This window comes from Desulfotomaculum sp., assembly GCA_003513005.1.
Classification (GTDB): Bacteria; Bacillota; Desulfotomaculia; order Desulfotomaculales; family Nap2-2B; genus 46-80.
In genome coordinates this window covers 1-88,145 of the sequence record DOTD01000044.1, presented here as the reverse complement: position 1 = coordinate 88,145, position 88,145 = coordinate 1, and the positions used below count along the sequence as shown (strand labels likewise).

84 protein-coding genes, 1 pseudogene and 1 riboswitch are annotated in these 88,145 nt (G+C 45.6%); of the genes and pseudogenes, 18 read left to right on the top strand and 67 right to left on the bottom strand.

Annotation, left to right across the window (positions count from 1 at the left end):
• Positions 1–217: 217 nt before the first annotated feature.
• Entirely contained in the window at positions 218–754 is a 537-nt protein-coding gene (locus DEH07_05695; GenBank protein HBY04032.1) for a hypothetical protein, read from the top strand.
• A gap of 74 nt (positions 755–828) precedes the next feature.
• On the opposite strand, the gene DEH07_05690 is transcribed toward DEH07_05695, so the two are convergent.
• Entirely contained in the window at positions 829–1,110 is a 282-nt protein-coding gene (locus DEH07_05690; GenBank protein ID HBY04031.1) for a hypothetical protein, read from the bottom strand.
• A 109-nt stretch (positions 1,111–1,219) separates the two neighbouring features.
• Positions 1,220–1,909 (bottom strand): High molecular weight rubredoxin, encoded by a 690-nt coding sequence (locus tag DEH07_05685; GenBank protein HBY04030.1) that lies wholly within the window; start codon positions 1,907–1,909, stop codon positions 1,220–1,222.
• Between the two features lie 265 nt (positions 1,910–2,174).
• Between DEH07_05685 and DEH07_05680 the strand changes: the two genes are divergently transcribed.
• Both DEH07_05680 and DEH07_05675 read left to right on the top strand, forming a co-directional pair.
• A complete protein-coding gene (locus DEH07_05680) occupies positions 2,175–2,372 on the top strand; it encodes a hypothetical protein (protein HBY04029.1) in 198 nt (65 codons plus the stop codon).
• Between the two features lie 25 nt (positions 2,373–2,397).
• The gene (locus tag DEH07_05675; GenBank protein HBY04028.1) at positions 2,398–2,796 is read left to right on the top strand and encodes a hypothetical protein; all 399 of its coding nucleotides are present in this window, start codon (positions 2,398–2,400) and stop codon (positions 2,794–2,796) included.
• A gap of 241 nt (positions 2,797–3,037) precedes the next feature.
• Here the strand turns inward: DEH07_05675 and DEH07_05670 are convergent, their stop codons facing one another.
• From DEH07_05670 to DEH07_05600, 15 genes and pseudogenes are all read right to left on the bottom strand, one after another.
• A complete protein-coding gene (locus tag DEH07_05670) occupies positions 3,038–3,325 on the bottom strand; it encodes a DUF1049 domain-containing protein (protein ID HBY04027.1) in 288 nt (95 codons plus the stop codon).
• Positions 3,326–3,551: 226 nt separating this feature from the next.
• A complete protein-coding gene (locus tag DEH07_05665; GenBank protein ID HBY04026.1) occupies positions 3,552–4,127 on the bottom strand; it encodes a rubrerythrin family protein in 576 nt (191 codons plus the stop codon).
• 51 nt (positions 4,128–4,178) lie between these two features.
• The gene (locus DEH07_05660) at positions 4,179–4,553 is read right to left on the bottom strand and encodes a hypothetical protein (protein ID HBY04025.1); all 375 of its coding nucleotides are present in this window, start codon (positions 4,551–4,553) and stop codon (positions 4,179–4,181) included.
• Positions 4,554–4,704: 151 nt separating this feature from the next.
• Complete coding sequence (locus DEH07_05655; GenBank protein ID HBY04024.1) at positions 4,705–5,085, bottom strand: desulfoferrodoxin; 381 nt, start codon at positions 5,083–5,085, stop codon at positions 4,705–4,707.
• Positions 5,086–5,213: 128 nt separating this feature from the next.
• Positions 5,214–5,935 (bottom strand): annotated as a pseudogene (locus tag DEH07_05650) (AAA family ATPase).
• Positions 5,936–6,040: 105 nt separating this feature from the next.
• Complete coding sequence (locus DEH07_05645; GenBank protein ID HBY04023.1) at positions 6,041–7,210, bottom strand: hypothetical protein; 1,170 nt, start codon at positions 7,208–7,210, stop codon at positions 6,041–6,043.
• Positions 7,211–7,356: 146 nt separating this feature from the next.
• The gene (locus DEH07_05640) at positions 7,357–8,079 is read right to left on the bottom strand and encodes a hypothetical protein (GenBank protein HBY04022.1); all 723 of its coding nucleotides are present in this window, start codon (positions 8,077–8,079) and stop codon (positions 7,357–7,359) included.
• 40 nt (positions 8,080–8,119) lie between these two features.
• Positions 8,120–10,795 (bottom strand): pyruvate, phosphate dikinase, encoded by a 2,676-nt coding sequence (locus DEH07_05635; protein ID HBY04021.1) that lies wholly within the window; start codon positions 10,793–10,795, stop codon positions 8,120–8,122.
• Positions 10,767–11,618 (bottom strand): phosphoenolpyruvate synthase regulatory protein, encoded by an 852-nt coding sequence (locus DEH07_05630; GenBank protein ID HBY04020.1) that lies wholly within the window; start codon positions 11,616–11,618, stop codon positions 10,767–10,769. Before DEH07_05630 ends, DEH07_05635 begins: the two co-directional genes overlap by 29 nt.
• A 20-nt stretch (positions 11,619–11,638) precedes the next feature.
• Positions 11,639–12,271, bottom strand: coding sequence for a transcriptional regulator (locus DEH07_05625; GenBank protein HBY04019.1), 633 nt, complete (start codon positions 12,269–12,271; stop codon positions 11,639–11,641).
• A 416-nt stretch (positions 12,272–12,687) separates the two neighbouring features.
• Positions 12,688–14,739 carry a glycine--tRNA ligase subunit beta gene (locus DEH07_05620; GenBank protein ID HBY04018.1) on the bottom strand — a complete coding sequence of 684 codons (2,052 nt, stop codon included), beginning with the start codon at positions 14,737–14,739 and terminating at the stop codon, positions 12,688–12,690.
• Positions 14,740–14,749: 10 nt separating this feature from the next.
• Positions 14,750–15,643, bottom strand: a complete 894-nt coding sequence (gene glyQ / locus DEH07_05615; protein ID HBY04017.1) for a glycine--tRNA ligase subunit alpha — start codon at positions 15,641–15,643, stop codon at positions 14,750–14,752.
• 148 nt (positions 15,644–15,791) lie between these two features.
• The gene (gene recO, locus DEH07_05610) at positions 15,792–16,580 is read right to left on the bottom strand and encodes a DNA repair protein RecO (protein ID HBY04016.1); all 789 of its coding nucleotides are present in this window, start codon (positions 16,578–16,580) and stop codon (positions 15,792–15,794) included.
• Positions 16,565–16,786, bottom strand: a complete 222-nt coding sequence (locus DEH07_05605; protein HBY04015.1) for a hypothetical protein — start codon at positions 16,784–16,786, stop codon at positions 16,565–16,567. The genes recO and DEH07_05605 overlap by 16 nt, the downstream gene beginning before the upstream one ends.
• Positions 16,787–16,867: 81 nt before the next feature.
• On the bottom strand, positions 16,868–17,056 hold the full coding sequence (locus DEH07_05600) for a hypothetical protein (GenBank protein ID HBY04014.1): 189 nt from the start codon (positions 17,054–17,056) through the stop codon (positions 16,868–16,870).
• Positions 17,057–17,809: 753 nt separating this feature from the next.
• On the opposite strand from DEH07_05600, the gene DEH07_05595 reads away from it, so the two are divergent.
• From DEH07_05595 to DEH07_05570, 6 genes are all read left to right on the top strand, one after another.
• Entirely contained in the window at positions 17,810–18,712 is a 903-nt protein-coding gene (locus tag DEH07_05595) for a hypothetical protein (protein ID HBY04013.1), read from the top strand.
• Positions 18,705–18,890: a hypothetical protein gene (locus DEH07_05590; protein HBY04012.1), complete on the top strand. Its 186-nt coding sequence runs from the start codon at positions 18,705–18,707 to the stop codon at positions 18,888–18,890. The genes DEH07_05595 and DEH07_05590 overlap by 8 nt, the downstream gene beginning before the upstream one ends.
• A gap of 25 nt (positions 18,891–18,915) precedes the next feature.
• Positions 18,916–19,539: a hypothetical protein gene (locus DEH07_05585; GenBank protein HBY04011.1), complete on the top strand. Its 624-nt coding sequence runs from the start codon at positions 18,916–18,918 to the stop codon at positions 19,537–19,539.
• Positions 19,540–19,618: 79 nt separating this feature from the next.
• Positions 19,619–20,473, top strand: a complete 855-nt coding sequence (locus DEH07_05580) for a DUF2837 domain-containing protein (protein HBY04010.1) — start codon at positions 19,619–19,621, stop codon at positions 20,471–20,473.
• A 92-nt stretch (positions 20,474–20,565) separates the two neighbouring features.
• Positions 20,566–21,201 carry a F420-0:Gamma-glutamyl ligase gene (locus tag DEH07_05575; GenBank protein HBY04009.1) on the top strand — a complete coding sequence of 212 codons (636 nt, stop codon included), beginning with the start codon at positions 20,566–20,568 and terminating at the stop codon, positions 21,199–21,201.
• 21 nt (positions 21,202–21,222) lie between these two features.
• Positions 21,223–21,684, top strand: a complete 462-nt coding sequence (locus DEH07_05570; GenBank protein ID HBY04008.1) for an arginine decarboxylase, pyruvoyl-dependent — start codon at positions 21,223–21,225, stop codon at positions 21,682–21,684.
• Here the strand turns inward: DEH07_05570 and amrS are convergent.
• From amrS to DEH07_05490, 16 genes are all read right to left on the bottom strand, one after another.
• On the bottom strand, positions 21,649–22,710 hold the full coding sequence (gene amrS, locus DEH07_05565; GenBank protein ID HBY04007.1) for an AmmeMemoRadiSam system radical SAM enzyme: 1,062 nt from the start codon (positions 22,708–22,710) through the stop codon (positions 21,649–21,651). The genes DEH07_05570 and amrS overlap by 36 nt on opposite strands.
• A 17-nt stretch (positions 22,711–22,727) precedes the next feature.
• Positions 22,728–24,119 (bottom strand): AMMECR1 domain-containing protein, encoded by a 1,392-nt coding sequence (locus tag DEH07_05560; protein HBY04006.1) that lies wholly within the window; start codon positions 24,117–24,119, stop codon positions 22,728–22,730.
• 256 nt (positions 24,120–24,375) lie between these two features.
• The gene (locus DEH07_05555; GenBank protein ID HBY04005.1) at positions 24,376–25,935 is read right to left on the bottom strand and encodes a 2,3-bisphosphoglycerate-independent phosphoglycerate mutase; all 1,560 of its coding nucleotides are present in this window, start codon (positions 25,933–25,935) and stop codon (positions 24,376–24,378) included.
• Positions 25,925–26,692 (bottom strand): triose-phosphate isomerase, encoded by a 768-nt coding sequence (locus DEH07_05550; GenBank protein HBY04004.1) that lies wholly within the window; start codon positions 26,690–26,692, stop codon positions 25,925–25,927. The genes DEH07_05555 and DEH07_05550 overlap by 11 nt, the downstream gene beginning before the upstream one ends.
• Positions 26,693–26,695: 3 nt before the next feature.
• A complete protein-coding gene (pgk, locus tag DEH07_05545) occupies positions 26,696–27,889 on the bottom strand; it encodes a phosphoglycerate kinase (protein HBY04003.1) in 1,194 nt (397 codons plus the stop codon).
• 32 nt (positions 27,890–27,921) lie between these two features.
• Positions 27,922–28,929, bottom strand: a complete 1,008-nt coding sequence (gene gap / locus DEH07_05540; protein HBY04002.1) for a type I glyceraldehyde-3-phosphate dehydrogenase — start codon at positions 28,927–28,929, stop codon at positions 27,922–27,924.
• A gap of 179 nt (positions 28,930–29,108) precedes the next feature.
• Positions 29,109–30,506 carry an RNA polymerase sigma-54 factor gene (rpoN, locus tag DEH07_05535; protein ID HBY04001.1) on the bottom strand — a complete coding sequence of 466 codons (1,398 nt, stop codon included), beginning with the start codon at positions 30,504–30,506 and terminating at the stop codon, positions 29,109–29,111.
• 11 nt (positions 30,507–30,517) lie between these two features.
• Complete coding sequence (whiA, locus tag DEH07_05530; GenBank protein HBY04000.1) at positions 30,518–31,492, bottom strand: DNA-binding protein WhiA; 975 nt, start codon at positions 31,490–31,492, stop codon at positions 30,518–30,520.
• 60 nt (positions 31,493–31,552) lie between these two features.
• A complete protein-coding gene (locus DEH07_05525) occupies positions 31,553–32,245 on the bottom strand; it encodes a polysaccharide deacetylase (GenBank protein HBY03999.1) in 693 nt (230 codons plus the stop codon).
• A gap of 178 nt (positions 32,246–32,423) precedes the next feature.
• The gene (locus DEH07_05520) at positions 32,424–33,320 is read right to left on the bottom strand and encodes an RNase adapter RapZ (GenBank protein HBY03998.1); all 897 of its coding nucleotides are present in this window, start codon (positions 33,318–33,320) and stop codon (positions 32,424–32,426) included.
• Positions 33,321–33,401: 81 nt separating this feature from the next.
• Positions 33,402–34,457 carry a bifunctional phosphoglucose/phosphomannose isomerase gene (locus DEH07_05515; protein ID HBY03997.1) on the bottom strand — a complete coding sequence of 352 codons (1,056 nt, stop codon included), beginning with the start codon at positions 34,455–34,457 and terminating at the stop codon, positions 33,402–33,404.
• A gap of 223 nt (positions 34,458–34,680) precedes the next feature.
• A complete protein-coding gene (locus DEH07_05510; protein ID HBY03996.1) occupies positions 34,681–35,643 on the bottom strand; it encodes a transcriptional regulator in 963 nt (320 codons plus the stop codon).
• Between the two features lie 102 nt (positions 35,644–35,745).
• Complete coding sequence (locus DEH07_05505) at positions 35,746–37,617, bottom strand: excinuclease ABC subunit C (GenBank protein HBY03995.1); 1,872 nt, start codon at positions 37,615–37,617, stop codon at positions 35,746–35,748.
• A 14-nt stretch (positions 37,618–37,631) separates the two neighbouring features.
• The gene (locus tag DEH07_05500) at positions 37,632–40,481 is read right to left on the bottom strand and encodes an excinuclease ABC subunit UvrA (protein HBY03994.1); all 2,850 of its coding nucleotides are present in this window, start codon (positions 40,479–40,481) and stop codon (positions 37,632–37,634) included.
• A 136-nt stretch (positions 40,482–40,617) separates the two neighbouring features.
• Positions 40,618–40,962 carry a hypothetical protein gene (locus DEH07_05495; GenBank protein HBY03993.1) on the bottom strand — a complete coding sequence of 115 codons (345 nt, stop codon included), beginning with the start codon at positions 40,960–40,962 and terminating at the stop codon, positions 40,618–40,620.
• A 30-nt stretch (positions 40,963–40,992) separates the two neighbouring features.
• Positions 40,993–41,214: a hypothetical protein gene (locus DEH07_05490; GenBank protein ID HBY03992.1), complete on the bottom strand. Its 222-nt coding sequence runs from the start codon at positions 41,212–41,214 to the stop codon at positions 40,993–40,995.
• 197 nt (positions 41,215–41,411) lie between these two features.
• Here DEH07_05490 and DEH07_05485 point away from each other — a divergent pair, with 197 nt between their 5' ends.
• Positions 41,412–41,702: a hypothetical protein gene (locus tag DEH07_05485; GenBank protein HBY03991.1), complete on the top strand. Its 291-nt coding sequence runs from the start codon at positions 41,412–41,414 to the stop codon at positions 41,700–41,702.
• Between the two features lie 68 nt (positions 41,703–41,770).
• Here the strand turns inward: DEH07_05485 and DEH07_05480 are convergent, their stop codons facing one another.
• The 22 genes from DEH07_05480 to DEH07_05375 form a co-directional block, all read right to left on the bottom strand.
• Positions 41,771–42,520, bottom strand: coding sequence for a tRNA (guanosine(37)-N1)-methyltransferase TrmD (locus DEH07_05480; GenBank protein ID HBY03990.1), 750 nt, complete (start codon positions 42,518–42,520; stop codon positions 41,771–41,773).
• A complete protein-coding gene (gene rimM / locus DEH07_05475; protein HBY03989.1) occupies positions 42,510–43,031 on the bottom strand; it encodes a 16S rRNA processing protein RimM in 522 nt (173 codons plus the stop codon). Before rimM ends, DEH07_05480 begins: the two co-directional genes overlap by 11 nt.
• Before the next feature lie 90 nt (positions 43,032–43,121).
• Complete coding sequence (locus DEH07_05470) at positions 43,122–43,349, bottom strand: KH domain-containing protein (GenBank protein HBY03988.1); 228 nt, start codon at positions 43,347–43,349, stop codon at positions 43,122–43,124.
• A gap of 40 nt (positions 43,350–43,389) precedes the next feature.
• The gene (locus DEH07_05465; GenBank protein ID HBY03987.1) at positions 43,390–43,653 is read right to left on the bottom strand and encodes a 30S ribosomal protein S16; all 264 of its coding nucleotides are present in this window, start codon (positions 43,651–43,653) and stop codon (positions 43,390–43,392) included.
• A gap of 58 nt (positions 43,654–43,711) precedes the next feature.
• Complete coding sequence (locus DEH07_05460) at positions 43,712–45,085, bottom strand: signal recognition particle protein (protein HBY03986.1); 1,374 nt, start codon at positions 45,083–45,085, stop codon at positions 43,712–43,714.
• Between the two features lie 164 nt (positions 45,086–45,249).
• Complete coding sequence (locus DEH07_05455; GenBank protein ID HBY03985.1) at positions 45,250–47,889, bottom strand: aminotransferase III; 2,640 nt, start codon at positions 47,887–47,889, stop codon at positions 45,250–45,252.
• Positions 47,890–47,907: 18 nt separating this feature from the next.
• Positions 47,908–48,438 carry a transcriptional regulator gene (locus DEH07_05450; protein HBY03984.1) on the bottom strand — a complete coding sequence of 177 codons (531 nt, stop codon included), beginning with the start codon at positions 48,436–48,438 and terminating at the stop codon, positions 47,908–47,910.
• Between the two features lie 109 nt (positions 48,439–48,547).
• Positions 48,548–49,957, bottom strand: a complete 1,410-nt coding sequence (gene pyk / locus DEH07_05445) for a pyruvate kinase (protein HBY03983.1) — start codon at positions 49,955–49,957, stop codon at positions 48,548–48,550.
• Between the two features lie 6 nt (positions 49,958–49,963).
• Positions 49,964–50,926 carry a 6-phosphofructokinase gene (gene pfkA, locus DEH07_05440; protein ID HBY03982.1) on the bottom strand — a complete coding sequence of 321 codons (963 nt, stop codon included), beginning with the start codon at positions 50,924–50,926 and terminating at the stop codon, positions 49,964–49,966.
• A 59-nt stretch (positions 50,927–50,985) separates the two neighbouring features.
• Positions 50,986–51,180 (bottom strand): glutamate decarboxylase, encoded by a 195-nt coding sequence (locus tag DEH07_05435; protein HBY03981.1) that lies wholly within the window; start codon positions 51,178–51,180, stop codon positions 50,986–50,988.
• Between the two features lie 67 nt (positions 51,181–51,247).
• On the bottom strand, positions 51,248–51,484 hold the full coding sequence (locus DEH07_05430; protein HBY03980.1) for a trp RNA-binding attenuation protein MtrB: 237 nt from the start codon (positions 51,482–51,484) through the stop codon (positions 51,248–51,250).
• Positions 51,485–51,580: 96 nt separating this feature from the next.
• A complete protein-coding gene (locus DEH07_05425; GenBank protein ID HBY03979.1) occupies positions 51,581–55,453 on the bottom strand; it encodes a DNA polymerase III subunit alpha in 3,873 nt (1,290 codons plus the stop codon).
• Between the two features lie 78 nt (positions 55,454–55,531).
• Positions 55,532–55,912, bottom strand: coding sequence for a thiazole biosynthesis enzyme (locus DEH07_05420; GenBank protein HBY03978.1), 381 nt, complete (start codon positions 55,910–55,912; stop codon positions 55,532–55,534).
• Positions 55,913–56,009: 97 nt separating this feature from the next.
• On the bottom strand, positions 56,010–56,954 hold the full coding sequence (locus tag DEH07_05415) for a dihydroorotate dehydrogenase (protein HBY03977.1): 945 nt from the start codon (positions 56,952–56,954) through the stop codon (positions 56,010–56,012).
• On the bottom strand, positions 56,954–57,766 hold the full coding sequence (locus DEH07_05410; GenBank protein ID HBY03976.1) for a dihydroorotate dehydrogenase electron transfer subunit: 813 nt from the start codon (positions 57,764–57,766) through the stop codon (positions 56,954–56,956). Before DEH07_05410 ends, DEH07_05415 begins: the two co-directional genes overlap by 1 nt.
• Positions 57,763–59,598, bottom strand: a complete 1,836-nt coding sequence (locus DEH07_05405; GenBank protein ID HBY03975.1) for a glucose-inhibited division protein A — start codon at positions 59,596–59,598, stop codon at positions 57,763–57,765. The genes DEH07_05410 and DEH07_05405 overlap by 4 nt, the downstream gene beginning before the upstream one ends.
• The gene (locus tag DEH07_05400) at positions 59,599–62,226 is read right to left on the bottom strand and encodes a carbamoyl-phosphate synthase large subunit (GenBank protein ID HBY03974.1); all 2,628 of its coding nucleotides are present in this window, start codon (positions 62,224–62,226) and stop codon (positions 59,599–59,601) included.
• On the bottom strand, positions 62,227–62,418 hold the full coding sequence (locus DEH07_05395) for a hypothetical protein (protein HBY03973.1): 192 nt from the start codon (positions 62,416–62,418) through the stop codon (positions 62,227–62,229).
• Positions 62,393–62,944, bottom strand: a complete 552-nt coding sequence (locus DEH07_05390; protein ID HBY03972.1) for a hypothetical protein — start codon at positions 62,942–62,944, stop codon at positions 62,393–62,395. The genes DEH07_05395 and DEH07_05390 overlap by 26 nt, the downstream gene beginning before the upstream one ends.
• A gap of 66 nt (positions 62,945–63,010) precedes the next feature.
• Positions 63,011–64,312, bottom strand: a complete 1,302-nt coding sequence (locus DEH07_05385) for a dihydroorotase (protein ID HBY03971.1) — start codon at positions 64,310–64,312, stop codon at positions 63,011–63,013.
• Positions 64,312–65,235, bottom strand: coding sequence for an aspartate carbamoyltransferase (locus DEH07_05380; protein ID HBY03970.1), 924 nt, complete (start codon positions 65,233–65,235; stop codon positions 64,312–64,314). The genes DEH07_05385 and DEH07_05380 overlap by 1 nt, the downstream gene beginning before the upstream one ends.
• A gap of 250 nt (positions 65,236–65,485) precedes the next feature.
• Positions 65,486–66,037: a bifunctional pyr operon transcriptional regulator/uracil phosphoribosyltransferase PyrR gene (locus tag DEH07_05375; GenBank protein HBY03969.1), complete on the bottom strand. Its 552-nt coding sequence runs from the start codon at positions 66,035–66,037 to the stop codon at positions 65,486–65,488.
• Between the two features lie 303 nt (positions 66,038–66,340).
• Here DEH07_05375 and DEH07_05370 point away from each other — a divergent pair, with 303 nt between their 5' ends.
• Complete coding sequence (locus tag DEH07_05370; GenBank protein HBY03968.1) at positions 66,341–67,678, top strand: DUF1015 domain-containing protein; 1,338 nt, start codon at positions 66,341–66,343, stop codon at positions 67,676–67,678.
• Positions 67,679–67,680: 2 nt separating this feature from the next.
• Here DEH07_05370 and yunB read toward each other — a convergent pair whose 3' ends face one another.
• Positions 67,681–68,337 carry a sporulation protein YunB gene (gene yunB / locus DEH07_05365; GenBank protein ID HBY03967.1) on the bottom strand — a complete coding sequence of 219 codons (657 nt, stop codon included), beginning with the start codon at positions 68,335–68,337 and terminating at the stop codon, positions 67,681–67,683.
• Positions 68,338–68,559: 222 nt separating this feature from the next.
• Entirely contained in the window at positions 68,560–69,780 is a 1,221-nt protein-coding gene (locus DEH07_05360) for a tyrosine--tRNA ligase (protein ID HBY03966.1), read from the bottom strand.
• Positions 69,781–69,986: 206 nt separating this feature from the next.
• Between DEH07_05360 and DEH07_05355 the strand changes: the two genes are divergently transcribed.
• Positions 69,987–72,191 (top strand): penicillin-binding protein 1A, encoded by a 2,205-nt coding sequence (locus DEH07_05355; protein ID HBY03965.1) that lies wholly within the window; start codon positions 69,987–69,989, stop codon positions 72,189–72,191.
• Positions 72,192–72,515: 324 nt separating this feature from the next.
• Here DEH07_05355 and DEH07_05350 read toward each other — a convergent pair whose 3' ends face one another.
• Genes DEH07_05350 through DEH07_05330 form a run of 5 tightly spaced genes read right to left on the bottom strand, consistent with a single transcriptional unit; the run spans position 72,516 to position 76,640 of the window.
• Positions 72,516–73,238 (bottom strand): ATP-binding protein, encoded by a 723-nt coding sequence (locus DEH07_05350; protein HBY03964.1) that lies wholly within the window; start codon positions 73,236–73,238, stop codon positions 72,516–72,518.
• A 7-nt stretch (positions 73,239–73,245) separates the two neighbouring features.
• The gene (gene hypA / locus DEH07_05345; protein HBY03963.1) at positions 73,246–73,659 is read right to left on the bottom strand and encodes a hydrogenase nickel insertion protein HypA; all 414 of its coding nucleotides are present in this window, start codon (positions 73,657–73,659) and stop codon (positions 73,246–73,248) included.
• Positions 73,652–74,152 (bottom strand): Ni,Fe-hydrogenase maturation factor, encoded by a 501-nt coding sequence (locus DEH07_05340; GenBank protein ID HBY03962.1) that lies wholly within the window; start codon positions 74,150–74,152, stop codon positions 73,652–73,654. Before DEH07_05340 ends, hypA begins: the two co-directional genes overlap by 8 nt.
• A 12-nt stretch (positions 74,153–74,164) precedes the next feature.
• Positions 74,165–75,613: a nickel-dependent hydrogenase large subunit gene (locus DEH07_05335; GenBank protein HBY03961.1), complete on the bottom strand. Its 1,449-nt coding sequence runs from the start codon at positions 75,611–75,613 to the stop codon at positions 74,165–74,167.
• 19 nt (positions 75,614–75,632) lie between these two features.
• On the bottom strand, positions 75,633–76,640 hold the full coding sequence (locus DEH07_05330; protein ID HBY03960.1) for an iron hydrogenase: 1,008 nt from the start codon (positions 76,638–76,640) through the stop codon (positions 75,633–75,635).
• Positions 76,641–77,218: 578 nt separating this feature from the next.
• A riboswitch (molybdenum cofactor riboswitch) is annotated at positions 77,219–77,336 on the bottom strand.
• Between the two features lie 164 nt (positions 77,337–77,500).
• Between DEH07_05330 and DEH07_05325 the strand changes: the two genes are divergently transcribed.
• The 6 genes from DEH07_05325 to DEH07_05300 all read left to right on the top strand — a co-directional run bounded on the left by DEH07_05325 (position 77,501) and on the right by DEH07_05300 (position 84,723).
• Positions 77,501–78,352: a hypothetical protein gene (locus DEH07_05325; GenBank protein HBY03959.1), complete on the top strand. Its 852-nt coding sequence runs from the start codon at positions 77,501–77,503 to the stop codon at positions 78,350–78,352.
• A 79-nt stretch (positions 78,353–78,431) separates the two neighbouring features.
• Complete coding sequence (locus DEH07_05320; GenBank protein ID HBY03958.1) at positions 78,432–78,638, top strand: twin-arginine translocase TatA/TatE family subunit; 207 nt, start codon at positions 78,432–78,434, stop codon at positions 78,636–78,638.
• Positions 78,639–78,683: 45 nt separating this feature from the next.
• Positions 78,684–79,442: a twin-arginine translocase subunit TatC gene (gene tatC, locus DEH07_05315; protein ID HBY03957.1), complete on the top strand. Its 759-nt coding sequence runs from the start codon at positions 78,684–78,686 to the stop codon at positions 79,440–79,442.
• 185 nt (positions 79,443–79,627) lie between these two features.
• Positions 79,628–82,696 (top strand): formate dehydrogenase-N subunit alpha, encoded by a 3,069-nt coding sequence (fdnG, locus tag DEH07_05310; GenBank protein HBY03956.1) that lies wholly within the window; start codon positions 79,628–79,630, stop codon positions 82,694–82,696.
• A gap of 13 nt (positions 82,697–82,709) precedes the next feature.
• Positions 82,710–83,525: a (4Fe-4S)-binding protein gene (locus DEH07_05305; protein HBY03955.1), complete on the top strand. Its 816-nt coding sequence runs from the start codon at positions 82,710–82,712 to the stop codon at positions 83,523–83,525.
• A gap of 28 nt (positions 83,526–83,553) precedes the next feature.
• A complete protein-coding gene (locus DEH07_05300) occupies positions 83,554–84,723 on the top strand; it encodes a Ni/Fe-hydrogenase cytochrome b subunit (protein HBY03954.1) in 1,170 nt (389 codons plus the stop codon).
• A gap of 94 nt (positions 84,724–84,817) precedes the next feature.
• Here DEH07_05300 and DEH07_05295 read toward each other — a convergent pair whose 3' ends face one another.
• The 5 genes from DEH07_05295 to DEH07_05275 form a co-directional block, all read right to left on the bottom strand.
• Positions 84,818–85,072: a twin-arginine translocase TatA/TatE family subunit gene (locus tag DEH07_05295; protein HBY03953.1), complete on the bottom strand. Its 255-nt coding sequence runs from the start codon at positions 85,070–85,072 to the stop codon at positions 84,818–84,820.
• A 92-nt stretch (positions 85,073–85,164) separates the two neighbouring features.
• A complete protein-coding gene (locus DEH07_05290; protein HBY03952.1) occupies positions 85,165–85,830 on the bottom strand; it encodes a ribonuclease HII in 666 nt (221 codons plus the stop codon).
• Positions 85,772–86,677, bottom strand: coding sequence for a ribosome biogenesis GTPase YlqF (gene ylqF, locus DEH07_05285; GenBank protein ID HBY03951.1), 906 nt, complete (start codon positions 86,675–86,677; stop codon positions 85,772–85,774). Before ylqF ends, DEH07_05290 begins: the two co-directional genes overlap by 59 nt.
• 8 nt (positions 86,678–86,685) lie before the next feature.
• Entirely contained in the window at positions 86,686–87,243 is a 558-nt protein-coding gene (gene lepB / locus DEH07_05280; protein ID HBY03950.1) for a signal peptidase I, read from the bottom strand.
• A 61-nt stretch (positions 87,244–87,304) separates the two neighbouring features.
• On the bottom strand, positions 87,305–87,646 hold the full coding sequence (locus tag DEH07_05275) for a 50S ribosomal protein L19 (GenBank protein ID HBY03949.1): 342 nt from the start codon (positions 87,644–87,646) through the stop codon (positions 87,305–87,307).
• Between the last annotated feature and the right edge of the window lie 499 nt (positions 87,647–88,145).

The window sequence follows — 88,145 nt, the reverse complement described above, 5'->3', positions numbered from 1 at the left end:
ATTTTAGCAAACACAAACGTGTTACAGGAACGGAATTAATGAATTCTATGCAATGCTTCGACTTTGCAGAGGGGATCCTTTCAAACTGGAAGAAATTCTTAATACTGCAGAACAAGGCTAGAAATTAGCCTTGTTCTGCATGTCTATTTTTTGGGCTGTGAATAGTAACGCTTTATTTAAAATTATCGCATCAATTCATATCAGAATAAGCAGATAAATTGGGGTGTTTCGGGTGAAGGTTGACGGATTAAAGAAACTCGAACAGTTAAGTAAAAAAGAATTAATAGAACTGGTGAAGGATTTGTCCAAACGATGGTTGGCACATGACGGAATCTGGTTTCAATGCATCGAGAAAAACTATGGTCTTGATGAGGCGGTAAAAATAGATGGAGAATCATGGGATAGGTTTTCAAAGATAGAAGCCGCAAGGATCATGAGATTCCTCGAAATTACACCCAACAGTGGTCTTCCTGCCCTTATGAAAGCTTTGGAACTAAGACCGTATTACTTTTTAAACAAACAGGAAATTGTTGAATTAAGCGAAAACAAAATGATTTTTAGGATGAACACATGTCGAGTTCAATCAACCAGGAGGAGGAAAGGCATGCCGGAATTTCCCTGTAAATCAGTTGGCATTCTTGAATATTCCGGTTTTGCAAAAACTATCGACTCACGCATTAAGACCCGTTGTCTGTCTTGTCCGCCGGACAATCATCCAAATGAATATGTCTGCATGTGGGAGTTTACGATTTGATTAACAAATATAGTGGGTTATAACAAAAGAAGAGGAGCAACCCCGTAAGAAACTGCCCCGCTGTTATGTAACAACTAATAATTCTCGGCAAGCTTTTCAAAATAGGACTTGGGGCAACAATACAGGCACGCCGGACATTTTTCAGGCGCTTTTGTTCCCTCGTGAACATAACCGCAGTTTCTGCATTTCCATTTGATAGCTTCTTCGTTTTTAAATGTTGTTTCTTTCTCGATCTTTTCCAGCATTGCCCGGTAACGTTTCTCATGCTGCTTTTCAGCAACAGCAATAGCCCTGAAGGCCTGCGCAATTTCCGGAAATCCCTCTTCGTCCGCTGCCTGCGCTGCTTCCGGATAAATTTTAGTATGTTCATTATAGATTTCCCGCCTGAGATTCCCCTACAAAAGCTTTAAAAACGTTCTTTTCGGTTTTTGTTCCTTTTAAAGACCTAGCAGCTTTCTCTGCAGGCTATACTTCTTTAAATTCAGATTTCGCAGCCCCGCATACAGGACAAACCCAATCTGGAGGAAGCTTTTCAAACGGCGTGCCGGCCGGTACTCCGTTATCCGGATCACCCATTTCAGGATCATAAGTATACCCACAGACGGAACAGACGAATTGTCCCGCTTTTACCGCCGCTGCTTCCTGAGCCTGGCTTTTTATGTATGTAGGCGCGTTCTGATGCACGCCTCCCTTTTTAACCTGCTGATAATAGGCATACGTCATCGGAATTCCTTCTTTTAAAACCTCTGCCTCAGTAACTTCTCCTATAAAGACTGTATGGGTCAGCGCGTCAATCTCACTGATAACCCTGGCGCTAATATAAGCCAATGTATTATCGGCAAGATATGGTATTCCATTTTGACTTAGCGAATAGTTGAGACCATTAAATTTGTCAGTATCCCTGCCGCTTTTGAAACCAAACTGTCCGATTAATGATAAAGGAGCGTCCTGTGACAGTACTGAAACAACAAATGCTTTGCTTTCCCGGACATATTCATTGGTCAGATTCTTTTTGTTAAGGCTGATTGCAATAGTCACCGGTTCGCTTGAAATCTGAAAAACCGTATTGGCAACCTGGCCGTTCAGCCTGCTTTCTTTCTTTGAAGCAATAACATAAAGTCCATAGCTTAAATTGTACAATGCTTTAGAATCCAACTTATTGCACCTCCTATAATCATGTATGTACCCTCTCGGAAACTCTTTTGAGCCTCCGCTAAAGCCTTTTTTTTACCCCAATTTTTCAGCTTCACCCCCAATATCTGCTATCATGATATTTTGTGATTGATAGAGACATCGGGAGTAATTAAAATATTATATTTAATTAGAGTCCCGGATTAGTGAATTCGGGACTTGACATTTTTTCATCCCCCAAAAATCAAATTGGAGGCATTAATTGCCAGTACAACTAAATAATGGGGGGATGAAATTGCTTGGCAAATGGCGGCCACATTCGGGATACCGGCAGTATGCTTCACGCGAACTTAAGGTGCGCTGGCCGGTATACCTGCAAATCATTGTGCAGCACAAAGACGGCATCAAGAAACTCTGGCTGTTGGATTTAGACGAACTCCGCGGGGAACTTGGCCCCTGTTATGCCTCCACTGGCCGCCCGGCTTAAGAACCAGCCGGAGCTCTTGCGTTCCTTGGTCATGATGGTTAAGTGCCACGAAGAGAGCGTTGATTCGTGGGTGGAAAGACTGCTTAAGCGACGACATCCTGGCGATTATCTGTGGTTTTCTCCCCGGGCAGATCCCTGTACGGAAGAGTTGTCTATACCAAGCCTTAAGTGGGATTTAAGGCTTTTTTCCAAAACACCCCGGAATTCTAAGGCCTGGAAAAAGGTGTACGCCCGGCGTAGCGCCTCGGAACGGACGAACAAGCGCCAGAAGATTGACTACCGGTTGGAAAGGACCAGGGCCCGCAGCAAAAGAAGGATCTTTTGGCGGCTCACCCTGGGGGCGATTAACCAGCACCTGGATGCCTGGGTTAACCAGTCCCGGGTAACGCTGGCCGAGATTATCGGAATCAAACAGGCTGCGTAGTTAAAGCTCCTATGCCTAGATTCTTTCCCGGCAAAAAAATTTGGTTTTTGCCGGGCTGGCTGATTATTGCCTTTTTCCGGTTAGACCTGCCGGCCACCCATAAACCAACGCTATGAAGTTATCAAGGAACGTGTTTTTCAGCTTTTTTGTGTATGTTTGTGGTTTTAATGCTATTTGTTTCCTGCTAGATGCTGCTGGTTATTTTTGGTTTCCGAGACCCTTCCATGTATTGCTTTCTTTTTTAAGATGGTTTCGGATTGCCGGCTTCCAACTTCTTTTTAAGGTCTTTGATTTGCGCTTCAAGCTGAAGGATATAACTCCATTTTTTAATTTGCCAGACAAACACTGAACAAATTGTAATCAGAGATCCTAATAAAGCAGATATAAGTATTATAACTATTTTGGAAACGTTTTGTACCTTCCAGAGGAGAAAGTTAATAGATACACCTTCGGCATTCTGTACAGAAAAGATAAAAATTATTACAGCAAACACAATCGCCATTAAAAAATAAACCTGGTATTTTTTCATGACTTCACCCTGCCATTTATTTCATTATTTTAGCTATGTGCTTTGTAAACAAACTCTATTAAGCCGCTTCTTTCAACAGGTCAGTTAAATAACATGTCAAGGGTGTCAAGGGGACGGTTCTCCTGACAGCAAAGGCATCATTAATCATGTCAAAAGGAACCGTCCCCTTGACAAGCCAAACAGTCTGTCCGACTCGCCTTATAAACTAGGTTGCTTTCAATTAAGTTTAATAGCTCTCTCCAAGAATCTCAAAGTATGCCTGGGGATGTTCGCAGGCAGGACATATCTCCGGCGATGCGGTTCCTTCGTGAATATACCCGCAGTTTCTGCATTTCCACCTGACAACTTCTTCCCTTTTAAAGGTCATTCCCTTTTCTATGTTCTCCAGAAGCTTCAGGTAACGTTTTTCATGCTGTTTCTCCGAAACAGCAACTGCCCTGAAAACCTGCGCTATCTCAGGAAATCCCTCTTCGTCCGCTATACGTGCAAATTCAGGATAAATCTGGCTGTGTTCTTCTTTCTCTCCGCCTGCGGCAGCTTGAAGATTTTCTCCGACAGTCTTGATTTCACCAGCCGGGAAGGAAGCCGTAATTTCAACGTTACCGCCTTCTAAGAATTTAAAGAACCTCTTGGCATGCTCTTTTTCATTGTCTGCGGTTTCAAGAAAGATTGCGGCTATCTGCTCATAACCATTCTTTTTAGCAGCAGATGCAAAGTAGGTATAGCGGTTTCTGGCCTGTGATTCACCGGCAAAAGCCGTTAAAAGATTTCTTTCTGTTTTTGTGCCTTTTAAACTTTTCATCTTGAATACCTCCTCAATGCTAAGTTGTATTTTGTTCCAATTCGAGAATTTCTAGACAGATAATAATTTCTCCCAGCGCTTTACGTGCTCCTGCTCATCAGCACGGTTTTTTTCCAGTACTTTGCGCGTATCTGGATCCCAGTCGATAGTACCAATCAGTTTGTTATAGTGTTTAATAGCTTCTTTTTCTACCCAAATATCCGTCTTTAAAACCCTTTTCATGCCCAGAATGCGTGAAGAACAACCCATGGCTTGTCCGCACAGGGCAAAAAAATATCTCAGTATACTTGGACGAAATCCAAATTCATATAATTTCATCTGAAAATCCTGGACATGTGTCATCTCATTCAACATCGCCGAGATTAGCTGGATATTCTCTTTTGCCGGCTGCTTAGTAATCTGGCTGCGGTATATGTTAACAGCCATCCTTTCAAAGTTATGCAGCGTTATCAGGCCTTTCCGTATAGCCTTGAGCCTTGCCGGGGGATAGCCGCAGCCCCTCACCTGCACATCCCGGTCTTTTACTTCTGTACGTATTATCAGATTATTGTTTGACACTTCAGCTTCCCTCCTGTGGTTATGCTGAAGAACTCCAGAGGCCATGGATGTTGCAGTAAGCCCTTGCCGTAACATTTTTAGAACTGATGGCAAACTCGACCTCTGTTTTCTCTCCCGGTTTCAAAAACTGCCTGTATACTTTACCGTCAGAAAGCAGTTCCACCCATTCAATAAAATGTTTCTCTTCCATTGGATGAGGCTGACTGCCGACTCTTACAATAACTCGACCATCAGTAACTTCTATAACCGGGACATGCTTTTCCAAGGAAGCATCAACCGTATTCTCCTTTAACAGCAGCATAGGTTTGTTACAGCAAACCAGTTCCCCCTTCCCCGAATGAAGAACCTCAACAATGTTCCCGCAAATACTGCACTTGTAAACCTGTTTTTGTTCCGTCATTTTTCATGCCTCCTTTTAAAATTATACTGTAGTTTTTTCCCTTCTTACCTATTATAATAAAGATTTCTCCTTTTACAAACAATATTTTTTAATTCTTAAAATATTTAAATAATAATTGATTTAGCATTCTAGATATTATCCAAAAATTTATTCAGGTCATCCATAAAACTTTTATAAATTTGGCAGTAATCCGTTTCCTCATATTCCACCTGTTTTATAGGAGAGTAATCAAAACTGTAGATAGTCGCCGCTGGAAAAGCAAGTAACATAGGAGAATGTGTGGCTATAATAAATTGTGCTTTACTTCCCTGGCTCATCTCCTTTAATACACCTAGAAGCTCAATCAGCCGTTTTGGCGATAAAGCGTTTTCCGGCTCATCCAACAGGTATAATCCCTTAATCCGGTACCTGTTCTTGAAATAGGCCATATGATATTGGCCATGTGATTTGGTAACCAAAGATTCCCCGCCGAAATACTTTAATATCCCGGGGGGTCAGACCTCGCCCATTCGTCCAATATTTGCGCAAAAGAACGAAATATTTCAGATGAGAAATATGATCCGGGAACAACTTCCTTGTCCCACTCTACAGCAAGATATCTGTATAGCTCTTCGGAAAACCTGTTATTATGAAATTGAGGCCGGTCTTCTTCCTTCCAGATATGAATTTTGCACTTGCGGGCAATAGCCCTGAGTAACGTTGATTTTCCAGTCCCGTTATCTCCTATTAAGAAAGTGCCCGGGCTCTGGAAGGTAATATTTCTTGTATGCTTAAAAGCTTCCAGGTTAAACGGGTATTGCTCAGTTGTTGGAAAATTTTCCGATAAAAATGTTATTCTTTTTAAGTACATATATTCCTTGACAAATATTTCTACAAAGGAATACAAACTCTGACAATAAACAAGGCCCTGTCCGCTATTAAAAGGAACAGGGCCTCATGTAACTCTGGACATCTTTTATTGATTTGGATAAGGAATTTTGAAATCGGGCCTTTTAGTCAACCATGCCTGCCCGGCAAGATATATGAGAGCTCCCATTGCAAAGATAAAAATTAAAAAATTAACGAGCCCCCCCAGAAAAGGCACATAGGAAACAGCCTTAATTAAAACGACACCGGTTAGAGCGGATATCATCAGCGAAGTTTGCGTACTCTTGTTGATTAAGCGCAGGATATATGCACCGAGAAGCAGACCTGCAAAGATCTTGCCAAGAAAAGCTCCGGCTATAATAAACAATCCATAACCGAAAAGTACGGCGCCTCCGGTATATCCTCCTATTACAGTTATAAAAAGCACTACAGCTAAAATTGGGCCGGTTATAAGAACTGCCAAACCGAGCAGCAAGCTTTTCCAGGGCTGGGTTTTAAGAATTTCCGCTCCTTGTATTATGGGACATGGGAAAAAGAGAGTAAAAACTCCCGTGAAGATCAGTAATGAAATCCACCCTATAATTTCTTGTGTGGTCCTGTTTTGAGAGGCCTCTGTCTTCTCAGGAACAACTGGAAGTTGTTTCACACTGCCTCCAATAATCGCACCTTGTTCTATGTCGGCCTGAGCAGAGGACCTGTAAATAAGATCTCCGCCAATCCTGGCGCCTTTTAAGACTGTCACATGTTTAGCATCGATAATAACGTTGCGATCGATCACTCCGGAAATCGTGACTGTATCCGCCGCGCCTCTAAAGTTTCCTGATATTTTTCCGTCTATAAGCATTTTTTCGGCAGCAGCCAGTACATTTCCGCCAGTTACACTTCCCCCTGCAAACGAAAGATATCTTGACGCAACCAGGGCATTCCCGGCTACGTTTCCGTTAACATTAATTGTTTCACCAGCAGCTCTAAGACTCTGATTGATCCGGCCTTCCATGTAAATATTGCGTCCAGCCGCAAAAAGATCCCTTTGCAGGTTTCCCTGTATCCAGATATCATTTCCAGCCGCAAAAAAGTCCCCGCTGATCGTACCCCGCATTGTGATATTGTTCCCTGCCGCAAAGTAGTCGTCATCAATCATTTTATCAGAAGATATTGTTATGGTGTCCTTGTTCTGTGCCGACACGGCGCCAATAAGCCCAAATAAAAGAAGCAGTATCAAAGACGTCAGAAGAATTATTCTTACCTTTATACGCATAATACCCCACTCTTTCTATCTAAAATAGTTGACCTTATTATGCTCCCGGCATGTTTATTATAGTCTGTGATGCCGCCAGGTTCGGTGATGTTGCCCTTTCAGAATAATTATTTTTACTCTTGAATTCGTCATTGGCTTACTCTTCTTTAATTTATTTTCCTTACTATGTTCCTTACTAAGTCAGCTATAGCAGGCGATGCTGTCAGGCCTGGAGATTCAATACCGATTAAATTGATTAATCCGGCTAAATCCTTCTCTTTCTCATGGGAAATTATAAAATCTCTTTGCTTTTGTCCCGGACCCTGCAGTTTCGGCCTAATCCCCGCCATTTCCGGTGTTAGATCTTCTTCTGATAAAAACGGCAGGAATCTTTTCACGTTTTCGTAAAAAAGCATCTTTTTTGATTCGTCAACAGAATAATCTATTGTATCAATATATTTTACACCTGGTCCAAGGCGCATTCTGCCATCAAAATCAATAGTTACGTGAATACCTACACCTGTAAGCCCGATTGGTGGTACAGGATAGACCAGCCTTGTGACCATCTTGCTTTTACTGTCGGCAACCTTAAAATATTCTCCCTTGCAGTAATAAACCTTGTATCCGGATTTAATCGTGTCGATACCGGCCATTTCGGCAATTTCCTGTGCGTACAGACCGGCGCAGTTAATCAGGATCCTGGTTTTAAAATTAAAATTGCCTCCCCCGTCTGAATGGATTACCTGGCTGTTCCTGCTGCTGGTTTCAAGCCCAAAGCTATTATTTTTCTCCAGTAAGTATATATCTCTCCCTAAACCGGCAACGGCGGCGCCGACCGCTAGGCCTACGACGCCGCTTCCGATAATTGTTATATCAACATACTTACTCATGATTTTCCTTTTTAAGAGTCACTGTTTATTTCTTCTTCTTTTACACCGTAGCGCTTTTGCTGACATACCCGCTTTCCTTCACCTTGGCCTGAGCGGCAGCCAGGCGGGCGATGGGCACTCTGAAAGGAGAGCAGCTGACGTAATCCAGGCCTACAAGGTGGCAGAACTCCACCGAGTTAGCTTCGCCGCCGTGCTCGCCGCAGATGCCGATGACGAGTCCGGGCTTGACTGCACGGCCGTCTTCCACACAAATTATCATGAGTTTGCCGACGCCTTTTCTGTCCAATACCACGAACGGGTCGTCGGGCAGGATCTTTTTATCTACATATTCGTGCAGGAATTTACCCTCGGCGTCGTCTCTGGAGAATCCAAAAGTTGTCTGAGTCAGGTCGTTTGTGCCGAAGGAGAAGAAGTCAGCTTCTTCAGCTATTTCAGCCGCGGTAAGGGCTGCCCTGGGCACTTCGATCATTGTGCCGACACTGTATTCAAAGTCAATTCCGGTTTCTTTCTTTACCTGTGCGGCTACGTCGTTTACATCTAGTTTGGTGATTTTAAGTTCGTTGATGTCCCCGACCAGGGGTATTTCAACTTCCGGAATTACATGCACGCCTTCTTTGGTAAGCTGTGCAGTCGCCTGGAAGATTGCCCTGGCCTGCATCTTGTATATCTCGGGGAAGGTTATCCCTAAGCGGCAGCCGCGGTGCCCGAGCATGGGGTTGAATTCATGCAGGGCGCGTACTTTTTTAAGGATTACTTCTTTTGCTTCGATCTCTTTGGGGTCGCCGTTTGTTGCACGAAGTACGGCAATCTCGATGGCCAGTTCTTCGCCGTTGGGCAGGAATTCATGCAGCGGCGGGTCTAAAAGCCGGATGGTTACGGGCAGGTCGTGCATGATCTTGAGGATTTCGTAGAAGTCTCCCTGCTGTACGGGCAGAAGTTTCGCCAGGGCTTTTTCTCTGTCTTCCAGCGTATCGGACATGATCATTTCCTGGACTATGGGTATGCGATCAGGCGCCATGAACATGTGCTCGGTGCGGCACAGGCCGATGCCTTCGGCGCCAAATTCTCTGGCTCTGGTGGAGTCTGTCGGGTTGTCGGCGTTGGCTCTGACACCAATTGTCCGGATCTGGTCGGCCCAGTCGAGGATTTCCTGGAATTCTCCGGTGATCTCGGGGTCGATCATGGGAACTTCGCCTTTCATTACCTGGCCGGCGGCGCCGTCAATGGAGATCAGGTCGCCTTTTTTGATGATGATGTCGGCGTTTTTAACTTTGAATTCCTGGGCGGTGTAGTCGATTGCTAATGATTCGCAGCCGCAGACGCAGGGTTTGCCCATGCCTCTGGCGACTACTGCGGCATGGCTGGTCATTCCGCCGCGGGAGGTGAGGATACCCTGGGCGGCGACGATGCCGTGGATGTCGTCAGGGGTGGTCTCTGTTCTGACAAGGATTACTTTTTCTCCTTCTTTGCCGAGTCTCTCGGCTTCGTCGGCGTCGAAGACTACTTTGCCGCTGGCCGCGCCCGGTGAGGCGGGCAGTCCTTTTGCGATAACATCGAGTTTGGCGCCCGGGTCGATCCGCCGGTGCAAAAGGTTGTCCAGGTGGGCGGGTTCGACTCTTAAGATGCCTTCCTCTTTGGAAATAAGGCCTTCTTTGACCATGTCGACGGCTATTTTCATGGCCGCCTGGGCGGTACGCTTGCCGTTTCTGGTCTGCAGCATGAATAGTTTGCCGCGCTCAATGGTGAATTCGACGTCCTGCATGTCCTGGTAGTGTTTCTCTAAGAGTAAGCAGGTGTCTGCGAATTGTTGGTAGACTGCCGGCATTTCGTCTTTAAGTTTGGAAATCGGCATGGGTGTGCGGATTCCGGCAACGACATCTTCACCCTGGGCATTGATCAGGTATTCACCATAGAGCAGGTTCTCTCCGGTGGAGGGATTTCTGGTGAAGGCTACGCCGGTGGCGCAGTCGTTGCCCAGGTTTCCGAAGGCCATCATTTGGATGTTGACGGCTGTGCCCAGCGTGTCAGGGATTTTGTTGATCTTTCTGTAGACGACTGCCCGGGCGCCGTTCCAGGAGTTGAAGACTGCGTATACTGCCTTGAAGAGCTGCTCCATGGGGTTCTGGGGGAAGAGGGCGCCGGTCTCTTCTTCATAGATTTTTTTATAGCCTGCGATTACTTCACGCCAGTCTTCGGCGGTGAGCAGGTGGTCAAAGGCGACGTCTTTTTTCTTTTTCTGTTCTTCTAGGATGTGTTCGAATTTGTGGTGTTCGATGCCCATGACGACGCCGCCGAACATGTTGACGAATCTGCGGTAGCAGTCCAGGGCGAAACGTTCGTCGTTGGTGCTTTTGGCAAGTTCGGCTACGGTTTTATCGTTCAATCCCAGGTTTAAGACTGTGTCCATCATGCCTGGCATTGAGATTACGGCGCCAGAACGTACGCTTAACAGCAGCGGATTCTTGGGGTCGCCGAATTTCTTGCCGGTGTCTTTTTCTAATACCGCAAGCTGTTCTTTTACCTGGTCTTCCATTCCGGGCGGGAATTTTCTGTCGTAGTCGTAAAATTCGTTGCAGGCTTCGGTGGTAATGGTTATTCCGGGCGGTACGGGCAGCCCTATGTTGGTCATTTCACACAGGTTCGCTCCTTTGCCGCCAAGAAGACTCTTCATGTCTGCACGGCCTTCTCTAAATAGGTAGACGTATCTCTTTGCCATTTCTTTCACCTCTGTAGTATATCTCCAGCACTTTGCTGGCTGTTTCCTCTACTGCCTTATTTGTTACATCTATTACCTTGCAGTTTAATTTTTGCATAATACCCTTGGCATATTCCAGTTCCTTTAAAATTCGCTCCATTCTTGCATAATCGGCGTTGCCGGTTAATTCTAACGCTTTTAATCGTTCCTGGCGGATTTCGTGCAGCTGCTGAGGAAGAATCGTCAATCCAATAACTCTATGCGGCGGCAGTTTAAATATTTCCTCGGGAGGAATAACTTCAGGTGTCAGCGGTACATTAGCGGCCTTAATCCTCTTATGGGCAAGATACGTACATAACGGCGTTTTTGATGTCCGGCTGACCCCTATAATCACTAGATCGGCCTTGAGCAAACCCCGGGAATCTTTCCCATCATCGTTTTGCACAGCAAAATCAATAGCTTCAACTTTACGGAAATAATCTTCGTCAACCTTTCGGACAAGGCCCGGTTCCAATTTTGGAGGCTTGCCCTCTATTTTACCCAAAGCATCCAGCATTGGAGTCATGATATCTACAGTTGGAATGCCGTATTTGAGGGCCTCTGCCTCCAGGATTTCTCTTAAACCAGGCAGAATGAGGGTATATACAATCATACAGGAAAATGCGCTGGCCTCCGCAACAATTTCGGGAATCTCTTCCGGATTGTTTACATAAGGCACTTTTCGAATATTGACTTTTCCGGAATTAAATTGGCTGGCCGCGGCTAATGCTACCAGTTCCGCCGTTTCACCAATTGAATCAGAAATAATATAGATAACCGGCTGGGTTTTTGGCTTCGTACTGATAACTAACCCCTCCCCATTTTTTATTCACCCAGACCTACAAATAAACGAATAATGTTCGTCTTTGAAAAGCGGCCAATTGCCTCCATCCCCTGGGCGCCTTTCCCGTCATCCACCGGCCGAACCAGCGGAATAGCGTCAATCTCGTGCGCAATCAATTTTTTTGCTGCAGCCCAGACGGATTCCTCAGGTTCGACAGTAATTATATTCGGCCAGCGTGTCATTATTACATTCACCGGAAGCTTGTGAATATCCTGGTTCCCCATTGAGCTCTTCAGTAAGTCTTTGCGGGAAATGACCCCCTCCAGGAATCCCCCCTCTTTGACGACAAATAATGTTCCGACATCCTCGGTAAAAATCGTCACTATTGCATCATAGACCGAACAGTGTTCAGGGACGACAACGGGGACTGATTTCACATCCCCTACTTTAATTTGGAATAATTTCTCGGCAATAACCCTGTTTGGAGATTTCCCGCTATAGTAATATCCGACTCTTGGTCTGGCGCCTAAAAGGCCTGTCATTGTCAACACGGCCATATCAGGACGCAAAGTTGCCCTGGTCAGAGAAAGGCGCTCCGCTATCTGCTCACCTGTAATGGGGCTGTTCCTTTTGACTATCTCCAGGATGGCCTCCTGCCGCCGCGTTAATTCCACTTATCTACCCCTAAAACCTAACTTTTTAAGTATCTATCTTGAAAATAACATCCTGAAAACTGATGTTCATTAGGGAGGTCGGCTGCCTGCATGCTCATTTTCGCCTCTTATGCTTGTACGAACTCGTTCACCCTCGGGCTCGGTCAAAACTCGGCGCTTATGCGACTCAAACACTTCCCTCGCTTATCCTCGGGTTCTCTCGTTCTTCGAATAAAGGCTCAAAATCGCACTTAAGACATTGCCCTCCCTTGCTGTTGAATTTTCATCTTACTGATGGCACTGCAGTGTCTATTTAGTAAAATCGTCCAAAAACGATGTTTTATAAGCGAAGCGCCGGTAACAGCTTGTTCAATTATATATTACTTAATATATTACTCTTATCCTTTCAAATTCCTTCTGGTAAAACTTATTCAGAACTAACCAAGTTTACTTAGATCAGCAACTAAAAAAACCAGGTTTACTATATTCTTCAGAAGGCTAAGACGGTTATTCCGTATTTTTTCGTCTTCGGCCATTACCATAACGCCTTCAAAGAAACTGTCCACAGGCTTTCTTAATTGTGTCATAGTCATAACCGCGCTGCGGAAGTCACGTTCTTTTACACTCTGCTCTACCTTCTCCCTGGTATTTATAAAAGCATTGTTCAGGTCGGTTTCTACAGGATGCTGAAACAAAGTTTCGTCTACTTCGGTTAGATTATGTTTCCGGGATATGTTATATGCCCTGTGAAAGGCTACCAAAAGGTCCTGAAAATCCGTCTCTGCGCTTAAGTCCTTTAATGCGGATGCTTTTTGCCAGCTTCCGTACAGATCATCAACACCCACCGAAAGAACGGCTTCACATATATCATAAGAAATTCCTCGATCACTAAAAATATTTCTCAAACGCTGGGTAAAAAATACTTCAAGTTCTTTAAGAACTTCATCCTGCGCTAATTCAAGCTTGGAACTTAACAGATAGCTTTGATAAGCAGCTGCTAGAATATCATGCAGGCAAAATACAAGGGCGTTTTCAAGAACTATGTGGCAAACTCCCAGCGCCTGGCGCCTGAGCCCATAGGGATCCTGGGAGCCCGTAGGCTGAATACCGGCCGCAAAACAACCCACCAGGGTGTCCAGTTTATCTGCGACGGCCAAGATTATTCCGGTCGTTTCTGAAGGGAGTTTGTCGCCCGAAAAACGCGGCAGGTAATGATCGGCAATGGCCAGGGAAACGGTTTCTTTTTCTCCCTGCCGTTTGGCATATTCACAGCCCATTATCCCCTGGAGTTCCGGAAACTCGTAAACTACGTTGGAGGACAAGTCGGCTTTGGCAAGGCGCGAGGCTCTTAAAGTATCTGCGGCAATTTCTTGCTCAACACCCAATGACATGCACAGAAAAAAGCATATTGAGGTTACCCGTTCCATTTTTTCGTAGAGAGTGCCCAGGTTTTCCTGCCAGACAATTCTCTTCAAAGAATCAGCTCGCTCAACAAGAGGAGTCTTTAAATCCTCATTCCAGAAAAAAGCCGCATCAGCCAGCCGTGCTCTCAAAACCCTTTCAAAGCCTGATCGAATGAGATCATTCCCGCCATTATTGGAAACAGCTATAAAACGCGCCAAAAGCGATGAATCCGGGCCGAAGACAGGAAAACAACGCAAGTGATCACGCATTGAGGTAATCAGTACTTCCTGAGGTATCTGTAAGTATTCATTGTTAAAACTTCCTACTATTACAGTGGGGTATTCTACCAAATTAGCAACTTGTTCGAGCAGTTCCGGGTCCGGTTTTGCTTCTCCGCCCTCCTGAGCAGCCAGTTCAGTGATTTTCTCCCAGATTATACTTTGTCTTTGCGACTGATCAATCATTATTTTAGCCTGGTCGATTTTTTCAAAATAATCATCCGGATGTTGAACCATTATCGGGTAGTTGCTGTAAAATCGGTGTCCGTATGTGATATTGCCGGCTATTAGTTCCGCGGTAACAAATGGGATTACCTGTTCTCCATATAGCGCCAGCAGCCAGCGGATTGGCCTGATAAACCGCATCTCTCCCTTTCCCCAACGCATTGACTTTGGAAAATGCAGCGAACTAATTACGTCCGGGCAAATTTCCAACAAAACTTCAGCCGCAGGGCGGCCTGCCTGCTTGTTAACAGCAAAGACATAATCTACCGTCCCTACGGGTTTTATAATTAAATCCTGAAGATCTACACGCTGGCTTTTTGCAAAGCCTTGAGCCGCGCGTGTATATTTCCGGTTCTCATCAAAGGCCACTTTCGCCGCAGGACCTTTTATTTCTTGGACTAACGGCTCCTGAACAGGTTCGAGACCGATAACATGCAGCAATAAACGCCTGGGCGTGCTGTAAGTACGGACTGACAAAAAGGGCAGCCGGTGTACCTTAAATTTTTCTTCCGCCAGATCTTTTAGTTGTTCCAGAGCCGGGTTTATAAAGCGCGCCGGCATTTCTTCCATGCCAATTTCCATGATGAAATCTTTATTCGTTGTCCTCAACCTCCTTTATGCGGCCTAAAAGTGGGTAACCCATCTTTTCGCGTTCCGCTATATAGCCCTGGGCGCATAAACGGGCGATTTCACGTACCCTGTGAATAAAAGCGGTACGTTCTGTAACACTGATGGCGCTGCGGGCATCCAGCAGGTTAAAAGTATGGGAACACTTTAAAACGCAATCGTAGGCCGGCAGAATGAGCCCCTTTTCGGCCACCCGTTTGGCTTCCTGCTCATACATTTCAAAAAGCTTGAAAAGCATCTCAATATTTGCTTCCTCAAAGTTATATATTGAATGCTCAACTTCACCCCTGTGGTGAACATCCCCGTATGTAATCCCGTCAACCCATTTAATATCAAAAACGCTTTCCACCTGTTGAATATACATGGCCAGCCGCTCCAACCCATATGTTATTTCCGATGCAACAGGCCTGCACTCGAACCCTCCGCACTGCTGAAAATATGTAAATTGGGTTATCTCCATCCCATCCAGCCAGACTTCCCATCCCAACCCCCAGGCTCCTAATGTAGGCGACTCCCAGTTGTCCTCGACGAACCTGACGTCGTGCCGGTCTGTATCGATTCCAATCGACTTCAGGCTTTCCAGGTAAATATCCACCACGTTAATGGGTGAAGGTTTTAAAATCACCTGGTACTGGTAATAATGCTGAAGGCGGTTTGGGTTTTCTCCGTACCTGCCGTCGGTTGGCCTTCTTGATGGTTCCACATAGGCGACGTTCCAGGGCTCAGGGCCCAGTACACGTAAAAAGGTGGCAGGATTCATGGTTCCCGCTCCTTTTTCCACATCGTAAGCCTGTTGGATTATGCAGTTCCTGCTCGACCAAAAATCATTTAGGGTCATAATTAAATCCTGAAAATTCAACCTTTTTCCCTCCACAAATTTAAACCTCCCGCATTATACTGCATGTTACAAGGCGGAAGGCAAATATTTTCTTGAAAAACTATTTAATCCCATAATTAACTCATAATTTATCAGACTTGAAGAAAAAAGTCAATTATTTTAGGAATAATTAGAGTTTGAGGTTATACCGGTTGTTTTTGTTTCTGAGTTTTTCAATAAACATTTCTGTCGCGCACCGGTAGCCAAGGTGATATTCGAGATGGAGCTTAAGCACGTAATACAACTCCTCGCGTGTTCTAGAATCGACTTTTAACTGCCCCAGTTTAGGAAGTTCCCAGGCAAGCATAAGCTTGATTGTCTCCAGTGTTCCCCTGTGGCACCTAATCATCTGATTCTCTCTATTGTCTCTTGCGCAATCTGCGCAAAGGAATCCTCCCGCTAGAGGAGAAAAGGCCAGCGCCTTACCGGTTAAATCTTTACGGCATTTAGCGCAAAGATCCAATACCGGTTTATAGCCCACCAGGGTGATCAGCTTTAATGCAAACGCACGGGCAATGATTTCAGGATCACCCCTACCCAACTGTCTCAGAGCTTCCGCCAAAACCGCAAACAATACCTGATTAGCTTCCCCCTCAACAGTTGAATTCTCGATAAGTTCGACAGCGTAACTGGCATAACAAATTCTGTCCATCCTCAGAAACAGTTCGGGGAAAGACTCCAGTTCCTCGCACTGGCGAACGGAATCCAGATATCTACCCTTATGGATTAGAAATCGCGTCAGGGTGAGCGGTTGTACTGCGCCTCTTTTCCTGCTTGTTATCTTACGCGATCCATGGGCCATTACTTTTAACTTTCCGTATTCCAAAGAAAACAAAACGAGAAGTTGATCGGTATCGCCCCTGCTGAGGTTTCTTAGAACCAAAGCGTCTGTTTTGTATAGTTTCATTGTTTCCACCATATCTTGTTACTCATCAAACCATGTCTTAACTCAAATAAATAAGAATCTTTATCTTTTAGTTTGTTTGCAATCTTTAGCATTTTTTCCTTGTCGAAATCCATTTTAAAACCTTCTTTCTTGTTAAAAATAATACTATCAAAATAATCGAGGAAGAGGAATACAGGGACGGTGCTTCTGAAGAGTCCAATTAGGAATACAAGGGACATTTTTGTGTACTTTTTTCGATAAGCGAGGTTCGGCCTGTACTAGAACCACAGTAATCCAGAACTGTCCCTCAAAGGGGGTTATCAACAGTGAACGATTTGCGAAGCGCCGGTAACAGCAGTCGGCGAAGCGAGGGTAACCGGACAGCGGTGCGAAACCAGCGGCGCTCTATAGCTGATAGAAAACAGTCTTAATGCCAAAGTTAAAAGAACAATGATGAGAGTTTTTTTATATGCCGCCTTTGCAGCAACCGCTAGTCCGGTCCGAAGCAAGCTGCGCTGCTGTCGAAGCGGAGCATTGAAGTGAGCGGTGATATATGCCGTGCCTATCGGATTAACCGTATGAAGAACTTATTTTCAGGATAGACATCCATGCCGCTAAAGCGGTGCCATCAGGAGGATGAAAATGGCATCATAAAGGAAGGGCAATGTCTTAAGTGTGATTTTGAGCCTTCATTCAAAGAACGAGAGAATCCGAGGGTAAGCGAGGAAAATGTTTGAGGCGCATAAGCGCTGAGTTTTGACCGAGCCGGAGGTTGAACGAGTTCGTACAAGTATAATAGGCGAACATGAGCACGTAGACAGTTGACCTCCCTGATGCCAAGTTGACTTCAAGTAATTTTCAGGATAGTTCAACATGCCGCCAGCGGCGCCACGAATTATGAAAACTGAGCTTTTAGAGAATAATTCCAGGATAGAGTATAAAAAGTGATGTAGTTAAGTAGCCTCCTTAATAAGTCAATTATCAAAATAAGTCAAGCCTGACCCCTATTTTAGCTTATGACCCCTATTTTAGCTTATGACCCCTATTTTAGCATAATCATCAGCCAATACATTATTTACAACCCTTTGTATACTATGGGCAGCAGCAAAAGCCCGCAAACCCGCATTCTTAAAATGAAAATTCCTATACGCTCAAGTTATGGACATTTAATACCGTCTATTTCTGGACATTATGTTCTGGCAGTAACAGGAATAGGATTCTTTCTTAGCCATATATTTAAATATGACTAAAAACTGAAGGTGATGTGTATTATGGCTGGTCAAAGGTTCACGCAGATAACAAATTTTTGGAGTGACGTTTTAGAAAAGGACGGCAGACAGTTCTCACGCGTAACAATTGAATCAACTCATCCCCTTTCATATCAACTCAACTCCAGCGGCGTAAATGTCAAAATGCTTATCAGGAAGGCGCGGGCAAATATAGATTATTCAAGGACAGAAGTCTACGACGGCCTGATTAACGAGTTTATCGTAGAGCAAAACGAAGCTGAAAACGTCACGGCGGAAATCTTTCTAGATTACGAAACTCCTTTTACAGTTGACTTCTCCGAAGGTATTCCCGCGCGTACTTTTATTGCTCTTGATCGAAAATGCCTCTATGATATTTTCTCCCCCTTGAAAATAGTAATTGATCCGGGTCATGGCGGCGATGATAAGGGCGGCTTCGGCCCTGTTGATCTGCTGGAAAAGAATGTAGCGCTGCTCCTGGCCGAGCAGACAAAACTACACCTTGATAAATACGGGGCGCAAACAATGCTTACCAGGAAAAACGATCAGAACATACCGCTAAGAAAGCGGTTCAACCTTGCACTAAGCAATAAAGCGGATCTTTTTATAAGCCTTCATACCAATTACGATAAGAATCCGGAAGTCGAAGGACTTTCTGTCGGATACAACCCGGCTGCAGCCGGCAGTGAAAAGTTGGCCGGATTGATAGCAAAGGAGGTTGCCAGAAAAATAAAACGTGATATCCGTGAAATAAAAAGGGACAGTAAGTTAACAGCGCTGAAAAAAATTCCGGGAGTTGTCGTAGAACCGGTTACAATTTCAAATTATGTAGAGGAAGGTCTTTTGAGAAATCCTTACTTATACGAGAAAGTAGCATTTGGAATCTTCAACGGTATTAAAGAACTATTTGATGGATAAGTTTTTAGTTGCGGGAAAAAATAACTCACGGCCCCATCTTTGGGGTACTTCTAATTTGCTTGGTGAAGTAATTGAAGCGATTGCGATTGCTAACAACTCTTCTGGTAATTGGTATTACATGCCAAATTTGGCCATCATGCGTGTTAGGAAGCACAAGAAGCTACTGCAACTGCACTAGTTACCCTATTAAGAAATCTCAGGACATGCCCGTATTGAATGAAAATATTTTAAGTGATAATCCTGACCCTTCTCCTTACTATGATGTTTGCCTGTTAATTGATACCTTTAATTTATCCCTGACAGTATTTTCTAAAGGGGAACCGGTTCGAAAATATCCTGTGGCTGTTGGCAAACCAAGTTCGGAAACACCTGTCGGTGTATGGGAAGTTGTCGATAAGTCAGATCTGCCGGGCGCCGGGACAGGCGCCCGCTGGATGCGTTTAAATATACCCTGCGGAAATTTTGGTGTTCATGGAACAAATAATCCTTCCTCCATAGGAACATACGCCAGCGGCGGGTGTGTCCGCCTGCATAATCTTCATGTTGAAGAAATATATCCCTGGGTTACTGTCGGAACACGTGTAATAATTGCCGGCAACCCGTTCGGACGCTTTGGAGAAGATTATCCCCTCCTGAACCAGGGCAGCTGCGGTTCTGCCGTTCAAGCTGTCCAATACACATTAAAGCGTCTCGGTTTTTACAGGAACGAAGCAGATGGAATTTTCGGACCCGGCACTGCCCGGGCTGTAAAAGACTTCAGACTAAAAAAAGTCCTGGCAGAAGGTTCGCATGTGGACGAGGAAATTTATCATCTCCTGGGCCTTTGAATACTACCCTTCCTTCCGGCTTCATATACTTTGCTATAGACAAGTAAATTTTCCATATACGCTCGGCGGGTGAATTAAAATCGACAGGTTGTTATTAATCTGTATATTAACAGCAATCATTCATTTAACTGATACGTTAGCATATGCGGTGCGTCTTTCAGGAGTTTCCACCAAAAGACTTGCCACAGCCTTTTCCTTGTTCCAAATCGTCTCTTTGCTGGCCAGCACTGCAAACCTTGTCCAGGCGCCACTGCTTTCTTCAATTGTCGAGCAAACTATTAACAACGCAATGAAAGATACTCTTGCTGTCAGCCAGGGTCTAGTTCAAGATCCCTATTACAGACAACAGCTTGCTGTACTAAATTACCAAATCAGACTTGTAATCTTTTCAGCCACCGCCGGCACTCTGGTGGGCGTCTTTTTCACCCCTATATTCTCTTTTGTTTTTAACAGGGTTATTTACATGTTTGAAGAAACAGGTTCTGTGATCAGGCTCGTCATAATGCTTCTTTCCCCCCGGCGTTTGATCTTGCTTTTATTTCAAAGTTTTTCATTCCTGCCCAAGCCGAAATTATATCGACGGACTATTCCGCTTGCATTCCTTATTGCCAACATAATTGTCATTTCGGTTTGGACAACGGGCGTGCTTTCCTCTCTTTATGCCGGCGCCTTGCTGCCAAACTACAGGTCTACGGCAAGCCTGCTGTCCGGTGTTGTCAACGGTATAGCGACAATACTTTCAGCAATAATTATTAACCCTACGGCGGCTGTAATAACGGATCATGCTCTAGGAAACGAGCAGAAGGAAGAAATCAAACAAATGGTTTATTATCTGTGCTTAACCAGAATCATGGGAACCATCCTCGCCCAAATCATTTTTATCCCTTCAGCCCTTCTTGTTAAATGGGTAACCATCCTTATCGTAGGCCTTTAAAACCGAAAAACTAAAAAACTGAAAAAAGCGTACAGGCGCCCTTTTCTATTACAGCTCATACCCTGTAATGAAAAGAACACCAAGGACTGGTGATGGCTGCCTTGAATTTTTCCTCCATTCCCATTAAAACTCACGTCGTAACTGAAAAAGACGATATCGTTGAACTGACCCGAAAATATACCGAAGGAATTGCTTTCCCGGGGGATATCATCGCTGTAGCGGAAAGCGTAGCTGCAATTACTCAAGGCCGTGCGGTCCTTTCTGAAAAAATCCGCCCGGGCTTGATTGCTAAATTCGTCAGCCGTTTCCCTGCCAAACATGGCAGTCTGGCTACTCCGACCGCAATGCAGCTTGCTATCCGGGAAGTAGGCATCTTTAAAATCATACTTGGCTGCGCTGCATCTATCTTCGGCCGTTTGATAGGAGCAAAGGGATACTTTTATATCGTGGCGGGCCGTGAACTTGCTTTAATTGATGATATAGCAGGCACAATGTGGCCTTATGAGAAGCACATTATTCTCGGACCTAAAGAGCCGGAAAAAATTGTCCGTTCAATCCTTGAGGCAACGGGTGTGGACGCGGTTATTGCTGATGTCAATGACATCAAATGCGTCGATATACTGGCCGCAACCAGCCAGGATAGTGAAAGGACAGCAAAAGAAGCCCTGATCGATAACCCTTTTGGCAATGACGATCAACAAACCCCGATAGTTGTAATTAAGCGGTAAATATCTTAAGGAGTGGATTACTTGCTACCAACACCAACCGTTTTTAAACTGGTCGCGGGAACGGGAGAAAGCATAAGTCCCCTGAACGCCTTTGATCAAGCCCTGCTGGAGGCAGGCGCCGGCAACGTGAACCTTTTAAAAGTAAGCAGTATTTTACCACCCGGCGCAGTCTATGACGAAACAATTTCTTTGCCGCCGGGCTCGCTTGTTCCCATCGCTTACGGTACACTGACATCATCAAAACCGGGTGATACTATCACTGCAGCAGTAGGAGTCGGCATTCCCGAGGGCGGTTTCGGAGTAATCATGGAATACTCCGGTCACGTTTCGAAAAAGGAAGCGGAAGATATAATCACGGGGATGGTGAAAGAGGCTTTTCAAACCAGAAACCTTAAATTAACAAAATGCCTGGTCAAAGCTATTGAACATCAGGTTATCGAAACTGGATCAGTCTTTGCCGGTGTTATTCTCTGGTATGACTAATCCGGAATCATCCTCCGGGCCTCCAACCAGACGTATCGGATAGCCGCAGCGGCGGCATTTTTTTTCGTTTAATCCTGTTATCCTCACGGTATAAGCATAACGCTCAATTATTTTAAACTTGCACTGCGGACAGTATGTGTTCCCCGCGTTCAGCTGCGGCGCGTTGCCAACATATACGTAATCTAGTTTCTCTTTAGCCAGTTCCCACGCTTTTTGCAGGGCCTGAATTGGTGTGGCCGGTTGGTCCATTTTGTAGTTCGGAAAGTACCGGGAAAAGTGCAATGGTATTTCGCGGTCAAGGCCGGCGGTCCAGGAAACCAATCCATTGATGTCTTCTAAAGAATCATTCAATCCCGGAACAAGCAATGTGGTCAGCTCAACATGACATTTATCAAACGCTTCCTCGACCGTGCGTACCACAGGTCCAAGTTTTCCGCTGCAGACGGATCGGTAATATTCGTCAGTAAAACCCTTGACGTCTATATTCATGGCATCGATGTACGGAAGAATTTGCTGAAGAGGTTCTTTGTTAATATAGCCGTTGGTAACCAACACATTCTTTATGCCCTGTTCACTGGCTGTCTGCGCAGTCTCCAGGACAAACTCAAACCATGTAAAAGGCTCTGAGTAAGTGTACGCTATCCCGATGCAGGAGCGGCCCTTTTGCCTGTATTGATTGACAAGGTCCACCGCTTTCCGGGGAGAGATCTCCTCTGTATGATATCCTTCATCAGCACGCGCAATTGTCCAATTCTGGCAAAACTTGCAGTGCAAATTGCAGCCTATCGTGCCCATTGACAAAATGTTTGCGCCGGGATAAAAGTGGTAAAACGGTTTTTTCTCAATCGGATCCATCGCAATCGATGAACAGCGGCCATAATTCAAAGCAAATAATGTTCCGTCTATATTTTTTCTTGTCCTGCAAAAACCGGTACGCCCCGGCCCGATATTACATACCCTGGGACATAACGTGCAGGTTACATATTTGTCCTCTTTCTTCTCGTAGAAAAGAGCTTCGTTGACCAAGCTCTCACCCCTGGCTGTTATTTGTATCTTTCAACTTTAAATCTTTCCAGTTGTACAGGTTCGTCCGGACCTATACCGGCTTTTTGTTTGGCAATGGAGACCTGCTCATCGACAGTGTCTACACCTTCTAAATCGGGCAGGAGCAATCCGGAACGCCTTCCGGAACGTACTATGACACCGTAATTCTTAGGGTCCAATTCCTCAAGGCTGTTTACAGCCTCCGGTGGCCCAAGCACATCAACAGAATAACTTAAGTCAGCCAGTTCTCCCCTATCGACAGGATAAAAACGCGGATCGTGTGTTGCCGCGCTGATTGCGTTATGAACAACCTCTGCAACAACATTTTTATATTGCCCTGTTATAGTCCCTATACAACCTCTTAAGTTACCATGTTTTTTTAAGGAAACAAATGCTCCCGCTTTACCTGCAAACTGCGGCGGAATATCCTTGTCTTCCGGAATTTGCAGCTTTCCCGTTGCTAAATAGTTTTCCAGGGTTTGACGGGCTATCCTGACTAGATAGCTTTCTTCTCCGCGCTCTTTATTTTGTTCAAGAAACTTATCCATAATACGGTTTTCTGGTTTTGGTTCCCCGGGTGTCAAAACAGCAACCATATACCCGACCCCAAAAGGACCCTCATATGATAAAACTTCCCCTTTTACAGACAAACCATCAAAGGATCCCGACATCATTTGAATTGATCTGAGACCGCATTCCCCTGCTTTCTCCGCTAATTCCTCATCGATATGGAGAATCTCTTCAAACTGTGCTTTGCTGACCAGTTCGACCATTTTGAGGTCGAATTCCTTTCCTTTCGGATCGAAACCAGCCGGAGCCTTCCTTGTCAAACGGTGTGAGAGATCCCCGCTTGCCAGCACAGCCACCTTCTTCCCCAATTTGGACGCCGATCTGCTGACAGCGGCGCCGAATTTATATAGCTGTTCCCCGGGCAGCAACCCCATCGACACAGCAACCAAAGGAAGACTGGCCCCGGCTTGAAGAATAAAATAAAGCGGAACGGTCATCCCATGATCGAGGTTAAGGTTTATATGATACTTTCGCGCAAATTCTTCATCCATCTCATACACAGGTATCTCCAGGAGCGCAGACTGGCAAACGATCTCTTTCGCTATTTTAAGATCATTATCCAAATCAAAACTCACGCCTGCTGCGCCAAATTGTCCAAGGTTGCCTTTTAAGCGGGGAGAAACATTCAAGGCAATAAAATCACGAAATAAGGGCGCGTGGGGAGAGATTATCACTAAGACCTCAGCGCCGCTTTCTATAATTCTTTTGCCCAATTCAAGCATGGCTGTCTGTGAGGACTTTACTTCAGCAGCGCCCTCCCTTCCCACTTCGGGTACCATTATAGGTGGATGGGGACAAATACCGCCAAAAACAACAGTCATTTAAAACCCCCCTTAGCCAAATTCACTTAACTAAGTAAACAAGCCCCAGTAAACAAAATACAGTCCCAGACAGATCAGAAACAATCCGCAAGCTTCATTTACCCTGCGGTAAACAACCGGGCGAAAAAGCTTCCTTCCCTTGCTGATCATAGCAGCTACAAAACTGTACCAGGTATAATAAAATTAAGCTCCCTGTAAACCTTTGTTGATGAATTATCATCCTTTTAATGTCGCTGCATTGGCAGCATGGAGGCTGCTAAATTATTTCCGGCATATCTGTGATGAGGCAGTTCCCTGTCATCTGGGGAGGTTTGGGTATCCCCAAAAGACATAAAACTGTTGGAGCTATATCTTCGAGCCGGCCCCGGCGCAGAACAACATTTTTTAAGCCCTCGTTGACCAGGATAAACGGAACATGGTTAGTGGTATGAGCCGTATGGGGTTTCCCCTCTTCATCCTGCATCTCCTCCGCATTACCATGGTCGGCTGTAACCAACACTGTGCCTCCTTTTTCAAGTACTGCGCCAATCACCTGACCCAGGCAGTAATCAACAGCTTCAATAGCCTTGACGGTAACTTCAAGAATCCCTGTATGTCCAACCATATCCGCATTAGCATAATTCATGATAATTACCTGACAGTCTCCTGCTGCCAATTTTTCCAGAAAAGCGCTTGTAACTTCGAGAGCGCTCATTTCCGGCTTTAAATCATAGGTTTTCACTTTAGGGGAAGAGATCAGCAAACGATCCTCACCGGGATAGGGTGTTTCCATTCCTCCGTTGAAAAAGAAAGTTACATGAGCATATTTCTCAGTTTCAGCAAGCCTCAACTGCTTTACACCCTGCTTGCTGAGCGTTTCCCCCAGCGTATTCACCAGAAAATGGGGCTCGTAGGCCACCGGCGCATCTATAGTATCATCGTAAAGCGTCATACATGTAAAAAGCAGGTCATTAAGCCTAACCGTCCGGTCAAAACCGTCAAATTCCCGATCAACAAAAGCATGAGAAATTTGCCTGGCCCTATCCGGCCTGAAGTTGTAAAAGATTACCGAATCACCGTCTTTAACCATATTCAAGGTTTGATCTTCTGAATTAATGATTACCGTCGGTTGAACAAATTCATCTGTTTCATTCCGCCGGTATGAATCTATAATGGCCTGGGACGCAGAGGCTGAGCTTAAACCTTCACCTAAAACCATTGCGTCATAAGCTTTTCTTGTTCTCTCCCACCTGCGGTCCCTGTCCATTGCGTAGTAGCGACCCATCATTGTTGCTATTTTTCCAATATTTAATGCCGAAAATTTATCTTCCAATTGTTGAATATATTCCAGGGCATTATCTGGCGGCACATCCCGGCCATCCAGAAAACAGTGGACCCTTACTTTCCGCAGGGAATTATTCTTCGCCAGATCAAGAAGTGCGAAAAGGTGTTTGATGTGACTGTGCACACCTCCGTCAGATAACAGACCCATCAAGTGAAGAGTTGAATTGTTCTTTTTTACATGATCAATTGCAGCCAACAGCTTTTTATTAGTATAAAAAGTCCCTTCCCGAATCTCCTTGTTTATGCGCGTAAATTCCTGATAGACAACCCGGCCCGCGCCTATATTAAGGTGCCCGACTTCGGAGTTGCCCATCTGCCCCTCGGGGAGCCCTACGTCTTCACCGGATGCACTTAATGCGGAAGAAGGAAATTCCTTGAACAGCCGGTCAAGATTCGGAGTTCTTGCGGAAGCAATAGCATTGCCCCTGGTTTTTTTGCTCAGGCCCCAGCCGTCAAGGATTACCAGGGCTAAAGGTGTACTTTTAAGAAGCATTTTTATAACTATTCCAGACTATTGATGAAAAGGCGTTAACCTGCAGGCTGGCTCCTCCAACCAGAGCGCCGTCCACATCAGGCTGAGACATAAGTCCCGCGATATTATCAGGTTTGACACTTCCACCATATAAAATCCTTATTTTTTGCGCTATTTCAGGGCTTGCATCCTGAACCAGGAAACCGCGGATCAGACCATTTACCTGCTGCGCATCCTTTGCCTCGGCGGTAAGTCCCGTACCTATAGCCCAAACCGGTTCGTAGGCAATAATAATCCTGGATAATTCAAGCGGGCTTAAATCAGCTAAAGAGCCGCCAAGTTGTTTCTCAATAATTTGTCCGGTTATTCCGGTTTTCCTTTCCTCCAGAGTCTCTCCAACACAGACAATTGGTGTAAGCCCTGCTTTAAGGGCTGCCTGGATTTTTCTATTAACAAGCTGGTCACTTTCCCCAAAATACTGGCGCCTCTCTGAATGCCCCAATATTACATAACTACAGCCAACTTCTTTTATCATCGGCGGCGCAACCTCTCCAGTATAGGCGCCTTCATCCTCGCAAAACATATTCTGGGCTCCCAGCCTGATCTTACTTCCGTCCAGTTCACGCGCAACACTGTAAAGAGCTACAAAAGGCGGGCAGACGACAACTTCCGCCTTCTCAACTTCCCCCAGCTTCTCCCGTAGTTCCTTAACAAAATTAGCTGCCTCTACAGGAGTTTTATACATTTTCCAGTTACCTGCTATTAAAGGTGTTCGCATTTTTTATCCTTTCCGATCGTCCAACAAAGCGGCTACACCCGGAAGAACCTTCCCCTCAATAAACTCAAGTGAGGCTCCCCCACCAGTTGAAATATGGGTCATCCTATCCGCCACACCTGCTTTCTCTACTGCTGACGCTGTATCTCCCCCTCCGACAACAGTTACAGCGCCGCTTTCCGCCAAAGCCCGGGCTAACGAAAAAGTGCCCTTAGAAAACGGGGCCATTTCAAAAACACCCATTGGCCCGTTCCATATCACTGTTTTTGCCATTCTCACTGATCGGCTAAATACTTCTATTGTTTCCGGCCCTATATCCAAGGCCATCCAATCTTCCGGAACCTCTTTTACAGAGACAACTTTCTTTTCCGAACCGGGTTCAGCAGCGGGCGTAACCACCAAATCTACCGGCAGCATAAGATTAAGTCCTCGATCTTTTATTTTCGCGGCAAGCTCTCCGGCAAAATCAACCTTATCGGCTTCAATCAAAGACTTGCCCATTTCGTAACCGGCTGCCCGCAAAAAAGTATTGGCCATTCCTCCACCGATAATAAGGTCATCAACTTTTTCCAGAAGATTGTTGATAATCCCTATTTTGTCCGATATTTTTGCTCCACCCAGGATGATAAAGAAAGGATGTTCCGGCTGCATTATTGTTTTACCCAGCATAGTAATTTCTTTTTGCATTAAAAATCCGGCTACAGCCGGCAGGAAATGCGCCACACCCTCGGTCGAAGCATGTGCGCGGTGCGCTGTCCCGAAAGCGTCGTTTACATATATATCCGCTAACTCGGCCAGGCTGCGGGCGAATTTTTCATCATTTTTTTCTTCTCCGGGATAAAAGCGTACATTCTCCAAAAGAAGCACATCACCAGGCTGCATCTTTGAAATGACAGCTTTTGGTTCCTCACCAACGCAATCGTTCACTTTTTGTACAGGCCTTCCGATCAGCTCTTGAAGCCGGTTAGCTACCGGATTAAGACGGTATCGTTCATCATACTTACCCTTGGGACGCCCCAGGTGTGAAACGATAATTACTTTAGCCTGTTTCTCAATTAGATAAGCCAGTGTCGGCAGAGATGCAATAATGCGTGTATCGTCTGACACTTCCCTTTCATCGTTCAAAGGCACATTAAAATCTACACGCAACAATACCCTTTTACCGGTTACATCCATCTCCGAGACAGATTTTTTATTCATTTCTATCCCCTAGTTCTTTACATTTTTTTGCTTTATAGCCCTTTTTGGGCCATATACTTGGCCAGGTCAATAACACGGTTGGCATAACCCCATTCATTGTCGTACCAGGCTACTACTTTGACAAGATTTTCTCCAATAACCATAGTTGAGGGTCCGTCAACAATTGAAGAGTGAGGATCTCCATTAAAATCACAAGAAACCAGCGGGAGATCACTAAAAGCAATGATTCCCCTTAATTCATTTTCTGATGCTTCTTTTAGTTCAAAATTAATATCGTCTATACTGGCAGGTTTATTAACCTGGGCAACAAGATCCACCACACTTACATCAGGTGTGGGCACACGCAAGGAAAGGCCGTTCAGCCTGCCTTCCAGTTCAGGCAGAACAAGATTAATAGCTTTTGCCGCTCCTGTAGTAGTAGGAATGATTGACATTGCCGCCGCTCTTGACCTGCGTAAATCCTTGTGCCGGGAATCCAGAAGTTTCTGGTCATTTGTATAAGCATGTATAGTTGTCATTAAACCGCTTAAAATTTCATACTTTCTATGCAATACTTTGACAATTGGGGCCAGACAGTTAGTTGTACAGGAACCGCAGGAAACAACATGATGGCTTTCCGGATTATACTTATCATCATTTACTCCCATTACGATGGTAATATCTTCGTTTTTCGCAGGAGCAGTAATAATAACCTTTTTTGCCCCCTGTTTGATATGCATTCCGGCTGCCTTTCCATCATTAAACTTACCGGTGGATTCAATCACTATATCAACACCCTGTTTCCCCCATGGTAATTCATTAGGATCCTTTTCTGAAACCACAGCTATTTTTCTATCGTCAATTATAAATCCCCCGTCAGAAGCAGTAACTTTATTTGCCAGTCTGCCGTGTACTGAATCGTACATTAAAAGGTGGGCCAACGTAGCCGCATCCCCATTACTATTCACGACAACTATTTCCAATTCAGGATCCATCAACGCCACGCGAAAAACACAACGGCCTACCCGGCCGAATCCATTAATACCAAATCTGATTGTCATTTTTCCACACCACTCCCTTAATAGTATGTCTTATATAACAATATTTTATTGATTATGATATATTATTTCTATTCGCTACCCGCTAATAATTTTCCTCTTTTTTAAAAAAATAAAAAAGGAACCTCACTATGTTAGTTCGTCCCCTTTTTAGATAAATTTAATTAAACCTATTTGGGTGTCTAATACCTGATTCTTTGACGGGCGGGTGGTATCCCAATTTCACCGCGATATTTTGCAATTGTCCGGCGTGAAATTTTGATCCCGCGTTCAGCAAATATGCCGGCAACCTCCTGATCGTTTAAAGGCTTTACAGGATTCTCCCGGGCCACAAGTTTACGAAGGCTTTCCTTGATGGCCGCCGCAGAAGTTTCTTTATCGCTCCCGCAGTTTAATCCTGCAGAAAAAAAAGATCTCATTGGAAACATACCCTGAGGTGTTTGAACATATTTGTTGGAAGTTGCCCTGCTGACGGTAGATTCATGCAGCCCGACAATTTTAGCTACTTGTTTTAAGTTCAAAGGTTTCAGGTGTTCACATCCGTATTTTAAAAAATCCTGTTGTAAAGCAATCAGGCAGTTTGCTATTTTTGACAAGGTATTTCTGCGCTGTTCAACACTTTTAATCAGCCAAACAGCGGCATTTAATTTAACCCCTAAAAATTGCCGGACCTTTGAATCTGCTTCCTTTTCCCATATCGACCTGTAATATGAGTTAATTTTTAAGTTTATGCAGTCATTTACGGTTATTGTAAAATTCTGTCCCGCTTTTTCTATAACTAGATCAGGAATAACATATTTTACACAGTCGCCGGAACTGTAATTACAGCCAGGTTTGGGATCCAGGGTTTTAATAAAACGTGCAATATCTTGGATATCTTCAAAGCTAACACAAAGCTGATGCGCAACCGATGACAGCTTGCCTTTGGCCAACTCGGGCAGATGGCGCAGAATAACGTTTTCCAATAATTTATCCTTAATATTCAACTGGTTAACCTGTATTAAAAGACACTCCTGCAGATTACGAGCGCCTATCCCCGGCGGATCGAAGTTTTGAATGATTTTAAGGGTCTCTTCTACATCCTCGCGAGTCGCTTTTAAAGAGACGGCAACCTCATCTACTGACACATGCAAATACCCATTCTCATCCAAATTTCCGATTAGATACCGCCCTATCAGCCTTTGCCTGGTATTATTTATGACAAGGTTCAATTGGTCACAAAGAAATTCCGTTAAACCGAACTCCTGCCTGACGTAGTTTTCGTAGTCTGAATTATCCTGATCAGTTTCTTTTTCCGGTTCCAAGAAACCGAGGTCACTGCTGTCCTGGAAGTAGTCCTGCCATCCAGGATCAAACATATTTTCATTCTCCCCTGAACCGGTTTCCACAGCCAACGATCCACTATCCTGCTGATCGCTTTCTTCTTCAAGTTCCAACATTGGATTTTCTTGGAGTTGCTGCCCAAGATAACTATTTAAGTCCAATGTAGGAAACTGCAAAATCATAATAGCCTGCCTGAGACCCGGAGTGATCATCATTTTTTGAGTTTGTTCCATTTTAATGGTATTCCCGGCAGCCATTTCAAACACCTCTATCGGGGGACCTTCCCTTTCAAAGAGACCAAATCCTGGTTCTGCAGATACTGCTGCGCAATCTCTTCTATTTTTTCAAGCCGGTATCTTACACCGGACTTACTGATTTTAGGCTCGATAAGTTCCCCCAGTTCCCTAAGACTGGCATCAGGATAAGCCAACCGTGCTGACGCTATCTGCCTGAGGAGAAGAGGCAACTTGCCAATTCCCAAAGTTGAGGATATAAATTTGATAGTTTCAAGTTGGTTTAAGGAGGCATTTACGGTTTTGCTTAAATTAGCTGTTTCACAATTTACAAGTCTGTTAACCTGATTGCGCATCCCTTTGTATACCCGTATGTTTTCCATGTTCAAAAGGGCTGTATGCGCTCCGATAATATTTAAATAATCAGCAATCTGCCCGCCTTCCTTAAGATAGGCGACAAAGCCGTTTTTGCGGGCGATCAGTCCCGGATGAAGGTTGAATCTCTGCAACAGGCGGCAAATATCTTTCCCATAATTCTCACTCGAACTGATAATCTCCAGGTGGTAATTACTTGAAGGATTATTTATAGAACCGCTGCCCAAAAATAAACCACGCAGGTAAGCCCTGCGGCAGCATTCCTTACGAACCAGCCAGCCGGGTATCTCTTCTTTGAACTGACTTTTATTATCCAACATCCCAAGCCTTTCCAGTACCCTTGAAGCATCCGCAGGCGAAGAAACCCTGACGATATAGATATTGTTTTTACGCAGTCTCCTTCTTCTTTTAACTTGTATATGCGCATATATTTGAAAATTTTCTTTTAATAATAAAAAATTTTTCCGGGCTAAAGCTGCGCTTTCAGAGTTAATACTTAAAACAACTTGATTATCCTTAACTGGCAGAATACTTCCGTTTGTCTTGATAAGAGCCGCAAGTTCGGCTTCCCTGCAACATTCGTTATTTCCCATTACCCGTGCCAACTCATCTTTTGTAACAATGGAAAAAGACATTTACTGTACCACCAAAAAACATATTTTTCCATAAGCCAGCCGGCTGACCTGGAAATTAACTTAAGTCCGGATATTTCTAAGCTCATTAATAAACTTTCTTAAATTATAATCTCCTCTGATTCTTATCCGCTTTATCGCGTAAGGGTCGCTTTCAGGAGTAGCCCAACCCTGTTTGGTCGTTACAGCGATAGTATATCCGCTTTCCTTTACAATTTCCTCAAGTTGGTTGTTGTAATGTCCGTAGGGATATGCAAAAGCCTCTATAGAAGTTCCTAATTGTTTCTCGAGAACCAACTTGCAATTTTCAATTTCATACCTTGCTTCCGGTAATGTTATATCTGTTAATGAAACATGATTCAGGGTGTGAGCTCCAATTGTTATACCATAATCTGACATTTGGTTGATCTCGTTCCATCCAAGCAATTGGTTGACCGGCTGTAATTCTTTCGCCGCGTCAAAATCATTTGTTTTCCCAATATAGTCTGCAACTACAAAAACTGTAGCAGTAAATCCATACTTCTTTAGGACCGGAAAAGCATATTTATAGTTGTCAAGGTATCCGTCATCAAAGGTTATGACAATTGATTTCGGGGGCAGGGTTTTGTCTGCCTTTATGAAATCTGCAAGTTCAATCAATTTAACAGTATGATAACCGTTTTTAGCCAGGTATTGCATTTGGAGGTTAAACCTCGCCGGTGTTACCCTCATTCCAAGTCCGCCGCTTTTGGGATCGGGAGAAACCTTATGGTACATCAGCACGGGAATCTGACTGGCGTTAGCATCTCCGCGTTCGGCTCAGAATATATATAGATGGGCAATATTTCCCACACATACCGAATAGCAAACCAGGCAGCGCCCAATAGAACTATAACTATAAGAGCTGTCCTTATCAATCTCATTTTTCTGTTCCCCCAAAAATCGTTAAGCCATGTTATAAATCTGGATGTTTAATATCTCTATGTCTTATAGAAACCCGGTAGTTTTCTTCCTTCAGGCGCCGTTCCAGGTTATTAGCTATAGCAACGGAACGGTGCCGTCCGCCTGTACAACCGATAGCAATGGTTAGGATCGACTTCCCCTCCTTTATATATTCCGGCACTAAAAAGTCGATCAAGATCAGAAATTTTTTCATGAATTCATCAGTAACCGCAGAGCCGTAGACATATTTTTCAACCTCAGCTTCATTGCCGGTCAATAAGCGGAGCTCCGGAACATAATGTGGATTTGGAAGAAAGCGTACGTCAAAAACGAGGTCGCTGTCCAGGGGTATTCCGTACTTGTAACCAAATGAAATTATCGAAACTCTAAATTGTGGTAAATCTACCCTTGAAGAAAACAACTCGCTTACTTCGGCTTTGAGCTGAGCATTGGTAAGTTCCGATGTGTCTATTACTTTATTTGCACGCCCCCGAAGTTCTTGCAGGTAAGCCCTTTCTTCCTGAATGCACTTTAATATTTCGCCGTGCTCGCTTAAAGGGTGGCTGCGTCTGGATTCCTTAAAACGCCGGACAAGGCATTCGTCAGATGCCTCGAGAAAAAGTATTTCATATTGATAAGTGCCTTTTTGTTTTAATTCACCAAGCACTTCGAATAAATTATCAAAAAATATACCCCCGCGTATATCTACAACCAATGACAGCCTGTCTATGGAATTCGTCTGGCTGCACAGATCAGTAAACTTGGGGATTAAGGCGGGAGGAAGGTTATCCACACAAAAAAAACCAAGGTCCTCCAGGCGCCGCAATGCCTGGGTCTTACCAGCCCCAGACAAGCCCGTGACAATTAATAGTCTTGGCAGTAATTTTTTGGTGTCAGACTCCACCGTCATATGTAAGAATCCTTCTCTTTCTATTTGGATCAAATCCGGATTATCCGGCTCAGCAAATCTATCCTGGAAATTAACTTATGGTCACTGACTGGCCAGGGCTCCCTTTAAACGATCAATGACTTTTACGGGACCAGGGTCAATTCCGTAAAGCAGAGCAAGGTAAATACTGGTATAATCCCCTGTATAGATTAAGGAATACATCCGGGAGAGGATTGTATCACCGGCAGAATGGATTTGCGCAACACCGGCTACTTTTTCTCCTACTTCCTGATGTGTGATTTCCATCCTTTTTTGCACCCTGTCATGATCATCCTTGCTTCGAAGAATTATTAAAAAGAGGTTTTTCAATATCTCTGCAGGTGATTCAAAGCCGACTATTTCGTTGTGATTTAGTTCCGGAAAAACGTTCCAATAAGCAGGTGTCTTTGTGTTTTCATTAAATTGGCCTTTCCAACGCTGGGCGACAACTTCGGTCGTTCCGGATGAACCCCAGATTACCGGAATATGCCCGTAAAGCCTCGTGGCCAGCTGTTTGGACAGGTTGCCAGATAATTCAACTTGAGGACCTAATTGCTCACGTAATAACTTTAGCTGTTGAACAAGTTCGGCCACTTCTTCAGAGATGCCTGTAACAAAACCCATCCTCTCAAGTATCGCCAGCATAGGTATAAACAAGTAACCCGTTGCGGCACGCGGGGAAATGCCTCCAGGAACGGTAACTACCGGCGCCTTGTCTGCCTGGGCCATATTCTTTAGTTTCCCCCCGGTAGTTAAAACAATTATGGGAACTTTTTTTTCATTCGCTATTTCATAAGCGCTAAGGGTTTCTTCAGTATTCCCTGAATAGCTGACCGCAAAAACAAGAGTTTGTTGATCAACAAACAGAGGAAGTGAATAATGACGGTTGACTAACACCGGAACAGCCACCCTGTCCGTTGAAAAAACCCTTAAAAGGTCTCCTCCGATAGCGGAACCTCCCAGACCGGTCACGACAATTTTGTTAACTTTTACCTTATCAGGCAGGTCAACATGTTTACCGATTTCCCACGCTTCATGGCATTGATCAGGCAAATTCCATAACGCCGCAAGCATGTTCTGCGTGTCAATCCTTTTGATCACTTCCGGATTATCTAAGATATCCCACAAGTTTTAAGTACCCCCTTTTTTGGTTTATTACCCGTTTGGCTAAAGAGAACTTCCCCTGATTTTCTCTGCACAAAACTATCTTGAAAGGTCAACTGTCTACGTGCTCATTTTAGCCATCAAAAATAATTTAAATAATTCTCTTTATAAACGCTAATACCTGCAGGGAAAAATAAATCCTTAAAAAGGTGTCAAATGCGCAGTTACAAGTTGTTTATTAACGGTTTGCCTGAAGGGCACAAGCAATTGCGCCGAGTAAACCTGACCTGTCGCCAAGCGTAGCGGGAAATACTTTAAGATTATTTATATTTGATCTAATAACTCTTCTTTTTAACTCATCATTCATTGCCTGCCACAGCGGAGGCCCTGCTTTCATAGCCCCCCCACCTAAAAGAATCAGGGAAGGATTGAGCAGATTTACAACATACGAAAAACCAAGACCTAAAGCCCTGCCGGTTTTATTCAGAATCCCGAGCGCCTCCTGATCACCGGAAGCAGCAGCCCGTGAAACTGCCTCGGCAGTTATTCCTTCCATAAAACCCCCAGCCTCTTTTAGGATGTCCGTTCCTTTGCCCTGTTGGGCAAGTTCCTTTGCAAAGCGGGCTATGGCAGTCCCCGAGGCTATTGTTTCCAGACAACCCCTATTCCCGCAACTGCATATTAAGCCGTCCGGTTCAAGCGTTAGATGGCCTATTTCTCCTGCGCTGTAATCAGCTCCCTGGTAGAGCTCACCGTTCAAAATTAATCCACAGCCGATACCCGTACTGACAGTGATGTAAATTAAATTAGAAGTCCCTCCGTAATCCCCAAAACAATATTCCCCCAGAGCAGCCAGATTGGCGTCGTTACCAACTGTTACGTTAACCTGTAACACCTCTTCTAAGAGCGCTTTAAGAGGAATATCCCGCCAGCCAAGATTTGGCGCCTGATAAACAAAGCCGCGCTGTGGGTCCAGCGGCCCTGGCGCGCCGATTCCGAGATAGGCGGGGATTTCAGAAAGCCCCGCTTTTTTTGATACCTGTCTAACCGTTGCCACAACCTTGTTCAGTACAAAATCTATCCCTTTACCGGCTTCGGTTGGCGTCTTGGTTTCAGCTAAAATACGGCCCTTTGAATCGGCAACAGCCGTATATATTTTTGTTCCCCCGAGATCAACCCCGGTTACATATTTTTCTTTCATTCTTATTTAAATCTTTCCTTTTCATACTTTTTTATTTTGTACTTTAAGAAAAATGTTCATTAGGGCGGCCAACTGCCTACGTGCTCATGTTAGCCTCTTATACTAATGAAAAAAATTATATACTTCCTGAGCCGCCTGCAAATTCATGCAGGGAACTTCCGTTAAATCATCAAGGGTTGCCTTGCTGATCGCTTCTAAAGAAGGAAATGCTGTAAGAAGCGCCCGCTGACGCACTTTGCCGATGCCTTTTATCTCGTTGAGGACTGAGGAAAGACTATTGGATGCATGCAGCTTTCTGTGATAAGCAAGGGCAAAACGGTGGGCTTCATCCCTTAATCTCTGCACAAGCTGCAAAGCAGGTGAATTGGAAGGCAAACGAAGAGGTTCATCCCTCTCTTCAAGATAAATAACTTCTTCTCCTTTGGCTATACTGCAAGCCGGGATATAATCGAAGCCCGTCTGTCTCATCACCTGCCGGACGCAGGAAAGCTGCCCGGCGCCACCGTCAATAATGATCAGATCCGGCAAACGGTGAAATCCGGCTTTCTTTGTCGAGAGACGGCCGCTGTTAATCAACTCTTTTTCTTCACGGGCTCGCATAAACCGTCTCGTTAATGTTTCCTGCAAACAGGCGTAATCATTTGGCCCCTCTACCGTCCGGATTTTAAATCTCCGGTAATTGTCCGGCGATATTCTTCCCTGATCAAAAACAGCCATTGAAGCAACATTTTCAGAACCCTGGTTATTTGAAATATCATAACATTCCAGGCGCGCGAGAGTTTTTTGAAGGCCCAGTTCCCTCCTAAGTTCTTCCAGGGCCTGATCGTCAAGCTGTTTTTTTTGCATTGTTATTTCTGCTTCCCGCAATGCCAGTAAGGCATTTTTTTCAACCATTTCAATTAACCGTTTGTTTTCCCCGCGACGGGGAGTATATATATTGACCTTCCCGCCTCTTTTACAGGAAAGCCAGTCTGCAATAACTTTTTTTTCTTCTTCCATAACACAGGACAGTAGAATCTTTTCCGGGACGAAATCAACATTAATGTAATACTGCTTGATAAACGCGGTAACTATTTCAGCGCTGGCTATATCTTCAGTATTCCTGAGCAAAAAATGCTCCCTGCCGACAAGTTTGCCGGAACGCATGTAGAAAACCATTGCACAGCATAGCCCCTGCCCGGCAGCGGCAGCGACAATATCCAAATTGCCGGGATTCTTGAGGATTACTTTTTGTTTCTCAATCACCAGTTCGATCGATTTAATCTGATCACGGAACCTGGCCGCCTTTTCAAAATCCAGTTTTCTTGACGCCTCATCCATTCTTAGAGAAATTCTTTTGACCACATCTTCCTGACGGCCCTCCATAAACAGGCAGACCTCCTGAATCATGGTCATATATTCCGCCTGTGTAACAAGGCCGGAACATGGGGCCAGGCATTGATTCAGATGGTGGTTGAGACAAGGCCTGTTTGTTCTGGAAGCTTTTCCAAAACCACTGTCAACTTCTGTTATTTCCTGATTGCAGGTTCGAAATTTAAAGAGCTTTCTGAGCAGGTTCAGAGTATCCTGAATTGCTCCGACCTGGGTATAGGGACCGAAATAAACAGATCCATCCCGCACAAAGTTTCTCGTAACCTGAATCCGGGGGAAATCTTCTTTCAGGGATATTTTGAGATAGGGATAACTTTTATCGTCTTTCAAAAGGATATTGTAGCGGGGACGGTGCTCCTTGATCAGGTTCGACTCCAGGATAAGGGCTTCAACTTCATTGTCGGTTACTATGTATTCAAAATCCACCGCCCGTTCAACCAAAGAACGTACTTTGGGGGAATGACCGGCTCCGGCATGGCAATATGAACGAACGCGGTTCTTCAGGGATACAGCCTTACCCACATAGATTATATCCCCCCCGTTATCTTTAAAAAAATAAACACCGGGCGCACTGGGCAGCCTGCCGAATTTTTCCTCTAACATTAAACCCTCCGCCTTTACGAAACAATTTTTTTATACCCTGGCGCTTTCATAGTCAAAGAAGGAAGGACTTTTTTCAAGAACTGCCCCGTATATGATTCTGTCTTACATGCCACTTCTTCAGGTGTTCCCTCTGCAATTACACATCCGCCGCGATCTCCGCCCTCCGGGCCGAGATCGATAATATAGTCGGCAGTCTTGATTACATCAAGATTGTGTTCGATCACTACTACTGTGTCACCTGCTTCCGTTAAACGGTGCAGGACTTTGAGCAGGTGAGCCACATCATCCATATGCAGCCCGGTGGTAGGCTCGTCAAGTATGTAAATAGTACGCCCGTTGGAACGCCGGGACAGCTCCGTAGCCAGTTTTACACGCTGGGCTTCCCCGCCGGAGAGTTCCGGCGCCGGCTGACCCAGGCGAATGTACCCAAGACCAACATCCTGCAAAGTTTTTAAACGCCTGTAGATCCGGGGCTGAAACCGGAAAAACTCTGCCGCTTGTTCTACAGTCATGTTCAATATATCGGCTATGCTCTTACCCTTATATTTTACTTCCAAAGTTTCACGGTTGTACCTTAAACCTTTGCATACTTCGCAGGGTATGTAAATATCCGGCAAAAAGTGCATTTCAATTTTAACAATACCATCACCGTAACAAGCTTCACAGCGTCCTCCCTTAACATTAAAACTAAACCTGCCGGGCTTGTAACCCCGTACGCGCGCTTCGGGCAGCTGTGAAAACAGATCCCTGATTTCATTAAAAACCCCGGTATAAGTCGCCGGATTGGAACGCGGTGTCCGTCCGATTGGTGATTGATCTACGTTGATTACTTTATCAAGAAACTCCAGCCCCTCGATACCTCTGCAGAATCCTGTCCGGTTTCTGGAACCATGCAGTTCTTTAGCCAGGTTCGTATAGATTATTTCGTTTACGAGTGTGCTTTTGCCGGAACCGGAAACTCCTGTTACACAAATAAATAATCCGAGAGGGAAACTCACGTCTATATTCTTTAAATTATGCCCGGCGGCGCCCAATACTGTTAGAAATTTTTCATCCGGCCGGCGGCGTGCTTCCGGAACAGGGACATACTTCCGGCCGCTTAAATACTGTCCGGTGATTGAAACCGGATTGTCTGTGATATCTTCAAGTTTTCCCTGGGCCACAACCTCGCCACCGTTTTCTCCCGCCCCGGGGCCAATGTCGACAATATGATCCGCGGTGAGAATAGTCTCTTCGTCATGCTCTACTACAATAACTGTATTGCCAAGGTCTCTTAAATGCAGCAGTGTATCTAAAAGACGCCGGTTATCACGCTGGTGCAGACCTATACTGGGTTCATCAAGGATGTACAGAACACCGGTTAGACCGCTGCCTATCTGAGTAGCCAGGCGGATACGCTGCGCTTCACCGCCGGAAAGAGTACCTGCAGGACGATCAATGGTGAGATAATCAAGACCCACGTTAGCAAGGAATCCCAAACGTTCGGCAATTTCTTTAAGAATACGCCTGGCAATCAGGTTTTCCCTGTCAGTTAGTTCAAGAGAACTAAAAAAGCCAATCATTTCAGAAACCGGAAAACGGCTTACCTCAATTATGGAAAGACCCCCGACTTTTACAGCCAGCGCTTCTTTTCTCAGTCGCTCGCCTTTACAGTCCGGACAGGGCAGAAAGCTCATATAACGTTCGATTTCTTCACTCATATATTCTGAATTTGTATCCTTGTAACGGCGCTTTATATTGTTCATAATTCCTTCAAAGGGAACATGGTATTCAATTTGCCGCCCGTACGAGTTTTTATACCTGAACCTTATTTGTTCCTGGCCGGTCCCGTAATAAATCGTGTTTAACTGCTCAGCGGTTAGTTGGCACAATGGCGTTTCCAGGTTAAAACCGTATTTTTCCGCGACGCCTTCCAGGTAGGAATAAGCTGTTGCCCCTTTATACCAGCCTTCGATGGCGCCTTCGGCTATTGACTTATTCATATCCGGAATAACAAGATCAGGATTTATTTTTCTATGAACTCCCAAACCCGTACAGGTAGGACAGGCGCCAAAAGGACTGTTAAAAGAAAACATCCTGGGTTCGATTTCCGGCAGTCCTGTACCACAGTCCGGACAGGCGAATTTTTCACTGAAAACGATCTCCGTACCATCTTCAATTGCGGCAATCGCAACACCATCAGCATTTTTAAGAGCGGTTTCCAATGAATCGGTTAACCGCTGCTCCAGGCCGGGACGGTTAATTAACCTGTCTACCACTATCTCAATGGTATGTTTTTTGTTTTTATCAATGCCGGGAGTTTCTCCCGAATCATATAATTCACCGTCCACCCTGATCCGGGAAAACCCATTTTTACGGATCCCTTCAATGAGTTTTTGGTGCTCCCCTTTTTTCCCGCGGATTACAGGCGCCAGGATCATCAACCTGGTTCCTTCCGGCAAAGAAATCAATTGGTCCACCATTTGCTCCACGGCTTGCCTGGTGATGGTTTGTCCGCATTTAGGACAATAGGGCCTGCCGATCCGGGCAAACAGCAGCCTTAAATAATCATAAATTTCTGTTACTGTACCCACGGTCGAACGGGGATTATGACTGGTAGTTTTTTGGTCAATTGAAATAGCAGGTGAAAGTCCTTCAATATAATCGACATCCGGTTTCTCCATCTGCCCGAGAAACTGCCTGGCATAAGCGGACAATGATTCCACATAACGACGCTGTCCTTCGGCATAGATAGTATCAAAGGCCAGTGAAGACTTTCCTGAACCGGATAAACCGGTGAAAACCACCATTTGCCCGCGTGGAATTTCCAGGCTGATATTCTTTAAATTATGGATACGCGCGCCTTTTATTACGATTTTATCCATGTCATTGTCACCCGGTACTTTTTGATAGAATTTTGCTTCTAATTAATCTTATTATAACATAAAAACCAGGAACTCCTCTTTAATAAAAAGGTGAGCCCGCGCAAGAGAACTATACGCGGGCTTACCTTTTCTTTTACTACCAACTGCGGCCTATCGGGCCTAGTCCTGCCCCTGGAGAAGTCCCCATACTTCCTCCCGGATAAGCGCTTGTAAAACCCATTGAACCCATTTCTGAACGGATACCGGTTGTTTCAGCCCCCATCGGAACGCCGGTGAACACCGGATCTAACGGATACCAACCACGTGAATGCATAAGGTCAAAAATTTGCTTTTGTGTATTTAATTCTTCGTTATTGATTTGGATAAGCGTACCGCGCACACGGTCGTTTGCCGATTCGAGCACTGCCGTATGGTAACCGGTAGAGATTGTCTTGGCGCCGATGAGTAAGTCAGTTAAAATATCACGATCAGTAAACTCCACTTATAATAACCTCCTTTCAATTTTGAAATATTAATGCCTGGCTATATTTGTCAGCCCGGCTTCCTGAAGCAAACCGCTTAAGGCGCTGACATGTCTTTGACCCTTGTCGATACACTGCTGCAACACGGCCCGAACAGCGGGATCACGGCTCTGGTTTAAATAGAAATTCGCTTTCTTGGCGCATAGTTCTTCTGCTTTTAACTGATCGGAAATACGAAGCTTTTCTATTTCAGTGATCATCCAGTGATGCATATATTCACCTCCTCCAGGTTTTCGTTAACTTAGTATGTCTCAGAAATATAATATTTTATCCCCCGCTGCTTAAATTTTCTAAGAATAGGGCGCGGTTGCTTCAACTCCTTTTTGGGATATGATATAATGACTTCGTTTTAACATCAGTCAGCTTAGATGAGTAAAATAATAAGGCAAGTAAACACTGGAGGTGTATAATGGAAAACAACCATCCTAAGAAAACAATTGTTGTCAGCATTCAGGGGTGGGAACTTGAAGTGCTGGATGGACCCCGGAGGGTGAAGATGGACCTTGGGGAAATGATCGAATTTCAGGGGATATGGCTTACTGAACCAGAGCGCGGTGTTGTAACTGTACTTTGTTATCCCGACAAAATCTTTTACCTGGAAATCACTGAAGGTGAATTGCCTTTAAGCGGCAGCGGACGAAGAAACAAAGTTACTCCGCTTAGACGGATTGACACGGCGCCACCGGATAATGGTGAATAAAAGAGGAAAATAAAGCCTGCCGTAAAAACAGGCTTTTTCTATAATAATCATCTTTTTGGTAAGATTTATTATTCCAGGTTTAATTTTTTAAGACGCTGAAAAATTTCTTTGAGTATTTTCTTATCTTCGTCAGTTAAGGCAGCCCTGGAAAGCAAATCCTCCCTTTCTGTCAGCGTACGCAAAAGAGATTGCTGCCTCCTCCAGTAGCGAATACTTTCATGGTGGCCGCTTAGAAGAACCTCGGGAACATGAAACCCGCCATGTTCCCGGGGTCTTGTATATTGTGGGTACTCCAACAACAAATCATTAAATGACTCTTCGCATGCTGATTTGTCCTTTCCCAGAACACCGGGAATAAGTCTTGCAACAGCATCGATTATTACCATGGAAGGAATTTCACCTCCAGTGAGTATATAATCACCTATTGATACTTCGTCGGAAGCTATTTCCCGAACACGCTGATCAATGCCCTCATAATGTCCGCAAATCAGTGTGATCCTCTTAAGAAGGCTTAGTTCCCAGGCAATTTTCTGGTTAAATTGACGTCCGCCGGGGCTGAGCAGAACAACCCTGTCCTGTTCACCCTGGGTTTCTTTCAGCCAATCCATCGTCTTAAAAAAAACAACAGCTGACATAACCATCCCCTGCCCTCCCCCAAAGGGGGAGTCGTCGATACTCTTGTGCTTGTTTTCTGAAAAATCCCTGATATTAACCAGATTAAGTTCCAGGAGGCCTTTTCCCCTTGCCCGTTTAATAATGCTGGCATTAAATGGGCTTGAAAACATCTCCGGAAAAACAGTCAGAATATTAATCAGCACTGGTCGCTTCCAGCCCTTCCGGCAGTTTTACAATCATCCGGCAGTTGTCAAGATCAATTTTTTTAACTACCTGTTTTAAAGCAGGAACCAAGAGCGATAGCCTGTCCTTTTTGACCACATAAACATCATTCGCCCCTGTATGAAGCACATCTTCAATTTTTCCAAGGTATTCAGATGTTTCGGTATATACGGAAAGTCCTATTATATCGAAGACAAAATAATTATCGGCCGGCAGTTTCACCAACCGCTCTCTAGTTACCTGCAGCAGGGCGCCTGTAAGCAGTTCGGCGGCATTCATATCGGATATGTCCTGGAAGTCAATCAGAAAATATTTTTTATGCTGCTTAACCTCATTGATGAAGTATTCCTTATTCAGGTTACCCTTTGTGAGGATTACTCTGTCCATCTTAAAAAAACGTTCCGGAAAATCAGTCAGCGGAAAAACGCGTACCCAACCGCGGTTTCCGTATGTGTCAATTACTTTTCCAATCGTAATTAATAACTCTTCCAGTTTTACTGTCTCCTCTTATTAATACCGGTTGTACAAAACAGTTACGACATAAAATAAAAGAGGGGGTCTTAAACTGCCCCCTTGATTACCTTAAACAATTTCTACAAGTACTTTTCTATGTTGTTTAGCTGCAGCAGCTTTAACAACAGTACGTATGGCCCTTGCTATTTTACCCTGCCTTCCAATTACTTTACCCATATCTTCTGTGGCAACTCTTACCTCAATCACATAAGCTTTTTCACCTTTGATCATATTTACTACCACTTTGTCCGGCTGATCAACAAGGGCTTTGGCCAGAACCTCAACCAGCTCTTCCATCTTATTATAGTTCCCCCTCGTCATCCCCCAGTTGTAATATTTAACTATCCTCGGCGAGCTTACTAAATATACCGGCTTTATTAAATAAAGAACGAACAGTATCCGTGGACTGGGCTCCCATCTTCAGCCAGCTGATTGCTTTTTCCTGATTGATTTTAACTTCGGCCGGATCTTTAAGGGGGTTATAATAACCCAACTCTTCTACAAAACGGCCATCCCGCGGCGAACGGGAATCTGCAACGACAATACGGTAGAAAGGTTTCTTCTTGGCGCCCATTCTTTTTAGCCTGATTTTAACTGACAATAATATCACCTGCCTTTTCATCTTCTCTTAGTTTTCAAATTCACTGGTTACCTTTTTTCTAAAACAACGGCTTGCCGCGTTTGTCCTGAATAAAACCGGGCAGATACTTGCCGCCCTTTTTTACGTTCTTGCCCACCTCCGCAAATTGTTTGATCATTTTTCGTGTCTGCTCAAACTGTTTTAATATGCGGTTGACATCCTGTATGGTGGTACCGCTCCCATTTGCTATGCGCCGGCGGCGGCTGCCGTTAATCTCCTGAGGATTGTGCCTTTCCCAGCGCGTCATGGAACTGATCACAGCTTCAACATAGACAAGTTCTTTTTCATCAATTTCGCCCAGTTCTTTTAACATTTTAGCATTGCCAAGCCCGGGTATCATACCGATCAGTTGCTGTAGCGGTCCCATTTTTTTTATTTCATGAAGCTGTTCTAAAAAATCCTCCAGGGTAAACTCGGCGCTGTAGATCTTTTTATTGAGCTTTTCCATTTGCTCAGCATCAATAACGCTCTGCGCCTTTTCAACCAGAGTAAGCACATCGCCCATGCCCAGGATACGTTCCGCCATACGGTCCGGGTGAAAAATCTCCAGAGCATCCAATTTCTCGCCGGTTCCGACAAATTTAATCGGACAGCCTGTAACGGCCTTAATTGAAAGCGCCGCCCCTCCCCTGCTGTCACCATCCAACTTGGTCAGGATGACTCCATCCAGGCCAAGACGTTCATGAAAAGCCTGGGCTATATTAACGGCAACCTGTCCCGTCATAGCGTCCACAACAAGAATTATTTCATGGGGATGCACCTTGGCTTTGATTGATTCCAGTTCAGCCATTAACTTGTCATCAACATGCAACCGCCCTGCCGTATCTAAAATAATCAGGTCTCTTTCAGCGCCAAAGGCATGCTCAACTGCCAGGCGGGCAATTTCTACCGGTTCCTGCAGATCCGTTCGTGAAAATACGGGGATATTTATTTGCTGCCCCAGAACCTGAAGCTGTTTAACAGCCGCTGCCCGGTAAACATCAGCGGCAACCAGCAGGGGCTGCTTTCCCTGTTTCCGCAGCAGGCTGGCCAATTTGGCGGCGGTGGTAGTTTTACCGGAACCCTGTAGTCCGACAAGCATTACTACTGTAGGAGGTTTGGAGGCGAGATTAATTTTGCTCTGCACTCCGCCCATCAACTCCGCCATCTCGTCACGGACAATTTTAATTACCTGCTGGCCGGGTATAAGACTGGTTAATACTTCCTGGCCCATTGCCCGTTCTTTAATGCCTGCTATAAAATTCTTGACAACCTGAAAGTTAACATCGGCGCCTAATAAAGCACGTCTTACCTCACGCAATGCCTCATCGACATCCGCCTCGGTAAGTCTGCCCCTGTTCTTCAGTTTGCGGAAGGTTTCCTGCAATTTTTCAGCAAGACTTGCAAAAACCATTCCCTGAGCTTCCTTTCTTGTCTGTATGTTATTTTTCTTTATGTCAAAGATTTTTCTTAAACAATATTATCCGATCACCCATAACCTGTCAAGGATAACCAAACCCTGACTAGGGGTCAGGCTTGACTTATTATGAAAATTGACTTATTAAAGAAGGTATCACTTTATGAACTTGCCGTTGCACAAAGGTTTGAACGGACCTTTGTACGCTCTTTGATAACTTTCTCCCAGTCCTCTTCACTTAACGGCCTGTCGAAGCTTCGTAAACGGGCCAGTTCAAAACCGTGCTTTTTGGCTAACTGCCTCAAGTAAATCATATTATCCAGACGTAAATCCGTACCCAAACTCATATCGGTGTAATGATGCTCAAGCGCCAGCATCATCGTCTCAGCCATACATGCATAGGCCAAGCCGGGTTCAAAACCAAAATTCCACCCCAGGGAAGGACGTCCGGGTAATGCCACAACACCCCCGTCAATAACAAGCACATCGGGCCGCAGTTTTTGAAGTTCCGGACTGACATTGGACGGTTTGGAAATATCACAAATGATTGCGCCGGGGGTCACCCATTCCGGATTGACCAGTTCCTCCACACTGCTTGTAGCCGTTACTACCACCTGGGCTATAGAAATTCCCTGGTTGGGATTACTGGTTAAAATGAATTTATCGGAACGGATTAATTCATCTACAACCGTTGCCCATTCTTCACGCTGGGAATTCGTAGCCGGCAGTTTCATTTTTAATAAGTTCTCCCCCAGAGAACTCTTGGGTGGTATCCAACCGGCCCCGGCTTGATCGGACAGGTGCAGGCAAATATCTTCCGCTACACGGCGCAGGCGTCTTAAGCTTGCCTGAGGGTGGCGCGGATTACCAATTAAAACTACCTGTTGAACCTCTTCCGCGAGCAATATAGCCATAAGCCTCCCAATTGAACCGGTCGCGCCAATAATCGCTGCAGTACACTGTGCCAGATCGAGGGAAAATCGCTGTGCGGCAAGTTTGATCGCTTCCGCTCCCGAAACTACCGTATAGCTGTTTCCGGTGGTTAAAGGAAGAAAATGACCTTGAAGAAGGGTTCCCCCCCGGGATACTACCGAAGTGTAGGCGCCAAGGCCAACAAGCCGGGCGCCCCGCTGCTGGGCAAGTTCAAGCGCCTTTTCTAATTCCTTCAGCGCTTCCTCGGGTGTAAATTTCAGAATCTCTTTTGTTGTATGAGGTAAGGCAATGAATTCCCCATAGACAGTATAGCCCGCCGGTGACTCAACCCTTGTGCGGCCAATCACGAAGGGGTCCAGTATATCGCCTCCCAGATCAGCCAGCTGTTGTAGCTTATCTTGTGGAAGAGACGCAAGGTTTGCGTCAAACTCGTAATAATTATCAAGGTCTAAAGGATGGACAAGAAAAGCGAAGCGTCCCTCTTTGTTTTCCCGGGAAGGTTCATACATATCCCAATCGTATTTTTCAGCTTTCGTTACTGAACAGGCTGTGTTTTCATCAAGATCCAGGACAGGCCTTAAAACTTCCAGTGTATTGCCCTGATCAAGCACTTCTATAACACGCCTTATGGATTTAAGCGCTCTTTGGCATTCATCGAGCGTAACTGTAAGAGGCGGCTCCAGGCGGATTACTTTGTTTCCATTTAATGTAGGCGCTACCCTCAGGCATTCAACATTTAAGAGGTAACTGGATACAAGCGGTGTCAGGACCTCCTGCTCGGCAAGCACACTTAAAAAACAGCCCGGAAAATCAGAACGGCTCATCTCAAATTCTAAACCGAGCATATAGCCTCTGCCGCGAACTTCTTTAAGAACCCTGGGATATTCTTTTTGCAGAACGGCCAGTTCCTTATATAAGTACTCACCGTTGACTTTTACACGTTGAATAATTTCCCTGTTATTCCTGGTCAGAATATCCAGCACTTTTAAGCCGATCTGGCAGGCAGGGGTATTTGCCGCAAAAGTGGACGAGTGACGATCTCCAAAATCTTTTGTATATACCGCTTCCGTGCTGATACAGGCTCCTATGGGGAAAATTCCTCCGCCAAGGGCTTTAGCCAAAAGCAGGAGATCTGGGCATAAATCCTCATCCTCGCATGCAAAAAGCATCCCAGTACGGCCCAGTCCGGTTTGGATTTCGTCAAGGATAAATAAAATTCCATATTGATGGCATATTTCCAGGGCTTTGGACAGGTAACCGGCTTCAGGAACTACTATTCCACCTTCACCCTGGATCGGCTCGACTATAAAGGCTGCATAATTATATCCATTCATCTCAAGTTCTTTCCTCAGCGCATTCAAATCTCCGTACGGGACAATGTTAAAACCCGGCACGGGCGCTCCGAAGGGCGTTTGATAGTAACCCTTTCCCGTGGCTGAAAGCGCGCCAAGAGTCTTGCCGTGAAAGCCGTTTACCGTGCTTAAAATACCTAACCGCCCTGTAGCTGATCGCGCTATCTTTATAGCCGCCTCCACTGTCTCGGCACCGCTATTGGTAAAGGTTACATATTGAAGTCCGTCAGGAACCAGTTCGATCAGGCGCCTGGCCATTTTTCCGGCCGAATCGAGAGCTGAAGGCTGAATAAAGCTGGGCAGGGCCTTATTACGCACTTCTTCAAGAACCTCCCATATTTCCGGCGGGTTAAAACCAAAAGGCAGCGCTCCGTATGCTGCGATAAAATCGAGATATTGCCTTCCGGTTGTATCATACAGGTAGTTGCCCTCACCGCGAATAAAGACTTTATCCATATGAACCTGTTCGAGGAGCCTGCCTAACTGAGGATTGACGTACTGGGTAAAGTCATGCATATAAGATATCCTCCTGTTCTAACTGGTGCCTTTTAATTGGCGGATCAATTGGCGGAGCTGCTCCGGGTTAACCCAACGGTCTTCCTTAATCGGAGAGATACCTATCTCCCAGCTGATAACACGCGGTCCCAGTATTGCTTCGACCATTTTTATACGCATATCCGAACCTATAAAGATTACGGCATCATAACTTTCAATCTTGGCGACCATAGCCATAAACATGTTGAACAGATCGGCTCCGCTCTTATTCTCAATGAATTGCCAGCGCTCTTTGTCGTTCATGAGCATAACGAAATCCACTCCTTCGGCGCGTGCAACTTCATTCAATTCCTCGCCATTTTCGACCGGAAAACCTACCAAAGCCATAAGGGCGCCTTTGCGGATTTCGCCCATGCTCTCCAACCTTGAAATGAGGGTTCGATCAACCCCTAGTTTATCGGCAACCTCCTGCTGAGAATGCCCCTCTTTGCGAAGCTGAAATATTTTGTCGATTGAACGATGAACACGCTCCGGATTGATCACTTTATCTCCGACCCGTATGAGATCCATATTACCCTCCTACTCTTCTGTGCACAAGATTGTGCTCAGTATATTATAACCACTACTATTCCCAATTACAATATATTTCCTGATCTTAATTGCTCTATGTAAATTAGTATTAAACGATATGAACCTTCAGGAAATTGGTTGTACCCCGGCGGTCTGGGGGTATTCCGGCAGTAACTACAACAAGATCACCGGATTTAACCATACCGGAATTAAGAGAACTTCTGATGGAGGAGTCGATCATCTGATCGGTATTTTGGAATGACTCGATAAGCAAGGGCTGCACACCCCAGAACAGGGCCATCCTGCGCAAGACCTCGTTATAGGGGGTAACTGCAATAATTGGCGCTCTCGGACGGTATTTACTGATCATCAGGGCTGTGTATCCGGTCTGGGTAGATGTAATAATGGCTGCGGCTTCAAGGTCCCGCGCTGTCGTAACAGTCGCATGGCTGATAGCGTCTGTGACAGTATGGTTAATTCCTCTGTTCTTTTGAGCTAATATCTCATCATGAGGCAGCGAATTTTCAACTCTCTCAGCGATCCGCTTCATAATTTCCACAGACTCGACAGGATGGCGGCCGATGGCAGTTTCTCCGGAAAGCATAACTGCATCGGCGCCGTCTAAAATGGCGTTGGCCACGTCGCTGACTTCAGCCCGGGTCGGAGAGGGATTGTTGATCATCGTTTCAAGCATTTGAGTGGCTACAATAACCGGCTTGCCGGCTTCGCTGCACATTTTCACGATTTCTTTCTGGACAAGGGGAACTTCTTCAACCGGCAGGTAGATCCCAAGATCCCCTCTGGCAACCATGATCCCATCTGAAGATCTAATAATACCGGAAAGGTTTGCCAGCCCTTCCCGGCTTTCAATTTTAGCAATAACCTGAGCGTGCGAGTTCTCTTCCTCCAATATCTTCCTGACCGTTAAAATATCCTGCTCCGCACGCACAAAGGACAGCGCTATAAAATCAACACCATGCCTGATCCCGAAAAGAATGTCGGCACGGTCTTCATCCGACATAAAAGGCAGGCCCAAATTAACTTCCGGAAGGTTTACTCCCTTTTGCCCTGATATTTCACCGCCATGGATTATTTCGCACTCCACAACGTCCATTCCGGTTGAAATCACTTTTAATTCGATCTGCCCGTCAGCCAATATTATCTTATTGCCGGGTTTAACGTCCCGGGATAAATCTGCATATGAAACCGGCAGGCAGTTCTTACCTGGTTGACACCCTTCCGGAACGAGAACAACACATTGCCCGGCATTTAATTGAACCGGCCTCTCCAGGCGGCCTAAACGCACTTCAGGGCCTCTCGTATCCATCAGTACGGCTATATTCTTACCTGTTTTCACAGCCGCTTCCCTGACGGCAGTTATCTTTTCCAGGTGTTCTTCCCGTGTGCCGTGGGAAAAATTAAGCCGGGCTACATCCAAGCCGGCATTCATCATTTTTTCGAGGATCGAAATTTCCCCGCTCGCAGGACCTATTGTAGATACAATCCTGGTACGTTTCATATAACCTCACATGGATAATATTCCCGCCAAGGAATACATTTCCAGATCAATTTTTTTCTTCCGGCTGCTGGCCTGCTCAAGATCTAGGACAACTACCTTCCCGGCGGTATAGCCGACCATTTTTTTATCATCCCCGGACATGAGCAATTCCACAGCTTTAGAACCCATCATGCTTGCCAGAATCCTGTCAAAAGCGGAAGGGTTTCCGCCCCTCTGCAGGTGCCCCAAAATAGTAACTTTGGTATCGAAGCCGGTTCTTTGCTTAATTTCCCTGCCTATATCAACACCGCTGGCAGCGCCTTCGGCGACGACTATAATACTGTGCGAGCTTCCCTGACGGTAGCTGCGGATCAGACGCGTACAAATTTTTTCAATATCATAATTATATTCAGGAATAATAATAGATTCAGCCCCGCCCGCCAGGCCCGAATGTAAAGCAATCAAGCCTGTTTCCCGTCCCATTACCTCTATTACAAAAGTTCGCTCATGAGCTGAAGCGGTGTCCCTGATTTTGTTGATTGCCTCAACAACTGAGTTGAGTGCCGTATCAAAACCTATTGTATAGTCAGTACCGCAGATATCATTATCTATTGTGCCGGGCAGGCAAATAACAGGTAAATGATACTCCCTGTTTAAAGCGAGGGCGCCCTGAAAAGAGCCGTCTCCTCCGATAACCACAAGTCCCTGAATCCCGAAACGCTCAACATTTTCCCAGGCCATGGCTCTTCCCTGTACTGTTTTAAACTGTTCGTTCCGGGCAGTATGCAGGATAGTCCCGCCTCTGTGAATGATATCAGTTACGGACCGAAGGTTCATAGGTTCTATGTCCGCTTCAACAAAACCACTGTACCCTCTTTTAATGCCCATTACCTCAAGGCCGTGATAAAGCGCCTTGCGCACAACCGCCCGTATTGCCGCATTCATACCCGGAGCGTCACCGCCGCTGGTAAGAACAGCGATCCTTTGCATAAGAACACCCCCTTACTGTAACTGACACATCTTGCCAAATTACAAAAGCACGGCTGCATTTAAATAGAATCTATGATTTCCATCGCCTCATCGGCCTCTGACTCGGGTACCAGAATCTCTATGGAGCTGTTGGGTGTCATTCCGGAGGAACTGTCAATATTTTTTATTTTAACCAGTAAGCCCTCGCTTGAAAGAAGTCGTTTTATTTCGTCGGCTTCTTCCATACTGGGAGCGATATAAACTACTGTCCACATAGCAAAGCCTCCTTTTTATCAAGGCTTTTATCGTAAACAAGTATAAGCATAACTGCCAATTTTATATTCATTGATTCTCATCATTTCGTATCTTACCATGTTTGGTTAACAGTTCAACTTTACCGCGTATCTTGATCGCCGAGGTATGCTCGGTAAACTGTGCAATCATTATCTCTCCTTTATCTAACTTCTCTGTGTGATGAAACCTTGTATCCTTGCCGCGGGTGAGACCGATAATAGTAACACCGTTATCCAAAGCTTTTATAACAACGTAATCAGCATGTAAATCATAAGGCTCTGTCATAATCTCACTCCATTATTGCCTTTATTTAACAAATATCTAACAAAAAAATCATAGCACACATGATGCTTTCCTGACAAGCTGTGTTCTAAACATGACTTACTCTTCCCTCTCAACGTCAACTTTAACCTTAATATTATCTGCGCCAATTAATTCCCTCAGTTCAACAAGAACCGGTGTAGATAAATCCAGCCAAAATTCTTCAGGAGTACGGGCTAATTTTTTATCTCCCGGAAAGTAAAGGTATACCGGCGCATGACCCGGATAACTTTTTAAAACTAACTGCAAACGGGTAATCAGCTCCAGAGAAGATTTTTTTATTTGGATGTAAACGCTATTTACCTTTTTTTTAGCAACAGGGGTAAGCACCTCGGCGATAACCTTGTTGTCTTCGCCGTTTGTGTTTATCCGCCCGTGCAGGAGGACCACTTTTTCGGGTTTAATCAGGGACTTATACTCCTTATAGGTACGCGGGAAAAAAATTACCTCGATAACGCCCGTCAAATCCTCAAACTGCCCTCTGGCCATTGGTTCACCCCGGCGCGTGGACAGCTTCTTTATACTTGTGATCATCCCGCCCAAAACAACTTCACTGTTTGGTTCCATCTCCTTTGCCTCGGAAACGGACCCGCTGACCTGCGCGTTTAATGCCGACCTGTATTCGGATAAAGGATGCCCGCTTATATATAGACCCAGCGCCTCCTTTTCCATGGCAAGCAGTTGACTATAGGAAAACTCCTTTAGATCAGGCATTTTTATGGAAAACACGTCTCCGGCCGAATCCCCCCAAAAATCAAGCAAAGTCAGCTGCCCGTTTGAGCGCTCCCTGCCCGCCTGCGCCGCCAAATCCATCCCGGCCTCAATCATCGCCATTAACTGCGACCGGCTATGCCCAAGCGAGTCAAAAGCCCCGCTTTTAATTAGACTTTCCAGAACACGCCTGTTGACAACCCTGGTATCCAGACGGCGGCAGAAATCTGTATAACTTTTAAAGGAACCGTATTGCCGGCGATCCTGCTCGATTACTTCCACCGCTCCGGCGCCTACATTTTTAACCGCAGCTAAACCAAAACGTATTTTGCCGCCCACGACTGTGAAATCCCTATCACTCTCGTTGACATCCGGAGGCAATACTTCAATTTTCATCCGTCTGCACTCTTCTATGTAGGCCGCTACCTTATCCGTATTATCCCGTATCGAAGTAAGCAGAGCCGCCATGTATTCCGCCGGGTAATTGGCTTTTAGAAAAGCTGTCTGGTAAGCGACCAGGGCGTAAGCCGCCGAGTGGCTGTTATGAACAACAAAACCGTTAGCCAGAAAATTATGGGTTTCTTCCACAGTCAGGTCATAAGTAACTTCCTTGCCGGCCGATTCAACAGATTTGATGTCATCCCACGAAACAATAGTTCCGCTTTCCTGCATACTTACCAGCTGCTTGTAACCGTTGCCGTAAGGGATTCCGCAGACAGCGACTTTATTGCCTGCCCTAAGCCTCCCTAAAGATTTCCACCCGCCTTCGGTCAAAAACATATGGTTGGCTGTCGCTTTAATGCTGAAACCTTTTTCAGTGGTTAAACAGTAGACTGGTTTAACCCCATTCAGATACACCCCGGTTACCTGACCTGCGGCAATTTTATTATTTCTGTCCAACGTTTGGACAGTCGCCGTCTTTCTGCTTTCATACATATCCTTTAACGCAGCAAGATTACCGTTTCCGTCAACTATGCAGACATCTCCGCTCAAGCATTTGTTAAAACCGTAACCAGCAAAATATTCCATCAGGTCAAATACCTGTCTTGCTATCCCCTCATCAATACCCCTTTCAGAAGACCCTTCAATAAACTTCTCCCGGTTGGAATGGATCAATTCCGGTTTCTTTTTTCCCATCGCTTTACGAAGCTCGTCCGCCTTGGCCATACTAAACCCGGCCAGTTCACCGGCGATCTGCATGACCTGCTCCTGGTAAAGAATAACCCCGTAGGTGCTTTTTAAAATTGGTTCCAGCCTGGGATGAAGGTAGGATATCTTGTTAAGTCCATGCTTGTTTTCAATGAAATCCTTAACCATACCGCTGCCTAACGGGCCAGGGCGGTAGAGAGCATTCACGGCAACGATATCTTCGAATATTTCCGGCTTGAGTTCTTTCAGAATGGATCGCATGCCCGAGCTCTCCAGCTGGAATACGCCGATTGTACTGCCGGAGGCAAGCAGTTCATAGGTCCTGGGGTCATCCAGCATAATTTCATCAATATTAATCTTTGGGCCGCCGTTTTTTTCAATTATCTTCAGAGCATCCGAAATAACAGTTAATGTCCGCAGTCCCAGGAGATCTATCTTTAAAAGCCCGAGTTGTTCAACCTGGCTCATGGCGAACTGTGTCGTCAGCGGCCCTTCGGAAGATTTATACACAGGCAGGTAGTCTGTCAGAAGGTCACGCGTAATAACCACGCCGGCGGCATGTGTAGAGATATGCCTCGGCATTCCCTCAAGGAGGGAAGCCATGTCGACCAGCTTTTTAATCTGCAGGTCTTGCTGGTACAGATTTCTCAAGTCGTCTGATTCCTGTAACGCCTTTTCGATGGTTATCTGCAATTCCGCAGGCACAAGCTTGGCTACCCGGTCAACTTCGGCATACGGAATTGCCATCGCGCGGCCGACATCCCTTATTGCAGCACGGGCAGCCATTGTCCCGAAGGTGGCAATCTGGGCGACCCGGTCGGCGCCATATTTCTGAGTCACATAATTGATGACTTCCTGCCTGCGTTCAAAGCAGAGGTCCACGTCAACATCCGGCATTGATATCCGCTCGGGATTTAAAAACCGTTCAAAAAGAAGGCTGTACTTAAGCGGATCAAGGTTGGTTATCCCCAAAAGATAAGAAACGAGGCTGCCGGCGGCGGAACCGCGTCCGGGCCCGACAGGAATCCCTTTAGTGCGCGCAAAGTGGATAAAATCCCAGACGACAAGAAAATAGGATGAAAATCCCATTGACTTGATTACGTTAAGTTCATATCCCATCCGTTGTTTTACCTGTTCGGAAGGCTCGCCATAGCGGCGGCGCAATCCTTCAAGACACAATTCCTCAAGATATGCATCAGGTTGAATACCCTGTGGCAACGGATAATCCGGCAGGTATTGATTTCCAAAACTCAAGGCAACCTTGCAGCGTTCCGCAATTTTTAACGTGTTTGCCATGGCTTGTCCAAGTTCACTGAAACTAACGGACATCTCTTCTTCACTTTTCAGGTAAAGCTGATCGGACTGAAACTTCAGCCGCGCCGGGTCATTTACAGTTTTCCCGGTTTGGATGCAAAGCAGTATATCCTGCATTTCCGCATGTTCACGATTTACATAATGGATATCGTTGGTAACGACCAGCGGGATATCAAGCTGTTTGTGAAGCTCGACCAACCCCTTGTTTACCTTTTGCTGGACGGGCAGACCATGATCCTGCAGTTCAAGGTAGAAATTTTCCCTGCCGAAAATATCCCTGTATTCCATGGCCGCTTTCCTGGCCAGGTCATGCTGCCCCGCTCCCAACAGTTCTGCAACCTCACCGGCTATGCATCCGCTTAAAGCAATTATGCCTTTACTGAAGCGGGCCAGGGAACGCTTGTCAACCCGGGGTTTATAATAAAATCCTTCAGTAAAACCAAGCGAGACGAGCCGAAGCAAATTGCGGTAGCCCTCTTCATTCTCAGCTAAAAGGGTAAGGTGATAATTACGATCATCAACATGCGGTATCCGGTCTTTGGCTGTCCGCGGCGCGACATATACTTCGCATCCCAGAATTGGTTTTATTCCTTCCGCTATACAGGCTTTATAAAAGTCGACCACGCCGAACATAACCCCGTGGTCAGTAATAGCCAGGGCAGGCATGTTTAATTCCCGGGCAGCCGCGGCAACTTTTTTAATTCTGGCTGCGCCGTCCAAAAGGCTATATTCGGTATGCACATGCAGGTGTACAAACATCGGCGCCAATGCCTCCACTAGAGTTGCAATGAGTTTTATTGCTCCTTCAGGAAAGAATACGCAATATTTCATCCAATACTATCTATTTAAAATCAATTGGGCAACCTTTTGCCCCGATAAGAGCATTCCGCCAAAGACAGGACCCATCCGGTAACCTCCGACGACAGCATTTGCCGCCATACCCGCCACATACAGACAGGGATAAACTTCAATTGTATTGGCCAGAATGGCCTCTTCTCCGCGGGAAGCCCACATGGATTTTTCCCCTTCAAGCGCCCCCGATTGAGTGTTTAGTTTTCCCTTCAGTTTCCGGACAACTATATTTGTTACCTGCGCATCGTGTCCAGTCGAATCTATTACATATCTGGAGTTGACAGCCAGCGGATCGACATGCAGGTTGGCCATTCCTACCGCTTTCCAGTTAAGGACCAGTCCGGTGATCCTCTCCTCCCGCACCATCACATCCTCAACTGAAAAATGGCTCAAAATAAAACCTTCTGTAAAAGTATTGTTTTCCAGGCATTCTTAAGACCAGCTTTTCTACTGCGTCGTTTATTTAAAACCCTTGTATTTGATTATGCGCAGCGCCTACCAGGCTATTAATGTCTGGTATCCCGTTTTCTTTTAAGAAAAATGTGATTCCTTCCAATATATCAATTGTCGCCTCCGGGTTAATAAAATTCACCGTTCCTGCCGCAACCGCCCTGGCGCCGGCCATAATAAACTCTAATGCGTCCCGGGCGCACGTTATGCCGCCCATACCAATAATCGGCAACCCGACTTCCCGGTATACATCCCAGACAGCCCTGACAGCCACAGGTTTAACAGCCGGGCCGGAAAGCCCTCCTTTAATGTTGCCCAGAACCGGCCTGCGCCGGTAAATATCAATGGCCATTCCCGTCAGGGTATTGATCATTGAAAGAGCGTCCGCGCCCGCAGCGGCGACACTTCGTGCTATTTCTACAATATTGGTTACATTCGGGGATAGTTTTACTATAACAGGTTTGTCGGTAACAGACTTAACACTTTTTACTACTTCAGCGGATGCGGACGGCGAAACGCCAAATTGCATACCGCCGTGCCTTACGTTAGGACAGGATATGTTTAACTCAAGAGCCGATATTACCTCAGATTCACCCAGCCTGCCGGCGACGGCGGCGTACTCTTCCACAGCGCCGCCAGCTATGCTTGCAATTATATTCGTTGAGATTTCTTTTAAACCGGGCAGGTAAAATTTCATGAAATTTTCTACCCCAGGGTTTTCCAGACCAATTGAATTTAGCAGGCCTGATGACGTCTCAAATATCCGCGGCGGAGGATTTCCCGGACATGGCTGCAGTGTCAGGCTTTTAAAAACTATCCCGCCAAGTTTGCTCAGGTCGACAAAAACCGAATATTCTTTTCCAAAGCCGAAGGTTCCGGAAGCGGTCACGATGGGATTTTTAAACTTTATTCCAGCTATTTCAACTGCCAGGTTGGGTTCCTCTTGCAAAGATTTCATCAAAAAGCCACCTCGTTGGCATAAAAGACCGGTCCGTCAAGGCATACTCTCTTGTAAACAGGTTGTTCCCCTTTTTTCCGGTTAGTTCTGCAAACGCATGAGTAACAGGCGCCTATACCACAAGCCATACGCTCCTCAATGGATAACTGTCCTGCTGCGCCATACTTTTCCAGCATGGCGGCGGACACACGCAGAAAATCATGCGGACCACAGACGTAGACCATTTCGGCCAGCCTGTTTGCGAGTACTTCCTCAAGTAATTCCGTCACAGGACCGCTGTGACCAACTGTTCCATCGTCAGTTGCCACTTTGACGCCTCCCGAAAAACTATCCGTAAGGCTTGTTATTTCATCGGCAAGAATTAATTCTTCCCTGGTGCGCGCTCCCAGCAAAGTATAGATTGAAAAATCCTTGTTTTTACTCTGCGCCAATTCCTGAAGCAGGAAAAACAAGGGGGCGATTCCGATACCGCCCGCTGCTATCGCCAGTTTTTTCTTTCCTTCGGGAATAGTGAAACCATTTCCCAAAGGCCCAATGATGTCTAAAAAATTATTTTCTTTTTCCATGGACAGCAGGGCAGTACCCCGGCCAACCACCCTGTAAAGCAGCGATAACTCACCTTCCTCCCTGTCTACTCTGTGAATGCTGAATGGACGGCGCAGCGTAGAATCCAGAAGAGGTAAAATACGCACCTGAATAAACTGTCCCGGCTTCGCCGTCCTGCTTATATCCGGGGATAAAATTGTCAGCAGGCAGCAACCTGGGAAAATCATTTTTTGGCGTACAATCCGGGCCTTTGGGTTATGGATCAATTTTGCCCCCCCTGATTTATGCTTGTCTGACCAGGCCAGTCAGCATACCTTAAAACGATCATATATCCTGCTCCCTTGCTGATTTTTCCTTCATTTTGAATATGCTTTAACAAGTCGGGCTCCCAAAATCCGGCCAACTTTAAATACTGAAGGGTTTCCGGTTTGGGAACGCTCAAATTTTTAAAGCAGCATATAATCTGAGAAGCGTTTGTCAATGTGAGCTTTTCACTTGCCGGGTAAATCATCACACCAGTCGGAATCTTTGTACCGGTTACTCTTGAAAGCGTATTTATAAAGCTCATTACAGACATCGCTTCATCAAGCCGGTAATTATTAGTGTAGCCGCCGGAAGCCATCCCCCATTTCCTGACAAATCTTAAGCCGGGGTATGCCCAGTGATTCCCGCAGGGAATTTCATACGAGAAGGAGTACAGTTTCATTCCCTGCGCGTTTAACCTTTTCTGCAGTTCATGGATAACGTTTAGATCACCGCTCATTTCGTTAAAAGGCAATCCTTTTTCAATACTGAGGGCGGCAGCCGCGCCGGCCGCCTGGCCTGTCGCCATGCCTACAGGGATAACCCTTGTGCTGCCGGCTGACAGCGAATCAAAGCTTGCGGACCTCCCCACCACCAGGAGGTTATTAACTTCCTTTGGCACAAGACAGCGGAAAGGCACCGAGTAAAGCTTGGGTTTGCCTATTACATCACCGCGGAAAGACTGGCTGGTGGCCTGTATATCAACGGGATAAGAGCCCATGGCAATGCGGTCTTTAAAATCCCTGTTTTCCAATACGTCGTTTATGCTTAAGCGATATAACCCATAAATATTCCTTGACTGCCTGATGTATAATTCGGGCGCCGTTGCATCAGGCATGACCGACGACAGGCCGGGAATGTTTTTTGAAATATATTTTGTCAGTAGGGGAATCTCTTTTTCAGCGAGAATCCTTCCTTCCTTGCGGGAATTATAATCCAGAGGATCCATCCCCAAAACCAGCAGCGCATTGACTAAAACCCGGTTGTCTTTTAAGCGGCATATATTTAAGCCCCGCACCATCAAACGGTTGTCGGTGGGCTGATAACGTTTCATTATCTGAGAAAAGCCCCAGGCGCTCTGGTTTTTTACACCGTTGTTTGGTTCTTCGGAGAGCTTAAGATTCAGAACCAGTTTCATCCAGTCCAGTGAACTTATTCCTTTTAACCTAAAAACTAAAGTCGTTGCCATATATTCACCTGGCCGGCCGCAGTCACTAAACCCGAGACTGTATGGAACACCTGCGGCGGCAGCTATATCAGCGTCACAGGTGGCGTCAATTACCCGCCATGCTTTGACTTCCCTGGCATCTCCCTTTTGCGGTAAAATCCTCAATCCGATCATAGTATTGTTCACTGACAGCGGTTGTATATCAGCCGCATTTAAAAATACCTGGAGATTCTTCTCTTTTGCAATTATGGAATTAAAAACCTGGCTTGCCACAGCCGGATCAAAAGCATCTCCCCCAACGCCCTCGTAAAATTCCAGAAAAATCCCCTTGTTCAAGATTTCCTTATTAGGCCCGTAATTCATATCAATATTGCTCAACCAGCCGCGGGTCATCAGGCCGCCTACTTCCGGACGGACATCTACAAGCAGTGTTTTTAAACCATTACGGGCCCCGGATACGGCGGCGGCAATTCCTTCCGGCTCAGCGCCGGCAACAATAAGATCATAATGTTCCAGCAACGGGACATTGGCATAAGAAGCAACCGGGTAGTCTGTTCCAGACCACAGCGGTTTTAATAAAAAATAAAAAAGCAACAGAACGGAAGATAGGCAAATCCGTTTTAACACCTAGGTTACCTCCTGAAGCACATCCTGCAAGGCAATAAGTTCAATGTCATCGCCTTCATTAATTGACCGCAGAACCTCAACTAAAGCCCAGGCGGTATCCAGGGAAGTAAGACAGGGAATATTATGTTCAACAGCCATACGGCGAATTCTAAAACCATCCCGCTCCGGCTCACGCCCTCTGGTCAAAGTACTGATTACCAGATGAATTTCGCCGGTCCTGATCAAGTCAACGATATTTGGTGAGTCTTCTCTTATTTTTCTGACTGATTCTACGCTCATCCCGGAACTCCGCAGAAATTCTGCCGTACCGACCGTGGCGAAAAGCTTATAGCCCAATCCGGCCAGTGTAGATAAAATGGGCAGGGATTCTTTTTTATCCCTGTCGGCAATTGAGGCAAGCACGTTACCTTTTTGTGGAATAGCATATCCCGCGGAAACAAGTGATTTGTACAGCGCGACTGAATATCTTCTATCAATGCCCATTACTTCACCTGTCGACTTCATTTCCGGACCTAAAGATATATCTACTTCAGTAAGTTTTGCAAAGCTGAAAACAGGCGTTTTTACACCTGTAAGCACTCCTTCCTTCCACAATCCTCCAGCATACCCGAGTTCTTTTAAAGTTCGCCCTAAAATTATACGTGTGGCCAGATTAACTACGGGAATCCCGGTAATTTTGCTGATATACGGCACGGTCCGGCTGGCGCGTGGATTGACCTCCAATACATAAACTTCTCCGTCATGCAGGACATACTGAATATTTATTATACCGCGCACCTGAAGAGCCTGGGCAAGTCTTGTTGTATAATCGACAATTTTCTCCTTAATTTCCGGGCTTATCTCACTCGCGGGATAAACAGCTATGCTGTCACCGGAATGGACGCCGGCGCGTTCAACATGCCTCATAATTCCGGGGATTAATACAGTATCTCCGTCAGAAACGGCGTCTACCTCAAGCTCGACCCCGAAAAGATATTTATCTACCAGCACCGGATGTTCCGGGGTTATTTTCACGGCTGTGGCCATATAATTGAGAAGCTCATCCCTGTTGTATACTATAACCATTGCCCTGCCTCCCAGCACGTAGGACGGCCTGATTAACACAGGAAATCCTATCCGGGCAGCGGTAAGATCGGCTTCTTCAACAGAAAGGGCGGTTTGCCCCAACGGCTTTGGAATATTCAGCTGCGTCAGCAAATTATCAAACCGTTCCCTGTCTTCAGCACGGTCTATATTATTAACGGAAGTACCTAAAATTTTTACACCGCTGCCGGCAAGGGGCGCGGCAAGGTTAACCGCTGTCTGACCGCCAAACTGAACGATAACCCCCTCGGGTTTTTCCTTATCCAGAACATTCATGACGTCTTCAATTACTAGCGGTTCAAAGTACAAACGGTCGGCGGTGTCAAAATCTGTGCTTACAGTCTCAGGGTTGTTGTTAATTATTATTGCCTCTACGCCTTCCTGACGCAGTGCCCACACTGAGTGCACCGAACAGTAATCAAACTCAATTCCCTGACCAATTCTGATCGGCCCTGAACCCAGCACAACAACCTTTCGATTTTCTGATGGCTGAACCTCATTAAATCCATCATAGCTTGAGTAATAATAAGGTGTTACCGCCTCAAATTCCGCTGCGCACGTATCGACCATCTTATATGCGGGAACAATTTCATTCTTTCGGCGCAGTTCCCGCACCTCTTTAATCTCGTTAAGACCGGTCAGTTGCGCGATATGTGCGTCCCCAAAACCCATTTTTTTAGCTTTTTGAAGCAATTCCGAACTTAACTTGCCGCAGGATTCTCTAATCTGCTCTTCCATATTGACTATGTTTTTTAATTTATCAAGGAAAAAACGGTCTATTTTGGTCAGTTCAAAAATACGTTCTTTAGATACCCCCCGGCGGAGCCCTTCAGCAACAGCAAAAAGACGCAAATCATCAGCGTTAACCATTTGCTGTTCAATTTCATGATCGCTCTTTTCGCTGAATTCGGGAATAAAGAACCCCATCAGGCCGATTTCCAGAGAACGCACCGACTTAAGCAGGGCGCCTTCTATTGTCCGGTCAATTGCCATTACTTCCCCGGTTGCTTTCATCTGCGTCCCTAACAGTCTGTCTGCCAGAGCAAATTTGTCAAACAGCCAGCGGGGAAATTTTGCGACCACATAATCAATGGAAGGCTCAAAGCAGGCATAGGTTTTTCCCGTAACCGCATTTTTAATTTCATCAAGATTCAGCCCGATGGCGATCTTGCTGGCAACCTTGGCAATCGGATATCCCGTTGCCTTGGAGGCAAGGGCTGAAGAACGTGAAACTCTCGGGTTTACTTCAATTACATTCAAACCGACCTGACCGCCCAGAGTGGGCAGCAGGCCGTCGGGTTTTTCTTTTTCAATCAGCTTGCTTAAGAATTCCGGTGTCAGCGGTTCTATATACACACGGTCAGCCATGTTGGTATCAGTCATAATCGTTGCCGGATTACTGTTAATCAGGACAACCTCCATGCCCTCTTCTTTCAGGGAACGGCAGGCCTGTGTGCCGGCATAGTCAAATTCAGCAGCCTGACCAATAATTATCGGACCCGAACCGATTACCATCACTTTTCGGATGTCGCTTCTAATGAGCATTTACTCACCCCTGTTCGTACGCATTATGTCAATATACTCGTCAAAAAGGTAGGCGGATTCCTGCGGACCTGGCGAGGCCTCCGGGTGATACTGCACGGAAAAAACCGGTAGGTATTTGTGTCTTATTCCTTCTATCGTCCCGTCATTAAGATTTCTGTGGGTAACCTCAGAGGTCAAATAATACGACACGATGTCCCGTGCCTTCTATAACGTAAATTTCCCTGGTGGCTACAGCAGTTACCAGATCCAGTCCGCTGAGGAAAGGACAGCTGCCGGCCTCCTGGATAAGTTCTTCGGGAGTTTTGTTTTCGGTGCTGATGATTCCCCGCATTGTTCCGAAATTACGCAGATGCAGGGTTAAACTGCGTGTGTCAACCCCGCTCAAGCCAATTATACCTTCCCTGTATAAAAAATCGGAGATACTTGAACTGGATCTCCAATTGCTTGGGCGTCCGCATTCCTCATACACGACAAATCCCCTGATCCCGGACTTTTTTGACTCAAAATCCTCCGTATTGATACCGTAATTACCGATCAAAGGATAAGTCATAACTACAATCTGTCCGCAATATGAGGGGTCAGTAAGAATCTCCTGATATCCCGTCATCCCTGTGTTGAAAACTACTTCGCCCCACTGAGCGCCTTGTTCTCCAAAAGCATTGCCTGTAACAACCGTCCCGTCTTCCAAAGCAAGTGAAGCCTTCATTTTAATCAACATCCTCTGCCATTAAAATTTTGAAAAGTTGATTACAAATATCTTATAAAAACTTTTCATAATAAACCTTTAGGTGGTTTTACTGAATACGCGCCCGGCATATTCAAAGACGATTTTTCCTCCAACGATAGTTAGTACGGGAATGCCGGTAAGCGTTCTGCCGGCGAATGGTGTATTGCGCCCCTTGCTGACGAACCTTGCCGGGTCCACCTTTTCCGTCCGGGCGGGATCGATAACCGTAAGATCAGCATCCGCGCCCTCAGCCAGTACCCCTTTAGAAATACCCAGGATGCGTGCGGGATTTATCGTCATTTTTTCAACTGCATCGAGAGGAGAAAGAATTCCTGTATTGACAAGTTCCGTCCAAACAAGCCCTACGGCAGTTTCCAGCCCTGAAATCCCGAATGGAGCATTTTCATATTCCACTTCCTTCTTTTCCCGCGCATGCGGAGCATGGTCAGTGGCTATGACGTCAATTGTACCGTCGCGCAATCCCTGCCTGACTGCATCTAAATCCTCTTGCGTTCTTAAGGGAGGATTTACTTTAGTGTTGGTGTTATACCCGGTAACCTCCCGGTCAGTCAGTGTAAAATGGTGCGGTGTCGCCTCTGCAGTAACCTTCAGCCCCCAAGCCTTAGCCTGGCGGATTAACTGAACCGAACCCGCCGTGCTTACATGGGCTATATGCAGACGGCACCCTGTTTCTTTTGCCAGTATAAGATCACGGGCAATAATTACTTCCTCGGCTGCCGCAGGGATACCCTTCAAGCCCAGTAAAGTGGAATAATAACCTTCATGCATCGACCCCTGGGCCGACAGGCTGGTATCCTCACAATGAGCGATGACCGGCATATCGATCATCCTGGCGTACTGCATAGCTCTGAACATTATCACAGCATTGGAAACACACCTGCCGTCATCCGAAAAAGCAACTGCTCCCGCTTCTTTTAAACCAGCCATTTCGGCAAGCTCTTCGCCCTTACTGCCAACCGTGATGGCGCCAATCGGGAAAACATTAACTCTCCCCTCCTGGCGGGCTTTGTTTAAAATATAATTAATTACCGAACTGTTATCGGCAACCGGATTTGTATTGGGCATACAGGCTAAACTTGTGAAACCTCCCCTGGCTGCAGCCATTGTTCCGGCAGCAATTGTTTCACTGTCTTCAAAACCCGGTTCTCTTAAATGCGCATGAAGATCAATCAGGCCGGGCAGGACTAGTTTTCCGTCCGCATCTATAATAACCGCCCCGTCCGTTTCAAGGTTGTTGCCTAGTACAGCAATCTTTCCGTCTGCAATCAAAACATCCGCGCTGAATATCTTCTTTTGATCCGGACTGATTAGGGTCCCTCTTTTGATCAGCAGCTTCATTAAGCATCACCCCCTCCTGCAAGCAGGTATAAGACAGCCATCCTAACCGCCACCCCGTTGGTTACCTGTTCATTAATTACAGATTGAAGGCTGTCGGCGACTTCACCGGATATTTCTATTCCCCTGTTCATGGGACCCGGATGCATTACCAGAGCATCCCTTTTAGCCAGGGAAAGCCTTTCGCTGTTTAAGCCAAAAAGACGCGCATATTCCCTGAGGCTGGGAAACAGTCCGGCCTTCTGCCTTTCCAGTTGGATCCGGAGCATAATAATTACATCCGCATCCTTTATCGCTTCATCAATACTGCAGGAAACAGCGGCGCCTGTCCGTTCTACACCAACCGGCATCATGGTGGCGGGACCGCAGACCGATACACTGGCGCCCATTTTTAAAAATCCCCAGATGTCGGATCTCGCCACACGGCTGTGCAATATGTCCCCTACAATAACTATTTTCAGACCGTTAAGGACACCCTTCTTTTCCCTGACAGTAAACAGATCCAGAAGTCCCTGGGTCGGATGTTCATGAGCGCCGTCACCTGCGTTAACAACTGAGGCCTCTATCCATCCGGTCAGCAAATTTGCGGCGCCTGCCATCGGATGCCGGATAATCACGACGTCCGTACCCATGGCTTCTATAGTGCGGACTGTATCTTTCAGGCTCTCCCCCTTAACCACGCTGCTGGCCGATGAGGAAATGTTGATTACGTCAGCGTTTAAAAACTTGGCGGCCAGCTCAAAAGAGGTCCGTGTCCGCGTACTTGGTTCGTAAAACAGGTTGGTAATTGTACGTCCGCGCAAAGTCGGCACTTTTCTGACCGGACGGGAGACTATTTCCTTCATTGCAACCGCAGTATCAAGGATCAGTTCTATTTCATGCGCATCTATATGCTCAAGCCCGATCAGGTTTTTCTTTTGAACCATGGTCCTCTCCCAACCTTGCATCAGGGAGGTCAACTGCCTATGTGCTCATGTTCGCCTCTTATGCTTGTACGAACTCGTTCACCCTCGGGCTCGGTCAAACTCGGCGCATATGCCTCAAACAGTTCCCTCGCTTATCCTCGGGTTCACTCGTTCTTTGAATTAAGGCTCAAAATCGCACTTAAGGCATTGGCCTCCCTTGTATTGATAAATTTTCATCCTTCTAATGGGGCTGCTTTAAGCGGCATGTATGTCATCCCTCACCCAGGATGAAGACACCTTCCTGTCCGTCTATTTCCTGTAAACGCACGGCGACTATTTCTTTGCTGGATGTGGGAGTGCTTTTGCCTATGTAATCAGCGCGAATCGGCAGTTCACGGTGGCCGCGGTCAACAAGTACAGCCAGTTGGATTATATTCGGCCTGCCGAGATCCATTATTGCATCCATAGCAGCCCTGATTGTTCGTCCGGTATAGATGACGTCATCAACGAGGACAATTTTTTGATTCTTAACCGGAAACGGGACCTCCGTGCGGCGTAAAATAGGCTGATGGGCTAAAGTGGTCAAATCGTCCCTGTACAAGGTTATATCAAGTACTCCGACAGGGATTTCCTTATTTTCTATTTCCCTTATGTAACCGCTTAACCGGTTTGCCAGCGGAACCCCCCTGCGCTGGATACCTATTAAGGCTATTTTTTCTGTCCCTTTGTTTCTTTCAATTATTTCATGCGCAATCCTGACCAGAGCCCGCCGAATACCCTCTTTATCCAGAATCTGCGCTTTTTGACGCATCTTGTCCGACATGTTTTAAAACTCCCTTACAATTAAAAATGCCCGCTCATCTTCCGGCGAGCAGGCATAGCTTTAACCGCACACGTTTTATCTCCCTTGCCGGCCTCACCGGACCGTCTTAAAGGATTATAAGTTTTAAAAAGTTTATCAAAAACCGCCCTTTATGTCAATACCTTGCTTTCGAAACGTCCGATGGTTATTCAGAACTGGAGAGAAAGACAATGTTTTCCTTTTCTTTTTGCTCCAAACCACTGGACTTAGCTGGTTAGTTATACTAAAATATCATGTAAGTATTAAAATCCCCGGAGGTATTTCATGGCAACTGTAATACCCTTTAAAGGAATTCGTTATAGCACGGGTGCGGGAGCAATGAACCTCCTGATAACACCGCCTTACGATGTTATCAACGAAAAGAAACAGGAATATTTCTATCAACTGCATCCCAATAATATTATCCGCCTTGAATATGGAAAATCTTATTCTTCTGATACAGAGGAGGATAACCGGCATACCCGCGCAGCCGCGGTATTTTCCAGCTGGCTTAAAGAAGGTATTTTAAAGAAAGAAAATTCGCCTGCTATATATCTCTGCCAGGAAAGATTTAACCATGAAGGCCGCGAAAGAACCCGCAACAGTTTTATCTGCAGTGTTAAATTAGAACCTTACGAAAAAGGCATAATTATCCCGCACGAGGAAACGATACCGAAGCACAAGGCCGATCGGCTGTCATTAATGCAGGCCTGCCAGGCTAATTTCAGCCCTATTTTCGGTCTGTATGTCGATCCGGACAGGACTATAGAAAAAATAACCTGTGACCAGACGCAGCGAGATCCGGATATTAGCTTCACGGATGAAGATAACCATCACCACAGCTTATGGACCGTTACCGACAATGACGTCATCTCTCAGGTCCAGAGGTTTATGGCCGGCCAGCGCATTTTCATTGCCGATGGCCATCACCGTTATGAAACCGCTTTAGCTTACCGTGACTGGCGCAGGGAACAGGAGAAAGCGCCGCTTGAAGAGTACAGTTACGATTTTGTAATGATGAGCCTGGTCAATATAAATGATCCCGGGCTGGTCATACTCCCCACTCACCGTCTTGTCCGGAACAATATTGAATCTGAAAAGTTATTTGATCTGTTAAGTGATTATTTTGAGCTGGAAATCTTCCCCCTGGGCGAAGGCCATGAAAATTTAAATATTTTTATGAGCGCACTTAAAAGCAGGTTAAAACCGGATAAAATTTGCGAAACAACTCAGCACAGAAGTATAATAGGACTTTATACGGGGAATGGCGGTTTGTATCTGCTTACACTGAAGGAAGCAATCTCCCTGCCCTCTTATGCGCCCGCAGGTCATTCTCCGGTCTGGCAAAAGATGGATGTATCGCTCCTTCATTATTTTATATTTAAGAAATTGCTGGCTGTCGGGGAAGATAAGTGGACTGATGAAAACCATGTTCATTATAACAGGAATGAAGATGACCTGCTGTCCATAGTAGACGCTGGAAACTATCAGTTTGCTTTCTTTTTGAACCCTACTCTTATTGAAGAAATAACCTTTGTGGCTCTTAATGGTGAAAAGCTGCCTCAAAAATCAACCTATTTTTATCCCAAGATTATCACGGGCCTGGTAATCAATTTGTTATAGCCTTACCGGGTGATTCCGCCGCCGAACAGGCTGCCTTGAATATTTACAAAGGTGCTGGGGACCTCACCGACGATAATACTTTCGGCTAGTGGAACGCTTGTGGCGATCCCCGCTTCGGCGTACATGGATGGGATAACCACTTTTACCTTGGTTTTAAAATTTAACCAGATTTTATGACGTGTTTGATTTATTCCGGCAGGTTCGAATTTATCATCAACATTAACCTCTACCGTTCCTGCAGGAATTATGGTTACCCTTATTCTTGGCCCCAGAGAAGAAAAAAGGTAAAGACCCGTAATCTGTCCCAGTGGGACAGAAATAGTCTGGCCTTTTAAATTTTGAAGTGTGCGGTTGACAGTCAGGACAACGTCGGCAGCCATTTTGGTAACTCTTACAGTATTGGCTTGCATAAAGACAATCCGCCCCTGATCATCCTTCTGAACCTGGACAAAATCCTGATACTGAAGATTGTTATCCCAGACTTCCTCCTGAACTGTACGGTTGATGGCCTCTGTTGCCAGTTGGGTTGCTCTTATTTCGGCAATCTTGAGTATTGTTATGCGCATCAGATGATCAAACCAGAAAAAAACAACTATAAGAAGCACAAGGGGTAATAACCACTGTAGAAACAGTAGAAAAGGCCGCCGCCTCTTAAACAATGGTTTTCACCTCACTCCCGAAAACAAGCCGGAATGCCAGCAAGCGGGATGAAAATTCACCAATAGGATGAAAAGGCACATATTCAGTAAAGCTCTCCAAAATTGATAGGAAAAGCAGTCTTGATGCCAAAGTTTAAAGGGCGATAATGTCAATCAATCAAACAGCCACTATGTTATGTAATATATGATTTCATTTTCTAAAAATTAACTGGTTTGATAGATTTAAACTTTTAGTTTGCTAAATTTTCTTTTTCCGCATTGAACAATCATATTGTCCTGCGGAACAAGTAAATAAGCCGGTTCCTCAATCCTGATCCCGTTTATCTTAACGGCGCCCTGAGTTATCAGGCGCCTCCCCTCGCTCGTGCTTGCCGCCATCTCCAGCAGGACCATTAACCTTGGCAGCCAAATCGAACCATCCTGCAAAATATCTGCTTTTATCTCGTAGACGGGGATCTGATCAGGGAGTTCTCTTTGTTGGAATACTTTTTTAAATTCTTCCTCAGCCTGCTTTGCAGAATATTCATCATGATAGAAAGATACTATTTCATAGGCAAGTCTCATCTTGGCGTCTCTGGGGTGAAGTTTACCGCTCTTGAGATCAGCGGATATTTCGGACAACTCCTTTAATCCCAAGGGTGTTACCAACTCAAAGTAACGCATGATCAGTTCGTCGGGTATTGACATTGTTTTACCGTATATCTCACGGGGTATCTCATCAATCCCAATATAGTTGCCCAGGCTTTTGCTCATTTTCTGAACTCCGTCCAGACCTTCCAGAATAGGCATCATTAAGGCCACCTGAGGTTCCATCCCATATTCTTTTTGAAGAGTCCTCCCCATTAAAAGGTTAAATTTCTGGTCTGTTCCGCCTATTTCAATATCGGCTTTTAAAACCACAGAGTCATAACCCTGCATGAGAGGATAAAAAAACTCGTGGACGCCAACCGGCAGACCCTCTTTGAAGCGCCTGTTGAAGTCTTCCCGTTCAAGCATTCTGGCGATTGTATATTTTGCAGCCAGTTCAATTACCTCCTGGAAGGTTAAGGGCGACAGCCACTGACTGTTTAAAAAAAGCTTGGTTCGGGCAGGATCCAGAACTTTAAAGATTTGTTTTTCATATGTGCTTAAGTTAGCTTTTACCTCACTCTCGGTTAACTGCTGCCGGGTTTCAGACTTTCCTGTCGGATCGCCGATTCGCGCCGTAAAATCACCGAGGATAATCTTTATCTCATGTCCCAGTTCCTGAAATTGCCGCACTTTCTGAAGCACTACGGTATGACCGAGGTGAATATCCGGCGCCGTCGGATCTAAGCCCAATTTTACACACAGGGGTTTTCCCGTTTTAACTGAGCGTTCCAGTTTTTTAATCAGATCATCCTCCGGAATAATCTCCGCAGTACCCCTTCTAATTACCTCCATCTGTTCTTTGAAGCTTTGCAAAACCTTGCTTCCCCTTTCCAAAAAACATGTTGAGTCTTAATATTTGTATATTTGTGCTTAATTGTATTATTGATGAACAAAGCCAGTCAAGTTTTTTAAGAAGATCCTTTTATTAAAGCGCTTGCCAGAATTTTGTCAAAATTAATCATTAAGCAAAAGACAACAAATATGTTATAATGTTTTGAAGAATACGAGGAGGATAGAAATTGCCCAAGAAACGTAAAAAGCGGCTCAACCCCAAGCGGTTAGTCTTTCTTATTGTTTTAATAGCTTTTTTAGTTTCGCTTAGCGGCGGTCTTTTTCTTCTGACAACGAGTATCATGGATTTGCCCGCATTGGATGAAAACAAACTATACTCCAGCGCGGCAAGTTCCTACTATGATCAGGACGGCAATTTATTCGCCAGGATAGGTGAGGAAAACCGTGAAATAGTTAAAATCAAAGATATCCCCGTTTCCACTCAGGACGCGTTTATCGCAATCGAAGATGTGCGCTTTAAAAGCCATCATGGAGTTGATTTACGGGGAATTGCCCGTGCGCTCTGGCATGACTTAACAGGCGGCAATATGGAGCAGGGCGCGAGTACGATAACCCAGCAGTTGGTCAAACTTTCATTTTTAAACCCTGAGAAAAAAGTAAAAAGAAAAATCCAGGAAGCAATCCTTTCTTTAATGGTTGAGCGCCGCTATTCCAAGGGGGAAATCCTGGAAATGTATTTAAATAAAGTTTATTTCGGCAACGGGGCATACGGAATACAATCCGCAGCCCGCACGTACTTCAACAAAAATGTTGATCAATTAACCCTCTCACAGTCAGCTTTTCTTGCCGGCTTACTAAAAGCTCCCAATTATTATTCATTACCTGAAAAGGCAACTGCCAGGCGCGACGTTGTCCTGGACACCATGTTGAAGTACGGTTTTATTACCAAGGACCAGGCTGACGAAGCTGAAAAAGAATCTCTGAACATAGAAGAAGGTTTAAAAAAAAATCTTTACCCGTACCCCTACTTCATTGATTTTGTAACCAAACAGCTGATCGAAGACTTCGGCGAAGATACTGTTTATAAAGGCGGGTTGCAGGTATACACAACCATGGACAGGCAGGCGCAGCAGGCGGCTGAGACAGCCCTGGCCAGTTTGAAGAACTTCCCCGCTTCCTGGCGCGATTCGCAAAATATATTGCAGCCCGAAGGAGCGGCCGTGTTTATTGATCCTCAAACCGGCTACATCAGGGCATTGGTCGGCGGCCGTGAGCATACCCACCAACTGCAGTTTGACAGAGCAACAATGGCGCGCCGTCAGCCGGGATCCTCCTTTAAACCGATTATCAATTACGCCCCTGCCATAGAGATAAAAGGAATGGGACCCGCCTCGGTAATCGACGATATTCCGGTAAGCTACGGCTCATACACACCGCATAACTATGACGGCGTTTACCTTGGCTTGATTACTATGCGAACAGCGGTTACACGCTCGATAAACATTCCCGCTGTGAAAACACTTGTCGATCATGTCGGAATTTCCAACGCAGTAAATTTTGCCAAAGGTCTGGGTATTACTGTAGATCCTAATAATGGCGCGAGTATGGCCCTTGGCGGGCTGCACAAAGGAGTAACACCCCTGCAAATGGCCACCGCTTACGCCGCATTTGCCAATGGCGGTTTTTATATTGAGCCGACAGCTATCCTGAAAGTAGAAGACCAGGAAGGTAAAGTCTTAAAAGAGTATAAATCAGACCCCCAACTGGCCATGAAACCCACAACCGCCTTTTTAATTACCAGCATGCTCAAGGACGTTGTAGATCATGGCACGGGAACAAATGCACGTTTAAACCGGCCGGCGGCTGGAAAAACGGGAACAACCGACGAGGGCAAGGATCTCTGGTTTGTCGGGTATACACCCAGCCTGGCCGGAGCGGTCTGGATTGGCTACGACTCTAACAAGCCAATGCCCCAGGAATTTGGCGGGCGTTACCCGGCGCTTATCTGGAGGCAAATTATGCAGGAGGCCTTAAAAAATATTCCCGCAACCGGCTTTCGTCAGCCTGCGGGAATAGTAACAGCCACCGTCGATAATAAATCAGGCCTTTTACCCGGTCCCAATACACCATCAGAGGATATGACAACAGATCTTTTTGTCAATGGGACCGTTCCTACTGAAGTGGACAACACACATGTCCTTGTGGAGATATGCGCTCAAACAGGCTTGCTGGCCAGTGAATACTGTCCGGACAGAATAGCCAAGATTATGATTAAGTTGCCCTACTCAATTCCGGATCAAGTTGCGGATAAAGTTGCTGACCACCTGATACGGGCGCCGGAGAAGGTCTGTACTGAACACAGGCCGGGATTGGAAACCCCGTCTATACAACCTGGGTTTGAGCAGGATCCGCCTTTTTTATTTGATCAATAACCGGCTTCTTTAAAAGGCTACCTGGTTATGTCCCCGGCAGTTTTGCCGACACCTTTTAGAATTTGCAAACTCAAAGAACACCCTCGTTGAAATTATCAAAAGACATTAAACTTCCGTCTTCAGATATTTCGTAAATCTGGACGCCTTCTTTGCATAAACGGTATTCAACGCAACAATCCCAGCAGTAATACTGTTCTACACCAACCTTACCGCTCGCCCTGCCTCCGCAAACCGGACAGTTCACTATAAACAGACCTCCTATAAAAAAACGATCCTTTCGGCTTGATTATACCCGTCAGGATCGAAAATATACGCGGTAAAGTACTATATAAATCTTTCAACAGCTTCCCGCAGTTGTCGCGCAAATCCCGTTTTAAGCAGTTCCGGCACGTTGCCGATGGCTTCTTCAAGATGAGCGTCATAATCCAAAGAACCGAGGAAAGGAACTTCTAAGTCCTCCAATTTGTTCCTTAAAGATTCGCTTTCTTTTCTTTTCATGTTCTCCAGTATGCCGATAATTTTCATATCCAGTTCCTTAAGCACCTGAAGCTCTTTTTTCATGACGTCCAGGGCAACTTTGGAAGGTGCGGCGACAAGCAGGTATTTCATCCTTTTAATCAGCCTGATCGCGTCAAGGGCGGGATCTCCAAGACCGGGCGGCATATCCACAAACAGGTAATCAAGCATGCCCCATTGCGTTATGGCCAGCAGTTCTGTAATAGCATTGGATACCTCGCTTCCGCGTAAAGCCCAGGGGGAGCCGGCTGTAAAAGAAGTAATCGACATAAAATTAATCCCGTTCACCTTCGGAGGTACAATGCCTTTTTCTTCCTCCGGGTATATATTGTCAGTTCCCAGGATGATATGGGCGCAGGGCCCGCAAAAATCAAGATCCAGCAGGCCGACCCTGCGCCCGTTTTCTGCAAGAATAAGGGCTGAAGCAGCGGCAACAATACTTTTACCGATACCGCCCTTCCCTCCCGATACGGCAATAATATTTTCTACCTTTTCCAACCTTCTGTCGATAACGCTTAATCTTGGATCCATACTCTGGTTACAGCACCCCTTCGATAGACTGAATCCAAACGCCTCTGCCTTTTACTATTTCAAAATCAGGTGTTCCGCATCCGGGGCAGCGCATAAAGACATGGGCGGTCTCAGGAATAAAATGGATTGCCTCATTCTCGTCTTCCTTTAAATGAGATAAATCCCGAAACTCCCATTCTTTCCCGCACACCTTGCATTTCAATGTGCTTGACTCAACCTCCAGATCAATAACATCCGCATCCAAAGACAGGTCGTCATAAATCTCTTTTATGTTTTCCAGGGCAAATTTAAAAATATCCAGATCAATCTGCTGCAGTTCTCCAATTTTGACCTGAACTTTCGTAATTTGTTTGATATTTTGTTTTTCAGCTTCTTGATGGGCTGCCACGATTACAGCCTCAGCAAGCGCCCACTCATGCATGCTTATCACAACCCAACAATTCTGATATTTCTTTTTTCACAGCCCTGAACAGTTTGGGCAAAGCCTTCTGCACCGGGGCAGACAGGCTGCAGCTTATAGTTATCTCTTTAGGCTGTATTCCAAAAATAATTGTTGGCGGCAACTTGTTCAGCTCTTTTGCCGCCAACAATACTTCCGGTAAATATGTTTCGTGCAAAGAGAGTTTATTACGCATAGTATCTGTCTTTGCACTTAAAAATAATTCTTCTGCTGTTAAACGGAAAATAGTTCCCGGTTCAAGACGAGCTTCCATGCAATCAATTATAATTGCAAAATCAGCGTCCTCCAGAAGGAATAACAGGTCGAAACCGGCGGCGCCGCCGTCTATAATCTCAACCCTGGGATCTAAATTTTCTTTGGACAGTTCATCTACAGCGTGTACGCCCACTCCTTCATCGCCCTGCAGAAAATTTCCAATCCCGATTACAACGAGCTTTTTTCCGTTTTCAGGCATTTTCTAGTTCCTTTAAATGATAAATCTCTTTGCCTCACAATCCCCTTTTATTTCCAGGACATGCACCGCACAGGCAATGCAGGGGTCAAAGGCGCGGACAACCCGGACCAGTTCGATCGGATTCTCCGGATCTTTTACCGGACAGCCTACTAAAGCTTCTTCAATCGGGCCCCTTTGTCCATTGTCATCACGCGGTCCGCCGTTCCAGGTAGTCGGAACAATCGCCTGGTAGTTATCAATTTTATAATCTTTAATTGTAATCCAGTGTCCAAGGGCGCCGCGCGGAGCTTCGTGAAGACCCATACCGGAGCCCTCTTTGGGAATATCAAAAGGCGCGAAGGCCGGCTGGCCCGGTACAAGCTGCTCAAGCCACGCAGGTATGGCATGGGCAATAGCGGAAGTTTCCAGGGCACGCGCAGCATGCCTGCCCAGAACTGAAAAGGCTTTCTCCTCACCCAGTGCGACAACGTCTTTATGCTGGTTAGCCCAAAGCCTGGCCAGCGGCCCGACTTCGTGCGGCAGTCCATCGTACCTCGGGGCCTTCAGCCATGAATAGCCGCTTTCCTTCCTTGGTTCAGGAACCGTGGCGCCGGTGCCCGGATATCTTCCCGTTGTGCTGTCATTATACCAGGAATACTTTACATGTTCCGTTATCTTTTTTGCGTCGACTGAACCAAACTGACCTTTTGTATAGCGGGCTCGTTTTAAGAACATCTTCTGCCCGTCAGGATCAGCCTTATCGCTTTCTTTGAACAAACCATAGCAAAGCATGTTTGAGCAACCTTTGCCAATACTGAACCATTCATCGGCATATACGTTAGCTACTGCGAGAACATCCGGTACATAAACGTTGTCTATGAAAGAAGTCATCTCGGCGAGATATTGTTTATACAGGGCAATCTTTTCAGCTGTTACGTTTTCGGTAACACCGCCTGCCGTAAAAACTGTTACATGAGGCATCTTAGCGCCGAAAATAGCGCCCATCTCATGGGCTTTCTTGCGAATAGTCAGCGCTTGAATGTAATGTCCTACAGCCATATCATTAACCGGCTTCGGCAAACGGTAATCACCTTTGAAACGTGGTATAAACGGCGCTGTATCCGGACCAAGAACATAATCCAGTGCAGCCAGGTGGTAAAAATGTAAAATATGCGACTGTATATAGTTTGCGCCCTGGATTAGATTACGAAGAATCCGTCCGTTGGTGGGCGGCTGGACGCCGAAAGCGTCATCAAGACAGAACATGGATGCTGTTCCATGAGCGATAGGGCAGACACCGCAGATACGCTGCATTATGTGACAGGCGTCGCGGGGATCACGGCCTTTTAATATTATCTCAAGACCTCTGAATAATGTGCCGCTTGACCTGGCGTCAGTTACTTTGCCGTGTTCAACATCAACTTCTATTTTAAGATGTCCTTCGATCCTGGTTACCGGATCAATAATAACCTTTTGGGCCACTTTATTTTTTCACCTCCTGTCATTCTGTTTCAGGCTTACTTTTTCTGGAAGCACTAAAGTCATAATCCGTTTGCCCCGGCACAACCGGGTTATAAGATACTTTTTCTTTGTTCGTCACCGGGAACAAACCATAAAATGGCTCCGTCTCATCCGGGAAAAGCGGCTCAGAGCATGCCTGGCAGGGAGCGCCCGCTTTGATACACCAGTTGACGTTGTTGTTCCAGCCCCTCTTGTTGCAGTCGGCCATAGCCCAGAAACCCTTGCAGCCCAGCATGGCAAGGCAGCCTTCTTCACCCGGGTAATTGGCAAATTGCCCCTTGTCGAAATATTGACGGCGCCAACACTCTTCGTGAATAGGTTTCGGATAAAACATTTTCGGCCGCCCGAGCCTGTCCAGTTCCGGAACCTGGTTTGTGGTCAGGACGTAAACCACAGTGCCCAGAAAATGTTCGGGAGGCATGGGGCAGCATGAAATATTGATTACAGGTTTTTTAGTAACAACTTTATTAACGGCTACGCATCCGGTAGGATTCGGAGCGGCTCCCGGAATACCTCCGAAAGCGGCGCAGTTGCCTGCCGCTATTACGGCTATCGCGGCATTTCCAAGTATGTTTACAGCCTGAAGCATTGTCAATTCAATATTTTTATTTTCCGCGATTGTACAATAAATTCCGTTATCCTTAGTCGGAATCGCTCCCTCAATGACAAGGAAGAACCTGTCTTTGTAATTGCGCGCTACTTCCTCTAAAAGTTCACCACAGAGGTGTCCGGAAGCGGCCATTAAATTGGGGTGATACTTTAAACTGATCACATCCAGCAGTACTGTTTCTATCGGGGGGTCAACACTGTTCAGTAAAGAGATAGAACAACCGGTGCAGCTCGCGCCCTGCAGCCAGATCACAACAGGCTTTTCGTCGGCTGCAAAAGCAAGCTGATTTCCAAAATCTGGCCCTAATACGCTTAAGAGGTAGGCGCCCATGGTAGAACTCATACATAGTTTGACAAATTCACGTCTGGTCAGTCCCAATTTCTCTCCTCCTTTGCTTAAGATTTTTGAACATTTTATAATTAATAATAAAACCTTCTAGAAAGGCTTTGCAAGAAAAACACACGAAAAGGCAGCTGCCTTTTCGGTTCTTCCTTAAACTATTGAAGCCCGCAAACGCTTTTTTAGAAAATTAACCATCATAGGCCCGGTTATCTCTCTAATCCCGCGTTTAACAAACCTCATCATACTATTCAGTTGTTAAGGGTTAAAGGAGGTTTTACTAAAACTGCCATATGTATGACAGTAACGGCCTAAAGAAACCTTGACTTTCGTATCACTTTCCATAATGGAAGGTGAACCAGTTCCAAGGTATACCCACTCGCCTGATAACCGTGGCTTACTGCTCCAGTTTATCAAGCCCGGGAATAATATAGCAGCGGCTAAACTTTATATCACTTTCCTCATAGTGCCTGTGCCGACTATGTGTTTGTGAACAATGCCATAAATCTATCGAAAATTGACATAATAATACTTGCTTTAAAAAATAGATTCTGGAAAGATTAAAAAACTGCCATGCCCGAAAGAAGACATGTCAGTTAAAAGCCACAAAAAGACTTTAAACTTACACATATTCCCCTTTCCATAACGGGAGGCATACCTGTTTCCGGATATACCCAGCGGCCTGAAGACCATAGCTATTGCCGCAGGTAATCAGGCTCGGAGAACTAACGTATTATAATCTAAGTAAGATAATCTAAGTAAGATAATTATACAAGATAATTATACATTTCCGGATAAAATCCTGCTAATTTGAAAAATAAATTACACATAACAGCTAACAAAATATATTTAAGGACATTCATTAGCAGGAATTTGTCGTAAGTTAGCGAAGTTATTTTATGAGAATAGGGGGAGAAAAAAACATGAACAGCAATATAACACCGCAGGTACTTGTTGACTTCTATAGCAAATTATCCCAGCTATTACTTCCTGAGGAAAGTATTATTTTTGCCCCGCCCGGGCCCCAAATGATCAGTTACGGACAGGAAAACAAAATCCCGCTCCTGAATATCTGCTCACCACAGGTGAATGCCAGTTACTTCTTTATTCTTTTAGAAAAGGTTAGTGAAATCATTATTGACCATTATCCGTACCTGAAAAATGAATGCCGGCAGATATTATCGGCTCTTCCTGTAGAAATATCTGAGAGGGAATTGTTTGTCGACAATGTATTCAAGCCCGGGGTAAACTTGCTTGCTCTTCTCAAAAATGATGTCTCGTCTGAAACATTTGGTTTTTTGATAACTCATACGGTTAAACCTCTAATGCGGCAGTTTGGAAAGATAGCTTCGCCGGTATATGACCTTGAAGAATGGATGAAAGGTTCATGCCCTGTTTGTGGAGGCCGGCCCAGTTTATCTTTGTTAGAAAAGGAGGTCGGCAGAAGGTATTTATATTGCGGATTATGCGAAGTTAAATGGCGTTTTCAACGCATTGGCTGTCCTTACTGCGCAAATCCGGAATCGCAATTTTTAAGAGCCGAAGGAGAAGAAAAATACCGCATTTATTATTGTGAAAATTGTTCCGGGTATATAAAAACAATTGACGAGAGAAAAATGGAAGGCACAGCGGACCTCTTTTGGGAAGACATTAATACGGTCTATTTGGATATTCTGGCTTTACGCGAAGGCTATATAAATATTCAACCTGAGCTGCCATTATCTGACTTGAAGCAAAACGAAACCGGCTAGCAGGAATATTTTCTGCTGCGCAGAATAGTAAGCATTAAAGTTATTGATATTGAAATTACTGAAAGGAAGGTAAACAAAAATGCCGCATATTGGAGCCCCTGAACTAATTTTGGTAGTCGCTCTCGCCCTGATTATTTTCGGCCCCGGCAAATTACCCGAGGTTGGGAAGGCAATCGGTAAAACTATTAAGGAATTCAGACGTTCCTCAAAGGAAGTAATCGAAGAAAATCTGGAAGCAGTCGCTGACAAAGAAGGTTCTCAGGCGGTCAAGGCGACAAAAGGTTAATCATTCAAAGGGAAAGTGGTTGATTTGGCCGAAAAGCATGGTGAAATGCCTGTTATGGAACACCTGGAGGAGCTCCGCCGGGTAATCATAGTTTCTCTCGTAGCAACGACTGTACTGGCTGTGGCTGCTTATTTTTTCAGTGACCGGATTTTGGCCTTTCTTCTTGACCCCCTGACTAAACTGGGCCACCGGGTTATCTTTACAGGCGTTACGGAAGCTTTTTTTGTAAAAATTAAAGTATCTTTTTTTGCCGGTTTCCTGGCTGCCCTGCCGATTATCCTCTGGCAGATCTGGAGCTTTATCATGCCGGCCTTAAGGAAACATGAGAAAGTTTATTTTACCTTAAGCGTCCTGGTATCTTTTATCTGTTTTTGGGGCGGTGTAGTCTTTGGATTCTTTGGAGTATACCGCTACGGCATAATGTTTCTTCTGCGTTTTGCCGGTCCTTCATTGTTGCCGATGCTGACAATCGACAAATATATTTCTTTTACAATTACTTTTTTGCTGCCTTTCGGGATTATCTTTGAGATGCCCCTGGTAGCCTTTTTCCTGGCCAAACTGGAACTGATCAGTTACAAGTTATTAGCCAGGAACAGGCGTTATGCCTTCCTGGCAATTATTGTTATTGCTGCTGTAATTACCCCGACACCGGATATGATAACCTGTTTGCTGGTCAGCGGGCCCCTTTATTTTCTTTATGAAGTGAGCATCTGGATCGTCCGCCTGGTCGAAAGGGGCATCGCCCGGAGGAAACGTGCCGAAGAGTTGGATGAGCTTACTGGCGCACAATCTGCCGCCAGTTGATTGTTAATTTAAATAAGCAGTCAGCATTACGAGTAGACTAAAAAGTAAACCGCAATAATTTTTCTTTTGCGTTAAAGCCGAAAGATTGCTGACGACTAATGCAGAAAAATCATTAAGGAGGAATGCTTATATCATAAAAAGCTTTTAAGAAATCTTGGTTAAAGGAGGTTTAATGATTAAATAAAATGAAAAAAGATCTTAGCCGTCGTGATTTTTTAAAGTATCTAGGAATAGGCACAGCCGGTACAGCTTTGTTTGAAGGAGCGGCAGCCGTCCCGGCTATTGCAAGCGGCGGGGAACATCCCAGTTTTGATGTTCCCCCTTCAAAAATAAAAAGAGCCAAAGAAACACCGACCATCTGCGCCTATTGCGGCTGCGGATGCGGTATCATTATTTATTCGGAAGACAATCAGATAACCCATATCGAAGGCGATCCGGATCATCCTATCAATCTTGGTTCCTTATGCCCCAAGGGAGCTGGTATTTCGGACACCCACACTGTCGTAGAAAAAATCGATAAACGTGTTCCCAATAAGAACCGGGTAACGGAAGTGCTTTACCGGGCGCCGGGAAGCAGTGATTGGGAGGTAAAAGATTGGGATTGGGCCTTTTCGGAAATCGCCAAGAGGGTTAAAAAAACCCGTGATGCAAGCTTTAAATTTAAAGATGATAAAGGGGTTACAATCAACTGTACTGAAACCATCGCCCATCTGGGCAGCGCTTCTTTAGACAACGAAGAGAATTATCTGCTCCATAAAATACACCGTGCGCTTGGGGTAATTAACCTGGACCATCACGCCCGTCTGTGACACTCCTCAACAGTGGCCGGTCTGGCCAACTCTTTCGGCAGAGGCGTGATGACGAATCATTTCATTGATTACAGAAACGCTGACGCCTTTTTAATCATCGGCGCCAACGTCGCTGAAAACCACCCCCAATCGATGCGCTGGATAGGCATGGCAAAATCAAAGGGAGCAAAGGTCATCGTCGTTGACCCAAGGTATACGAAAACCGCTTCCAAGGCGGATATCCATGTGCGTATACGTCCGGGGACAGACATAGCTTTCCTCAACGGCATGATGAACTATGTTATTGAAAACAACCTTTTCTTCTACGACTATGTTTTAAATTATACCAACGCTTCCTGCCTGGTCAGCCCTGACTATGCTTATGAAGAAGGGCTTTTCTCGGGAGCGGAGGTTAAAGACGGTAAATTTACTTATGACAGCAAAAAATGGGACTATCAGAAAGACGGAGACGAGATCAAAAAAGACCCGACTTTGCAGGACCCTAGGTGTGTATTCCAGATTTTGAAGCAGCATATGTCCCGTTATGACTTAAACACGGTCAGCCAAATAACCGGCGCTCCGGAAAGCCTTCTGCGTGAAGCATACGACGCATATGGCGCCACCGGAAAACGGGATAAGGCAGGCAATTTGATCTATGCCATGGGGATTACCCAGCACAGCTACGGCGGCCAGAATGTCCGGGGGACGGCCATGGTCCAGCTGCTGCTCGGCAATATAGGAATCGCCGGGGGCGGGGTAAACGCACAGCGCGGCGAATCAAACGTGCAGGGTTCAACAGATATGGCCATGTTATATCACTATATACCCGGCTATCTTAACTGCCCCGTTGCGCCCAAACATCCCACTCTTGAAGAGTATATAAAAGTAGAAACACCAAAGACAAGCTACTGGTCCAATAAGCCCAAGTTTTTGATCAGCATGCTGAAAGCCTGGTACGGCGAGGAAGCCGCCAAAGAAAATGATTTCCGCTACGACTGGCTGCCCAAATTAGACGGCAAAGACCATTCACACATGGCTATCTTCGAAAAAATGGACGAAGGAGTAATCAAGGGCTTTTTTGCCTGGGGACAGAACCCTGCTGTAGGCGGGCCGCTTGCTTCGGCCGGACGTAAGGCCATGGAGAAGCTGGACTGGATGGTTTCCGTTGATCTGTTCCCGACAGAAACGGCAACTTTCTGGAAACGCCCCGGTGTAAACCCCGCCGACATTAAAACGGAAGTCTTTATGCTGCCGGCAGCTATGTCTTTCGAAAAAGAAGGTACGGTATCAAACAGCGGACGATGGATCCAGTTCCGCTGGAAGGCTGTCGACCCTCCCGGCGAAGCTGAAAGCGACCTCTGGATCGCCGATCGTCTTTTTAAAGCAATCCGTAATGAATACAAGTCCGGAGGTGTTTTTACAGATCCGATTATGAAAATGGTCTGGAATTATGACACCGCCGGAATGGATGAGCCCGATCTCGACAAAATTGGCAAAGAAATAAACGGATATACCATAGCTGACGGAGTTACTCTGGACTCGTTTGCCAAATTAACTGATGACGGCGCTACCGCCTGCGGAGTATGGATTTTTGCCGGTTATTGGTTCGAAGACCCCGATGCCAAAGTACCTGCCTGCAAAAGAAGAATTGATACGGATAAAAGCGGCCTGGGGCTTTATCCTAAGTGGTCCTTTGCCTGGCCTTTAAATCGGCGCATCGTTTATAACCGCTGTTCATGCGACCCGGCAGGCCAGCCCTGGGATCCGAAAAGAATGCTGGTTCAATGGGACGGCGCTAAGTGGGTAACCAACGATGTGCCTGATTTCGGCGCCAAGGACGCGAAAACTAAAGAGCCGGTACCGCCGGAGAAAACCGCCAAGGCGCCGTTCATCATGGTCCCTGAAGGCGTTGGAAAACTGTTCTCTTCAGGAATGAAGGATGGTCCTTTAACCGTGCATTATGAGCCGGTGGAAAGCCCTGTCAAGAACCTGATCAGCAAACAGCAAAGCAATCCTTTAGCTACCAAACGCAAGGGGAACTTCAGCAAGTTGGCCGAAACAGGCAGTAAGGAATTCCCCTACATTGCTACAACACACCGGTTGATCGAACATTATCAGAGCGGCGCCGTGACCAGAAACAGCCCCTGGCTGGTAGAACTGATGCCTGAAATGTTTGCCACTATCTCTCCGCAACTGTCTAAACAGCTCGGCATCAACGCGGGTGATACTGTTGTTGTAAGCAGCGCCCGAGGTGAAATCGAATGCAAGGCCAATGTCCTGCCTATTATACAACCAATGAAAGTAAACGGCGGCATAGTTGAGATTATTGGTCTTCCCTGGCACTGGGGTTATGCTGGTCTGGCTCCCGGAGCCACAGCTAACGATTTAACACCCTGTGTCGGCGATCCAAATACAAATATCCCGGAATATAAAGCCTTCCTCTGCAATATAAAAAAGAAGGCATAATGGAGGTGTAAAAATGCCCAAAGGTGTCCTAGTGGATGTTTCCCGCTGCATTGGCTGCAGAAGCTGTCAGGTCGCCTGCAAATCATGGAATGATTTGCCCGCCACGCCGACTGGTTTTAATAACAATTGGGATAATCCCCCGGATTTAACTGCCACCAATTGGACGCGGGTAGGCTACCACCTGATTGAAAAAGAGGGCCAGTTAAAATGGCGGTTCGTCAAGACTCAGTGCATGCATTGCGACGAGCCGGCCTGTGAATCAGCATGTTTTACCCATTCTTTTGTGAAGACAAAAGAAGGCGCGGTAATTTACAAGCCAACCGAACTAAACCAGGATTACTGCGTCGGCTGCCGCTACTGCATGATCGCCTGTCCGTTTTCAGTGCCGAAGTTTGAATGGGACAAAGCATTTCCCTTTGTCCGCAAGTGCCGGTTCTGTTACGACCGTATGAAGGAAGGGGATAAGCCCGCCTGTGTGACGACATGCCCGACCGGCGCCCTGCAATTTGGAGAAAGAGAAGAAATACTTGCCGAGGCTCATCAAAGAATTGACAGTAACCCCAACTACATTAAACATGTTTATGGAGAAAAAGAATACGGGGGCACTTCCTGGATGTATATCTCCGACGTTCCCTTTGAGGAACTTGGCTTTAAAACAAATGTTTCCGAAAAACCGATTCCTCTATATTCATGGGATATCCTCAAGTGGACTCCCTGGATTTTTGTGGGCTGGGGAGCAATCCTGACTGCATTATATACTTATAACAAAAGACGGGCCGAAGTTCATCATGAGGAAGAAATGTATGCGCCTGTCCAAGACGAGGAATAAGGAGGTGCTCGTTTAGGTGAATTATAAAATCTGGCGTTTTGGAAAGTGGACATTCCGGCTCACAACCACAAGATATATTTTAATGGCTTTAGTGGCAATTATGGTTGTTGCGGCAATCTTCCGTTTTGTCCTCGGACTTGGCGCGGTAACTAATTTAAATGACGACTGGCCGTGGGGATTGTGGATCGGCTTTGATTTGCTCTGCGGAATCGCACTAGCCGGCGGCGGCTTCAGCACTGCGCTGATCGTCCATGTCCTGCACAGAGAAAAATATGCGCCGATTGCCCGCGCAGCGCTTGTAACCTCCATGCTGGGCTACATAATCGCCCTGGTCAGCCTTCTGTTTGACATCGGAAGGTGGCATAACTGCTGGCGCCCCTTCTTTTACTGGGGATACCATTCTGTTTTGTTCGAAGTATTCTGGTGCATTGCTTTATACACGCTAGTTCAAGTCCTTGAGTTCGGAGATATTTTCTTTGAAAGGGTAAGGTCCCGTCCTCTGAAAGGCATCCTCGAAAAAGCAATGCCCTTTTTGCTGATTTTAGGAATTATCCTGCCTACCCTGCATCAATCGTCGCTGGGTTCGCTCTTCGTGGTAGCGGTAGACAAGCTTAATCCCTTATGGTGGTCAATGATTATCCCGTTCTTCTTTGTCTGGTCAGCCTTTTTCCTTGGGCCGGCAATGGTTACCTTTGAAGGCTCACTGGCTGCGAGGGCATACGGGAGACAGCCTGAAACAGAGGTTTACCAGAGCCTTGTGAAGGTTACAATGTGGATGATGATCGTTTACCTGATTGTAAAGATAATTGATCTAAACACCCGCGGCGTTTTCTCCCTTGCCTTCAACGGATCTTTCGAAAGCAACATGTTCCTTCTCGAAATGATCGGCGGGATAATCATACCGATTATAATGTACGCGATTCCCTCCATCAGAAAATCTCAGCAGGGAGTTGCCGTAGCATCGTTTTTGGTGGTCGCCGGTGTGGTCTTTAACCGTGCCAATGTCAACTTTACCGGCATGGCCCAGGCCGCAGGCGGAAGCTATTTCCCGGGCATCTGGGAATGGCTGATTACTCTTGGTTTCTGGAGCTTCCTGGTCCTGGCTTACTGCTTCATAGCTGAGAACTTTGGCATTCTTCCCAAGGAAGAACACACAGTATCTCACGCAGCGGGAGCACAAAAGAGTATAGCCGGTTAGTCTTTCGCAAAAGCAATAAAAAAAGCAGGACGCCTAAAAAAGGCGTCCTGCTTTTTTTATTAATTCTTTATTAATTTTCTATGGTTCGGCTCTTTTAATTGACTTCCTTAACTGTTAATATATCCTTTTTAACTTCTTCTTTTATTCCATTTGTAACCTCTGCAACCTCTTCTTTTATTCCATCTGTGACTTCTGTAACTTCGCTAAAACTTGAAACCGTAGCCCTGCGAAACTCATTCAGTGTCTTGCCCAGGGACCTCCCGACTTCAGGAAGTTTTCGCGGTCCGAAAATAATCAAAGCCAGCACCAAAATTAAGATAAGTTCAGGCATGCCCAGGCTGTTAAACATAAAACCACCCCTTATGTCATTTTCCGAAAGAACAAACAAATCATATCTAACATGATATAGTTCGTTGCAGAAGGCCAAAATTCCTGCATCCGCTAAATTATTTCAGCAACGGCTTTCAGTGCTTCTTTAACAGGGGCAAATCCTGTCCTGTGGATTGGCGCCGGGCCCAGGGAAGATAATATCTTCAGATGCGCAGGGGTTGGGTAACCTTTATTTTTGTTAAAGCCATATTCCGGATAAATTTGGTGGTAAACCTGCATGAGGTGGTCACGGGTGACCTTTGCCAGTATTGACGCCGCCGCTATAGAAGCGCTTGACCCGTCACCGCCGACAAGAACCTGCTGGGGAATCTGCAACTCTTTAATATATGTCCTGCCGTCTATAAGTATATAATCAGGAACAGCGTCAAGGCCTTCAACCGCCCTTTTCATAGCCAGGACAGACGCCCAATGGATATTTATCCACTTTATTTCACATACCGTCGCCAAACTCACCGACCAGGCTACGGCAGCCTTTTTAATCTGAACAGCAAGCGTTTCTCTTTTTGCTGCGGGAACTTTTTTTGAATCGTCCAGCCCGTACAGCTTGATCCGCTCCGGCAGGATAACCGCCGCAGCGACTACAGGGCCTGCCAAAGGGCCGCGGCCGGCCTCGTCGACACCGGCTATAAAAGAATAGCCTTTAAACCTGAGTTCCCTTTCATAACTGAGCAGGCTGTCCGGTTTTTCCTGAAGCCCGGCTGGTTCTTTCTTTTTCATTTGGCGTCTCCAGTGTAATCCGGCCTAATTTCCCTTCTTTGAATTCCTTTAAAATATGATCTGCGGTCCTTAGCCCGTCAACATTGCCACCGGCAGTTAAAAAACCCCTTTTTTTTCCGATGAGTTCGGCAAGTTGTTCAGTCCCCGGATAAACTTCATCAATTCCAAAATGCCCTTTTATTAAATCAGGTTTGTTGCAAACGAACCATTCAAGCAGCCATTGGGACACTTCCCCGGGATCAAAAACCTCTTTTTTTATTGCGCCTGTGGCAGCCAGTTTCATAGCCTGGTCTCTGTCCTCAAGTTTTGGCCATAAGATTCCCGGCATATCAAGCATTTCCAGCTTGTCACTAATGGAAATCCATTGCGGGCCCCGTGTAACACCGGGATACTGGCCGGTACGGGCCGGCTTGCTCCCTGCCATTTTATTGATAAACATAGATTTTCCGACATTCGGAATGCCTACTACCATACATCTCGGCAATGTGCGCCTGAGGGATTTTCTTTTTGATAACAATTTTTTTTCTAATATTGAACTCAGGGAACTGATGACGGCTTTCATACCGCGCCCGCTGATCAGATCGACCGGCATTGCTTCTATGCCATTTGCCTCAAACCACTTAATCCATGTTTTTGTATGCTGAGCGTCAGCCAAATCGGCCTTGCTCAGCAGAACATAAACAATCTTATCACCAAGGCGGGATGTTATGGAGGGATTATTACTGCTGGCGGGTATCCGTGCATCCAGCATTACAAAAACTGCATCCACAAGTTTGAGGTTCTTTTGGAGATCTTTCTTTGCCCTGGCCATATGGCCGGGGAACCAATTAATATTTGTATCACTCATTTTAGATATTATAAAAGCCTGGCCCTGTTAAAAGGCCAGTAGATCAATACTGCTTTACCGATGACATTTTCTTTTGGTAACGCTCCCCAAACCCTGCTGTCCTCGCTGTTTGGGCGATTGTCGCCAAGCATGAGATAACATCCGTTAGGAACTGTGACAGGTCCAAAATCATAAAAACTTAAATCCTCGGGCAGGTATTTTTCAGGGGTTTCCTTACCATTTATATAAAGGCGGTTGTTTTTCAGCGTTACCTGTTCACCTTCAAAGCCAATCAACCTTTTAATATAGTCTTTCCGAGGATCGCGGGGGTATTTAAAAACTATAATATCCCCACGCTGGGGTTCGCCAAGACGGTATGCAATCTTACTGACGATTATTCTATCCCCTACTAAAAGAGCAGGTTCCATTGATTGTGAAGGTATAAAGAAAGGCGCCAGTAAAAACAACCTGATTATTGTAGCCAGAATAACGGCAATTATTATAGATTCAAGTATCTCGGGGATCACAGGTTTTTTAGATCCCTCTGCAGAACCCTGGCCGGCAGGCTTGTCTTTTTTCTTATCCATTACATAACCCTTCCATTTGAAGATAAAAAAAGGACTGTCCCGCAGTCCCCTTTTGAACTAACTAGTTTTTCTCCCGTATGCGGGCATTTTTACCTGTAAGACCCCTTAAGTAATACAATCTCGCCCGCCTTACGAAACCCCTTCGAATAACTTCGATTTTTTCAATTTTAGGAGAATGAAGAGGAAACGTTCTTTCGACCCCTACTCCATATGAAACCCGGCGCACGGTAAAAGTTTCTCCCAAACCCATACCCCGGCGTCTGATAACAACTCCTTCAAAAATCTGGATTCGTTCCCTGCTGCCCTCAATTACCCTGACATGAACTTTTACTGTATTCCCCGGTTTAAAACCGGGCACCTCTTTTTTTATCTGCTCCTGTTCAAAAGATTGCAGAAGATTCACCTTTAGTTAGCCCACCTTTCCCAGGTCTGTCTCTTTTTTGTGCCTTCAAAATAACAACGAATTATTATAACACAAGGTTTTATCACCCTGCAAGCAATAATTCCCTTGTGTGGCAAAAGAAAAACTAAACCATTGTTACTATTCACAGTCCTATTTAATTTCCATTCATGACATAGAATGTTCTTTATCAAATAAATAACATCACCTATTCAATAGAGAAAAGGATAAAAGCGCGGAAAACGCAACATCAAAAGAAATAAATGCCGCGCTTTTTTTGATTAAAATTTTTTAAAAAAGCAGGAATCCAACCATCCGATGTCGAATATTGCATTATGAAAATCGCGGTGGAAGGAAATTCGTATGGAATATCGGACAAGGCCTGAAATAACAGAAGATAAGGTTGAACAGATCAGGGGCATCATCGCCGAAAATCCTGAATGGAACCGAACAAGGATATCGCAGCACATATGCCGGTTATGGGGATGGCAGAATCCCAACG

Bases quoted from the DNA above. Each gene is read 5' to 3' on its own strand.
- DEH07_05550 (HBY04004.1), bottom strand. From the start codon at position 26,692: ATGCGAACACCTTTAATAGCAGGTAACTGGAAAATGTATAAAACTCCT.
- DEH07_05430 (HBY03980.1), bottom strand. From the start codon at position 51,484: ATGACAGAGCCTTATGATTTACATGCTGATTACGTTGTTATAAAAGCT.
- DEH07_05390 (HBY03972.1), bottom strand. From the start codon at position 62,944: ATGTTGATTAAAATGAAGGCTTCACTTGCTTTGGAAGACGGGACGGTT.
- DEH07_05645 (HBY04023.1), bottom strand. From the start codon at position 7,210: ATGCGTATAAAGGTAAGAATAATTCTTCTGACGTCTTTGATACTGCTT.
- DEH07_05420 (HBY03978.1), bottom strand. From the start codon at position 55,912: ATGGTGCGGGAGGAGAGGATCACCGGACTGGTCCTTAACTGGAAAGCG.
- DEH07_05640 (HBY04022.1), bottom strand. From the start codon at position 8,079: ATGAGTAAGTATGTTGATATAACAATTATCGGAAGCGGCGTCGTAGGC.
- gap (HBY04002.1), bottom strand. From the start codon at position 28,929: ATGACAATCAGATTTGGTATTAATGGATTCGGCCGGGTAGGCCGTTGT.
- tatC (HBY03957.1), top strand. From the start codon at position 78,684: ATGCCTGTTATGGAACACCTGGAGGAGCTCCGCCGGGTAATCATAGTT.
- DEH07_05670 (HBY04027.1), bottom strand. From the start codon at position 3,325: ATGAAAAAATACCAGGTTTATTTTTTAATGGCGATTGTGTTTGCTGTA.
- DEH07_05375 (HBY03969.1), bottom strand. From the start codon at position 66,037: ATGTCGGACAAGATGCGTCAAAAAGCGCAGATTCTGGATAAAGAGGGT.
- DEH07_05415 (HBY03977.1), bottom strand. From the start codon at position 56,954: ATGAAATCTTTGCAAGAGGAACCCAACCTGGCAGTTGAAATAGCTGGA.
- DEH07_05295 (HBY03953.1), bottom strand. From the start codon at position 85,072: ATGTTTAACAGCCTGGGCATGCCTGAACTTATCTTAATTTTGGTGCTG.
- pyk (HBY03983.1), bottom strand. From the start codon at position 49,957: ATGAAACGTACCAGGATTGTATCTACAATAGGTCCTGCGAGCGGGGAA.
- DEH07_05655 (HBY04024.1), bottom strand. From the start codon at position 5,085: ATGACGGAACAAAAACAGGTTTACAAGTGCAGTATTTGCGGGAACATT.
- DEH07_05590 (HBY04012.1), top strand. From the start codon at position 18,705: ATGGATAAGTTTTTAGTTGCGGGAAAAAATAACTCACGGCCCCATCTT.
- DEH07_05350 (HBY03964.1), bottom strand. From the start codon at position 73,238: ATGGATCCAAGATTAAGCGTTATCGACAGAAGGTTGGAAAAGGTAGAA.
- DEH07_05340 (HBY03962.1), bottom strand. From the start codon at position 74,152: ATGCCTGAAAACGGAAAAAAGCTCGTTGTAATCGGGATTGGAAATTTT.
- DEH07_05555 (HBY04005.1), bottom strand. From the start codon at position 25,935: ATGCTTCTTAAAAGTACACCTTTAGCCCTGGTAATCCTTGACGGCTGG.
- DEH07_05380 (HBY03970.1), bottom strand. From the start codon at position 65,235: ATGGTTCAAAAGAAAAACCTGATCGGGCTTGAGCATATAGATGCGCAT.
- pgk (HBY04003.1), bottom strand. From the start codon at position 27,889: ATGAATAAAAAATCTGTCTCGGAGATGGATGTAACCGGTAAAAGGGTA.
- DEH07_05560 (HBY04006.1), bottom strand. From the start codon at position 24,119: ATGACTGTTGTTTTTGGCGGTATTTGTCCCCATCCACCTATAATGGTA.
- lepB (HBY03950.1), bottom strand. From the start codon at position 87,243: ATGGATAAGAAAAAAGACAAGCCTGCCGGCCAGGGTTCTGCAGAGGGA.
- DEH07_05635 (HBY04021.1), bottom strand. From the start codon at position 10,795: ATGGCAAAGAGATACGTCTACCTATTTAGAGAAGGCCGTGCAGACATG.
- DEH07_05510 (HBY03996.1), bottom strand. From the start codon at position 35,643: ATGAAAGAAAAATATGTAACCGGGGTTGATCTCGGGGGAACAAAAATA.
- DEH07_05460 (HBY03986.1), bottom strand. From the start codon at position 45,085: ATGGTTTTTGCAAGTCTTGCTGAAAAATTGCAGGAAACCTTCCGCAAA.
- rpoN (HBY04001.1), bottom strand. From the start codon at position 30,506: ATGGCTGCCGGGAATACCATTAAAATGGAACAAACTCAAAAAATGATG.
- DEH07_05605 (HBY04015.1), bottom strand. From the start codon at position 16,786: ATGTCCCTTGTATTCCTAATTGGACTCTTCAGAAGCACCGTCCCTGTA.
- pfkA (HBY03982.1), bottom strand. From the start codon at position 50,926: ATGCAAAGGATCGCTGTTCTTACCAGCGGCGGTGACGCTCCGGGTATG.
- DEH07_05305 (HBY03955.1), top strand. From the start codon at position 82,710: ATGCCCAAAGGTGTCCTAGTGGATGTTTCCCGCTGCATTGGCTGCAGA.
- DEH07_05500 (HBY03994.1), bottom strand. From the start codon at position 40,481: ATGGATAAAATCGTAATAAAAGGCGCGCGTATCCATAATTTAAAGAAT.
- DEH07_05470 (HBY03988.1), bottom strand. From the start codon at position 43,349: ATGGAAGAGCTGGTTGAGGTTCTGGCCAAAGCCCTTGTTGATCAGCCG.
- DEH07_05435 (HBY03981.1), bottom strand. From the start codon at position 51,180: ATGTGGACAGTAGTTTATATCGCTCCCAGTATGGAAGAAGCCGACGAA.
- DEH07_05325 (HBY03959.1), top strand. From the start codon at position 77,501: ATGAGAATAGGGGGAGAAAAAAACATGAACAGCAATATAACACCGCAG.
- DEH07_05400 (HBY03974.1), bottom strand. From the start codon at position 62,226: ATGCTCATTAGAAGCGACATCCGAAAAGTGATGGTAATCGGTTCGGGT.
- DEH07_05290 (HBY03952.1), bottom strand. From the start codon at position 85,830: ATGAAAAAGAAAGAACCAGCCGGGCTTCAGGAAAAACCGGACAGCCTG.
- DEH07_05450 (HBY03984.1), bottom strand. From the start codon at position 48,438: ATGGATCTCATACGGGTCGGAGATAAAGTGATCAATCCGGAGCGTGTT.
- DEH07_05520 (HBY03998.1), bottom strand. From the start codon at position 33,320: ATGACGGTGGAGTCTGACACCAAAAAATTACTGCCAAGACTATTAATT.
- DEH07_05575 (HBY04009.1), top strand. From the start codon at position 20,566: ATGGCTGCCTTGAATTTTTCCTCCATTCCCATTAAAACTCACGTCGTA.
- DEH07_05385 (HBY03971.1), bottom strand. From the start codon at position 64,312: ATGAAGCTGCTGATCAAAAGAGGGACCCTAATCAGTCCGGATCAAAAG.
- DEH07_05680 (HBY04029.1), top strand. From the start codon at position 2,175: ATGAAATTGCTTGGCAAATGGCGGCCACATTCGGGATACCGGCAGTAT.
- hypA (HBY03963.1), bottom strand. From the start codon at position 73,659: ATGCATGAGTGGGCGCTTGCTGAGGCTGTAATCGTGGCAGCCCATCAA.
- DEH07_05660 (HBY04025.1), bottom strand. From the start codon at position 4,553: ATGGCTGTTAACATATACCGCAGCCAGATTACTAAGCAGCCGGCAAAA.
- DEH07_05620 (HBY04018.1), bottom strand. From the start codon at position 14,739: ATGGAAATTGGCATGGAAGAAATGCCGGCGCGCTTTATAAACCCGGCT.
- DEH07_05525 (HBY03999.1), bottom strand. From the start codon at position 32,245: ATGTACCATAAGGTTTCTCCCGATCCCAAAAGCGGCGGACTTGGAATG.
- DEH07_05490 (HBY03992.1), bottom strand. From the start codon at position 41,214: ATGCATCACTGGATGATCACTGAAATAGAAAAGCTTCGTATTTCCGAT.
- ylqF (HBY03951.1), bottom strand. From the start codon at position 86,677: ATGAGTGATACAAATATTAATTGGTTCCCCGGCCATATGGCCAGGGCA.
- DEH07_05485 (HBY03991.1), top strand. From the start codon at position 41,412: ATGGAAAACAACCATCCTAAGAAAACAATTGTTGTCAGCATTCAGGGG.
- DEH07_05505 (HBY03995.1), bottom strand. From the start codon at position 37,617: ATGTTAGAGGAAAAATTCGGCAGGCTGCCCAGTGCGCCCGGTGTTTAT.
- DEH07_05320 (HBY03958.1), top strand. From the start codon at position 78,432: ATGCCGCATATTGGAGCCCCTGAACTAATTTTGGTAGTCGCTCTCGCC.
- DEH07_05585 (HBY04011.1), top strand. From the start codon at position 18,916: ATGCCCGTATTGAATGAAAATATTTTAAGTGATAATCCTGACCCTTCT.
- DEH07_05665 (HBY04026.1), bottom strand. From the start codon at position 4,127: ATGAAAAGTTTAAAAGGCACAAAAACAGAAAGAAATCTTTTAACGGCT.
- DEH07_05370 (HBY03968.1), top strand. From the start codon at position 66,341: ATGGCAACTGTAATACCCTTTAAAGGAATTCGTTATAGCACGGGTGCG.
- whiA (HBY04000.1), bottom strand. From the start codon at position 31,492: ATGTCTTTTTCCATTGTTACAAAAGATGAGTTGGCACGGGTAATGGGA.
- DEH07_05595 (HBY04013.1), top strand. From the start codon at position 17,810: ATGTGTATTATGGCTGGTCAAAGGTTCACGCAGATAACAAATTTTTGG.
- recO (HBY04016.1), bottom strand. From the start codon at position 16,580: ATGGTGGAAACAATGAAACTATACAAAACAGACGCTTTGGTTCTAAGA.
- DEH07_05425 (HBY03979.1), bottom strand. From the start codon at position 55,453: ATGTTTGTACACCTGCATGTGCATACCGAATATAGCCTTTTGGACGGC.
- DEH07_05455 (HBY03985.1), bottom strand. From the start codon at position 47,889: ATGCATGACTTTACCCAGTACGTCAATCCTCAGTTAGGCAGGCTCCTC.